Here is a 111,968-nt window from a genome sequence, read left to right as displayed (position 1 = left end):
CGGTCGCTGCCAGTGCGGTTTCTACGCCTTCTTCGCCGACTTTCTGCGCAATGCGTTTGGTACCGCTGGCATACAACTTCGCAGTGTAAGAACTTGCCGGATCTGCGGTTTTACGTTCGGCAAGCAGTTGCTCCAGTTGATACAGGAACAGCCACTGGTGGCTGGCATCGCCAAAGCAACTTGACGTCCCTTTATGGCAGGTCGGGCCAATCGGATTAACCAGGACGAGCAGAGTGTCATTGTCGCAGTCAGGCGCAATGCTCACCACATTCAGGAAGTGACCTGAGGTCTCTCCTTTGGTCCACAGGCGCTGCTTGGTCCGCGAGAAAAAGGTCACTTTGCCACTTTCGAGCGTTTTTTCCAGCGCTTCCGGGTTCATATAACCCAGCATCAGCACTTCGCCGGAAACCGCATGCTGCACTACTACCGGCATCAGCCCGTCGGTTTTTTCCCAGTCCAGCTCGCGGCATTGTTGCTTCGTTAACATATCCTGATCTCCACGCCCTGTGTTGCCAGGTACGCTTTTAATTCGCCAATATTGATAATTTGTTTGTGGAAGACGGAGGCGGCAAGCGCGCCGTCAACGTCGGCATCCCGGAAAGCTTCAAGGAAGTGTTCCATGGTGCCCGCGCCGCCAGAGGCAATCAACGGTACGTGGCACACATTGCGCACTTTTTTCAGTTGCTCCAGGTCGTAGCCGTTGCGTACGCCGTCCTGATTCATCATGTTCAGGACGATTTCACCCGCGCCGCGCTTCTGTACTTCCTGCACCCAGTCCAGCGTTTCCCATTGCGTGACGCGGGTACGGCTTTCATCTCCGGTATACTGATTAACGTGATATTTGCCGGTTTCGGCGTCATACCACGTATCAATGCCTACCACGATACACTGCACGCCAAAGCGGTCAGCCAGACGAGTGATAAGCTCCGGTTCGGCCAGCGCCGGGGAGTTGATGGAGATTTTATCCGCCCCGAAGGAGAGGATGCGCGCCGCATCGTCGATGGACTTAATCCCGCCGGCAACGCAGAACGGAATATCGATCACTTCCGCCACGCGTGATACCCAGCTTTTATCCACTACACGACCATCGCTGGAGGCGGTGATATCGTAAAACACCAGTTCATCAGCACCTTCATCCGCATAGCGTTTTGCCAGCGGGACAATGTCGCCAATAATCTCATGATTGCGGAACTGTACGCCTTTTACGACCTGCCCATCACGGACGTCCAGGCAAGGAATTATGCGTTTTGCCAGCATTGGATGGCCTCCTCAACGGTGAACTTACCTTCCAGCAGCGCGCGTCCGACGATCACGCCGCGTACGCCGGTTCCGCGCAGGGCGGCTACGTCATCAATGCCACCAATACCGCCAGATGACTGAAACGCCACCTGTGGATATTTGGCACACACTTCTTCATAAAGCGCGACGTTTGAGCCAGCCAGCGTACCGTCACGGGAAATATCGGTGCACAGCACGTGTTTCAGGCCGACGGGTAAATAGGTCTCAACCAGTTCTTCCAGAGAAATCCCGGAATCCTCCTGCCAGCCGCTGACTGCTACCTGTTTATTACCGCGCTCGTCAATTCGAACGTCCAGCGCCAGCACCAGCGCGTCGGCGCCAAAACGGGAAAACCAGCTCTTGACGACTTCGGGAGATTTTACCGCCGTCGAACCCACCACTACGCGCGCGACGCCAGCGTCAAGCAGCGCTTCAACATCCGCTTCGGTACGTACGCCGCCGCCAACCTGCACCGGAACGTTGACACCAGCGACCAGCGTTTTAATCAGCGGGATCTGGCGCTGCGCAGGGTCTTTTGCACCGGTTAAATCAACAAGATGCAGTACCTCAGCACCCTGGGCGGCGTAATCCTGCAAACGGGGGAGAGGATCGTTGCCGTAATCACGTTGCGTTGAGTAATCGCCCTGATGAAGACGCACTACCGTGCCGTCGATTAAATCTAATGCCGGAATAATCATTACATCTCCAGAAAGTTTTTCAGCAACTGCGCTCCAGCCGCGCCCGAACGTTCAGGGTGGAACTGCACGCCAAAGAAATTGTCCTTTTGTACTGCCGCGGTAAACGGCTCGCCGTAATGACACTGGGCGATGGTCCACGGGTTCACCGGCATAGCATAGCTGTGTACAAAGTAGAAATACGCACCATCTTCAATGCCCTGGAACAGACGATTTCCCGCCTGAGGATAGACGCGATTCCAGCCCATATGCGGCAGCGGCAGACCGAAATCGGTCATCTTCGGGACGTCCTCCTCAATAATGCCCAGCAGGGATACGCCGTTACTCTCTTCGCTGCGACGGCCAAGCAGTTGCATGCCTAAGCAGATCCCCAGCACCGGTTGCGTACAGGCTTTGATCAGCTCAATCAGTTCACGCTCGTGCAACTGGTCCATCGCCGCCTGGGCGGTACCGACGCCTGGCAGAAACAGCTTATCGGCTCGCAGCACCACGTCAGGGTCGCGGCTGACAACCGGGTCGTATCCATGGCGCGCGACGGCGGATTTTACTGAGTGCAGGTTGGCGCAGCCGGTATCAAGGATCACTACGTCCATTACAGCACTCCTTTTGAGGAGGGCAGTGTGTCGCCTTCGACGCGAATCGCCTGACGCAACGTACGACCAAAGGCTTTAAACAGACTTTCCACTCTGTGGTGGTCATTTTTCCCTTTGGTTTTCAGGTGCAAGGTGACGCCCATGGTGTAAGAGAGTGAACGGAAGAAGTGGTCGATCATCTCTGTACTCAGATCGCCAACGCGCTGATAGGTAAACTCTGCGCGATATTCCAGGTGCGGACGCCCGGAGATATCCAGTGCGCAACGTGCCAGGCACTCGTCCATCGGCAGCACAAAACCAAAACGGTTGATACCGCGTTTATCGCCTAATGCCAGTTTTAAGGCTTCACCCAGCGCCAGACCGGTATCTTCTACGGTGTGGTGATCGTCAATATACAGATCGCCCTTAACGGCTATCTCCATGCGAAAACCGCCGTGGGTGGCGATTTGATCCAGCATATGGTCAAAGAATCCCACGCCTGTGTTGATTTTGCTTTGACCTTCGCGGTCCAGCCAGACTTTGACGTCAATCTGCGTTTCTTTGGTATTACGCTCAACGTGCGCGTAGCGGTCACGTTTGGTCAACTGCTCGCCGATCATCGCCCAGTTCAGGGTATCGGGGTGATAGCGTAATCCGCGAATGCCCATGTTTTCGGCGAGCTGAATATCGGTCGCCCGGTCGCCAATCACATAGCTGTTTGCGACGTCCATAGCTTGCTCAACCAGATACTGCTCGACCAGCTTCACTTTTGGCTTACGGCAATCGCACTCGTCCGCTGGCAGGTGCGGACAGATAAGCACCTCATCAAATGCGACGCCCTGAGAGGTGAATATTTGCATCATCAGGTTATGCGGACCGTCAAAATCGGCCTGCGGGAAACTTTGCGTGCCAAGCCCATCCTGGTTCGTAATCATTACCAGCTTAAAGCCGGCTTTTTGCAGCTTGAGTAAAACGGGAACGACGCCAGGCTCGAAGGCGAGCTTGTCAAAGCGATCGACCTGAAAGTCACTTGGCGGTTCGGAAATCAGGGTTCCATCACGGTCAATAAAAAGATACTTCTGGCTCATACTTGCTCCGCACGTAAAGCGTCAATGACGCGCTGGCTCTCTTCACGGGTTCCGACAGTTATTCGCAGGCAGCCGCTTAACGAAGGTTGTTTATTCTGATCTCGTAAGATAATGCCCTGATCCCACAAAGATTTAAATACGCTGCTTGAGGCAGTGAAGCGCGCCAGAACATAGTTGGTTTCAGACTCGAAAACCTGCTCTACACAGCGAATTGTTTTCAGGTTTTCCACCAGGTACTGACGTTCTTCCAGGATCTGTTCTACGCGTTGGCGCATGGCGGAAATCCCCTGCGGCGTCAGTGCCTGGGCGGCGATATCCGCTACTGGCGTAGAGAGCGGGTAGGGGGCAATCACCTTTAACAACAGATTGATAACCTCTTCATTCGCCAGCGTAAACCCACAGCGTAAACCGGCGAGCGCAAACGCTTTGGACAGGGTTCGCAGTACCACCAGATGTGGATACTCAGCCAGCCATCCTGCCAGCGTGGCCTGCGGACAAAATTCAATATAGGCTTCATCAGCGACCACAATGGCTTTTCCCTGCGCCATTTCGAGCAGTGAACGCAGATCCTGTGGGTTAATCAGCTGACCCGTTGGGTTATTGGGGCTGCATACGTAGACCACCTTCACGCCATCAAGCTTGTCCGCGATGCCTTGCAAATCCAGTTGCCAGTTATCAAGGGTCGGAACGGTGCGGCATTCAACACCAATCGTTTCAGCGCTGACGCTGTACATGCCGTAAGTCGGCGGACAGTAGAGAATGGCATCTTTACCGGGTTCGCAAAACGCGCGTACCAACAGTTCGATCCCTTCATCTGCACCGCGGCTGACCAACACCTGTTCCGGTTTGACGCCGGCATACTGCGCGTAATTCTCAATTACAGCTTTCGGTTGACATTCCGGATATCGGTTTAGTGTCTGCTGAGTGAGCCGGAACTCAACGGCGGTTGGGTATTCATTGGCGTTGAGCCAGACGTCGCCGTTACCGCCAAGACGACGGGCAGACTGATAGGGCGTTAACTCGCGAACATTCTTTCGGGCTAAATCAGTGACGCTGAGAAAGTTGTCAGTACTCATGCTTGCTCCTTCAGGGCGTTAACGCGCAGGGTAACGGCATTTTTGTGGGCTGTCAGGCGCTCAGCAGCGGCCAGTGTTTCAATAGTTGAGGCCAGGGCAGAGAAACCTTGAGGGGTTAATTCCTGCACGGTCATCCGTTTCTGGAAATCTGCCAGCCCCAGGCTTGAGCAGGTTGCGGTATAGCCGTAGGTCGGTAAAACGTGGTTGGTGCCGGAAGCATAGTCGCCTGCAGATTCTGGCGACCAGTCGCCGAGGAACACCGAACCGGCGCTGGTGATATCATCAACCAGTTCACGCGCGTTACGGGTCTGAATAATCAGGTGCTCCGGACCGTAGGCGTTAGAAATGGCCACGCACTGTTCAAGATCTTTGGCGATAATCAGTCGGCTGGCGGCGAGCGCCTGACGTGCGGTGTCGGCGCGGGAAAGCTCAGCCAGCTGGCGTTCAACGGCTTCGGCAACACCTTCGGCAAGCGTCGCGTCGGGCGTCAGCAAGATCACTTGTGAGTCGGGGCCGTGTTCAGCCTGAGAAAGCAGGTCGGAGGCGACAAAATCCGGCGTCGCGCCGCTGTCAGCGATAACCAGCACTTCGGACGGGCCAGCAGGCATGTCGATGGCCGCGCCGTCAAGACGTTGGCTGACCTGGCGTTTGGCTTCGGTCACATACGCATTGCCCGGCCCAAAGATTTTATCGACCTTAGGAATGGATTCGGTACCCAGCGCCAGCGCGGCAACGGCCTGCGCACCGCCGACGTTAAATACCTCTTTTACGCCACACAGCTGCGCGGCATAAAGGATTTCATCGGCAATCGGCGGCGGCGAGCACAGCACTACTTTTTTGCAGCCCGCGATGCGCGCCGGGGTTGCCAGCATCAGCACCGTAGAAAACAGCGGCGCAGAACCGCCGGGAATATACAGACCCACGGAGGCGATGGGACGAGTCACCTGCTGGCAGCGAACGCCAGGCTGAGTTTCGATATCCACCGGCGGCAGGATCTGCGCGGTGTGGAAGGCATCAATATTACGCACCGCCGCTTGCATGGCTTGCTTCAGTTCGTCGCTCAGGCGATTGCTGGCCTGCTGAATTTCTTCCTCGGTGACGCGTAGCGCGCCGACCTCGGTTTTATCAAACTTCGCGCTGTATTCTCGCAGTGCCTGGTCGCCGTTGTTTTTGACGTTTTCAAGGATCTCGGCCACCGTGCGGCTGATGCTGTCAGAGGCGGAAATCGCCGGACGCATCAGCAGCTCTCGTTGCTGCTCGGGGCTACAGCTATTCCAGTCAATCAGGGTATTGAAGCTCATGGCTATCACTCCATCATCTTCTCAATTGGCAGCACCAGAATTGAGCTGGCACCGAGCGCTTTCAGTTTTTCCATCGTTTCCCAGAACAGAGTTTCGCTGCTGACCATGTGCATGGCAACGCGCTGCTGATCACCGGCCAGTGGCAGAATGGTTGGGCGCTCAGCGCCAGGCAGCAGAGCGATAACTTCATCCAGACGCTCGCTCGGCGCGTGCATCATGATGTATTTCGATTCACGAGCCTGAATAACGCCCTGAATACGGGTCAGCAATTTGTCGATTAGCTGTTGCTTGGCGTCGGCCATTTCGCCATCACGCTGAATCAGGCAGGCTTTAGAGCGGTAAATGACTTCCACTTCACGCAGACCGTTGGCCTCAAGCGTCGCGCCGGTTGACACCAGATCGCAAATCGCATCAGCCAGGCCTGCGCGGGGGGCGACTTCGACTGAACCGTTTAGCAGACAGGATTTAAACGACACCCCTTTTTGATCGAGATAACGTTTGAGCAGGTGTGGGTAAGAGGTCGCGATACGTTTACCGTTCAGCGCAGCTGGGCCATCCCAGGCTTCATCAACCGGGGTTGCCAGCGAAAGACGGCAGCCGCCGAAGTCCAGACGACGCAGGGTAAAATAGCGAGGATCTTCACCTTGTGCCCGGCGGTTGAGCAATTCCTCTTCGAGAACGTTTTCCCCGATGATGCCGAGGTCAACAACGCCATCCATCACCAGACCCGGGATATCGTCATCACGTACGCGCAGAATATCAATCGGCATGTTCTCCGCCATCGCAATCAGGCGCTGGGTGTGAAGATTAATTTTAATGCCGCAACGGGCCAGTAATTCGCGTGAATCATCGCTTAAGCGGCCAGATTTCTGCATAGCTATGCGTAAACGGGTGTTGTCTAACATTCTTTATTCCTCGTTATCCTGTCTGAATCAGTTGGGTCACGCACAAAAAAAAGCCCCCGGAAGAAATCTTCCGGGGGCTTTCTCATACGCTCATGCACCGCTGGAAGATTTAAATGTCTCCCAGCACACATCGCCTGAAAGACTAGTCAGGATGATGGTGATGATGGTGTTTAAATTGAGCGCGTGTCATAAATTTTCTCGATGAATGTTTATTCATTTGATGTCTTTTAACCTAAACCACTTTAGCTACGGAAAGCAAGGGCTTTTTTTTGATCATTAATTCATTTCATATTGATACTATGAATTGTCAGTCGTCGTGGGCTAGCGTAGCCTTGCGTTATAGGCCAAAAGTCAGGAGAGAAGGCATGAAAAAGGTCGCAATTGTCGGTTTAGGTTGGTTAGGCATGCCGTTAGCCATGTCGCTGGCGGCGAGAGGCTGGCAGGTTACCGGCAGCAAAACCACATTAGATGGGGTGGAGGCGGCCCGCATGAGCGGTATCGAGAGCTATTTGCTGCGCCTTGAGCCTGAACTGGTCTGCGAGGCAGACGATCTCGACGCACTGATGGACGTTGATGCGCTGGTGATTACGCTGCCTGCGCGTCGTAGCGGTCCTGGCGAGGCCTTTTACCTTCAGGCTATGCAGGAGCTGGTCGACAGTGCGCTGGCGTACCGTATCCCGAGGATTATTTTTACCAGTTCGACATCGGTCTATGGCGATGTGCAGGGTACCGTGAAAGAAGGGACGTCGCGTAACCCGGTCACGGCGAGCGGTCGTGTTCTGAAAGAACTTGAAGACTGGCTGCACAATTTACCTGGCACGTCGGTGGATATCTTGCGCCTGGCCGGGCTTGTCGGCCCGGGGAGACATCCCGGTCGTTTTTTTGCTGGCAAGACTGCGCCAGATGGGCACCATGGGGTCAATCTGGTGCATCTGGATGATGTGGTTTCTGCTATCACATTACTGCTGCAAGCGCCTAAAGGGGGACACATCTATAATATATGTGCGCCTATGCATCCGGCGCGTAACGTGTTCTATCCGCAGATGGCTCGTCAGTTGGGGATGGAGCCGCCGGAATTTCGCGGCAGTGAGGATAACGGTAAAGGTAAAGTCATTGATGGCAACCGGATTTGTAATGAGCTTGGGTTTGAGTACCAGTATCCCGACCCGCTGGTGATGCCGATGGAGTGACAGACCAGCAGAGTGCCGCTGATACCGCAAGGGGGCGAGTATGAAACCACTGCTGGACGTTCTTATCATCCTCGATGCGTTAGAAAAAGAGGGCAGCTTCGCAGCGGCGTCGGCAAAATTGTTCAAGACGCCGTCAGCGCTTAGCTATACCGTCCATAAGCTGGAAAGTGATCTTAATATTCAGCTACTCGATCGCAGCGGACATCGGGCCAGGTTCACCCGCACAGGGCAGATGCTACTGGAAAAGGGACGGGAGGTGTTGCACACCGTCCGTGAACTTGAAAAGCAGGCGATTAAACTGCACGAAGGTTGGGAGAATGAACTGGTCATTGGCGTAGATGATACGTTTCCCTTTTCACTTCTGGCCCCGCTCATCGAATCTTTCTATCAACACCACAGTGTGACGCGCCTGAAATTTATCAACGGCGTGCTGGGTGGCTCATGGGAAGCCCTCACACAGGGGCGGGCGGATATTATTGTCGGTGCCATGCATGAACCGCCTTCCGCGAGCGAGTTTGGTTTTGCGCGACTAGGGATTCTGGAACAGGTGTTCGTGGTTGCGCCGCATCATCCGCTGGCGCAGGAGCAGGAGCCGTTAAATCGTCGCACCATTCGGCGTTTTCGCGCCATTGTGGTGGGCGACAATACGCAACATGCCAACGCCTCGGGCTCGCAGGTGCTGGACGATCAGGAAGCCATTACCGTTTTTGACTTTAAAACCAAGCTGGAACTGCAAATCAGCGGCCTGGGATGTGGCTATATTCCGCGCTATCTGGCGCAGCGTTTTTTGGAGAGTGGCGCGCTGATTGAGAAAAAAGTGGTCGCGCAAAATATCTTTGAGCCCGTGTGGATCGGTTGGAATGAACAGACCGCCGGGTTGGCTAGTGCCTGGTGGCGGGATGAGATTTTAGCAAATAGTGCGATCGCTGGGGTGTACGTTAAAGCGGCTGCTGATAAATCAAGCGGTTAAGAAAAAATATTCTTTTGTAGTGGCTTCAATCTCTTGTTATTTCTCTCCAAATTAGTGCAAAATACGCCGCTTGCAAAAAATGACATTAACCGACGTTTTCATACGCGTCGGTTATTTTTTTGCATCAAACCAATCATTCATAAAAGAGGCCGGGCTTCGTACCGGATAGATACTTACTTAAAAATCGACAGTTGTTGTCGCTGAGGATTAACAAAAAATGGGGCAATTTTTTGCTTACGCGACGGTTTTCGCCGTAATGGGGGATAACCATGTCGCATAACGCTACTCCAAACACCTCTCGCGTGGAATTACGTAAAACGCTTACGCTGGTTCCGGTTGTCATGATGGGCCTTGCCTATATGCAGCCGATGACGCTGTTCGATACATTCGGTATCGTATCAGGAATGACCGATGGTCACGTCCCGACAGCTTACGCCTTTGCACTGATAGCCATCCTCTTTACCGCTCTGAGCTACGGTAAACTGGTGCGTCGCTATCCGTCTGCAGGCTCTGCCTACACTTACGCCCAGAAATCCATTAGCCCGACCGTTGGCTTTATGGTGGGATGGTCATCACTGCTGGACTACCTGTTCGCACCGATGATCAACATTCTGTTGGCGAAAATCTATTTTGAAGCTCTGGTGCCGTCGATACCGTCATGGATATTCGTGGTGGCGCTGGTGGCCTTTATGACCGCCTTTAACCTGCGCAGCCTTAAATCCGTTGCTAATTTCAACACCGTCATCGTGTTGTTGCAGGTGGTGCTAATTGCGGTGATCCTCGGCATGGTCATTTATGGCGTGTTCGAAGGTGAAGGTGCTGGTACGCTGGCGAGCAGCCGTCCGTTCTGGTCAGGTGATGCGCATGTGATCCCGATGATCACGGGGGCGACTATTCTGTGCTTCTCGTTCACCGGTTTTGACGGTATCAGCAACCTGTCAGAAGAAACCAAAGACGCTGAACGCGTGATCCCGCGTGCGATTTTCCTGACCGCGCTGATTGGTGGCCTGATCTTTATCGTCTCCACTTATCTGTTGCAGCTGTACTTCCCGGACATCTCGCGCTTCAAGGATCCAGACGCTTCGCAGCCGGAAATCATGCTGTACGTTGCTGGTAAGTTCTTCCAGGTTGGTGCGCTGATTTTCTCTACCATTACCGTACTGGCGTCCGGTATGGCGGCACATGCAGGCGTAGCGCGTCTGATGTACGTGATGGGTCGTGACGGTGTATTCCCGAAAAGTTTCTTCGGTTACGTACACCCGAAATGGCGTACTCCGTCCATGAACATCATTCTGGTTGGTGCGATTGCTCTGTTGGCAATCAACTTCGACCTGGTGATGGCGACTGCGCTGATTAACTTTGGTGCGTTGGTGGCGTTTACCTTCGTTAACCTGTCGGTGATCTCCCAGTTCTGGATCCGTGAGAAGCGTAACAAGACGCTGAAAGACCACTTCCAGTATCTGTTCCTGCCAATGTGCGGTGCGCTGACCGTTGGCGCGCTGTGGGTAAACCTGGAAGAGAGTTCAATGGTTCTGGGCCTGATTTGGGCCGCTATTGGTCTGATCTATCTGGCCTGCGTGACCAAAAGCTTCCGCAACCCGGTACCGCAGTACGACGAAGATATCGCGTAATCACGGCGTTTATCTGAAAAAAAACGGAGACATGTTCTCCGTTTTTTTATACGTGGGATTTACACAATCTCTTGCGCATACTGCCAGAGTGATTTCAGTAGCATCAGTTTTTCTTTGTTATCGGCATATTGCTGGCTCAGCAACTGCAATTCATTGGCGTAATTTTGTAAAAACTCCGGCGTGAACACCTGACGACGATGGTCCAGCCAGCGCTGCTGCTCGGCTTCATCCAGTGTTCCGGGGAAGTTACGGGCACGGTAGTTAAACAGCAACTTTTCAATGCGTTTATCGACAAAAGAGATATCCAGAGCCGGTAAATTACGCGGTTCTGTTTCCAGAACGATTTTCATCGCTGCGCGGTCGGCATCGCTGAAAAAACCGTTATACAGCTGGGCGTCTACGTTATCGGATGGCGCAAAGGGTTCCGCCTCGGCAAAGATAGCCACTACTTTGTCGCGTACCTGCGGGTTTTCGCGCAGAACTTTGAGATTATCAAGACAATGCTGGCGGTTAATGCCCAGTCGATCGGCATCTTCCGGGCGCAGCGTATTCGCCTGGGCCAGTACTGGGCACTTGTTGATGTGCACCAGTTTAACCGGTACGGCTGGGTTATCACCCAGATCTGCCTTCGCCGTGTAGAGCCGTTCACGCAGCGCGTCGCTGTCCAGGTCAAGTAGCGGTGAAATATCACCGGCCAGGTCAACCATAATCACCGCGTTGCGATTCTCCGGGTGCCAGGCCAATGGCGCTACCCAACTGGTATTGCCGCGCCACGCGCCGAGCATTCCTGAAACATGAACCAGCGGCTTCATTTGCGGGACATCAATCAGTGCGGCCAGCTTGTGCTTATTGCGATGGCTGAAGAGATATTCAAACAAACGCGGCTGACGTGATTTAACTAATTGCGCCATTGCAATCGTGGCATACACGTCGGCCATCGCATCGTGAGCATTCGCATGCTCGATACCATTAGCTTTGGTCAAATGCTCCAGGCGAAAGCTGGGTAAGCCATCGTCGTTTTCCGGCCAGTTAATGCCTTCAGGACGCAGGGCATAGCAGGCGCGCATCACGTCCAGGAGATCCCAGCGCGAATTGTCGTTCTGCCAGCTCCAGGCATAGGGATCGTAGAAATTGCGATACAGGATGTTACGCGTCACCTCATCGTCGAAGCGCACGTTGTTATAGCCGAGAATACAAGTTTTCGGCACGGTGAACAGAGTGTGTATGCGCGCTGCAAAAGCGGCTTCATTCTCTCCCTTTTCCCGTGCTTCCTGCGGCGTAATGCCGGTAATCAACACCGCCTCAGGCTGCGGCAGATAGTCGTCTGCGGATTTGCAATAAAAGACTTCAGGTTCGCCGATAATGTTGAAATCGCTATCTGTGCGGATAGCCGCAAATTGCGCGGGTCTGTCCAGTGCCGGATGAGTACCAAAGGTCTCGTAATCGTGGAAGAGAAAAGTCGGGTGCTGCTTGCCGTCATTCATTGTTTGGTTATGTCCGGGATCAATTTAGCGCTCATCTAAGAATACCAAAAAAGAGCAAGGTAATCAGCAATGCGATTATCGATGCTGAATGGTGTACGCAATAAAATTGAGGTGAACAGGATTTTTATAAAATTGATTAATAAGTTTTGCACTATTAAAGGAAATTACTGGAATAAATTTTCTGAAAGTTACTAGCTGCTAAATAATATAAATGAGAACCGTTATTGTTATTTTTCGCTGATTTGTTGGATTCTGGGGATTTTAAAATTCTTTTGTAAACAAGGGGTTTTATTTTGTCCGATTAGCTGACCAACATTGTAATAAAATGTGAGTGAGGTTAAAAATTAATAATTTAAACGCCATATAATCATTGGATATATCTAATAACAGGAGGTTATATGAGCATTAGTCGGCGTAATTTTTTGCGAGGAGTAGGTATAGGTTGCTCTGCCTGCGCGATAGGAAGTTTTCCGCCAGGCGCACTGGCGCGAAATTCTCCGGAGCGCATTAAGGGGAAAACATCCCTGACGCCAAGTTTGTGTGAAATGTGTTCTTATCGTTGCCCGATACAGGCACAGGTGATTAATAACAAAACGGTTTTTATTCAAGGGAATCCTAATGCGCCTCAACAAGGCACGCGTGTCTGCGCGCGCGGAGGCAGCGGTGTTAGTCTGGTCAACGACCCGCACCGTATTGTTAAACCCATGAAACGCACAGGACCTCGCGGGAGCGGAGAATGGCAGGTTATTAGCTGGCAACAGGCTTACAAAGAAATTGCCGAAAAAATGACGGCAATAAAAACACAGCATGGTCCTCAGGGCGTCGTGTTTTCTTCTAAATCCGGTTCGCTTTCAGGGCATTTATTTCACCTGGCGACGGCTTTCGGATCGCCAAATACCTTTACGCACGCGTCGACATGCCCGGCCGGGAAATCGATTGCCGCCAAAGTGATGATGGGCGGCGATTTGGCCATGGATATCGCCAATACTCGTTATATGGTCTCTTTTGGTCACAACCTCTATGAAGGGATTGAGGTTGCCGAAACGCATGAATTGATGGCCGCGCAGGAAAAGGGCGCAAAAATGGTCAGCTTCGATCCCCGACTGTCCGTCTTCTCCAGCAAGGCGGATGAATGGCATGCGCTCAAACCGGGCGGCGACTTGCCGGTGCTGATGGCCATGTGTCACGTCATGATCAATGAAAAACTGTATGACGCGGACTTCGTTACGCGCTACACCACAGGGTTTGACCAACTGGCAGAAGCAGTACAAGAGACCACGCCGGAATGGGCGCAAAAGCAAGCTGATGTTCCTGCTGATGTCATTGTTCGGGTCACCCGGGAAATGGCTGCCTGCGCGCCGCATGCTATCGTTAGCCCGGGCCATCGTGCGACGTTTTCACAAGAAGAAATTGATATGCGACGTATGATTTTCAGCCTTAATGCGTTGCTGGGAAATGTTGAGCGTGAGGGGGGCTTGTACCAGAAAAAAGCCGCGGCGACCTACAATAAACTTGCCGGTGAGAAGGTTGCTCCAGTGCTGGCAAAACCCGATGCCAAATTACCCAAACCCACGGCCCAGCGCATCGATCTGGTTGCTCCGCAATTCAAGTACATCGCGGCGGGCGGTGGCGTGGTGCAAAGCATTATCGACGCCGTGTTAAACCAGACTCCTTATCCGGTGAAAGGCTGGATCATGTCCCGCCATAATCCTTTCCAGACCGTGACCTGCCGACCTGATCTGGTCAAAACCGTTGAACAACTCGATCTGGTGGTAAGCTGCGATGTCTATTTAAGCGAAAGCGCGGCATATGCTGACTATCTGTTACCCGAATGCACCTACCTTGAACGCGATGAAGAAATCTCTGACATGTCGGGCCTGAATCCAGCGTATGCCCTGCGTCAGCAGGTTGTAGAGCCTATAGGTGATGCGCGTCCGAGTTGGCAAATCTGGAAAGAACTGGCTGTGCAATTAGGCCTTGGGCAGTTCTACCCCTGGCAGGACATGCAGACACGGCAGTTGTACCAGCTTAATGGCGACCATGCGCTGTCTGCTGAACTGCGTGAGAAAGGATATCGGGAGTGGGGTGTTCCGCTGCTGCTACGTGAACCTGAAGCGGTGCGTCAGTTTGTGGCGCGTTATCCGGGGGCGGTGGCGGTTGACAGCGACGGGACCTATGGTGAGCAACTGCGCTTTAAATCCCCATCTGGCAAAATTGAACTCTACTCTGAAGAGCTGGAAGCGCTTCTGCCTGGCTACGGCATTCCGCGAGTCCGCGATTTTGCGCTCAAAGGCGACAATGAACTCTATTTCATTCAAGGGAAAGTGGCGGTTCACACCAACGGCGCGACGCAATATGTGCCACTGCTTAGCGAGTTGATGTGGGACAACGCAGTGTGGATCCACCCGCAAACAGCTCGTGAAAAAGGCATTAAAAGCGGTGATGAGATTTGGCTGGAGAATGCGACCGGTAAAGAAAAAGGTAAAGCGCTGGTCACCGCCGGAATTCGGCCCGATACACTGTTTGTTTATATGGGATTTGGCGCCAAGGCGGGAGCCAAAACAGCGGCGACGACGCACGGTATACACTGCGGTAATTTGCTGCCACATGTTACCAGTCCGGTTTCCGGTACGGTGGTGCACACCGCTGGCGTTACGCTTCGTCGGGCATGAGAAAGGAGAACATCATGAATCAAGCAACAAACCCTTATGTCATGCTGCATGACGAGAAACGCTGTATTGGTTGTCAGGCGTGTACGGTCGCTTGCAAAGTACTCAATGACGTACCGGAAGGATATAGCCGCTTACAGGTGCAGATCCGTTCACCCGAACATGAACCTGAGGTCCTGTCCCACTTCCAGTTTGTTCGTGTTTCTTGCCAGCATTGTGAAGATGCTCCGTGCGTCAGCGTCTGTCCGACCGGAGCTTCATTTCGTGATGAAAATGGCATAGTGCAAGTGGATAAGTCTCGCTGTATTGGCTGCGACTACTGTGTTGCCGCTTGTCCGTTCCATGTTCGTTACCTTAACCCGCAAACAGGGATTGCCGACAAATGTAACTTCTGCGCAGATACTCGCCTGGAAAGTGGTCAGTCACCTGCCTGCGTTTCTGTTTGTCCGACGGATGCGCTGAAGTTTGGCCGTCGCGATGACCCGGAAATTCAGCACTGGATAAATCAAAAAGAGGTTTATCGCCAGCAGGATACGCGTAGTGGCCCGGTAAGTGTCTATCGGCGTAAAGAGATCCATCAGGAGGGTAATGTATGAATTCTATCTGGGGAGCAGAGCTTCACTATACGCCGGACTACTGGCCGCTGTGGCTTATTTACGCAGGCGTAGTTATTGTGTTGATGATTGCAGGTCTGGTCACGCACGCGCTGTTACGTCGAATGTTGGCACCCAAAACGGCAACTGGAGAAGAACATCGGGACTATCTCTATTCGCTGGCGGTCCGCCGTTGGCACTGGGGCAACGCGCTGCTCTTTATCCTGCTTCTGCTGAGCGGTATGTTTGGCCACTTCTCTGTCGGACCGGTGGCATTGATGGTGCAGGTACATACCTGGTGTGGCTTTGCATTGCTGGCATTCTGGATTGGCTTTGTGTTAATAAACGCAACCAGCGGCAACGGTTGTCATTATCGCGTGAAGTTTAACGGGTTGATATCACGCTGCCTGTTGCAAACACGCTTTTATCTGTATGGCATCATGAAAGGTGAACCGCATCCGTTTGCCGCAACGGCAGAGGATAAATTCAACCCGCTGCAGCAGTTGGCCTACCTGGCCATCATGTACGCGCTGGTTCCGCTGCTGATTATTACCGGGTTGTTATGCCTCTACCCGCAGGTGATCGGGGCGGGGCCGGTGATGCTGGTGCTGCATATGGCGTTAGCAATTGTGGGCTTATTGTTCATCTGCGCGCATATTTATCTGTGTACGTTGGGTGACACGCCAGGGCAAATTTTCCGCAGTATGATCGATGGCTATCATCGTCATCGCAGTCATCACGCAGAGACCGCGCCGCGTAAAGGCTCGTTCTAACTGATATATATCTCTGAAATCCTTTCCTGATAGCAAGAAAATGTGCCTTATGTCACATTTTCTTGCAATTTATCCAAGTTTGTTCGACAGAACTTCCGTAAAAAGAACGGCTATTTTTCCATTTCCTGAGGACATGCTGTTGAAACGCCGTTTGTTTGTTGCCGCTTCACTCTTTGCGATGAGTTTTTCGCCCGCGTACGCGACCGGGGCCGTGAGCTTTTCACCACAGCCTCCTGCAATTAATGCCGGAGCGTGGGTATTAATGGATTACACCACGGGCCAAATTCTGACAGCCGGTAATGAACACCAGCAGCGAAATCCTGCCAGTCTGACTAAGCTGATGACCGGCTATGTTGTTGATCGCGCCATCGACAGCAAGCGTATTAGTCCGACAGATATTGTGACCGTCGGGCGCGATGCCTGGGCAAAGGATAATCCGGTATTTGTGGGTTCATCTTTGATGTTCCTGAAAGCGGGGGATCGCGTTTCGGTACGTGACCTTAGCCGGGGGTTAATTGTAGATTCTGGAAATGATGCCTGTGTAGCACTGGCGGATTACATCGCCGGGGGACAGCCACAGTTTGTCGCGATGATGAACAATTATGCGCAAAAGCTTAACCTGCAGGACACCCATTTTGAAACGGTACATGGTCTGGATGCACCGGGTCAGCATAGCTCGGCGTACGACCTGGCCGTGCTGTCACGCGCCATCATCCACGGGGAACCAGATTTCTACCATATGTACAGTGAGAAAAGCCTTACCTGGAATGGAATCACGCAGCAAAACCGTAACGGCTTGTTGTGGGATAAAACCATGAACGTTGATGGACTGAAGACAGGGCATACGTCCGGCGCCGGATTTAATCTGATTGCTTCCGCCGTTGATGGGCAGCGCCGCTTGATTGCGGTAGTGATGGGCGCGGAAAGTGCAAAAGGGCGCGAAGACCAGGCGCGTAGACTGCTGCAATGGGGGCAACACAACTTCGATACGGTACAGGTATTACGCAGTGGTAAGCAGGTTGGTACTGAGCGGATCTGGTATGGCGATAAAGAAAAGATCAGCCTTGGTACCGAGCAGGATTTCTGGATGGCCCTACCCAAAGCAGAAGTCCCTAATATCAAAGCAAAATATGTTCTTGATAAGAAAGAACTGGTCGCTCCAATCGCTGCGCATCAACGTGTGGGTGAAATTGAACTCTACGATCGGGATAAGCTGGTGGCGCATTGGCCTCTGGTGACGCTGGAGTCCGTTAACGAAGGCGGCGTTTTCTCGCGTCTGAGCGATTATTTCCATCATAAGGCGTAGTTTTTCCTGATGCGTCAGACTGGCAAGAGTGCGAATCTGCTCACATAATAATCACTATTTGCTTGTGGCCGACATACCTAAAAAATATACTGTATATAAACACAGTGTAACGGTGGAGGTTGTATGGAGTACGAGATAAAGCAGGTCGAAAAACGCATGATTGCCGGTTTTCATATGGTTGGACCGTGGGAACAAACAGTTAAACAAGGCTTTGAGCAGTTAATGAAGTGGGTCGAGGGTAAACAGATTGTTCCGTTGGAGTGGATTGCCGTGTATTACGACAACCCTGATGTTGTTCCAGCTGAAAAACTGCGCTGCGATACCGTCGTTTCTGTACCTGAAGGTTTTGTAATTCCAGAAAACAGCGAAGGCGTGATCCTCACCGAACTGGCTGGGGGCGACTACGCTGTTGCCGTAGCGCGCGTCCAAAATCACGATTTTGCGACGCCGTGGTACCAGTTCTTTGAGCGTTTAATGCAGGATACGACTTATTTGATAGCCGCTAAACCTTGTTTTGAAGTTTATTTGAACAATGGTATGGAGGACGGTTACTGGGATATTGAAATGTACGTCCCAGTCCAGTCGAAATAGCTGTATTTAGTGTAAATCAGGATGATGTTATTACTAAAAAAACAGGTACAATTCGCTTCTTTGCTATTCCCTGACGGAGTGCATGAGTGCGTGCAGATAAGTCACTGAGTCCTTTTGAAATTCGTTTGTATCGTCATTATCGTGTGGTGCACGGTATTCGCATTGCGTTGGCGTTTCTCCTTACTTTTCTGTTGGTTCGCCTGTTGAACATTCCTGAAGGTACATGGCCTCTGATCACGCTGGTGGTGATTATGGGGCCAATTTCTTTTTGGGGTAACGTCGTTCCCAGGGCTTTTGAGCGTATAGGCGGAACGATCCTCGGGTCGGTGCTTGGGTTGGTGGCTCTGCGTCTGGAACTCTTCTCGCTTCCGCTTATGTTGATATGGTGCGCGGTGGCGATGTTTCTCTGCGGCTGGCTGGCACTGGGTAAAAGGCCGTATCAGGCGCTGCTGATTGGCATAACGCTTGCTGTCGTAGTAGGCGCGCCCGCCGGGGATATGAATACGGCGTTCTGGCGCGGTGGCGACGTGATTCTGGGATCGTTTCTGGCGATGCTGTTTACCGGTATCTGGCCGCAAAGGGCATTTATCCACTGGCGTATCCAACTGGCACATTGTGTAACGGGGTACAATCGGGTGTATCAGGCCGCGCTCTCCCCTAATCTGCTTGAGCAGCCAAGGCTGGAGAAGCATTTACAGCAGCTATTGACCGACGTGGTCAAAATGCGTGGGCTCATCGTTCCTGCCAGTAAAGAAACCCGCATTCAAAAATCCATCTTTGAGGCTATTCAGACCGTTAATCGCAACCTCGTTTGCATGCTTGAGTTGCAAATCAATGCGCTTTGGGCCAGTCGAACCAGCCACTTTGTCATGTTAAACGCGCATACTCTGCGAGAAACTCAGCTCAGGACGCAACAGGCGCTACTGACGATAACTCACGCTTTGTATGAAGGTAATCCGCAACCGGTGCTTGCTAACACAGAAAAGCTCAATGACACCGTGGCTGAACTGCGCCAGCTGATTGCCGAGCATAAAGGCGATAATGTCGCAGAAACGCCCATCCACGGCTACGTTTGGTTGAACATGGAAATGGCGCGACAACTGGAGTTACTCTCTCATTTAATTTGCCGCGCGTTGCGCAAATAAAGAGCAGATGAGGGGATCGGTTCTACTGCTGCTTCGATTCAGCAAAGATAAGAGGTATGATACTGAAAAGGCTAAAACCATTGGTAACTGTAATGGCGTTACCCTCGATAATTCAGGTTTCAACCAGGCATTGTCGATGCAGATGCAACTTGAAGTATGGCGGGCATGAAAGTAATGTTGACCCACTTTAGCCGTTGTTTTAACGAATCCGAATCTCACATTATCAGGGGTGTAAAAATGGAAACTACCAAGCCTTCTTTCCAGGACGTGCTGGAATTTGTTCGTCTGTTCCGTCGTAAAAACAAACTGCAACGTGAAATCCAGGACGTTGAGAAAAAGATCCGTGACAACCAGAAACGCGTCCTGCTGTTGGACAACCTGAGCGACTACATCAAGCCTGGTATGAGCGTGGAAGCTATTCAGGGCATTATCGCCAGTATGAAAAGCGATTATGAAGATCGTGTTGATGACTACATCATCAAAAATGCCGAGATCTCTAAAGAGCGTCGCGATATCTCTAAAAAGCTGAAAGCTATGGGTGAAGTGAAAAACACCGAAGCGAAAGCCGAGTAACGATTTTAAGCTTGTCCGGGTCGCTGCGGTGCGGCGACCCTTATTGCAGTTCGACCCCGCCAGTTACCATTCGCAACAAATGCTGTTGCGGCCAGTGAACCGTTAGCTTTTTCTGCGCCAGCATCCACTTAATGTAATCCACGTCATGGCGCGTTCTGTCCAGCATCAGCCCGACCACACTGCCGCTGTGCGCGACGTTGACACCGTATAAATCACATTCTTCAACCAGCGCTAATAGTGAATCAAAATCCGGTTTCGGCAACAGCAACTGGCTGGCGATTGCGCTAAGGGTAGCGGCTTCACCCAACCGGTAAGGATTTTGACTGACACAGGCTTCCTGTACTTTATCCCATGCCCGCCTGAGGGCCGCTGCTCCCGCCTGCAAGCCGGAATGCCGCGGAATACGGTGATAATCCGCGGTACGTAATGTTTCCGGACTTTCGAGAACCAGCAGATCAAGCTGAGGCTGTGATTCACAGCCAATTTGCGTGGAAGCGTCGTTATGGTCGAAAAGGGTTAGCTTACGAAAAACGGTGCTGTCGGTTGGCTCCAGCGAAACGCACAGCTGCGCCAGTGTTTGTTCGTTTAGCTGATGGCCCAGATAATGCGCCGTGGCGATAGCCGTGGCGGCAATATCCGCAGTACTGCTGGCCATCCCTTTAGCGACAGGAATGGTTGACTGAACATCAATACGGATATCCTGACTCATATGCGCCGGGTATTGCCAGTACTGCAACAACCTGTCAACCATCGCCCGGGAAAGTGGGCGTTCATCTGTCAGCGGTGAACCTGAACTGACCTCAACGGTGCTATACCATTCGACCGGGCAGGAGACCAGTTTCTCACTGCCCAGAATCCAGCCCTGGATTAGTTCTCCGCACGATGCGGGACATTGCGCAACAGCCACGTCTTCACCTTTATGATCGGTAATCCTCGGCGCATAGTGTCATGGCGATCGTGCTATTACCATGATTTGCCGCAATTTGCCGCGTCGCAATATTAAGCGGGAATGCCCAAGGTCACAGTTTCTGAAATCGCTAAACGCATCACGTCTTGCGCTATCATCAGCTCTTCGTTGGTATTAATTACCGCCACTTTAACCAGCGCATTTTCCGTTTGAATAAAGGTGGCGTTACGCTGATTTTTTTCTTCATCAACGGCCAGACCTAAGAAATTCAGGTTGTGACAAATTGCAGCGCGCGCCCGCGCTGAGTTCTCGCCAATTCCTCCGGTGAAGACCAACGCATCCAGCCCGCCCATCTGCATAATATAGCTGCCGATAGTGGCGCGAATCCGCTCGGCAAAAAGTGTTAACGCCAGTGCTGCCTGGTGATTGCCCGTATCTGCGGCATGTTCAACGTCACGGTAGTCGGGTGAAACACCAGAAACGCCGAGCAATCCAGACTCATTGTTAAGCAATTGGTTGAGCTGCTGCGGTGTTTTACCTTCACGCAGGGCAATCCACGGCAAAATGGATGGATCAATATCACCACTTCGCGTGCCCATCATGACACCAGACTGCGGCGTAAAGCCCATTGAGGTATTAACCGATTGCCCGCCTTTAATAGCGCAGATGCTGCTGCCGTTGCCAAGATGACAACAAACAACGCGCAAGGCGCTGAGCGGTACCCCCAGCTTTTCAGCAAGCTGAGCGCTGACGTATTTGTGACTGGTACCATGAAAACCATAACGTCGAATACCCAACTCAGCGTAGTAGCGCCAGGGCAGGGGATAGATGAAAGAGGGTTCATCAAGAGTCTGATGAAAAGCGGTGTCAAAAACGGCAACGGCCGGTGTGTTTGGCAGTAGCTGGCGAAATACTGCAATCCCCAACGCATTCACCGGATTATGCAGTGGTGCCAGTTCCGCAAGGCGTTCGATTTCCTTCAGCGTTTCATCGGTTACCCGCGCCGAATCTTTAAAAGATTCTCCGCCGTGCGCAACGCGATGACCAACGCCGTCGATCTCATCGAGGCTGCTGATTATATTGTGGCTGATAAGGTTTTCCAGTAGCAGCATTACAGCTTCACGATGATCGGCAACGGGCAATGTCTCCTGCCATTTTTGCGCTGGTGTTTTTAAGGTGATCTGCGCATCTGACATCCCAATTCGCTCAATAAGCCCCTGGCAGATCATTTCACCCTGCGGCATCGCCAGTAACTGAAACTTAAGTGAGGAGCTGCCCGCGTTAATGGCCATTATTTTGTGAGACATGACGGTTCCTTTGCATTCAGAAAAATGAACATCTCATTGACCCCGGTGTTCTCCAGTGCGCTGGTGACGAAAACTTTTTGCGCGCCAGCCTGAACCAGCCAACTCTCCACGAGAGAAATACGCTGTGGGCTGGCTAAATCGGCTTTGGTGACGAGGCCGATAACGGGTCGGTTCATTGGCCCCGTAAAACCTGGAGAAAAAGGTGACCACGGCGCGTCAGCATTGAGAACAAGCGCGATGATGTCTGCTTCACAGGCGCTGGCCAGCAGCGCGCTATACAGGCAGCGGTTTTCGAGATATTCACCTGGTGTGTCTATTGTTGTGGGAGACCAGACTATGGCCTGGGTCTTCTGATAGTGAAGCACCTCTCCCCGCATGCACTGCGTGAGTGATGTTTTACCGCATTGACTGGGACCAATTAGCATTATGCGTTTCATGAGTTACGTCCGGGTGATGGGACACGCGGTAAAACGCATCATTTCACCCAGCGTGCGGGTTACCTGCTTCAGCGCATACTCAACGGCGGAAACATCGCCCGTCAGTACCACTGCGCCAGTAAAACGGTCGAGAAAACCAATCTCTACCGCCCCGGACTTTGTGGCGATATCACAGGCGATAATGGAGGCTTCGCTAGGGGTAATCGTCAGAATACCGATGGCGGAGACTGAATCCTGTAGTCCCAGTTTCTTGAACAAATCCTTACCAGGATTGGCGATGAGATGCGCCAACGTGACCTGCTTGCCAGGAACATATTCCTGAATCATACGATCCGTGGTGGGTTGTCTTTCCATTATCCTTCCACCATTTGTCGCCACATGCTTTCATGTGGGCGAGGGATGACCGAGCGGTAAACCAGCAGACCTTTTTCACCCGCGCTTTCACTGGCAACCGTCACTGCGTTATTCACATCAGACACGTCGCCTGCGACAACCATGTAGCACTTGCCGCCAATACCAAATGCCATATGAACACGTACCAGCGTGACGTTGGAGGCTTTAACCGCACGGTCGGCGGCGCAGATGCAGGCCGCAACGCTCCATGTTTCAACAATGCCTACGGCCTGGCGCTTATCCACGCTGTTTAATCCACTAATCGCAGGAAGTACGCTGGGGTGAATGTTAGGCAGTACCAGACTGTCAACGAGCATATCACCAGCAAGAGAAGTGCCAGTGGCTATCGCCTGCTGAACTGCACCTACGTCACCCCCGAGCATGAGCAGAAATTTTCCCGGACAGATGGTTTTGCTTACCAGCAAATTCACATTCGCGCTTTTTAACATGGCATCACCAGCTTCCATTCCTTTGGCAATGCTGGTGAGTTCTAAAATCCCTATAGCCTGAGACATGATTAACCTCTTATGACCGTGATGGATTGTTCAGTAATTTCGCTGACAATACCGTCAATACTGGCGTGGACAGGCGCGCCTAATGCACCGGACGGCACATCGGCCACGCATTGACCGCGAACAACGCGTTCGCCTTGCTGTACACATGGAATGGCGCTGGCACCAATATGCTGGCGCAGCAACAGCGTCGTTTTATCTGTGGGAAAATCAGTTTCAGCCAGTGGTGCATCCTGATACCAGTCGCTAAGGCCCAACTTAGCCACAAGGCGTTTAACCGGGATCAGCCGGTACTTCGCCATTTCATCCTCAGGATTTAGCGGTCCTTCATAACGATGGTTGAGCGCCCGTAGCTCGCGTTTAAGCATGCGGTTGATTCGCATCGGCGAAATTCCAACCGGACAGGCGACGCTTTCACATACATTGCATTCTGAGCAGGTCAGCGCCGTGAGCAGCAACTGCGGTGTGGCTGCCTGCTGATAATTAACTGCGCGAACCAGCAGGTGAGGTGACAACTCATGGCCAATCAAGTGCCTTGGGCACAAATCCGTACACAAACGGCACTGTTCGCAAACGGTTTTTGCGACGGAAAGCACGGTACGTTCATCCTGCATCCGCCGCTGAATCAACGCATGAGATTTTGGCAAAACCAGCAGGCCCCCGGTGGTCTTGCTGACAGGGGTATCCAGAGAGGTAATCAGGCCGCCCATCATCGGACCACCGTTAATAAAGCCGGGGTCGTCGACGGTTGAACCACCGGCCAGTGCCAGAACGTCACGTAAAGACATGCCGACTGGGACGGTGAGAGTGATTGGTCTGGCGACCGCGCCGTTAACGGTCAGAGTACGACGGGTAACGGGGTATTGCTGCTCCACCGCTCTGGCGATGTTGAGCACGGTCTGGACGTTATTGACCACCACGCCGACGCTGACCGGCAACGCGGCAGGTGGAACTCTCCGACCTGTTGCCATCCAGATGGTCAGAACCTCGTCACCTGCCGGGTAGACATCAGGCAAAATATGTAAGCGGATGCTGGCAGGCAGAAGGGGCGTTAACGCATTGATAGCCTTCTGGTATTTCTCTTTGAGCGCAATAATACCGCCACTGGCGCCGGTAGCCGTCATGGCATATTGAACGCCGCGGATAAGCCGCTCAGCCTGGACGGCCATCAATTGCTGGTCAACTTTCAGCATCGGCTCACATTCTGCTGCATTGACCAGAAAAGTATCGACCTGCGCCTGTAATTTTACGTGAGCAGGAAAGCCCGCGCCTCCAGCCCCGACAACACCCGCTGCGCGAACTCGTTCGCGAATTGTCTGTGCATCATAAAGCGTGGACTCTGCCGTCATGGCTGTCTTCATAATAATTCCTCAAGCAGTTCCTGCATGGCATTAGCGTCAGCAACACGAGGATTGGTTTGCAGCGTGACGTCAGCCAGCGCGGCCTGAACCATCGACGGTATACGTTGTGACCAGATTTGCTTTCCGTCTTTAAGCGCGTCATTCAATGAAGGTAACGCACACTGTTTTTTGAGTAGCTCGATATGATGAATCAGTGCGTTCAGTGCCGCCGTATCGTTCGCGTTATTCGGGCATAAGTGGCAGGCTTTAGCGAAACGGGCATAGCGCTTTGCGGCCCGGGGATCGCGTGCATTAAAATGAATGACATGGGTCAGCAGCAGCGCATTGGCGAGTCCGTGGGGCAGATGAAACTGGCCGCCCAACTGATGGGCAATCGCATGATTGATACCCAGTCCAGCCTGACTAAATGCCATTCCCGCGAGTGTTGACGCGTTATGCATTTTTCCTCTGGTTGCCAGGCAGTCACCTTTGCTGACGGCGACAGGCAGGTACTGGAAGACGATTTGTGCCGCTTTCTCAGCCAGCGCGTCGGTAAAGTCGCTGGCCTTCGTGGATACGTAAGCTTCCAGCGCGTGTGTTAACACGTCCATGCCGGTATTCGCGGTGATGGCTGGCGGTACGCTGACGACCAGCGTCGGATCGAGGATGGCCATGTCCGGGTAAAGCGCATTATTGAATAATGGATACTTAATGCCTTTGTCCGGATCGCTAATCACGCAGGCGCTGGTCACCTCCGATCCCGTGCCGCTGGTGGTAGGGATTGCGACACAGGTTTCAATTTCGATACCGAACTGTCGGCTGAACCAGACGATGGCTTTTGCGGCATCAAGAGCTGAGCCTCCACCAAAACCAATCACCACGTCCGGTCGCAGGGACTGCATTTGCGCAATCCCTTGCACTACCGTGCTAATGGTGGGATCGGGAGTGATATCGCTGAAAATGCTGATGCGGTTATCCGCTGGCAGAGCGTCGCGCAGCTTTTCAATCAGGGGAGAACGCGCGAGAAAACCATCGCAAATAATCCAGATATGCTTATTTGTAAAGCGCTTGAGCACATCCAGACTTCCCTGGCCGCTGTACAATCGAGTTTGCAGTGAAAAGCGTTTCATAACGGCTCCATTAGCGAATAGAAAAACCGTTTGTTAGCACGCAACGACGAGAGCGTGCGAAGGTGCGCGCAGATGTCGTTCCTTCACCGGTTGGGGTCGCGATGGTGAAGGTGGTAAAGCCTTCTCCACCCACGCCAATCCCGGCGTAAGAAGGACCATTTTTCACAAAAATGGAGGTCTGAAGCGTGCGCGCGGCAAGATTCAAACGGGACACATTTTGTGAGTGCATAATGGCGGTGTGATGCAGTCCCTCTTCAACCTTCAGGGCCAACGTTAACGCACTGTCAAAATCGCTCACCGTAACGACGGGGAGCATTGGCATCAGTTGCTCGCTGGTAACCCACGGGTCGTCAGCCTTGACGATACCTATCAATAATCGCGGTGCTTTTGCAGGAACCGGTATTCCAGCGGCTTCCAGTAAACTTGCTGGGCTTTTCCCGACCAGTTTTTTATTGGCCATGCCTTCTGGCAGACAAGCTGTGCGCAGTTTGTCTACCTCTTCGCTATTGAGAAGCATCGCGCCAAATGACTGCATTTGTTGAACCAGGCGTTCGGCAACGGCATCAACAACGATCAGGCTCTTCTCAGCAATGCAGGGGAGATTGTAATCAAAGGATGCGCCGTTGATGATATCTTCCGCCGCCTTAACCAGGTCGGCTGTTTCATCAACAATGCAGGGCGGATTGCCTGCGCCTGCGCCAATGACTTTTTTCCCGCTTTTCATGCCCATAGCAACAATGCCAGGGCCACCGGTAATCGCCAGAACTGCGATTTTAGGGTGCGCCATCATTTGCTGGGTAGCTTCAAAAGTGGGTTCTGTGACCGTGACGACAAGATTCCGGATCCCACAGCAGCGGAAGGCAATATCTTCAATCATGGCAATTAGCTTCAGTGAAACCGCTTTAGCACCCGGATGCGGGCTAAAATAAACGCTGTTTCCCGCAGCCAGCATACTGATGCTGTTGTTAATAATGGTTTCTGTCGGGTTAGTACTTGGGGCAACGGAGCCAATCACGCCAAACGGTGAATACTCAAATAACACCATGCCGCCGTCGCCAGTTAGCGCCGTGGTAGTGAGATCTTCGATACCCGGGGTGTTGTCCAGCGCAGCTTTGTTTTTGAGGAATTTATCCTCTTTGTTACCCATTCCGGTTTCGGCAGCACTCTCGGCAGCCAGTGAAGCCAGGTGAGGCGTCAGTTCTTCTCGCAGGGCATTAATGATGGCGCTGCGGGTTTTCAATGGACATTGCTGATAACGCAGAAAAGCCTGATGCGCGGCATCAATCGCTTCGTCAACGGAAGGGAAAATTCCATTACCCTTAACTTCTGCTTTTGCCGGGGCGAGTTGTTCACTCAAAATGTTACGAATAAGCGTTTCAAGTTCTGAAGTATTCATTGATGTGTTCTCACGTTAATCGCCGCAATGGCCGTTTCTGCAATATCCATATCCTGCTCAACGCTTCCCCCGCTGATGCCAAGACCCCCAAGGAGTAAACCCTCGCGCCATAACGCGTACCCGCCACCGAAAGTGACGACTTTTCCCTGCATATGGCTTTCCAGACCGTAAAGCGCAGCGCCCGGCTGCACTGCTGATGTCAGCTCGTGCGTGGCGGTTTTCATCGCCACGGCGGTCCAGGCTTTTTTCGGTGCCAGTTCGCTACTGACGAGCAATGCGTCAGGCATGCGCCAGGTCACCGTTTGAGTTCCGTTCGCATCAACAATGCAAATGACGACAGGAACCTGAATTTCTTCTGCTCTCGCCACCGCAGCGCGAGTCAGTTGGTGGAGCTCCTGAAAAGACAGTGACATAGTCGGCTCCCTGTTGTCTGAACGACGGATGGCTGCAAGATAGCGCTCCGACACTTTCTGAATAATGTCGTTTTGATGGGCGTCGTGATCTTCTGCTCGTGCGAGCGCATATAAGCAGTCAGACAGGCGATTGATATAACGCATCAGCACGTGTCTGACGGAGATCCCAGTGGAGAGTTCGACCAGTCTCCGCTCTGCGCGACGAGCCAGCGTGCGGGCAAAGTGCAGACGGCTGGCGGCCTCACTACGGCCAGGTAAAATAAAGCTGCGTAGGGGCGGTACTCTCCCCATTGCGGTATCAATGGCGGTTTCCAGCGCCGCAATTTCTTCTGAGCTGATGTAGCGCTGTTCTGGCGTTGGCTGTTCGCTCTCGCTTGCCAGTTCGGCGCTAAACCAGAAAAGCTGCAGTTGAATATTTTCAAGTAACTGGCGGTGCTGCGGGTTTTTCGCCGCGCAAACGCACAGGCTGAGTGCCGCATTAAGTTCATCCAGCGTACCGTAAGCCTCGACGCGCGGATGCGTTTTACTCACGCGTTGTCCGGTAAAGAGAGCTGTTGTGCCGGCATCGCCAGTGCGGGTATAAATCGCCATAGTTCCTCCTAACGAGAAAGCGTGTCGACAATGCCGACGATAGCCAGATCGATGGCCTCATTAGGGCCGGTAAAAACGTGTCTGGCGCTGGAGCCGCTGCTGAGTAACACCAGTTCTCCAGTTCCTGCGCCGACAGAATCAACGGCGACTTCATCTCCACTCACAGGGGATGCGGGAAGCTCTCCGTCAGCACTCACCCGACGTACCAGCAACAGTTTTTTTCCCACCAGTGATGGAGATTTTTGCGTGGAAACCACAACGCCTGTAACCCGGGCCAGATGCATAGCTCACTCCTGCTTAATTAATTGGACTTTTCGCGTACCGACCGCTTCCTGAGCCAGAGCCGTCACGACACATCGACGGCGTAGTACCAGTACGCCACCCTTCAATTGGGCGACGTCGGCGTAGCTGAGAAGCTTTTCAGGATGCAACACGATGATTCGCCCCAGCTCGTCACTGAACTCCAGTGGCAGACGCGCGAGCTTTTTCACGGGGATTGCGGGTAACAACCGGTGTTGCAACGAAATTTTCACGCGGACTCCGCATGCCAGTGCTTCGTGGATCGTTACCACCGACATGTTGGCTGGGCAGCCATCGGCAATTTGCTCCAGTAAGGGCAGGTCGGCCTGCAGGAGATGGAGCGACGAGTATTGGCAGCATAATGTCCGTGGATCGATTTCCCGTAACTGCGCGACGCTAAGGGAGATCGTGCTTTCCGCGCGTTTTTTTAATCGGGAAACAACCTCCTCGATAATGCGTTGCAGCAGTTCGTTGTTCATCGTGAGGTCACCAGTGTGGCAAATGCCTGTGGATTATCAGCGCCTGCGGCATTGGCTTCGTCTGTATCGATATGCATCTCAAGGCGCATATCCGGCGAAACACGTACGGCGACGTTATCGAAAATCAGTCGACGTTCGTCGCCATTAATGGCAACAGAAACTTTATCTCCATGGGTAACTCGCAGTATCAGGGCATCGAGCGGCGACATATGGATATGCCGTTGGGCGACGATCACCCCGGATGCGATATCCAGCTCAGCAAATGGACTAACAAGGCGAATGCCTGGCGTGCCTTCGATATTGCCCGACATTCGCAGTGGGGCAGCAATTCCCAACGTGCGAGCGTCGGTACGAGAAATTTCGACCTGACTTTTGCTGCGCAGTGGGCCGAGTAAGCGCACATTTTTTAACTGACCTTTTGGTCCAACTAACGTGACAGTCTGCTCTGCCGCATATTGTCCTGGTTGCAACAGCCCCTTTTTCTCGCTAATGGGCTGATTAGGAAACAAGCGGCCATAATCTTCAGCGCAAAGATGAATGTGACGATTAGAGATCCCCAGCGGAATAGGGCGCTCGCGCATTTCATCCAGGACTTTAGTGACCGTTGTCTCCAGTTGCTGTTTATCCATTACGCTTCACCTCGTTTACCTGAGTGCAGACAAAGAGTGCGCGGCTCGCCCTTTTGACGATGGCAGGCAGGGTCAAGACACAGATTGCAGCTAATCAACTCTGCTTCTTGCGGCGTTTCAGGCTCTGCATGATCCACAAACATCTCTTCCTGCGGTACAACTGGTGTGGGCTCCGGCGCTGGTTCAGATTGCGGAGTGACGCTATGTGGCAGAATACCTTCCCCGGGTCTGGATATGACTTTGTGAGCCACCAGCCCGTCACGTTGCTCAGCGAAACTGACCCCGGTGGAAATGGCCGCCTGAACGGAGGCCACATCCCCGATTATCTTGATCACCGTCCAGCCTGAGCCGTTGGTTTTTTCGAGGCCCACCAGCGTGATGGAGGCGGCTTTCGCCATGACGTCCGCGCAACTGATGGCTAATGCCAGACCACTAACTTCAAGTAATCCCAGTGATTGCTTCACGCTGTGCTCCTTGGTTGCTACGACTTATGCAGATTTAGGTAAAATGGCTTCAACGTCGCTATGCGGACGCGGGATAACGTGGCAGGATTTCACCTCGCCAACGGCGCTTGCTGCTGCGCTTCCTGCATCTACGGCAGCTTTCACTGCGCCGACATCGCCGCGAACCATAACGGTGATAAGGCCTGAGCCTATTTTTTCGTAACCAACCAACTGCACGTTTGCGGATTTCACCATGGCATCAGCGGCTTCAATAGCGCCGACAAGCCCTTTTGTTTCAACCAGTCCCAGTGCGTTATTCATACTGCTTTTCTCCTGTGGGTTATGAGTGGCATTCGCGGAAAGGAATGCCTTTAACCAGCCGCGCAGCGTTATTACCAATGCTGCGGCGATCGTGGCTATTTTGTTGATACGTCAGCGTAAAAAGTGGCGCTGATGTAGGTAAGTTTTTGTAGTGCACAACCAGCTTTTCGTGACTGCAGCCAATACCAACCAGCAATGGCGATTGGCAGGCAGCCAGCCAAGCGTTGTGGATAACGTCAGTCGAATGGCTCTCCTGAATCACAAAGGGGATCCCTTCTTCTTCAATACCCAGCAACACGTCATTCCAGACGCCTGCGCAGTCGGCAGTAGTGAAGATAACGATGGCTGGCGTGGTCAGATTACTTTCCATGAGCGAATGCCTTGTACCAGGAGAGAATCAACCCTGTCGCAACCGCGTTGCGCGGACCTTCGGTGCCACGAATGTTGCCGCGCCCGGCAACCAGACGGTAATGTGCCAGCGCATCGGTGACCAGTTGTGGAACTTCGAAGTCCAGGGATGAACCGCCAACCAGCACGACAAAGGGAATATCCCGAATGTTCCCGGTCGGACTTACCTGACGCAGCGCTCTGAGCGCGTTGGTAACGAAAACGCGCTCCTTGGCGCTACGGCGAATGGCGCGAACTTTTTCTAGTGCCAGATCCCCTGGTAATGGCACTAGTTCATCGGGTTTCACAACGCACACGCGGGCAAAAACAGTTGGCGGAAGCGGGGTGGAAAAGAACTGGACGCTGCCATCTTCGTGGCGAAGATGGAACAAGCTTTCGACTTTCGCCAGCGGGTGCTTTTTAATCTCTTCTGCAAGATAACGATCATCCAGCCCTAGTTCACGGGCAATGATCATCGTGACCATATCGCCTGCCCCTGCCAGATGCGTGGCAATAATTTCGCCTTTCTGGTTGATGATGGAGGCATCTGTCGAACCCGCACCGAGGTCCAGAATAGCCAGTGGTCGCGTTGTGCCCGGAGTGGTTAAGGCTCCCAAAATGGCTGCCTCGGCTTCGGCGCCGCCTACCTGGACGTTAATGTTGAGCTTCTGCGTGATTTCCTGCGCAATCATCGCCATTTGCAAACGGTCTGATTTCACCATGGAGGCAATGCCGACAGCCTGTTCCAGCGAGAACTCACCGGCAAGCCCCCCCGTCACGCTGACGGGTACTGAGGTATCAACGGCCAGCAGATCCTGAATAAAAATTTCGTGGCTGGGTTTGTTGGTTAATTCAGCCATTGTCTGGCGCACATGCTCCAGCATGCCGCCAATATTGGTACCGGCTTCACCGGTGACGTTATCCAGTTTCGGGCATTCGCCAACCGCTTTCATAATCGCTTCAGCGCCTGCAGCCACGTCGACGCGCACGGTACGTCCCTGCGATTGCAGTTCCAGATTTCCAGCGGGAATGGCGCGTGCTTTCACATCACCTGACGGTGTTTTCACGACTACGGCAGAACGGTTGCCGATCAGTGCCCGTGCCATCGGGACAATGTTTTTAGTCTCGTCGGCATTGAGGCCAAAGACGGTTGCAATCCCGTAGGGATTAGAAAGGGTTTCAATGACCTTTCCCGGAACCGCGACCTCAATGGCGGCCAGCATCCCCAACGGAATGCGGTCGATATGAAGTACTTCATCTACGATGGGCATGGGATGAGTCAGACGATTACTGACCAACACGCCATCGTCCTGCTGTAAAATAACGCCAGTTAACTGGTATCCGGCGCGGACGGAGGCATTAATCATCGTGGCAACATCGGCGAAATCAAATGCTGATGACACTACCAGAATATAGGGCGTATCCGCCGGACGACTGAGCAGGTCCTCCGGCGTAATCGTAATGCCCACGCCTAGCCCGACGCCGCCCGGCGTTTTAGGGTTATGGCCGATCATGGTGGATTCAGTGATGATGGTTTCGGTGATCGTTTCCATCGCCACGTCGCCAATGACCGGGGTGGCCTCGTTAATGCGGATAAGCGAAATATCGCTGACATTGATTCCAGCGTTTTTAGCCGCCAGCGTAAGTGCCTCCTGAATGCCAAACACATTACGCAATGTGCCCTTAATCCCGGTGGTTTTCGCCAGCGCGCTGGCAGTGATGCTCAGTGCGCCAGAATCATCCAGGGTAGCCAGAGCGACTTCCGTGGATGAGTTGCCTATGTCAATGCCAGCTATATATCGCATGATCCTGTCCCTGAGTTAGTCGTCGCCTTTGAGTTTTTTACGCTCAACGTACAGCGCTGCCGCTTCACGAACGAAAGCTGCGCAGATCTTTGCCTGATAACGGTTTTCGAGATCGTCGGCGATGGCCATCAGCTCGTCTTTCGTTGAGCGGTACGGACGCAGCGCGTTGTAGATCTCCAGAATGCGGTCGTCAGGTACGGCGGTTAGCTCAGCGGCGCGTTCGAAGTTCATCGCCAGCCTGTCACGTCCGGCATCTTTAGCGATTTCCGCCTGAAGGCGCAGCGTTTCAGGGGTAATGCGCATGTCCTGCGCTGTTACTTTGTTGCTCAGAACATTTTCGAGCGTGAACTCATCCAGGGTTTTGTTGGTCGCGGTTTTTACCCACTCAGGATGTTTATTCGCGAGAGGGTAGTCCGAGACTTTCGCAGTATGTGCTGATGAACTCGCCGTGGCCGGAGTCGTGGACTCTCCCTGCAGGCTGTTCATCCGGCTCAGTACATCCCGAACCATCGATTCAATTGCGTCGGTATTCATGGAGTTATCCTTTATCAAAGCGCCACGCGCAGTTCCTGCGGGTTCTTGCCCGTCACGACGTATTTGGTCTCTTTAATGTGCAGAATGGCTGATTTCGCCTGGTACTTAGGACGGGCCATCTGATCATTCAGCGTAGGGACCGGTTGCGGAGATTCACGCTTGGCATAACGTGCGGCGTTTTTACCGATCTGACGATAGGTTTCCAGCGTCAAAAGCGGTGCCTGAGGGAACAGCTCCAGGTTAGAAAGCGGTGGTAATCCCTGTTGGTGAATAACCGTGGTGCCTTTTGACTGGATGCCGATAGAGATCCCAGAACCACTCAGACGATTACCCTCCACGGCAACAAACGCCACATCAGAGGATTTAAAGCAGCGGATAACGCGCGCTTTAATGCCTTCTTCTTCAATACCGGCAATCACTTCGCGCAAGATATTTTTGTGCGGTATTCCCACGATATTGACGGTTTGTGACAGACCAAACGCTGGCCCTACGGCGATAATCACTTCGTCCTGCTGCTGGCCCTGTTTGGCTTCGCCAATCTCAGTCAGAAAACTGTCACCTTGTACCGCAGCAGCCTGTGGTGTGCTGGCCGCTGTCGCTGAGCGGAAGGAGACGGGTTTGTCGCTGGTCTGCATTTCCGACAGTACGTCTTCAATTATCTGGCGTAGCAGCTTTTCATTGATTTCCATTTTTCACCCCTTAGCCAAGTTCGTTGGGATCAAGTGCGCCAGGGATGTTTTTGATCTCTTCCCAGCGTTCGCCTTGCAAGCGATAACCTGTTGCCGGACCGGCATAATCATTGACGTCATTTACTGCGGACAGCACCTGTCCGTCGCCAACGATAATGGCGGAGGTATGCAGATAATCCCCGGTTAACTTGGCTTTCTGGATGTTGAGCATGTCCTGAGCGACATCGGTAAACCCGCCCTGAGCAAGGGCTTTCACCACTTCCAGACCGTTACGGTTTTTATTGATGATCTCTTGCGCAAACTTAATGTCTTCAACAATGTTTCGCTCCGGCATATCTTTCGAACCGTGAGCGTAGGTTGCAGCTTCCACTTCTTCATCGGTAATAGGCGGTAATCCCATTCCGGCAAAGACGGCCTGTAGCGCGCGCGCTGCTTTGTTGCGAATGGCGATAACGTCTTCTTCACGAACAGGACGCAACCCACCGTCTACCTTCAGATCGCGCTGAAGAACGTTGTAGTCGTCAAAATCCTCGGCATCCTCGTTAGAACCCGCAAACATGTTGTCGTAGTTGGGCACTGCGGAATACCCGGAAGAGATGAAGTCAGTCCCGGGCAGGAACTGCATCAGCAGGCGCGCAGTACGGCGCATATCCGAGTGGGTAAAGGTCTGGTCGTTACTGGAGGCGCATTCCAGATCCAGAGAAGAACAGATCAGGTTTTCTGCCAGCACGGCGCGGATACCCGACGGTACAGCGGAAGGCACACCGATGCAGCTTACGGAACCGTTTTGTAAACCCTGTACGCCAGCAGCTTTGGTGATGTAAATACAGCGGGCTTCCAGATAAAGCATCGATTTGCCTTCGGCATAACCCATTTGAACTTCTGAGCCAGAACCGGAAGTAAAGCGCATTTTCAGACCGCGGGAGGCGTAGGAAGAGGCGAGGAAGCCTTTCGACCATGGCGTGTCGTCGCCGTCAGTAAAGACGGGTTCTGTACCATAGACGGAGATTGTTTCTGCATAGCAGGTGTGGCCTAGCATGCCGAGTTTCAGTTCAGTCGCTTCTTCCAGTGAACACTGGGTTAACACGCCAGGACGCCCAACCTGTGAGCCGACTAACAGTGCAATGGCGTTAAATGGCGCATAACGCGCAACAGCAACGGTGGTTTCCTGTTCGTCAAACCCGCGCCATGCGCCTTCAGCGGCATCAGCGGCAATCTGCACCGGGTTATCTTTAACGTTAGTGACGTGTGCCTGTTGAGACGGGGTACGACGAGCGCGCATTTTCTGCATGGCCATCATCATCTCAACGACGTTCATATGTGACACTACTTCGACAATTTTTGCCGGTGTCATTGCGGTGGTTAGCGGCACAATATCTTTGCGCTTCACGTTAGGATCGCAAAGCATATTGGCCAGTTTGACCGAATCCATCGCCATAACTTCTTCCGCGCGGGCCAGGTTAATGCCATAGCGGGCAATAAAATGGTCAATTAGGTCAAATTCACTGGCGGATTTGCCGTCCAGTTCAGTGACTGTACCGTTGACGATTTTAATCGACGGTTTGGGGTCGTTCGGGCTTTCCATCGCAATGAAGCCTTCCTCGATCCACTCCTTAACGAAGCCATCCTGATTCACAGGGCGCTTCGCCAGTGCTTCAAATCTTTTCGATCTCATGAATCAGCCTCACTGATATCAGATGTAGGACGGACGATCGTTTTTCGGCTCTGAGCCGAGAGTCCCGAGTACGGTTTTACCGATTTCGCGGGCGGAGATAACGGCCTGGCGAACCGCGCCGGAATCGCCTGAAATGACCAGGATAGCTTCGTTACTGAAGCTGGTGCCGTGGGCTGGGGAGCTGTAGGCCACAACTTCCACGTTGGCAGATTTCAGCGCCGTATCAGCCATCAGGACACCCACGGATGCTGGTGCGCCGACAATGATGCCGCAGGCTCGACCAATCGGTGCGCCAAAGGCTTTTTCCAGCGCATAGCTGGCGCGCGCGGTGTATTGCATCTCGATATGACCGGCTTCGTTGGCATAAACGTCGCCAAAGGTGCGATCCAACTCTTTCAGTGCAACCTCAATGCCGCGTTTCACGTCGGAAACATCGTTGCCGCCGAGAATAATCAGTGACCCATGACCTGCACCACCTTTGGTATCACGTGGCAACTCGATGCTGACGACTTCAGTATTTGTGGCTTTTACCGCTTCATCGGCGGCCATGATGTGCGGGCCCGCACCTGTACGTGCGCCAAGGATGCCAATGGATCGATAACGTTTTTCAAGTTTCATCGCGTCCAGTAAGGCGCTATCTACGTTGGCGATTACCAGACCGACTGTGTCGCCAATCGCGGTACCGACAAACTCCGTTAAACTGCAGCTTTTCTCTGTCATAGCCGTTTCTCGTGTTGGAGGATTATTTTCAGGGATAGCCTGCTGTTCTGGCGTCGCCACGCGAGCAATCACCTGCGCCATGATCTGTTCAACCAGCTCATTGCTGCTCATTAGCTAATTCCCTTCGGTAAGATTTTTTCTACATCGGTATGAGGGCGTGGAATGACGTGTACGGCTTTCACTTCTCCCACGTTTCGGGCTGCGGCGGCACCAGCATCTGTTGCTGCTTTGACAGCGCCGACATCGCCGCGGACAATGACTGTTACCAGCCCCGAACCAATTTTTTCGTATCCGACCAGCATTACATTGGCTGATTTCACCATTGCATCTGCGGCCTCTATGGCTGCAGTTAAGCCTTTGGTTTCTACCATTCCTAACGCTTCTTGTTGCATAAAGACCTCGCCTGGGTTGTCCCGATGTTCATGACTATAAAAAGAAGCGAGGAAAAAGAATGGCTGACTTGAAACTATGAGTGAAAAAATAGTGAGGTTCTGGTGATATAAAATTGCTGTTATTTATTTTATGGTGTTGTTTTTATTGAATATATTATGAAATGCCGATGTGATTATTTGGCTATGTTAATTCCATATTTACACTTTTTAACGTGACAGGTGAAATATCATTTGCTATGCGGGGGGAATGAATTTGTGACGGTTATCTGAAAACAAGATTATGCTATTGGCAATATTTTATTATTTTTAAAATGTACATGTAATAGAGGAATTCCACGTCATCTGGCTTTGTTTAATAAAAGTGATCGCAAGAATTTGCTATCGCAACACGATTTTGAAAGTCATATCGCCCGCAGATTGCCAACAATTTGCCGACATGGCTTTTTATAGTAAGCCTCGAAGTATTCTACTTGCCAGCAAGGAGTCCGCTGGTAAAGACACGAACTCTGCTTAGAAGGTGTCACAATGAACGATTCACTAAAAGCGCAATGCATTGCTGAGTTTTTGGGTACCGGGCTGTTTTTGTTTTTTGGAATTGGATGCCTGAGCGCCCTGAAAGTCGCAGGTGCCAGCCTGGGATTGTGGGAGATCTGCATCATATGGGGTCTGGGGATCTCGCTTGCAGTTTACCTGACGGCCGGAATTTCTGGTGCACATCTCAATCCTGCTATTACTATCGCTCTGTGGTTATTTGCCTGCTTTCCGGGGCGGAAGGTTTTGCCTTATACCGTGGCTCAGGTCGCGGGGGCCTTCGGTGGCGCTCTGCTGGCTTATTTGCTCTATGGCAGTCTGTTTACCGAGTATGAATCAGCCCACCAGATGATACGCGGAAGTCTTGAAAGCTTGCAGCTTGCCAGCATATTTAGTACTTATCCTGCCGCAGCGCTCAGTGTCTGGCAGGCCGCGCTGGTTGAAGTGGTGATTACCTCGATTCTGATGGGGATGATCATGGCGCTGACCGACGACGGTAACGGTGTTCCCAGGGGGCCGTTAGCGCCGTTGCTGATTGGTATTCTCGTTGCTGTTATCGGCGCATCCACCGGCCCGCTTACCGGATTTGCAATGAATCCGGCGCGTGATTTTGGTCCTAAATTGTTTGCCTGGATGGCCGGATGGGGAGATGTCGCGATGACCGGCGGACGTGATATCCCATACTTCATTGTTCCGATTGTGGCTCCCATCATCGGCGCCTGCGCGGGTGCTGCAATTTATCGTTATTTTATTGGCAAAAATTTACCGTGTAATGCGTGTAAGCTGGAGGAAAATGAGAGCTAGCTTCACGGAAAAAGCTTATTTTTGAAAGGTAAAAACTGTTTTCGTGATCCGGTTTCCTGAACCGCTGAAAAAGTCTCCCAACAATGGGAGACTTTTGTTATGTTCGCTGATGACTTTCATCATTGCTCAGAATGGCAGGATGAAAATGAGTGTGAATAATATGTTTCTTTATAACAATAAATTAACTGAGAGGTTTTATCATGATTTCTGCGAGTGCCCTGAACTCAGAACTCATTAATAAAATCGCACAGGATTTTGCACAGGCCACCAGTCTGGCCGTTGTGGTTGTCAATATTCACGGTGATGAAATTTCTGAGCTCTTTAATTTCACTCCTTTTTGCCAGTTGATGCGCCAGCATCCTCAGCACAGCACCCGTTGTCGTATGAGCGACCGCTGCGGAGGGCTGGAAGCGTCTAAATCCGATCAACCCTGCATCTATCGTTGTCATGCCGGACTTACCGATTTTTCCATTCCTCTGGTCATCGCCGGCCACCTGGTTGGGTTTGTGCTCTGTGGTCAGGTACGCTTAAGTAACGACGTTGGTCTGGTTGATATTCTCAACGTCGATGACCGCTGGCAAGCTGATCCCGAACTGGTCAATGAATTTCGAAATGTACCGGAAATGGACTATTCACGAGTCATCGCCTCAGCAGATCTGCTGAAACTCATTGTAGAAAACTGTCTTAAGAAACAACTTAATTTTGTCGTTATCAAAGACAATCCACAGCAGTCAGAGCCGGTACGCACTAACCGCAGTACCAATCCGCATGACAGTAAGATGAAAAAAGCCCTGCGCTATATTGATGCGCATTTATCAGACGAATTGCGTCTGGAAGATGTCGCCTCACATGTTTTCCTTAGCCCTTACTATTTCAGTAAATTGTTCAAAAAATATCAGGGTATCGGTTTTAACGCATGGGTAAACCAACAGAGAATGGCAAGTGCCAAAGAGTTGCTTTGCCACAGTGACTGGAGTATAGCCAGCATTGCGCGTAATTTAGGCTTTTCGCAAACCAGCTATTTTTGCAAGGTGTTCCGTCAAACGTATCAGGTTACGCCGCAGGCATTTCGCCAGCAAATAAATGTCATTTCACGCGGAGAGTCTGCGTAAATAGCAATATTTTGCTATTGCCGATTTTTGATATGTGGTGCTATGCCAATCATTATAAAATGAATAATAATGACAGCTGCCAATAAATTGTCATAGCGCAACAAAATAATAGTATTAGAGGGATAAACTGCACCAGTTTTTATTTTTGTGATGAGATACAGTGTCTGTGTGAAGGACTTTCTTTATTCTTTAACGACATTTTCATTCAGAATACGAACTTATGAAGTCAATGGGTTAAGGCCAGAATATTGGCTGAATGAACCCGGAAAGATATTAAATTGAATTATTGTCATGAGGTCGTGAATTTACCTCATAACATAGAGCTTAATTAATCAGGCTCTTGAACTGACAGGTTTGCCACGTTTGTGGCAGGGAAGGGGGTGAGAATCCCCCGCAGCCCCCGCTGCTGTGATGCTGACGACCCCGTATTGACCACTGATCGCAAGATTGGGAAGGGCGGGTGAGGATGACGCTAAGCCAGAAGACCTGCCTGTCAGTGACTACCAACAACTTCGGTGGGAAGTGGGTGGTTCAGATGCATACAGTCGAGAGACTGGGTATCTCTACACCCCTACCACCCTGAACAGGATCAGGGTATGGCGGCCAATTTTCACGCATTTGTTCTTGCAGGTACCGGAAGCGGCTGTGGTAAAACCACGGTGACGCTGGGCTTGTTGAGCTTGTTGAAAAAGCGCGGATTACGCGTCCAGCCTTGCAAGGTCGGTCCTGATTACCTTGATACCGGCTGGCATACCGCGGTGTGCGGTACCGCTTCCCGCAATCTTGATAGCTTCATGCTTCCCGTTCCCACGCTGAACGCATTATTTCGCGAGCAGATGCAACATGCGGATATCGCCGTTATCGAAGGTGTCATGGGACTGTATGACGGCTATGGTACCGACCCAAACTATTGCAGCACTGCCGCGATGGCCAAACAGTTAGGCTGTCCGGTTATCTTATTGGTTGATGGCAAAGCCGTTTCCACCTCGATCGCCGCAACGGTAATGGGCTTTCAGCATTTTGATCCAACCCTGAACATCGCAGGCGTCATTGTTAATCGGGTCAACAGCGAAACACATTACCAACTGCTGAAGGTGGCGATCGAACGTTACTGCGCCGTACCCGTCTTAGGCTACGTTCCCCGTGTGGACGGCATTGCGCTTCCTGAACGTCATCTGGGTTTAGTTACCGCGCGCGAGTCGGTTATCAGCCAGCAACCGTGGCAGGCATTCGCCGCGACGCTGGAGCAAACCCTTGATATCGACGCGTTGTTGGCATTAAGCCAGTTAAACACCCTTCCTGTTGGCGAATGGCCCGCGCTACCGGCAGCAGACGCAGGGGCAGGGCTAACGCTTGCCATCGCCGATGACGAAGCATTCAACTTTTACTATCCGGACAATATTACGCTGCTGGAGCGCACGGGGCTTAAGATTGTCCGTTTTAGCCCCTTGCACGACAACTGCTTACCCGACTGTCAGATGATCTGGCTAGGAGGCGGATATCCTGAGTTACATGCTGCAGCGCTGGCCGGAAATGTCCCGATGCTTGAACAGTTGCGGGCGGCGCACCAACGAGGCGTCGCGATTTACGCGGAGTGTGGGGGACTGATGTATCTCGGTAGTTCACTTGAGGACAGTCAGGGCGAGACCTGGTTGATGGCGGATATTATTCCCGGCCACAGCAAAATGGGTAAACGTTTGACCCGATTTGGTTACTGTGAAGCGCAGGCCGCGCAGCAAACATTATTAGCTGCCAAAGGCGAAGTGCTGCGCGGTCATGAATTCCACTACTCCGATTTTACCCCTGAAACGTCAGCAGTGATGAACTGTCGCAAAGTTCGCGATGGCAAAACGCTGCAAGCCTGGTCTGGTGGCTGGCAGTCAGGAAATACCTTCGCCAGCTATCTACACGTTCATTTTGCTCAACGCCCGCAGATGCTTAACCATTGGCTGGCAGCCGCGAGGAGTGCGCTATGACGATCCTCGCGTGGTGTGTTGCCTGGCTACTCGATTTTATCATTGGCGATCCGCAGAACTGGCCGCATCCGGTGCGCTGGATTGGCAATCTGATTTCTGCCGTGCAACGTGTTGTTCGGCGTTACTGCCATAGCGACCGCGCGTTACGCATCGGTGGCGCGCTGATGTGGATTGTAGTGGTTGGACTGACCTGGGCTGTGTCCTGGGGAATACTGGCGCTGGCGCAATCAATTCATCCCTGGTTTGGTTGGGTTGTTGAGGTCTGGATGATTTTCACCGTGCTGGCCGGGCGCTGCCTGGCAAACGCCGCGCAGGATGTAGAACGTCCGCTACGTGCCGGTAACCTGGCCGCCAGTCGGGAAAAGCTGTCATGGATTGTGGGACGTGATACCTCGCAACTACAACCGCCGCAGATTAATCGCGGTGTAGTGGAAACCGTAGCGGAGAATACCGTTGACGGCATTATCGCGCCGCTGTTCTTCCTGCTTCTCGGTGGTGCACCCCTGGCGATGGCCTATAAAGCGGTAAACACCCTTGACTCCATGGTGGGCTACAAACATGAAAAATACCGAGCCATCGGTATGGTCAGCGCCCGTCTGGATGATATCGCAAATTATATTCCCGCGAGACTGAGCTGGTTGCTGCTGAGCGCTGCAGCATTTTTATGCCGCCAGAACGGCGCACGAGCTTTGCAGATTGGCTGGCGCGATCGCTATAACCACAGCAGCCCAAACTGTGCGTGGTCGGAGGCATCCGTGGCCGGGGCATTAGGCATTCGTCTGGGTGGTCCTAATGACTACTTTGGCGAGCGCGTTGAGAAACCGTGGATCGGTGATGCGCAGCGCGACATTTCGGTAGACGACATTTCCCATACGATTCGATTGATGTGGGTGGCATCGACGCTGGCACTGGCGCTGTTTATTGCGCTGCGGTGGCTGCTGGTCGGTGTGGCCTGAGGACAACACCATGCAATATATCCAGCAACCCCAGGCGATTGAGGCCAAAAGTTTCGACATTATTGGCGAGATTATTCGTGAAACACGCCCGGACTATCAGTTTGCCAGCCCGTTACATGAAGCCATTATCAAGCGGGTCATTCACACAACCGCGGATTTCGACTGGCTGGACATTCTGTGGTTTTCCAGTGATGTGCTGGAACAGTTTTGTGCGGCGCTTAGCCGCTCAAGCGTGATTTATACCGATACCACGATGGCTCTGTCCGGGATTAATAAAACGTTGCTGGCAAAATTTGGCGGTGAATGCCGCTGCTACATCAGCGACCCACGGGTTGTGCGGACGGCCAAAGAGCAGGGCATTACTCGCTCGATGGCGACCGTCGATATCGCAGTGAAGGAAGAAGGTGAAAAGCTGTTTGTGTTTGGTAACGCGCCGACAGCGTTGTTTCGCCTGCTTGAGCATGATGTTGCCGTCAGCGGTGTGGTTGGCGTACCGGTAGGGTTCGTCGGTGCCGAAGAGTCGAAAGATGCGCTCACCCAAAGCAGTCTGCCCGCCATTGCCGCGTTAGGCCGTAAAGGGGGAAGTAATGTCGCTGCCGCTATCGTCAATGCCATGCTTTATCACATGCAGGGGGCGCGATGAGCGAGGCTTTCGATACGCCGGTGTGGCACAACGGTAAAGCACTGCGTAAAGGATATACCACCGGATCCTGCGCGACGGCGGCGGCAAAAGTGGCGGCGCTGATGGTATTACGCCAACACTTGATCCATCAGGTTTCTATTGTGACGCCTTCCGGGGTGACGCTGTGTCTGAACGTGGAGTCGCCGCATATCGAAGGGCAGCAGGCGATAGCCGCTATTCGCAAAGACGGTGGCGATGATGTGGACGCCACTCACGGCATGCTGATTTTTGCGCGCGTGACGTTAAACGAGAGTAAAGAGATAACCCTTCAAGGCGGGGAAGGCGTTGGTACGGTAACCCGCAAAGGGATCGGCCTGCCAGTGGGCAGTTCAGCGATTAACCGCACACCTCGCCAGACCATTGAGTCAGCGGTGCGTGAGGCGATTGGCCCGAATCGAGGGGCACAGATTGAGATTTTCGCGCCGGAAGGCGAAGAGCGGGCGCAAAAAACCTACAACTCGCGCCTGGGTATTCTGGGTGGCATTTCGATTATTGGCACCACCGGAATCGTCACGCCGATGTCGGAAGAGAGCTGGAAACGTTCGCTGTCGCTGGAGCTGGAAATTAAGCGAGCGGCGGGACTGGAACGCGTCGTACTGGTACCGGGAAACCATGGCGAACGTTTTGTGCGCGAGCAGATGGGGATTGACACCCAGGTGGTTGTCACCATGAGCAACTTTGTCGGCTACATGATTGAAGAAGCGGTACGTCTGGGGTTCCGACAAATCGTGCTGGTGGGACATCCGGGCAAGCTTGTCAAAATCGCGGCGGGCATTTTCCATACCCATAGCCATATTGCCGACGCGCGTATGGAAACTCTGGTGGCCCATCTCGCGTTACTTGGCGCGCCGCTGGAACTGCTGACGCTGGTCAGCGACTGCGATACCACCGAGGCGGCGATGGAACACATAGAAGCGTATGGTTTTCAGCGCATTTATGACCATCTGGCTAAGCGCATTTGTATGCGCGTCCTGCAAACGTTGCGTTTTACCAAAAATCCCCCGACCTGCGACGCCATCATGTTCTCCTTTGATAACCAGGTGCTGGGTTGTAATCGTCCAATCGCAGATATTGCTGAGGAGATGCAATGTTAACCGTTGTGGGGATGGGACCTGCCGGTTTGCATTTGATGACGCCTGCGGCACGCGAAGCGGTTGCAACGGCTGATGTTCTGGTCGGCGGTAAGCGGCATTTGCAGCAGTTCGCGGATTTTACCGGCGAACAGTTTGTTCTCGGTGCCAATATCCCGGAACTACTGGACTGGATTAATACGAACCGGGCGCAACAGGTTGTGGTGCTGGCGTCTGGCGATCCGCTGTTCTATGGGATCGGAACGCGCATGGTGGCGCATTTTGGTATTGAAAATGTGCGCATTATTCCCGGCATTAGTGCGGTGCAGTATCTGTGTGCGCAGTCCGGTATTGATATGAACGATATGTGGCTGACCAGTAGCCATGGTCGCAGCGTCTGTTTCGATGAACTGGCGCGGCATAACAAGGTGGCGATTGTGACAGATGGGCTGTGCGGCCCGCGTGAAATTGCGCAACAGCTGATAGCGCGAGGCAAGGGACATCGCTGGATGGTGATTGGCGAAAACCTGGCGATGGAAAACGAACGGATCCATTTCCTGCCCGTAAGTGAAGTTAACGCCGACTATGACATGAATGCAGTGGTGATCCTTGATGAAAGATGAGCTGTTTCTGCGTGGAGAGAAAGTGCCGATGACCAAAGAAGCGGTACGCGCACTTGCCCTCTCAAAACTTGAATTATACCGCGCCAGTCACCTGATTGATATTGGTGCCGGAACCGGCAGCGTGTCGATAGAAGCCGCGCTGCAATACCCTGGATTACGCGTGACAGCAATTGAGCGTAACCCGGCAGCGCTCAGGCTGCTGGATGAGAACCGTCAGCATTTTGCCTGCGCAAACATCGATATTTTTCCCGGCGTTGCACCGATGACTATCGCAGAAAAAGCCGATGCCATTTTTATGGGTGGCAGCGGCGGCCATTTGACCGAACTGATTGACTGGTCAATGCGTCAATTGCATCCCGCAGGGCGGCTGGTGATGACGTTTATCCTCCAGGAAAACCTCAACACCGCGCTGGCACATCTGGACCATCTTGGCGTACAGGGCGTGGATTGCCTGCAGCTACAGGTTTCCTCGCTTACCTCGCTTGGCAATGGTCATTATTTCAAACCGAATAACCCCGTATTTGTTATCGCCTGTCAGAAGGAAGGAAACCATGTCTGAGATTTTTGATCCCCGTAGCGTGTGGTTTGTCGGCGCAGGTCCTGGCGATCGCGAGCTGATTACCCTCAAAGGTTACCGGTTGCTACAGCAGGCGCAGGTTGTTATCTACGCTGGATCGCTGATTAACACCGAACTGCTGGAATATTGCCCTGCCGGCGCAGAATGTCACGACAGCGCCGAACTGCATCTGGAGCAGATCCTCGACCTGATGGAGGCCGGCGTGAAAGCAGGGAAGACCGTCGTGCGTCTGCAAACCGGCGATGTTTCGCTATACGGTTCCGTGCGCGAGCAGGGCGAGGAACTGACCAAGCGTGGGATTGACTGGCAGGTGGTGCCTGGCGTCAGCGCATTTCTCGGCGCGGCGGCGGAGTTGGGCGTTGAGTATACCGTGCCAGAGGTCTCACAAAGCCTGATCATCACACGTCTGGAAGGGCGCACGCCGGTACCGGAGCGCGAACAGCTGGAGTCATTTGCCAGCCACCAGACGTCAATGGCGATTTATCTGTCCGTCCAGCGTATTCATCGGGTGGCTGAACGCCTTGTTGAAGGCGGTTATCCTGCGACCACGCCCGTGGCGGTGATCTACAAAGCAACCTGGCCGGAAAGCCAGACTGTGCGCGGTACGCTGGCGGATATTGGCGACAAGGTACGCGATGCGGGTATCCGCAAAACGGCCCTCATTCTGGTCGGTAATTTCCTGGGCTCGGAGTATCACTACTCCAAACTCTATGCGGCGGACTTTAGCCATGAATACCGTAAAGCCTGAATCCATTGCGCTTTTTTGCCTGACGCCCGGTGGTGTCGTGCTGGCGAAGCGTCTGGCGGCCATGCTGCCGGTGACCTGTTTTACCAGTGAAAAGCTGCTGGAGGAGGGGTTTATTCCCTTCGAAAACGGCTTTGCCAATACCGCCCGCGAAGCGTTTGCAAATTATTCGGCGCTGATTTTTATCGGCGCGACCGGTATCGCGGTGCGCGTGCTGGCCCCGCTGGTCAACGACAAATTTTGCGATCCGGCGGTGGTGGTCATTGATGAACGTGCCCAGCACGTTATCAGCCTGCTCTCCGGTCACGCCGGGGGCGCGAATGCGCTGGCTCGTTATCTGGCGGGTATGTTGGGCGCTGACCCGGTGATCACCACGGCGACAGATGTCAATGATATGGCGGCACTGGATACGCTGGCATTTCAGTTGAATGCCCGGATGAGCGATTTCCGCTCGGCGGTGAAGATCGTCAATCAGATGCTGGTTAGTAACAAGCGCGTAGGCCTGTGGTGGGATGACGAACTGACGCAGGATGTCAGCCATTGCGATCGACGCGGTTTTATCACGGTATCCGATCTCAACTCGCTTCCTGAACTGGATGCGCTGGTGTGCATCACCTTACGCACTAATTTACCCGACCTGCCGGTTCCTCACTGGAAGCTGGTGCCGCAGCGGGTTGTCGCCGGAATTGGCTGTCGTCGCGATACGCCGTTTCCGCTGCTGGCTGCGCTGCTGGCCAGACAACTCGAAGCCCAGCAGCTCGATCCGCTGGCGTTAAAAGCAATTGGCAGCATCACGCTGAAAAAAAATGAACAGGGACTTATCCAATTAGCTTCGTGCTGTCGGGTTCCTTTCGAAACCTTTACTGCTGACGCGCTGCGTGAGCATGAACACCGTTTTCCGGCTTCATCGTTTGTGCGCAAAACGGTGGGCACAGGAAGCGTTTCCGGTCCTGCAGCCTGGCTGCTTAGCCACGGACAACTGTTAGGCGAGACCCTGCGAGAACAGGGCGTCACTATCACTTTGGGAGTTTCACACTGATGTTAAGCGTAATTGGAATTGGCCCTGGCTCGCAGGCAATGATGACCATGGAAGCTGTTGAAGCATTGCAGGCAGCGGAAATCATCGTTGGCTATAAAACCTACACCCACCTGGTAAAAGCGTTCACAGGCGACAAGCAGGTGATCAAAACCGGAATGTGCAAAGAGATTGAACGCTGTCAGGCGGCGATCGAACTGGCGCAGGCGGGTCACAATGTGGCGTTGATCAGCAGCGGTGACGCGGGGATTTACGGTATGGCCGGACTGGTACTCGAACTGGTCAGCAAGCAAAAGCTGGACGTTGAGGTCAGGTTGATACCAGGTATGACCGCCAGTATTGCCGCCGCCTCTTTGCTGGGCGCGCCGTTGATGCACGACTTCTGCCACATCAGCTTAAGCGATCTGTTAACGCCGTGGCCGGTTATCGAAAAACGCATCGTTGCCGCCGGTGAGGCCGATTTTGTTATCTGTTTCTACAACCCACGCAGTCGGGGTCGCGAAGGACATCTGGCGCGCGCATTTGAGCTGTTATCTGCCAGCAAGAGTGCACAAACGCCGGTCGGTATTGTGAAGTCGGCCGGACGTAAAAAGCAGGAAAAATGGCTGACCACGCTGGGTGAAATGGATTTTGAGCCGGTTGATATGACCAGTCTTGTGATCGTGGGCAACAAAACCACCTATGTTCAGGACGGGCTGATGATCACACCCCGAGGTTATGTGCTGTGAATTATGGTGATGTGCTGGTCATGGGCGGCACCAGCGATGCGCGCATGCTGTGCCAGCAACTGGATGCGGCAAACGTGGCCTACACCCTGTCAGTTGCGACCCCGACGGGAAAGCAACTGGCGGGAGACATCAAAGGTCAGGTGCGCTGCGGGCGTCTGGAACGTGAGCAAATGATTGCCTGGCTGCAGGAAAATCGGACGCGCTGGGTGATTGATGCTTCGCATCCTTACGCCGAGGTGGTGAGTCGCAACATCATGAATGCCTGCGAAGCGGCGGGCGTACTGCTGAGCCGCTATCAGCGCCCCGAACAGTTAAGCGGTTTAACCCACTCGCACCTGTATACCGTACAGAGTATTCAGCAAGCCAGCGAGGTTGCGCGGCGTTTCGGTGAACGAGTGCTGCTGACGACCGGCAGTAAAGATCTGGCGATCTGGCGCAAAGAGTTGCCAGAGAAAACGCTGCTGGCGCGCGTCCTGCCTGTACCTGAGGTCATTCAGCAATGCGCGGACCTGGGATTTGGCGTCGGTGAGATCTTTGCTCTGTGTGGGCCGTTTAGCGCCGAGTTCAACGCTGCGTTTTATCAACAGTGTCAGGCTGATGTGGTGATTACTAAGGCATCAGGCGCGGAAGGGGGGTATCAGGAAAAAGTGCAACCCTGTCTGGATGCCGGTATCCCCTGCATCGTGATTACACGTCCGGCACCGTTGGTGACGGGAGAAGAGTTACTGGAAAGTCAGGCCGCCTTTGCGGCGCGTTTAACGCGCTGGCTGGCCGCTGCTTAAGGAGTTAGAGATGAAAAAGGCGCTTCTGGTGGTCAGCTTTGGCACCAGCTATCACGACACCTGTGAGAAAAATATTGTGGCCTGTGAGCGCGATCTCGCAGCCAGTTGCCCTGACCGTGACCTGTTCCGGGCGTTTACCTCAGGGATGATAATCCGCAAGCTCAAACAGCGTGACGGCATTGAAATCGACACACCGCTGCAGGCGCTGCAAAAGCTGGCGGAGCAGGGGTATCAGGATGTCGCGATTCAGTCGCTGCACATCATCAACGGCGACGAATACGAAAAAATTGTCCGCGAAGTACAAAGTATGCGCCCGCTGTTTTCTCGCCTGACGCTGGGTGTACCGCTTTTGAGCAGCGTTGAAGATTACGCACAGTTGATGCTGGCGTTGCAACAGCAGATGCCGGCGCTGGGTGAAAAAGAAAAAGTGGTGTTTATGGGACACGGGGCAAGCCATCACGCTTTTGCTGCCTATGCCTGTCTTGACCACATGATGACGGCGCAGTGCTTCCCGGCGCGAGTCGGGGCGGTGGAAAGCTACCCGGAAGTGGATGTGCTGATTGAAAGTTTATCTCAGGAAGGCGTCACGGCGGTACATCTGATGCCGCTGATGTTAGTCGCCGGTGACCATGCGATTAACGATATGGCCTCCGACGAAGACGATTCGTGGAAAACGTTGTTCAACGCAGCAGGGATACCGGCTACGCCGTGGCTCAGCGGACTGGGGGAAAACCCGGCGGTTCGCGCGATGTTTGTGGCGCATTTACAGCAGGCGCTTAATGTGGCGCTGGAGGAAGCAGCATGAGCGGAAAACTGTACGCATTAAGCACCGGACCTGGCGCTTCCGATCTGATCACCGTACGTGCTGCACGCACGTTGGGGATGCTGGATATTCTCTATGCGCCCGCCGGACGCAAAGGCGGCGATAGCCTGGCGCTGTCGATTGTACGGGAGTATATCGGCGAGCAGACCGAGGTTCGCTGCTGCCATTTTCCCATGAGTGCCGACAGCGCGGAAAAAGAGGCCGTCTGGGATGAGGTGGCAAGCGCGCTGGTTCAGGAAGTTGAAGCCGGGAAGAGGGTAGGCTTTATTACGCTCGGTGACGCCATGCTGTTCAGCACCTGGGTCTTTTTACTGCAGCGCATTGGTTCGCCTGACTGGTTAGAAATTGTCCCGGGCGTGACCTCTTTCGCTGCGATTGCCGCGCGTGCGAAAACTCCGCTCGCCATGGAGCAACAATCGCTGGCAGTGGTCTCCTGTACCGCGCCGGAAGCTGAAATTCAGCAGGCGTTAAAGCAGCATGACAGCCTGGTGCTGATGAAAGTTTACGGTCGCTTTGCGCGCATCAAAGCGTTGCTGCAGCAAGAGGGGTTGTTGGACTACGCGCTGATGATGTCTGAAGCCACGCTGCCGGGCGAGCAGTGCTGGCGCCATCTCGACGAGGTGAGCGACGATCAGCCGCTGCCTTATTTCTCGACCATTCTGGTCAACAAACAGTGGGAGTATGCACAATGAAGCTTGAACAACAGCTAAAACAGCTGTCTTTCAGCGGGTTGGCTGCGGCGCTATTACTGATGATTGTTCCTGAGCAAGCGTTCGCGATGCACATTATGGAAGGTTTCCTGCCGCCGATGTGGGCGCTGGCATGGTGGCTGCTGTTTTTACCCTGCCTGTGGTACGGGCTGGTGCGCCTGCGCCAAATCGTGCAGGAAGATAACCACCAGAAAGTTTTACTGGCACTGTGCGGCGCCTTTATTTTTGTGCTGTCGGCGCTGAAAATTCCTTCCGTTACCGGAAGTTGTTCACACCCTACCGGCGTAGGCCTGGCGGTTATTCTGTTCGGGCCAGGTGTAGTAGCTATCCTCGGGGCGATCGTTTTGCTGTTCCAGGCACTGCTGCTGGCGCACGGTGGTTTGACGACGCTCGGCGCTAACGGCATGTCGATGGCGGTGATTGGCCCGGTAGTGGGTTACATGGTGTGGAAAATGGCCTGCCGTGCGGGGCTGCGTCGTGATGTTTGCGTCTTCTTGTGCGCGATGTTGGCGGATCTTGTCACCTATTTCGTCACCTCAGTGCAACTGGGCGTGGCGTTCCCGGACCCGTCTGCTGGCGCTACCGGTTCAATCATTAAATTCATGGGGATTTTCTGTCTGACACAAATCCCCATCGCGATTGCGGAAGGGTTACTCACCGTGCTGATTTACGATCAGCTAACCAAACGCCAGTTAATAACCGCACAAGGACATTAACGATGAAAAAGACGCTGATTATATTGGGCATGGTAGTGGCGCTGGTGATCCTGCCGTTCTTTATCAACCACGGTGGAGAATACGGCGGTTCAGACGGTGAAGCAGAGAGTCAGATTCAGGCTATTGCCCCGCATTATGAGCCATGGTTCCAGCCGTTGTATGAACCGGCAAGCGGTGAGATTGAAAGCCTGTTGTTTACGCTCCAGGGATCGCTGGGTGCAGCCGTAATTTTCTACATACTGGGTTACACCAAAGGCAGGCAACGTCGTGATGACCGGGCTTGACAGGCTTAGCTATCAAAGCCGCTGGTTTCATGTCTCACCGGTGCGGAAATTTCTGCTCTGGCTAATGATGATGATTCTGGCGTTTACTCTGCCCCCGTTGGGGCAGGGTATCGAGCTGTTACTGATTGCCGCGCTGAGCTGCTGGCTGCTACGCATTTCGTTCTGGCGCTGGTGCCGCTGGATGGCATTACCGTTTGGTTTTCTGACGATAGGGGTAGTGACCATCCTGTTTAGTTTTAGTCGCGATCCGCAGACTCTGCTGGCCAGCATTCCCGTTGGCAGCTACTGGTTGGGCGTTAGTGCCTCAGGACTTTTCACCGCCAATGAAACCTTCTGGCGCAGCCTGGCTGCGTTGGCGGCAACGCTCTGGCTGGTGCTGAATCTACCGTTTCCGCAGCTGATTATTTTACTCAAACGCGCGCACGTTCCTCGCCTGCTTACTGAGCAGATCCTGTTAACCTGGCGCTTTATTTTTATCCTGTTAGACGAGGCGCTGGCTATTCATCGCGCACAAACGCTGCGTTTTGGGTATCGTAGCTTGCCGTTGGGCTATCGCTCGCTGGCGATGCTGGTGGGACTGCTGTTTACCCGCGTGTTGATCCGCTACCAGCAAATGACTACCACACTGGATATCAAACTTTATCAGGGTGATTTTCACCTGTAAGGAAAAGTATGCTTGCCACCTCAGCGCTTTGGTTTCGCTATCAGGATGACCCGATCCTCAAGGGGCTAACGCTGGACTTTTCTACGCATGCCGTTACGGGGTTGGTTGGTGCCAATGGCTGCGGAAAATCCACGCTATTTATGAATCTGAGTGGCTTACTGCGCCCGCAGCAAGGGGCAGTGATGTGGCAAGGCAAACCGTTGGATTACAGCAAGCGTGGCCTACTGGCACTGCGTCAGCAGGTGGCTACTGTATTTCAGGATCCCGATCAGCAAATCTTTTACACCGATATCGACAGTGACATTGCTTTCAGCCTGCGCAACCTTGGCGTGGATGAAGCTGAAATCGCCCGCCGGGTGGAAGATGCGCTGACGCTGGTCGATGCTCAGCATTTTCGCCATCAACCGATTCAGTGTTTAAGTCACGGGCAAAAAAAACGTGTGGCAATTGCCGGGGCGTTGGTGTTGCAGGCGCAATACCTGTTGCTGGATGAGCCTACAGCAGGGCTTGACCCATCAGGCCGTACGCAGATGATTGAGATAATCAAACGCATCGTAGCGCAAGGCAACCACGTGGTTATCTCCAGCCATGATATCGATCTTATCTATGAAGTCAGTGATGCAGTTTACGTTTTACGCCGGGGCGAGGTGCTAACACACGGCACGCCGGGGGACGTTTTCGCCCGTACGGAACTGATTGAACAAGCGGGATTAACTCAGCCCTGGCTGGTGAAGCTGCATACAGAGCTGGGCTTCCCGCTGTGTAAAACAGAGGCTGAATTTTTTAGTTGTATGCGAGAGAACGCACTGAAGGAGGCGTCATGACGCAGGCGATAATGTTGCAGGGAACGGCATCTGATGTGGGTAAAAGCGTGTTGGTCGCCGGGCTGTGTCGAATATTTTATCAGGATGGACTGCGTACTGCGCCGTTCAAATCGCAAAACATGGCGCTGAACTCTGGCATTACGCCAGAAGGCAAAGAGATGGGGCGCGCACAAATTTTTCAGGCCGAAGCTGCAGGGATTACGCCAGATGTGCGTATGAATCCGGTGCTGCTTAAACCAACCAGCGACCGTAAAGCGCAGGTTGTGCTGATGGGCAAAGTCGCGACCGACATGGATGCGGTGAGCTACCACGAGTATAAACCGCGTCTGCGGGATCAAATCCTGTCAGTTTATAACAGTCTGGCGCAAGAGTTCGATGTGCTGGTGCTGGAGGGGGCGGGAAGCCCGGCAGAGATTAACCTGCGCGATCGCGATATCGTCAATATGGGTATGGCTGAAATGGCGCGATGTCCTGTCATTTTGGTGGCGGATATCGACCGTGGCGGGGTGTTTGCCTCCATTTACGGCACACTGGCGCTATTGCACGATCATGAACGCGCCAGGGTCAAAGGGGTGATCATCAATAAATTTCGCGGTGATGTGGCGTTGCTGTATTCCGGTATTGAGCAAATTGAAGCGCTGACCGGAGTGCCGGTTCTGGGCGTCATGCCATGGCTGGATGTGGATCTGGAAGATGAAGATGGCGTAGCGCTGCAAAAGGGTAAATATTTGCGCACTGATAAGCGCGACATCGACATCGCCGTTGTGCAAATACCGCACATTTCGAATTTTACTGATTTCAATGCGCTTGCCGCACAGCCGGATGTACGTGTGCGCTATGTGCGTCAGCCTGAAGAACTGGCGGGGGCCGATCTGGTGATTCTGCCGGGCAGTAAAAATACGCTGGGCGATCTGGTGTGGCTGCGTGAGAGCGGGATGGCGCACGGTGTCGTGCAATTGCATAGTAACAACGTGCCGGTGGTGGGGATTTGCGGTGGCTATCAAATGCTCGGCGATACGATCATCGATGAAGTGGAGTCAGGACTCGGCACGCTGCCGGGGCTGGGCTTGCTCAATACTGTAACGCATTTTGCCCAGCACAAAACTACCACTTTGGTTGAGGGAAAAATGTCCTCCTCGCTGCCTGACTGGCTGGCGGGCGCGGCGGGGTTATCCGTTCGTGGTTATGAAATTCACATGGGCGAAACGACCTTAACTGAAGAATGCCGGGCGGTGATGACGCTGTGCAAGGACGGTGGCAACGTGGCTGACGGCGCGGTTACGCCGGATGGCCTAGCGTTTGGTACTTATCTTCACGGTCTATTTGACAGCGATGAATTTACCCGGGGGCTGGTTAATGGCCTGCGCGTACGTAAAGGGTTAGCACCGCTGGATTCCACCTTCCATTACGCGCAATATAAATCGCAGCAGTTTGATCTGCTGGCGGATGCGATGCGGCAACACATCGATATTGATAAAATTTATACCATCATGCAGCAACACCGGGAGCCAGTATGATGATTCTGGTTACCGGCGGCGCGCGAAGCGGTAAAAGTCGACATGCGGAAGCGCTGATCGCGGATTCTCCAAACGTTTTGTATATCGCGACTTCGCAGATCTTTGATGAGGAGATGGCGGCACGAATTCAGCATCATCGCGATGGACGCCCTGCGCACTGGCGTACAGCCGAATGCTGGCAACATCTCGATGAACTGATAACGGCTGCAAACGATCCGCAAGAATCCATTCTGCTGGAGTGCATCACCACGATGGTGACCAACCTGCTGTTTGCGCTGGGCGGTGACAGCAATCCGGATAACTGGGATTACGCGGCGATGGAACAGTCGATCGAGGATGAGATCCGTTCGCTGATTGCCGCCTGTCAGCGATGCCCGGCAAAGGTTGTGCTGGTCACGAATGAGGTAGGAATGGGGATTGTTCCGGAGAACCGTCTGGCACGGCATTTTCGCGATATTGCAGGACGTGTGAATCAGCGACTGGCAGCAGCAGCCGATGAGGTCTGGCTGGTGGTATCAGGAATTGGAGTCAAAATTAAATGAGTAAGTTGTTCTGGGCAATGCTCTCTTTTATCAGTCGCTTGCCCGTTCCTGCTCGCTGGTCGCAAGGACTGGATTTCGAGCACTATTCACGTGGCATTGTGATGTTTCCGCTGATTGGCGTGGTGCTGGGCGGGATAACGGGACTGGTCTTTATGGCGCTGCAGGCCTGGTGCGGTATCCCCCTGGCGGCGCTGTTTGCAGTGTTGACCCTCGCGCTGCTGACCGGTGGTTTTCATCTCGATGGTCTGGCGGATACCTGTGACGGTATTTTCTCTGCCCGTCGACGCGAACGGATGCTGGAAATCATGCGCGACAGCCGCCTGGGAACCCACGGCGGACTGGCGTTGATTTTCGTCTTGTTGGCGAAAGTGCTGGTGGTGAGCGAACTGGCTTTGCGTGGCACACCGATGCTGGCGGCGCTTGCTGCGGCTTGTGTTGCCGGGCGGGGTACCGCTGTTTTGCTGATGTATCGACATCGTTACGCTCGCGAAGAAGGGCTGGGCAATGTCTTTATCGGCAAAGTCTCCGGGCGTCAAACCTGCGTTACGTTGGGATTTGCGGCAGTCCTTGCCGCCGTACTGCTTCCCGGTATGCACGGCGTAGCAGCACTGGTTGTCACGATAGTGGCGATTTTCATTCTTGGGCAGTTATTAAAACGCACGTTGGGTGGGCAAACCGGCGATACGCTGGGCGCAGCCATTGAACTTGGCGAGTTGATTTTCCTGCTGGCTCTGCTCTGAGTCAGCCAACATACTGGAACCCCTATGCAGACTTTAACCTCTTTACTCCACACCATACCTTCACCTGATAGTGCCGCGATGCTGCGTGCACAGCAGCATATCGATGGCTTGCTTAAGCCACCGGGAAGTCTTGGTCGGCTCGAGTCACTCGCTGTGCAATTGGCCGGAATGCCCGGCCTGAAGGGCGTTCCGCATGTGAATGGCAAAGCGATGCTGGTGATGTGCGCCGATCACGGCGTGTGGGATGAAGGGGTTGCCGTTTCGCCTAAAATCGTCACGGCTATTCAGGCTGCTAATATGACGCGTGGGACGACCGGCGTTTGCGTGCTGGCTGCTCAGGCGGGGGCAAAGGTACATGTGATTGATGTCGGTATTGATGCTGAACCTATTCCTGGCGTAGTAAATATGCGCGTGGCGCGCGGCTGCGGCAATATTGCCCAGGGCCCGGCAATGAGCCGTTCACAGGCCGAGGAGCTACTGCTGGAAGTTATCCGTTATACTCATGGACTGGCCAGGGACGGCGTAACGCTGTTTGGGGTTGGTGAACTTGGTATGGCCAACACGACACCCGCGGCGGCAATCGTCAGCGTGCTGACTGGAAGCGATGCCGAGAATGTGGTCGGTATCGGCGCTAACCTGCCGCTTTCAAGAGTAGGCAATAAAGTAGACGTTGTGCGGCGAGCCATTGCCGTCAATCAACCGGATCGCAATGACGGTATTGATGTACTGGCTAAAGTTGGTGGGTTTGATCTTGTCGGCATGGCGGGTGTGATGTTGGGGGCAGCCACCTGTGGCCTTCCAGTTGTGCTGGATGGTTTTCTCTCTTACTCTGCTGCGCTGGCAGCCTGCCAGATTGCGCCGCAGATTAAACCCTATCTGATACCGTCACATTTCTCCGCTGAGAAGGGCGCCCGCACCGCGCTGGCGCATCTTGAACTGGATCCGTATCTCAATATGGGGATGCGTTTGGGGGAAGGCAGCGGGGCCGCTCTGGCGATGCCAATTATTGAAGCCGCCTGTGCCATGTACAGTAACATGGGGCAGCTAGCCGCCAGCAACATTGTGCTTCCGGATGGGAAGGAAGCATAGCCAGCTGTAACCCCGTTTGAGTGCGGGGTTTTCATCAGCCAACTCGATGTAACTCCCTAAAACAGATAAAAAAGCTATACTTAACGGATATCGGCTGCGACGAAGGAAAGGAAAAAATGCGTCGGGTAAAACTGATTTTTGCGCTTTTTGCACTGCTTGTGAGTCAGGGATCACAAGCAGTGAGTTATCCGCTGCCGCCAGAAGGCAGTCGCCTGGTGGGCACCCCTCTGACAATCACTATTCCAGATGGCAATACTCAACCGCTGGAAGCCTTTGCCGCGCAGTACGGGCAGGGGTTGAGTAACATGCTTGAAGCCAATCCCGGCGTGGATGTTTTTCTGCCTAAGTCTGGTTCAACGTTGGTTGTGCCACAGCAATTGATATTACCCGATACCGTACGCGAGGGGATTGTCATCAATGTCGCAGAAATGCGTCTTTACTATTATCCCGCTGGCGGCAATACGGTTGAAGTTTTGCCCATCGGTATTGGTCAGGCGGGCAGAGAAACGCCGCGCAATTGGGTGACGGCGGTAGAACGTAAGCAGGAAGCGCCGAGCTGGACGCCGACGCCTAATACCCGACGTGAATACGCGGCTCGCGGGGAAAGTTTGCCGGTATTTGTTCCTGCAGGGCCAGATAACCCGATGGGGTTGTATGCGATTTATATCGGCAGGCTTTATGCCATTCATGGCACAAATGCGAATTTCGGTATTGGTCTGCGGGTAAGCCAGGGTTGCATCCGTTTGCGTAACGACGACATTAAATATCTGTTTGATACCGTACCGGTAGGGACGCGTGTGCAACTGATAGACCGACCGGTGAAATACAGCGTAGAGCCGGACGGGAGTCGCTGGGTGGAAGTGCACGAACCCTTGTCAAGAAACCGTTCGGAATACGAGTCTGACAGAAAGGTTCCCTTGCCGGTCACTCCCGCGCTGCGCACTTTCATTAGCGGGAATGACGTGGATGTGAGTCGCGGCAATCAGGCGCTGGAAAGACGCTCCGGTATGCCGGTGAACATCAGCCTGGTACAGAAACATTATTAATTTTCAGGGCGACCCTGGTGACGTTCAGGTCGGATGGGGCGCTTTTTTATTTGATACTGCCCCATTTTTACCACGCCAATATGGTCTGCCATCAGCTGCGCTTCGTGTTCGCTGTGGGTAACCAGCAGTGCCGTTTGCCCGGCCGCGCGCAAAATATCCCGCACCTCGTTGCCAAGACGCTCACGTGTACGCTTATCAAGGCTGGAAAAAGGTTCGTCGAGCAACAGGATTTCTGGATGCGGGGCCAGCGCCCGTGCCAGCGCGATACGCTGCTGCTGACCGCCGGAAAGTTCATGCGGATACCGGCTGGCATGGCTGTGTAGTTCCACCATTTTTAACAGCTCCTCCACACGGAACTTTTGCTCTTCACGCGGCATGCGTCGCAACCCAAAGGCCACATTTTGCTGCGCCGTCAAATGAGGGAATAAGGCGTACTCCTGAAAGACCATGCCGACATGCCGTTTTTCCGGCGGCAGATGAACACCGTGGCCAGCCACGCGGCGCTGCGACACAAAGATCTCTCCGCTGCGCAGTCGTTCAAATCCGGCAACTGCGCGTAACACCGTGGTTTTTCCGCAGCCTGAAGCGCCCAGCAGACAGGCGATTTCCCCTTTACGTACCGACATTGAAAATCCGTGCAGCACCGATTGCTGGCTGTTGCCGTAGGCAACATGCACATCCCGGAGTTGTAATGCAATTTCTGACATTGTTGATCTCTTAACCACGGCGAGTCATCTGGTGACGCACCAACAAAATAACCGGTAGCGTACCTGCTAAAACAATCATTAGCGCGGCGATAGCACCTTCTTCATAGGTTCCACGCGCAGCTTCTGCATACAGCAACGTTGCCAGCGTTTCGAAATTTACTGGTCGTAAAAGCAGCGTTGTGGGCAGCTCTTTCATGGCATCGGCAAAAACCAGCAGGGCGCTACTCACTAACGCCGGGCGCAGCAATGGAAAATGAACCCGTGCAAATGTCCCTATACCATTCTCACCCAACAGTCGCGAAGCCTGTTCCAGGGATGGCGGAATACGTCCCAGGCCGGAGTCCAGAGCGCCGATGGCAATCGCTTGAAAACGCATGGCACAGCAAATTACCAGCAGGATCCCGGCAGACATCAGCGGCAGGCCGCGAACATCCAGTAAATCTGCTAACCAACGGTCGACGGCCATGGCGGGGGTTAAAAACCCAATCGCCAGAATTGTACCGGGAACCGCATAGCCTAAAGAGGCCAGACGCATCACGCCGCGACGAAATCCTGGCATGGTGTTGTCTGCGGCGCTATGACGCGCGCTCCAGGCCACTAACATACTGACGCAAACCACCACCAGCGTGGTTCCCGCTGCCAGTGATAACGTATTTTGTAATGCAGACAGTAACGAGGAGGAAACAGGGTTCTCGTCGCCTATGCGTTTAGCGCTTTCCCAGATTAAAAACAGGACCGGGGCCAAAAAGCCCAGCACAACCGGCAGCGAAATAACGATACCAAGTAGCCAGCCCCGCCAGCCCTGCACGCGAGTGGGTTGAATTTCCCGCAGGCTCCTGCTGCTGAATCCCTGCTTTCTACGGCCGTAAAATTCCAGCGTCAGAATCAAGAATATAAACATCAGCATCATACAGGCGATTTGTGCAGCGGCTGATAAATCTGAGCGAGAGATCCACGTGGTGTACACGGTAACGGTCAACGTTTGAACTCCGAGGAATTCCGATGCGCCGATATCGTTAAGCGTTTCCAGCAGCGCCAGACTGATCCCAACGGCCAGTGCCGGACGTGCCATGGGAAGAACAACGCGAAAAAAGGTTCCGGTAGCGCTACATCCCAACGTACGTGCGGCTTCCAGTAAATGGGCCGGCTGGCTGATAAACATGGCACGGGTTGTCAGATAGACGTAAGGATAAAGTACTAAGCCGAGCAGAAGGATTGCGCCGGAAAGGGAACGTAAATCGGGCAAGCGAAACTGTCTCGGGCTGTCAAAGCCCAATAAGAAACGAATAAAGGTTTGCAGAGGGCCAATTGGGTGCAGCAGATCGAGCCAGGCAAAGGCAACGATGTAGGTCGGCATCGCCAGCGGCAACAGCAGCGCCCAACTGAGAATTTTGCGCCCAGGAAAATCCCATGCCGTTACCGCCCATGCGCTGCCTACGCCAATGACGCCGACCATTACCGCGACACCTGCCAGCAACAGCACTGTGTTTTTTAGCGCTGAAGGCAGTACATATGTCATGAGATTATCCCAGTGGGATAAATCGGCCTGAGTGGCTTGCCAGATCAGTGCAACGATAGGGGTCAGGACGCCAAGTGCTATGCACAGCGCGCCAAGATGCAGTGGCGTTAATAATGACTGCGGCCCGGAAACCAGGCCGCGTAACGTCAGAACCTGCAGAGGTTTATTGATCGAATCCAACTTTATCTACCAGCAGACTAGCCTGTTTACGATACTTCACGATTTCGATTAGCGGCGTTTTATCAACGTCGATTTCACCAATTGTGGCGCTGATAACCGGGTCAAGCGTCACGCCTTTCAGTACCGGATATTCAAAATTCGCTTTCGCATATTGTTGTTGAGCTGGTGCGGAAACCAGGTACTCCAAGAGTTTAACCGCATCGGCTTTATTTGGCGCATAGCGGGCTACGGCAGCGCCGCTGATGTTAACGTGCGTTCCGCCATTTTCAAAGGTAGGTTTTACAACTTTAATGGCATCGCCCCACTGACGAGCATCGCTGCCTTCTTTGGCGTTTTTCATATGGCCGACGTAATAGGAGTTAGCCAGACCAATATCACATATTCCACCGAGGATATCGCGAGCAACGTCACGGTCGCCGCCGGTCGCTTTACGTGCCAGATTGGCCTTCACGCCGCGCAGCCATTCTTCCGTTTTGGCTTCACCGTGATGGGCAATCATCGCGGCGATCAGCGCCGTATTGTACGGATGCTGACCGGAACGAATACAAACCTTACCTTTGTACTCGGGGCTGGCGAGCTGTTCGTAGTGCCAGTTATCGATTGGCAGCGACTTCTCGGCATACAGAACGCGGGCGCGCATAGAAAGCGCAAACCACTGATTATCCGCACCGCGCAGGTTGGCAGGTATGGCGGTTTTTAGCGCTTCGGATTCTACCGGTTGGGTAACACCCGCTTCCACTAAGTCAATGAGATTACCGGCATCGACGGTCATCAGCAGGTCGGCAGGGGAGTTTTTGCCTTCAGCTTTAACACGCTCAAGCATACCGTCCTTGATGTAGACCGTACTCACTTTGATACCGCTGGTGTTAGTCCAGCTATCAAGTAAAGGTTGGATCAGGCCCGGTTCGCGGGTGGTGTATAGCGTTAATGTTTCCTGAGCGAAAGCCGGCAGGCTAACAGAGAAAATCAGGGCAGAGGCAAGCGTGATTCGGCGCAGTCCGGTGCGAGGTAGAGCATTCATCGTTTTTATCCCAGAGTAATTGGAACATACAGTGAACCGAGCAGGGGCTCGTTCTTATGGCTTGCGTACAATAAATGATAATCACTAACACTTACAATCATTGCAAAGTGTAAATAATTTACATTTACATAACTTTAATCAACGATGTGATATGGCGTGGAATGGGGATGTTATGACAGGCAGGCCGCTTAAAGGGGATGTTTTAAGGCGGATTTAAATGCAAAAAGCCTGCTTAGTTTCCTGAGCAGGCTTCTTAAATTTGGCTCCTCTGACTGGACTCGAACCAGTGACATACGGATTAACAGTCCGCCGTTCTACCGACTGAACTACAGAGGAATCGTGTGAACGAGGCGCATATTACTGACCTCATCATGAGGTGTCAACAGTAAAATTAGTACGTCATTTCAATTGGTTAATTAATCTTCAAATTCAGTGTTAATGCACATTTGGTGAGCGATAATCGTCGTCTTCTCGGGTATCGCGTAACCGCTCCATAGGGTTCTGGCGATAAAATTGGTTGAAACGTTGCCATAAGGCAGGAAAACGCGGAGCAAATAATTCAGGCGCGCTGAAAAAATACTCGGATAACACGGCAAAGCATTCGGCCGGATCCGTTGCTGCGTAGGCATCTATGCTACATGCGGTTTCCCCAACCAGATCGATTTCATCCTGAATGTTGTTCATTGCGGCATGCAGATCGTGTTCCCAACCGGCAATATCGCGCAGGGGGATCGCCGGAACACCGCTGGCGCGATCGCCGTTACGCATATCAAGCTTATGCGCCACTTCATGGATGATCAGATTAAAGCCGGAGGCATCAAAGGAATCCTGAATATCAAGCCAATTGAGGATTATCGGGCCTTGCTGCCAGCTCTGTCCGGATTGTACAACGCGTTGATTATGCACCAACCCAATATCGTCTTCCCACTCATCGTCCACGACGAAGGGGGCTGGGTAGATGAGCACTTCGTGAAACCCGTCGAGCCACTCGATCCCTAATTCCAGAACAGGTAAACAGAAAAGCAGAGCGATACGAGCACTTTTCAGCGGGTCCAGCTCAAACCCCTGCAGTGCGACCAGTCTTTTTTGTTGCAAAAAGCGCTCGCCAAGGGCGATAAGTCTGGCTTGTTCTTGCTCGGTGAGATTTACAAGAAGGGGAATGGCCAGGGCGTCATCCCACGGCCAGTCATCACTCCGGGTTGTTTCTTGTTCTTTCCAGGGCCACTTAATCATCGTTTTGCTCGCAAACTCGTCACTTGAACGAAATTGACGGAACTGGGTCTGTTAAAATGCCAAATTACCTGGCATCATGGCAACCGCTAAAACGGAGAGATGCCAGAGCGGCTGAATGGACCGGTCTCGAAAACCGGAGTAGGGGCAACTCTACCGGGGGTTCAAATCCCCCTCTCTCCGCCAATCATCCAACAAAATCAATCACTTACAAAGAGTTTTTGATTTTGTCATGCATAAATCCCTGCATTAAAATTTCCTTATCTCGCTCTGATTTCTCATATCTAGATTGCCATTTTTACCATGTTGCTTCTTGCTGGGCATCCACTTTTATCGTCTTTAGATCACACTCTTTACAACGACTTAGTTCACCTTGCCTCTCTGATGAAAAAATAGTTGAACAGTAATTGTTTGAAACCGATTCTGTAAGGATATTTAAAACGAACTGTGTTCGGAGGATGGATGAAACGAAGTGAACTCAGAAAAGCGCTTGAAGAGTGGTTTGATGTTGAAAGGTATGAGGCGATAGAAAAACTCACCCTACAGCAATTTTATGTTGAGGTTGAGCGGCGTATCTTGGCCTACAAGATGTTGCTGAAACGGGATTCGTTACCGCCTCTGAACAGACTTTTATTGGATGATTACCGCTATAAGATCCTCAGAGGAGAAATTTTGTTTAGCGGCGACACATCCACGCAGGGACATGGGCTTTCCAGAACCTATGCAGTGGTCCCCGTTACCCGGAGCAACGCACAATTATATGCGAAAAGTTTAACTCTGATTGGAACCCATCCTGAAACATCCCAAAGAAGTCAGTCCGAATACATGTCGGAGTATCTGAAAGAATCCGGTATTAAAAGTCTGTCTTCAATTACCGTCGATATCTTCCTGCAAGAGGCTTCAACTGAAGACATCATCGAACACCTGAAGGTGCTTATTCCTCAATGGAAAAAACAGTTAAAAATGAACGCTCCGGCTGTTCGGAAGTATCGTTTTGGCAAAAGCACGCTGAGAAAAATCATCGACTATCGACTCATCCCTATGATGGATCTCATTTTTTGGGGGGCAGATAATAATGATACCAAAATCTCACTGTCGCTGATGTCATCGCTGCTTCATGAGAACAGCGAGAAGGATAGGGATGAGGGAATGCTTAAGGTGACTGACTATCCGCTTGCAATGGCGTTGCTGACAGACGAAAACTATCTGAAATCGTTTGAAGATTACATGATGGAAAACAATTACTTAAAAGACACGAAGATTGTAGATCACGTCAAAGACGAAAAGAAGAAAGAAGACAAGTAAAAAAGGGTTACGTTCGCCCTGAGCGAACGTGATCACATTCATCCTCAACCATTTTTTTCCTGTTCACTCTCCCCCAGTTTTTTCGAAAAACTCTTCTGCCAACATGCCTAAAACGCCATAAGCGAATTCGCTATTATTGTCCTCGTCGAAACAACAGAGGAAAAGACAAATGAGAAACAACAACGAACAAAGTTCTATGAGAAATGAAATCGCAGGTAAAAGATTAATCCGTGTTCCTGAAGTTCTGAGAAGAGTCGGATTTAGTCGAACCACAATGTATGAGCTTATCAAAGAGGGACGGTTCCCGAATAAGGTAATCATAGGGGCAAGATCTGTAGCCTTTGTGGAAAGTGATATTGATGCTTGGATTGAAAATACTATTTCCGATTCACGCAAAAATAATAAATAACATAAAAGAGGATGGAGAAATGAAAGTGAAAAAGATAGAAATACATGTTAGCAATGATGATACAAAATATTTTGTTCTGAAAAGTGGCGAAGACTATGACTACTATTTGCGATGTATGCATGAGTATATGGGCGAAAGATTCTATCATAACCTTGAAGACGATGGTTATATGGAAGGTGTTTTAAAATCAATAATAGAGAACGGTAAGAAAGATTTCAATGAGTTCTTGAAAAAACATAAATATAAAGCATCGATTAAAAACGTATGTTTTGATGAAGTGCTTGTCAATCTTAGGCAGATACATCATGTGATGAGTCACTGTATTTTATATACATAATCCATAGCATCATCTATTCGGCCCCGGAAGGGGCTAATACAAAACGAAATGAATAAAATAAGCATTTAATTATGAGGATATAAACATGACTAAAGAAAATATTATTGAAAATAAATCAACCGAACTTTTTTATGATCTCGCATGTAGATCGTTTTCCGCAAGCTGGAATATGTTTATGGAAGTCAATGGTGATGGAGATGCCAATGACTATCTGGATGACCCGGATTTTATGAGTCCATTTATTATTTATGTGATTGACCATATTCAGAACAACTTCGAAAGATTCACCACACAAGAAGGAAACTGCGGTGATATTAATCATGTCAACTTTGAACAAGTGGCAGCCCTGCTGGTAGGGTATTCAGAAAACTTTAGAAAGTAAGAACTAATCTTGCCCCGCAAGGGGCTAACTATAAACAAAAGGAAAACAGATGAATAATGATATGTCAGTAATCGTGAGTATGTTATGTGAGAAAACACCTAAAGTGATGAGTCTTATCCAAGAGAGCTTGGATATATTTATCGCATTAAGAGGTGGCTCTGTCGAAGAAATCATGAATGATAAAACCTTGCTAGATGATTTAAATCGTTATGTAAATGAGACACTGTATGATGAGATGGATCTGAAATATGGTTCTGTAATCATCAAAATAGTATCTAATAAATAGTATTAATACCTTTTCGACATTTATCTAATATTTAACTTAATAAAAGGAATCACTATGAAAGAGATTGTTTTAAATGAAAGTAATGAAATGGTCGTAAATCTTATCACAAATGTATTACAAGGATATTGCGAAACGATCTATAGCATATCTGAAAAGCAACCTGAAACAGCCATGAATATTTTAACAGGGGAGGTGTTATCAGAGATACTTTATGATGTGTTGATTACCTGTGAAGTTGAAGACTATGTTAAAAGTGGAAGAGGCAAAGATGTATCTGAGATCAACATGGATAAGTTAAAGGAAACGATTTTATACTGGCATAAAGAGCATATCATTGAACTTGTATTGAAAAATATAAAACCGGAGCATGCTGATGAGCGTATTTACTGGAAGTTAAAAATGACTGTGAATCAGTATTGAAAAATGGCAATATTCCCTCGTGCTGAGGGAAATAATCCTGTAATGAAACGGAGATAACCAATATGATTGATGAACTCCATGTTATGTATATGTATAAAAAAATCCAAGCAGAAGCTGCTACTACCGATATCAAAGCACTGGAACAACTTTTGAAGAAGTTCCGCCAAGTCGTTGCGGAGCGCCGGGAAGAATACTATCTGGAGATTGGTGAGAAAAAGGCACAAAAATTGAGGGCCAAGAGATTACAACAGTTGCTTGAGAAAATGGTGCGTGACCGCGTATCGCCGGAAAGCTTATTCAAATAATGATATCCCGGACACGAAATGTGGACGAACATACCGGGTAAACTGATAACAAAAATTGTAATAACTCAACTGTTGAAGGTATTGCTAGTTTGTCTAAAGCTTACACGGGGTTGAACTGATATGGTAGTTGCCATCTGGCAAAGTAGTGCCTGATAGCCTTTCTACTTCCTCAGTAGAGAGAACTGAGGGAGGTTTTGGGCAGAACGTTCCATTGCTTAGCAGGCTCTTCATGTTGATAAGGGTTCAGATGAAAATAGAGAGGACTTATATGGATTTTGAAGAGAAAAAAGAACGAGCCATTTCCATTATGAAAAGCAAGAAAATGTGGAGCAGTAACTATGCTCCCCCTCTGTTACGCCTTGCATGGAAAATGGGTATCAAGATACCTCCGTTGCCTTTCGCTCGATTCTGGCAAGTTGCTTTGTTAATGGGAATACCGATTGGCTCTGTCTGGGGAATACTGATGTGGTTTTTTACATGGAAGGGATCGGGGATGGATCCAACTGATGCTATTGCTAGAAGTTTGCTATTTGACGTTTGGATGGGGATTTCTATGGCGTTGTACCACTGGTGGAGAAGAGTAGCTAATAATCTTCCAGATTGGAATAGTCTTGAGTAAAACAGGCTACATCCAACAGGACGTTAGCTGAAAGCGCTAGAAAAATATTTAGGGTCTACGTTCATAATCCGTGACTATTGTAAATGCGTAAGTTTGTGGGAAAATGACGACCATGCTAGCCTGATGAAAATTGAACTGACAATATAACAGAAAACAACACTTGAAGAGCTACAACCGCGTAGCCGTGATCATCATGTTCAGTACAGGTACGCTTTCTTCTGCCGAAAATTGGTCAACTGCCATGATCACTTAGTCTTAGCGTATTAATGAAAAAAAAGGACCCACGGGGATCCTGATAAAAGATGATAACTTTATTATAGTTATGAGAGAAACAAAATAACTATAACAGATGAAGGATAGGATAAAAACTACGAAAAGTGTGCAATAATGTACATTTCTTGCGGGGGGGGATTTGCGATACCATGTAGTATGCAGGAACGATTGCTGCGGATTGTCGGATATTCATGCCGTAAGCAACTGCGGATATATTATAGGGATTTGCTATTTGACAATACACATCATGATAAAAACCGCCAATAATTGACGGTTTTATCTGTATTCAGGTTAGATCGCAAAGTCTTCCAGTGTTTTACCTGCTTCAAGTGATTTAGCGATTGTTTTAGGGGTACGTCCCTGACCAGTCCAAGTTTGCTCATTGCCGTTTTCATCGATATATTTGTATTTTGCAGGGCGTGGAGCACGCGTAGATTTTACTTTTAGTTGGGATGAGCCAACTGTAGCGAGTAGTTCTGTAGGATCAATGCCATCTTCTAACAGTTTCTGACGGAAGGCTTCAAGCTTAGCCTGACGTTCTTCTTGTTCTTTACGGACTGCATTTGCTTCCTCACGGCGATCTTCAACTATAGCGGTAAGTTTTTGCAACATCTCTTCAAGCGTTGTAAGGTCTGTCTCACGAGTCTGTACGCGGAGTGTACGAATATTGTTAAGTGCTTTAATGGTCTCACTCATAGTATGTTATCCTGTGTTAAAAAATAAGGTCGCTTATAAAATTAATGTATGCTACTGCACTTGAAAATAAAAATATCATCCGCTAAATAATATAGCAATCACTCTCGTTTAAGCAATCTAAGGATTCCCGTTTTATACGAATAACACGTTTTTTTAAAGTTTGATTTTCCTGTACTTTTGGCTAGATGATTCAAACTTTGACGAGATTTGAGAGAGTTGCTGAAGACTTTGTTCAACGGAGCGTTGGAACTCCATAGCGGCTTCTGTACGCTGCTTTATGACTAAGGCAATTATTTCTTCATCGCTTTTCTCAAGGAGATTTCTCCTGTAGAGACTATACGTTTCGAGCTTATCAATGTTTTTAGAAGTAAAAGCGGAGGCTTGGTTAACAGGGTTAAGCTCATCAAGAAATTTATCAAGAAGAGATTCCTTTTTTCTGTTCAAACGACGTAGTTCGGTATGTGCTGATTTGAATTTTTGCGCTTTAATGAAAGGAATACCATCAGCACGAAGTTTGCGATATTCTTTTTTGTATTCTTCAATAGAAATGTGATTTTTTAGTTCTTCGACTGTCTCTAAATATTGTATTAAATCATTGTTATCTGTTTTTACGTTTCTCATGAGAATACCTCGTTAATAAATAGTGGATATATTTATATGTTAAGGTATATAGAGAAAGTGTCAAATTAATGAGGGGTTAAATATTTTATTCCTGCCTTCGTTGCATAAAAGTATTAAGGATGTTTTTTCCTTATTGTCCTGTTTTAGGATGCAACTTTTAAATAGGTGTCGATATCAGCCACGTCTTTTCTTGCCGCCTCATTTTCTTTTGTTCTTTTATATACCTTGCGAGGTTTATCGATCTTGACACTGTTTTTAGCACTAGGAACAGCATTATTTTTCTTCTTCTTACTAAAAACAAAGGCATCTGTGTAGATCTCTTTGTTTTCAGTTTCCAAAGATAAGTTTCGGCGTTCTTTTTGTGAAAGATCTGCATAATGCTCTGGATATTGTTCAATATCAGCATTAAGGCTTTTAGCATTACTCAAATGCTCTTTACGCTTCTCATCAAGTTGATGACTCATTCCCTTGGCGAAAATATTAGAGTTGATATACAAGTGTCCATGATGTTCAACAAGGATACCTTTTTGTTTTAGCTTTTTGAATATATTTGACATATTACCGGATGCAATATTCAATGCCTTGCAGAGTGATGATTGAGACAGATTGATAAGGTTTCCAAACTCCATATATTCTAAAACATAAGTTAATACACGGAATTCATTCTTCGATATGTCCAGATCAGAAAAAACACGAAAATTAGAAGTAAAAGCAAATACATAAGGCTGTGCAAATGAGATTGCTTTATCTTCTTCTGTTGCAATAACGGTGGTTGATTTTATATCTTTGTTTTGTAGCAAGTGTCTTGCGATATCAATCTTTTGCTCTGTGGTTAATGTTTCAAATAAGCGAAGTAGTTCAGTATCATTAGTATTCATATTATTCTCTCTTATAGTTTTTATTATGCCTATTTTAATACTATGCAGAAAAATGAAAGTCAATAGTAAAACTATAAATAAAATAGAACTTTTATTATTATGATATTGCTATATGTTAAAAAATCTATGTTTAAACATAGATCCTGCTATGTTTAAACATAGGATAAAAAGGTGAGAAGCCTTGGTTTTATTGGGCTGGGACAGTGCTTATAATTAAATAATTAGTAAGAAGTTAAGAGAGTCTAGCTTTTCTTTTACCGTATGTGCAGAGAGTTTTACGTAAAAATATGTGGTTCTCTGGAGAGTTATTTTCAGCGAAGTGATTGCTTCATACAATCACGCAGCGCTGCTGATGTTTCAGGAATACTGCAATTGTTTTACCTTTATTTTATTGGTGGCTGTCGCCGAAATTCTTTATGGATAAATCCATCATTAACAGGGATGAACCCTGTTTCAGCAATGTGATTGTTTTGAACAATCACTAAGTGCTGCTTCAATGAATATAGTTTTCCTATGCGTTTAAGAGCAAATGCTATATGTTTTAGTACTAATATTATTATGATATATAGGATCATATATATTTTTTTATAATTAAAAGAACAGAGATTGATCCTTTTGGCTTTTCCCTCAAACATAGCAAATACCATTGTTAAAACGTTAAATGTATTTTACAGCGTTAGAGCTGTAGCCGTGCGTCAGCACATGAGCTTTAGCTCATAAGATAAATATCTTTTCAAAAGAATAAGAAGAAAACAGGTAAAGCGTTAATTAACAAAAGTTAAATTTGATCTTCTCCAATCTTATATGGTATTAAATAATAAAAAGAAGGGAAATAAATGATGAACAACATTAAGATTATTACACTATTTCATGCAAATGAAAAAATACCATTTATAACTTGTATAGTTAAAAATGTTGAAGAGAATGAACAAGGAATAAAACTCACTTTGGAAAATGGTGATAATATCCATGTCAAAGATTATGACTATTTCTTCTTATCAGAATCAGCAAATGAGTTTGATCAGGAACGAATGATTAATACATACAGAAGATTGATTTCAGAACTGAGCCAAGTTAGCGAAGAAACAATAGAGTCATTAGTCCCGAAGATACCGAATCATATGACAATCAATTTCCCAGCAAGCAGTGTCAGTGCCCTGTGCTTTCCGCAGGGATGAAACTATCCTCTTCACCCTGCCTGCATCAACCTTCGAATGAGCGACGCATTACGCCGCCTCTCCTGATTCATATCTTACGATAGGCATCTTCAATTGATCGTTATTGAAGATCGATAGTTTATTTTTGATAGTCCATGACTATCAAATTGAGGTTGATTGATCGGTGTTTTAATTGATTAAACCGATCGATTGTTTCTTTATGATAGTTTATATCTATCAAATGATTTGAATTCGATCGATACAAACGATATGACGAACAGAAAAATAAATTGAATCCTATCAATTGATTAATGCTTTTTTACAGCCCAGAGAGACCAACCTATGGGTAGGGCTGTCTTTGACATAAAGTTTCCACACATTGGGGATAGATATGAAATTACGGATAGTGATGCCACTGGTACTGTCTGCTGCCGCACTGACAGGATGCCAGCAACTCAACGATGGCGTGAATACAGTTAATGGAGCAATCAGTTCTTCGTTGTCTTCAGTAGGTAAAGCGCTGGGGGGAACCGCCACCACTCAAAGCCTTGACCCGGTATCGTCTGTATCTGGCCTTGGTGCTGTCTGCAAAGACTATGAAGAAAATGCAATGGCAGCAGAAAAGAAATGGACAGGCAAAAGGATCACTATCACCAATGCCACTGTTCTGGAAGTTACGAAGGGCAGAAGTGCCAGCGACATGATGACGGGAATGCCTAAATCAGCCCCTAACTATTATCTGCTCTTCAAAACAGCAGATACAAGCTACTGCGGCGGGATGGTCTGGCTGGATTACTACTCTGGTATTGATGATGCAATTCTTACCTATAAGAAAGGCCAGAAAGTCAGCGTCACCGGAACAGTCAGCAACTTCGAAGTTCGTGGATTTGCTACCGTCAACAACGCCGATATGCCAGTTCGTCTGGTTGTATTGAGAAACGGCACCATCAGTCATTAATTAAAGGAAAAATAATGCGCAAAATTTTATTCGTTGTTGGCCTTGTTTCGCTGTTAGCCGGGTGTGGTGAAAAAGGCGATTTTGAGAAGGCGATCAACGCCAAGATTGGTGATTCGCAAACCTGTTTCTCACTGCGAAACAATGACGTCACATTCCCTGTTCAACTCTCCAAACCGCGATTTGACGAAACAGGCACTGGAACAGGATCCGTGATCCTCGACGGCCTCGTAGAACAGGGCTTAATGGCCTTTGTTAAAGGCTTGGATAACAATACGCTTGGGATAACAGATGAAGGTAAACAAGCCAAAATCTGGGATGCCAAGGAAGGTGTTTGTATTGGTCGCCGCGTTGTTGATGAAGTTAAGGAATGGACTGAGCCGGGTAATGGGAATCAGAAAGTTGTCCGCGTCACCTATACATGGAAATTAACCGATGTTCCATCATGGGTGGACAAAAGCGCGTTTTCTGGTGTGAAAGGGATGAATGAATCTGCTGATGGTGCTATGAATCTTGTTAAAACCAGCAATGGCTGGAAAGCGCTCTAAGGGGGCTATCATGGAAAACCGAACTATCCAGTGTCCGTTTTGCCTGAAAGAAAGTCAGAGAGGTGTCCACGTTTGCACTGGCTGCATGGCGACTGTTTTATATGGAGCCTACCCCGGCTGGTATGCTTTCGTAGTTATATTATTGACCTTCGGCCTGTCTATACTGATCGGAATGTCTACAGGCATGGCGGGAGCTACTATCAGCCTACCAGTCATTGGGGCTGTTGGGTTTGTCGCAGGTAAGGCAATTTTCTCTGATAATGTTATTTTCAGACGAAGAATGTAGCTTTTAAAATGGAAAGGGCTATGTTCTTCTCATGGCCCTTTTTTGAGTTATATGTGGTTTTATATGCATCGGCTATTGATGTTTAATACTTCATATTATGACTTAGGTTTATTTTGTTTTATTTTAAATGAAAATCCTCTGTTGTAAATTGATGCTGTGAGGTTAACGTTTAAATTGATTATTCTCCTTGGAGATTAAATCGGGATTCCGCGAAAGCATTGTATATGCTCTTGTTCGGGAATGGTGGAAATGTTGCCTGCTCAGCCGCAACTTTTAATGCAGCACAATATTGCTTATTGCCATCCCTTACTTCAATGTTTTTAAGTTTTCCATCATAAGCAAAATCCAAATGCAATTTGCACTTTTTACCAGACCAAGCATATCTTTGAGCAAGTTGTGATTCGATAGCATCTTTAATCGCTCTGGCCTGTTTTCCATATTCATCATTATCGGTGAAACGACCGGAGCTACAACTGCCGAGAGCTGTTGTTTTATGGCAATCAGCTGGATGAAGTGGGGCGCAGCCAGTGACAGAAACGACTAAAGCCAGTAAGGTTAATGGTTTGTTCATATGTACTATCCTGCTAACAAATATAAAAAGAAATTATATTAATGTCATTTTAGAGATCTATATACATAATACAGATGTCAAACAAATTATCATTTATTTTTTTTACAGGCAATCGTAGCATGATCCCACCAAGGATTCTCATTAACATGAATATAATTGATAGAAAATCCTGATTTAGTTATTTCTTCCTTGAGACAGTCAAAAGGTTTTAGTGTACGCCATGGTTGACCTTCATGATAGAGTTGATAACTCTCAAGGTCATAGTTGTTAATATCTTCTTGCTGCTTAGGTAGACCACACATTGTAGATATTATTAAAATACCATCTGGTTTAATCAGACGTTTCATTTCTGCGAAGCAAGTTAATCTGTCTTCGCCAATGATGCAATGCAAGCAACTTCCGTCATAAATAATATCAAAGCTTTCGGAGGGGAAATGAGAAATATTGCAAACATTATCAACATAAAAACTACCTTTCAGGTTTAATGATGAAAATCGCTCATTAGCCCATGTTATTGCTGTTGGAGATATATCGATGCCGTAAACATCATAACTTTTTTGCGCCATCAGTTGCGAAGACATCGCTGCATTGCCACAACCAAGTTCAAGAAATTTTGCAGGTGGTGCCGGGAAAAGATTTTCTTTGTTGAGCATATCAAAAATATGATTCAGTTGCTCCCACGCTCTTGCGTATCCTTCACCTGTCCAAGCATCAAGATTTTGCTGGCGCAATATCCGATATTTTTTTTCATACGTATCATCATTGTTCATTTTTTATACATTCTCTATTTGTTTAGGTAATAGTAAATGATATTTGCTGGTTACATCAAAGTTGATCGATATTCTCAGCATTTCATTTTTCGATAGTGTTTTTGAGATGTAGATCACGTAATTATATTTCTCTGTTCATAGGATAAAATGAAATTTTTACAACAAATCTTTCTATTTCCTTCAGAATCATTTTTTTTTGACTAATGTCAATGTGTTCTTATGCAAGAGATATACATTTAGTCAATGTATCATGTGAAGAGGGAGCAAGATGGATATTAATGAGCAACAAACTATAGATAACTACGAGATTGAGATCTGTGAGTTTGAGGAAGTAAAGGATATTGACCCAGTATCCAAAAGAAAGACTCTCGGATGTTGGGGCCCTAGCCCAGATGATGGATATAACCAATGTTGAAATAAAATAAATCTAATAAGAGCAATGCGACTGTTGCTCTTATTTTATATTGGATGATTATGAATTAAGATGAAAAGCGTATATGTACCTAGAAGGATAATGGATGAATATATTGTCATCAATCAATCTAATAATAAGTGCTATAATGTTAATGAGCTAGTGTTTGATGTTTTAATGTATTCAACTGAAATAAACAGCCACAAGTTGGAAAAGAAATACGGATTTGATGATATTCAAATTCAAAACGTATTAGATAAAATATATGGCAAGCTAAATGAATCATGATTCCTTGAAAGAAAAAGCATTACAAAGAGAATGTTTGATAACCGCAAGTATTGAGTTAACTCAGCATTGTAATTTTAAATGTCTACATTGTTATTGCCCATCGAATAAAGTTCATATGGATTATAATGATGTTATTGCATGTATCGATAAATTATACAATATGGGAGTTTTATACTTAACATTTACAGGTGGAGAGGCTTTTCTATATAAAAGATTTAATGAAATATATTTGTATGCAAAAAATAAAGGATTTATCATCTCGGTTATGTCAAATTTATCTTACATAACGGATATAACTAAGAATCTTCTTATTAAATATCCACCCAAAGTTATTATGGTTACGTTATATGGAACTAGTACTGACGAATACGAAAAGTTCACTATAAATAAAACCGCGTTTAGAAAAGTTATTGATAATCTGAGTTTTTTACTTTCTAATAATATTGATTTCATGCTAAAATCAATTCTTAGCAAAGAAACCATACCCGCAGCTTTGAAAGGTAGGTTTGATGATATTGCGAGAATTTATAAAAAAGAAATTATGTATGATGCAATAATTTTCCCGCAAAAAGATTTAATGAGAGGTAAACTATCTCAAAGAGCTAGTATTGATGATATTATTAGTTTCGAACATAGTGATCCAGAAACTATAACTTTTTGGAGGAAATCGATATCTAATATGACTTCTCAAGCATGTATTAAATGTGGAGGTGGAATTAATAGCCTTTCAATAGATGCTGAAGGATACGCATCTATATGTTCTTTATATGTGGAAGATAAAATTAGTTTTTTGAGTAATGATGAGAAAACTATAATAAAATATCTGAGAGATTCACATAATAAAATGCAAAGTTATTATATCAATAGCAAATGCTCTACATGCGAGAAAAAATCCATTTGCAGATGGTGTGCTGCATATGCCAATTTAGAACATGGGAATTCATCTGAACCAATAGATTTTATGTGTGAGTTAGCACAACGTAGAATTTCTGGGGTTACGGAGGAGCAATGAAAAACTTAACATCGGCTACAATTGAAATTATAACATCATGTAATTTTAAATGTCCGCACTGTTATCTTGATAATAAAACCTCAGCAGGACTAGGTGTGAACGAATGGAAAATCGTGATAAATAAATTAATGTTAAAAGGATGCAGGAAATTAATTATTACTGGAGGTGAGCCTCTTCTTTATAAAGACTTTATTTCATTATATACCTTCATTCACCAGCAGGGACTTGAGATTTCACTATTTACTAATGCAAGTTTAATGACTGAAAAACATTTTGAACTGTTCGGTAAATATCCACCAAGTTCTGTTTCTGTATCTATATACGGGAAAAATAATAGAGAACTTATTGGCTTTGCTAAAAATAAAAGAGCTAACCTTGATAGGATAATGACTAATATAGTCAGGTTAGAACAATTAGGTATTACAATGTACAAAGGGTTAACCCTATGTAAATCAATATCTGTATCTTCGACGGATCTAGCTTTCTTTTCGGAAAACAAAATTGAGATAAACACATATCTTATTCCATCATTGAATTATCAAAATAATCTAAATGAGAGATTGGAACCGAATGATATTGTTAGGATTGAAAATGAACTTGCAATGAAAAGGATAATTAAAAGTGATAATCTAGCAATGGATAATTTAGACTATTTTAAGAAGTGTTCAGGAGGATATTCGAGTCTGTTTATTGACCAGTTCGGTCGCGCATCTATTTGTGCCGTATACAGAAAAAAACAATGTAATATTATAGACGGAAACATTAATGATGTATGGGCAGAGTTAAATTCTATCAGTGAACAATTGCATAAGATATATTATGACAGTAAGTGTGGTAAATGTGTTTTAAACTCTACATGTAGGAATTGTCCTGCATATATGGTTTTAGAGCATAACGAATATAAAAATAAATATCTCTGTGATTTAGCTAGTGCACGCATGAATTATAATTGAATATTTTTAGAATGGATTTATTTTAGATGGTGATCCTTTAGTTTACGTTGCTCAACTCGATAGAGTCAGACTTGTGTTGTTATCGAAATAAAAAATTATCTGCTTTGAATGAATTGGAAAGAGAATGAGCTTTCTTTGGAAGGCTTGTAATCATCATTGTTGAATTTTGCGAGTATTTTAGCCTGTTAATGGTGCTCATCAAATTATATGAAATCTAAACATGGTAAACATTTCATAGGGATTTTACGAGTCAAATTATTATCCCCCCACTGGGTATGGTTTATATTCAATGATTATAAAAATCCGGTGGCTTCATTTTAGGTACTGGCTTTTTTCTGTCTGCCGTCAGTGTTGGTATGAAATCAAAATCGTTATCTGTTTGTTCAGGCTTAAGCGGTCGACTTGGGAAACGTCTGATCTCATCCTTTGTTGGCTTGTAGTCATCACTGTTCAATCTGGTACGTCTATCATGCTCAGCGCGTAATACATAGATACCCTGAACCTCATCGAAGACATAGTTTTCAGCTATACGCTTATCGTGTTCAGTATCTACTGAAACAGGAGCTGGCTTATTCTTGACCCAGATGAATTTCTCTCTGATAAAATCTACTACCAGTAAGGTGAAGCGCTTGAACACACCGCTCTGACAAGGTTCAACTTTCTTCCTCTTAACTTTGACTGGAGCGCGTTTAAGTGCTCTGGCTGCTGAAGAGGATGTGGTTTTCAGCGTAGTGCGTGTATGAGGTGCAGGAGCCACCAGCATAGGTTTCTGCGAGCCTGTAGATGAAGCTCTACCTGTGTTATCAGGGATAACAATTTCTTCCGGTTCAGCCAGTGCATGAAACCTAAAGCTGGCAACATCAACAACGATGTCTAATGGTAGATCTTTAAAGGCAAAGTAGGCTTCAACAGCTTCTTTTTTCAGCTCATCACGTATGGCTTGCTCTGCAGCACGTTGTTCCTGAGCGGCTGCAGTGCCCCAGCGATCACGAGGGATATGAAGTATTGGATCGCGGTTCGTTTCAATAGCTTTAGCCAGCCAGATCGCTTTCTCTTCATTGGTAGCGGCAACAGTAGCCTGTTCAAGGGCTTCTTCATACTGAACTCTGATAGAACGGTGATCAACGTGTTCATCATGACCATACAGCTCAAGGAACCCATTACAGATGTTCTGCCAGCCTTTACGCCAGATATCAAGGGTTTCAGGCTTATCCCACTCACGGATCTTTTTACCAAAGCCGGTAGAGAGAACCTCACGGGTTGTTCCCATGATATGGATATGCGGGTTATGACCATTAATATCGTGGATAACAACATCGGCTATGATGCCTTGCTTGGTAAAGTGCTCAAGAACAAAAACTGCGGTGAGTTCAATGTTCTGTTCTGGTGCTAGCTCTGCGGGGAGAGCAATTTTAAACTCTTTGGCAAGACGGGCATCTTTTCTCTTCTCTGAGGCTTCAACAGCATTCCAGAGTGTTTCACTGTCAACAATCAGGTCAGGTGGAGTATTTTCAGGTGCAAAAATCTGCGCAAAGGCAAGGTCCTTTTTATGTGCTGTTTTGCGACCACACACTTCACCTGTTCTGTTATCGAAGAAAACTTTACGATGACGATATGCAGCAGAGTTAACCGAAGACTGACCTTCGCCTCTGCTGATGTTCTCCATTTTAAAACTGTATATCGCCATCCAAATATTCCTCAATGACAAATGCTGCTTTTCGTTTTACGTAAGGAAAACGTCGAGGTTGACGTTGACCTTGATTTTGTTTCCAAAGGAAACGGTTTTAGCCTGCCGCAGGCAACCGTCGGTAGACCCCACGGCATTAGAGCGAAGCGATAATGCGTAAGTGGGCATTGCTTTATTTTTTATCGCCATAAATGGCTCAAAAATAACGGCAATGTAGAAGGCCTGCCTTTATTAATTAATACTAAATATATGAATGTCTGTAAAACAAACCGCCGAATTAAGCGGCGCAATATGGATGAAAGGGCGAAGTATTCCACGATATTACATAAATGGGGTTTTGATGGCGTCCGAAGGACAAAAAGAGTGTTAATTTATCCCGCCGAAGGCGGGAAAAGACTAAACCACATGAAATAGATTAGTTTATTGATAGTTTTCCCTGTTGCACAATTCACAGGTTACGATATTAAATTAGAGTAAAAAATCGGAAGGTGAAATGAAAATCACTGTTAAACAAAAATAAGTAACGCGGAGAGTATTAGACAAAATGGTTAGTGATTAATATCGCATAGGATTGCTTGATTTAATATTTCAGATGTTATTTATACTGAAGCATCTCGAGAGGGCGGGTAATGCAATTACCAAAAAATGATCAAACCATAGAGGGGCTGACTCTCACAGGATGGGAATCCGAAGCAGACTTGAAGATTGTATTTAAATGAATAATGTAGGTGAGAATAAATAAAAATGTATTAAAAAGCCGCAGATGGAACGTTCAAGCTTTTAAACTATTCGACAGTGCTTTTCGATTAGCATCTAGCTGAGTGAGCGTAAACAATTTTATTTTTACCTGTGGTAGATGGGAGAATGCTTTATAGATAACAGGCAGCTTCGATGAATAACTTGTAATCTCAATAACAGTGCAGGGATAACTATCAGCCTCACTCATGAGCTGATCGATCATATCTGCGGCTAAACTTTCCCCCAATACATCCTCAAACGATGGAGTTCTTGAGGGAAAACTGATTACCTTACTCATTTGCTACCACGACGACGAGATTTACCATTCGCTTCGTTCAACAACTCCTTTGTTACTGATTGTGTTGTTGATTTGACTACTTTTTCTATAATTGCTGTAAGGCCGCGTGGCCCACCTAACGTTTTGATTCTACCGTTACGTGCAGCACCACCCGAAGACACTTTCTTCGTTCTGGGGTTGTTGTATGGTTTGCAAAACTCATCAATCTCAGCCATAGGAGCCTCATTTATAAGATTTAGAACGAAACAACGTTGTATCAGTCAAGTTCAACGTTAACAAGATTATTTTCTAAGTCAAGACTATAAAATTTGGGTATCAGCTAACTATATAAAAAAACAGACTTTATTTTTGAGGCTTTCTCATTGAGCATTTTCTGTGTCATAGTGATATCAAGATTATCATAAACCTACTCCTACGCCCTGTGAGGAAGGTTGTTGGTTTTGCCATCCGATATGAAAACTTTAGTTATCATCTTAAGTTATATGGTGTTAATTTAAGCATAATTTGCCAAAGTAAATTATTTACTATAAAAGAATATAAGAACATAACATTAACGGGGTGAATATGAATATAGGTGAATTATGTGAGTCAGAAATAATACTGATCTGTGTCAATGCTGCATTATGGACTATTAACATTGGCTTTATAAGCATTTGGGTTGTCAGATAAAATATTACACCTTACTTATTGATTTATCTGTAAATTGTGTTAGTACATAATCAGGAAATCAATACAGGGAGGTTTTATGTATAAAAATAACGATGAAGCCATCGATCTTGAGGCAAAGCGATTACTTGATAATGGAATCTATACCGATCTGGAAAAAGCGTATAGTGAAGCAGAAAAGATAATCACAGAAATAAGAGTTGAATTTAAAAAGAAACAGGAAAAGAAACAATTCCGTTCCCGTATTAAATCAATCAAACGAGCACTTTCAGATGATGAGTTCAGGAATAATGTTCCTTATAATCATAGAAATCAATGGAGTAAATAATGAACGATGATGAAATAAAAAATACCTATCTAACAGGTAAAGCCTTTCTGGGGGATAGAAGCAGGGCCGAAATAAAGAAAACACTTGACCAAAAAATTGCGGGAGCACAAAATAAGCTCAATTATCTAAAAGCGAAAGAAAAAAGAGATAGCAAAAAAGAAAATACACGACAAAAAATAATTCTCGGTGCAGAGGTTGCCAAGGTTTTAAACTGTGATATAAATGAGGTAGATAAACAATTACTCTTTGGTTTGTTGTTAGAGGTTCCATCCTTACATACACATGATATTGAACGGTATAAAATAAATGGGAAAATCTACATCGAAAGAGTCCTCAAAAAATTCAGACCATAAAATCAATTCACGTCCGAACAGCTCTCCGGCTTAAAACTTGTTTTAGGCTGGGGAGCTGTTGACCAAGCCCCAGAGGGCGCGGTAGTCAATTTAACAATTGATGTCATATAATGCATGACATACTTTATTAAATAATTCCCGGAACGCCCGGAACGCCCGGAACGCCCGGAACGATTAACTTTTTTCTACACCGCGATGTAAAGGGTTATATGCATCCAGTGATTGAAGTATCGGTAGACTAAGCTCATTTGGGAGCATGAACCATACAGGATTACCAAATGTTTTTGGATAACCCTTGTCCTCACCTTCACCATTCCATCTCATAGCGAGGCGCTTAGTCCCATCCTCCCAGATCCCCCATGCAACGGAGAATCCGTTTAAATCATAAATAATTTCCAATACTTTGAAATTATGCGGATTCACTTCTCTTGGTGATGGCATATTGTTTCCTTTATAAGAGTATTCACGATGCCCGGATTAAAGAATGTATGGAATGTGTTTAGATAGCAAAATCTTCTAAAACCTTACCACCTTCCAGTGCAGCAGCAATCGCTTTTGGTGTACGACCCTGACCTGTCCACGTCTTTTCATCGCCATTTTCATCAATGTATTTGTATTTAGCAGGACGAGGAGCACGAACAGCAGCCGGACGGGAAGATTTAGGATTAGCCAGCAGCTCTGATGGGTCAATACCATCTTCAAGCAGTTGTGCACGCAGCGCTTCAATTTTGGCCTGACGTTCAGCATTTTGTTGCAGTGCAAGTGATTCTTCTTGGCGTCGGTCTTCAACAATAGCAGTTAATTTTTCCAGCATCTCTTCCAGAGTAGCCAGATCAGTTTCTCGTGCCTGTGCGCGAAGGGTACGGATGTTATTAAGTGTTTTAATAGCGTCAGTCATTATCTTTTATCCTGAATGATTAAGATCATAATCAGGATAACATACAAAAGACGATAATGGATAAAATTATCTCTCCTAAATTTTATTGTTAACGGTTTTTTATGGATTACATCTTAACCAATCTTGACCTCTTTTTTATTTTTGTTAATTGATATGTACATGAAATAAAAAAGGACGATGAAAATAAAAAAAACACAATAAAAAAGGCTTCTCATTACTGGAACTCATTTTAGTGTTGAGTGTAGGTAGTATGATGGCATTTATAAAATTTCAAGACATGAAAACTAATCAAGAAAACATGATGGCTGATTCTGTTAGTAATCAGATAAAGCAAATAGGAGAGGCGGCAAATCGCTATATCAGTATCCACTATGACAAGCTATCAACACTTTCTTCAAGTAGCAGTCAGTCAAGTGATCCGGGACCAAGGACATGCTCCGCAAATGGTTGTGAAATAACTTACCAGACGCTGATTAATGAAGGTTTATTACCCTCAACCTATACAGGTATTAACGCTCAGAAATCTTCTTATAAAATTTTATTAAAGCGCTCTGGGGCCTCGCCAAACTATGTAATCAATGGCCTGTTAACAACAACGGCCCCTTGGATAGAAGGCAATAACACGAGATACGATCTCTTGGGTAAAGCTATGCAGGTGGCAGGTATTGACAGTGGTATGACTCAATCTGCAACGTCAGCTTCCGGCTACAATGGACTATGGTCAGAAAAGTTATCTGATTTCCCGTCTATCAATAGTGCAGGCTTATTGGCCTACCGCGTAGGGTATGATTCCTCAATGTATTCAGTTTATCTGCGTCGCGACGGAACGCTTCCGATGACGGGTGATCTCAATATGGGGGGAAAAAGCATTAATAATGCTCTTAACATCGATGCGTCAGGTCTTGTTTCAACAAATACATTACAAACCGCAGGTTCAGTTTCTGTAGGTGGTGATTTTTCAGTAGCAGGAAAATCTAATCTAAAAGGAACAGTAAATATACAAGGTAATACAAATATTAGTGCACCATTATATGTATCTGGTGATGTTGTGGGTAATAAGATACATGCAAATGCTAATCTTGAAGGACAGAATTTAGCGTTGGTGTATGGAGCGACGATGGGATCATCTTTAATGGTCGGTAATTTTACTGTCGCAAATGACCAAGCTGGCTGGATTCAGGCATCAGGAGATATAAAGTCAGTAAATGGAGACTTATATGGAAATAAACTCCATATAAAAAATGTAAAGACGGCAGGAAGTAGTTGTACCGGAGTAAATGAAGGTGTAGGAACTTACGTCAGAGACAGTAATGGATTCATTTTATCTTGTATTAATGGATTATGGCGTAAAGGTACTGACTTACCCGTGGGAAGTCCGATTCTTGGCCTTCAGCGACACCACCTCAAGGATGGCTGGCTTGTAATGGGCAGGCTTTTAATAAGAGTTCATATCCAGTGTTGGCTCAGGCTTACCCTACTGGATACTTACCTGATTTAAGAGGAGTATTTATCCGAGGTTGGGATAATGGACGTGGGTTTGATAACGGGAGAACTTTACTAAGTTATCAGAAAGATCAGAGCGATATGACATACAATTCAGGAGGACATCTACAAGGACACCATAGCGGAATGGATCATTATTATAAAAACGGCGCAGAAGTCAGACCTAAAAACATAGCATTTAGTTATATAGTGAAAGCAGAGTAATTTAGGGCTGACAGAAAACAAAGAACAGAAAAAACTATTAAGCAAAAAATAGCTTCAGCACAGATGCGTCTGAATCGTCTCAAGACCAAAGAGAAATCCTTATCCAAGAGCGCTGAGACACGCTTGAAGATCATCCTTGGTGCGGAAGTAGCTAAGGCTGTTGGTTGTAAAGTGGATGATGTTGATAAGGAATTTATATTGGGGCTGGTACTACAATCATCGAATATTAGCATTGAAGATAAAGCAAGGTTAAAACTTAGAGGAAAAAAATTTCTTGAGAATATGGTGGGAAGGCAGGAATAATATTCTTATAACAGCGAAATGGAATGATATTTTATGGGGTTTTAAATGAGTTGGTGATTTATCATAATAGTAAAAATTCATTATATACTTTATGCTGACCTTCAGAAATATAAGCTATAAAAGATATATGGCGTCAGGGACTTGGTTGTATCCCTCAGATTTCCATGCGACTATGATAATCTTTTATTTAAATAGATAAAAATATTTGACAGTCGATATGTAATATTATATTAAGTATGTGTTCCTTGAGAATATTCACTTCAACGAAGTGTCTGACTGCCCCGTATATGGGGAGTAGTTTACAGCCTGATGGGCTGATTGAGTTGCCCCAATGTGGGGATATGTATTCTCTCCAATGGAGAGTTCCCTTTTAGGGAAAATGAAAGGGCCTTCTGGCTCTTTCATTTTTGTACCTACTGTTTAAAGCTTTATTAAAATAGTAGAGTACATATATCCTGCAGGACTAATTATCTGCTCTTTGAGAGAGCTAAAATCAGTATTGCCACAAATTATTTTAGCATTCGATTTGCGTTCCGTTTTATGAAAAAAAATCTAAAAGCAATTAAATTATTTCTTTGCCGATAAAAACCATTCCAGTTATTAATAAAAATATTGAACTGGTTAGCGACATTACCGTGATGAACCTGTCACCGATGAGTTTTTTAGCACTTGCAGCTATTCCTAAAAAACACATGTCAGAAAAAAGTGAAACCAACAAAAATGCGCAACTAAGGATTAAGAACTGAACACCATAAATAACACCTGTATTGGTGTCAATAAATGATGGGATGAAGCTGGAGAAGTAAATCAGCGCTTTAGGATTAATTATAGGCACAAGAAATGCCGGGAATAAGCCTATTGTTTTATCATATTGAGTCTTAAATATACTATTTTTTTGGGTGGAATAAGTGAAAAATCCTTTAGCACCTAAGAATACAAGATATAAGCCCCCGGTGATTTTTAACACGATAAATAAAACTGCTGAAAAGTGTAGAATAGTGGTTATAAGGAATGCGATTAGTAGAGATACAGACTCGCCACCACGAAAAGCAAAGCTAATGGGCAACGTTTTTTTGAATCCAGCATTGAAATAGTTCGTCAGCAATAAGCTAACCGCAGGCCCTATGGATAAAGTCTGTGTTAATGTGATTAAGCTAAATGTAAGTAAGGTATGATAAGTCATAGATAAACAGGGAGGTCTTGGTAAACGTATTCAAAAGGGATACACTCTTTGCCGAGTAGTTTCAAAAAACATTCAAACTTTTCTTTTGATGAAGAAGCGACAACAGAATAAAAATTTCCTGAATTCCAGTAAATGGCCTTGTAGGTAAAATAATTGTCTAACGCCTTTTGCATTTCCGCTAGCGTAACTTCATTATCAGCCATTTTGTTCAAAATAACTTCACGTTTAATGTTCAATTGATTGTCATTGAAAAAACGACGCTTATAAGATTTATCCTTTTGCTCTTCTCGGGCTTCATATTCTTCTCTATTTTCGCACCGAAATTTTTCGGTAAGGACAAATAAACCGTCTTTTTTTAATAAACGTTTCACAAAACCTATTTGGGAGTCTCTATCAGGTGAATACATTTGGAATGTTGTGTCTTCAATGATGATATCAAACCCACCTGAAAAAATTTCATACTCTTTATTTTTTAAGTAATTAGGTAGTTCAAAGAATGGTGTGCATATGAAATAAGCATTAGATAAGGTGCCATTCTCATAGAAAGTTTTCTCGTTTGCCGCTGTAGGACTTGTTGTCAGGGTGTTTATCTTGCCATTTGATAGCTGGGATATGGTCCGCGCCATTGCACCTTCTGCCATACCTAAACAGTATACATTTAGAGGGGCAGGGTATCGCTTGGCGATATTTAAAACAGTTGTTCCTAATCTACATTCTTCCTCAAGACTATATGGAATACTTGCAAAATAATGTTTAACAAATGAACCACTATTACGCAACAGTAGTTTGCTAAATTCAGTCTGGGAAGTGCTCGTAAACATCCGAGTATCTGCTGTAATATCCCGGCATGGAACATTGTTTTCACCGGTTGCCGTTTGTTTGAAAAATTCAGCCATAGAAGTGATTCGTGGTGCTGATCTACAAGTTTTTATGAATTTATCCATTGGAGAATCTCGTCAATAACCATATGGTTGATATAGTTATTACAAGAAATTTTGATGCTTTGAAACTGAATAATTTTCATGTTGAAGAGTTCGATATAGAACTTTGTTCTTGTGACTAACAGAACGTTGGGTCTCTTTAGTTAGGATGCTGGGCGTTTAAACTACTCGTTAGGTAGATCTGATTCTACCCATGTAATATGGGCACAATCCTAAGCGAAGTATCTGGGTTTCAAATTATTCTGGCTGCGGGGATATCAGCTAAAATAGCTACTGATGGCTATCATATAGTATTGTTAGATTTTATTTTAATAGCTAACGTATATAAATTTGACTATACAAGCGATAATGATATAACAAATAAACATTAACAAATGGAGAGTAAGATGATAGTGAAAAAAGTAGAGTTAGATGAAATAGGGTATAATAATATAAATGTAGCCATTAGGTTTTTAAACTTAATAATGAGTAAAGAATTTATAAAACTTCAGAATGAAGATGACTTCTCATCAGGGTTTTCTGGTATGGAGATCAAAAAACTAATGACTACATATATCTTAGGGTTTGCTCAAAATGAGCAGGAAAAGAATAAACATATTAATATGATTTGTAAGGTAATTGATGAAAAATCGAACCTATAGTCGACTATAGGTATTACTTCAACATGATACCTATAATTATTAAAACCATTCGCGGATGTCAGCTGAATAACCATGACTAGCGGTGATTAGCATATCAAGAAGATCAGTTAATCTCTCATTTGATGTTGTCATGAATATCAAATGGTCAACTTCCAGTGTTTCACAATAATCATAATGGTCTAGAGAATGAAAGTTTCTACAATGGAGAGGTCTGACTTTGTAAATTGAACAGCTTGCAGAAGATTTATTCAAAAAAGGGCAGTAATCATATTTATCCAGTGCTGGTTTTATTTCAAATATTTCTTTTACTTTCTTGCCTGTATATTCTCCGATTAATATTGCTTCAACTGCTGTTACGGATACTGGGATTTTGCAGCAATGGGCACAACCTTGTTGGCAGACTGAGTATGTGGGAATCCCTTCTTGTATGCGAATCTCATCTGAAAGATCAAGTAAAAGCTGCGTTCTTTCACTGTTTTTTTTGCTCGATGTGAATTTTTCAACCAATTCATTAAACACGTTGATATCATAATCTATTGGCCCTGTCATTTTAGAACCAACCAACGCGGGATTATAACGTTTGAGTCTGGATTTTATTAAATCGCTATCATCGGTAATTTTCATTTATAGAAATCCTTTAATTAAAGACTGAATATTAAACATGATAAAGTTAGAATAATTAATGATGATTGTGAGATGAATCTTGTTAAGGTCTAATTCTATTTAAGTTAATTTATAAAACTGTGATTCATATTCCACTATTCAAAAAGAATGAGAGAATTTGCCATTTTATCTGATATAGGTTAAATAAAATAAAACGTAAAAGGAGATTGTATGAGACTTGGAACGCTAGATGAAGTTGCATTAACTTTACTGGGAGTTAATGCAATAATGTGGGGTATAAACATTGGGTTAATGAGTTTGTGGATTATAAAATAAAATCGAAATACCTATTGTTATTGTTCAAAAATATGTTAAGGAGTAATTGATCGCAATAAAGGAGGTGTTATGTATAAAAATAATGACGAAGCTATCGACTGGGAAGTTTAAAGACTTCTCGATGAAGGTATCTATACTGATACAGAACAAGCCTATTTAGCAGCAGAAAAAATAGTGAGCCAGATTAGGGAGCAAGCAGAGCAACACCAGATTAAGCAACAGTTTAAATTTCGTATTAAGTCAATTAAGAAACAACTGAGCAGTGGTTATGATTATGCTGATATCCCTTATTCCAAAAGAAATAAATATTAGGGAGAAAAGTTATGACAGTAAAAACATCAAACAACAAATTGCTTCAGCTAAGGAACGTTTATACTTCTTGGAAGCTAAAACGAAACAACAAACTAAAAAAGAGAATGCCCGCCAGAAGATTATTTTCGGCGTGGAGGTTGCCAAAGTATTAGGATGTGATATTAGTGAGGTAGATAAGGCTGTGGTCTTTGGGATTTTGCTTGAACTCCCTAAACTTGATGAAGGTGATATTCAATTATGTCGCGTATAGGGGCAAGCCTATATCGATACTGTTATAAACAGGTCAACGCAGTAAATTTCTTTTTACGTCTAAACGGTGAACCGACCTGAGATTTGTTTTAGGTTGGTAAGCTGTTGAGCCAGATAACTTAGTTCCTGTCTTCTTTATCTCACGCATGGCATATATTCATTGAGTGTGAGATGGTTCAATTTGTTATATTAGCTAAAATTTCGTTCTCAGGACGGTTATTTTTCAATGAAATATTAATTTTTTCTTAAAGGATAATGAACAAATCACTAGCTGCTATTGAGTCTATTTTTCCATTGGTGTATGAAATACCACAATGAAAATGAATTTGGGAGCTATTCCATGTGAACACATAAGAATTCACAATTTTATAAAGTGAAGTAAGCCTTATTTTATTTGAACATGTTAATTTAACAAGCAGTCCATATCCGGTTAGTGAATATATTTTTTCATTTATTCTAACAAATGGTTTTAAATGATTGGATAATTTGCTATTAAATTCAGCGCGAATTAACAATTCATCAGGATAGTCTAACGTTGTAAAATCAGGTGAGTGTATCAGACAAATTGTTTCGTGATTATCTATTTGCATCTTAATATTTTCGTTATAATAGAGGAGTAGGTACCTACAGTTAAGATTGTTAGCACCCTTTAAAGGATGCTAACAAGAAAGTAATATTATAACTTCGCAACATCTACAGGTACTGGTTTTCCTATATAGTAACCTTGCAGCCAGTCAACACCCATACCTGTAAGCATATTAGCTATTTCTTTGTTCTCTACAAATTCAGCTACAATTTCCATATTTTTTAGTTTCGCTATATCACAAAATGATTTAACTGCATGATGGCTAAATGGATCTGTAATAATGTTCTTTATAAAAGAACCATCAATCTTTAATATGTCAGCATTCAGGTTTCGTAATCGTTCATAACTAGATGAACCTGTACCAAAGTCATCAATAGCGATTTTACTGCCAATGTCACGTAATCCTTTTAATGTATAAGATACATTCTCATCGTCCATTATTTCAGATTCGATCACTTCAAAAATTATTCGATTTGGTGAAATACTATATTTTTTAAAAATTAATAAAACATTATCCAAAAAACTTAGCTGAACTAACGATTCAGGTGTAAGGTTTATGGAGAAAGAACAATTAGGATCCGTCCCTTCACGGGATTTCATAAATTGAAATGTTTGCTCTATAACTGTTAGGTCTAGTGCAGGAAGTAAACCAGCATTTCGGGCTAGAGGTATAAAAGTATCTGGAAAAATTAATTTGTTATCTGCTGTTTTTAAACGGGTTAGAATCTCATGGTAGTGAGTCTTCCCATCTATAGATATAATAGGTTGTGCAGTTAGTATAGTAGCCACAATAGGCTGTGCCACTAATAAAAATGTTTTATTATCTATCGCTTGTTGTAGGGTATTCCGTATGGTGCCCGGTTTAATGATATTATCCCCCGGAACCACTATGTCTGATTTATCGATATCTATTTCAATCGGCTTACCATTCGACAACGATACAAGGCTGTTAATATTCAATAGTTTTATTGCTTCAGGATAATTATAAATTATTTCATCATCAGTAGTATATGCGAGACCACAGTTGATCCCCAAGGACACACATTCCCATTTGAATCGATAATTGTTAATGATTTTATAAAGCCCAATGATATTTATTTTTTTATTTAGCCGAATGACGATACCTTGTCCGGGAGTGTAATATATTTGGTTCTCACTTTTACAACTCAAGTGTTGTATTATATTAAGGCTTAATTCTTTTACATATTTGAATCGGAAATCAGGACCATAAATTTTTTCTAATTCATTAAGTTCAGTGGCTCTAACCATGCACAGTAATTTTGTTGTGCGCTCTTTCAAGTCTTGGATGAGTGCATAATAATTTTGTAAGCCAGTATTCGGTTCGGAACGAGAAAGCCTTGCAAGTTGTCTGATATTATTTCGTTGGCGTTCAGCCAAAACACCTATAACAACAATCATTAATGAGTAAATTAGCATTATTGTCGAAGATGTAATTAAACTATGAAGGTTGTCATCAGTTATAGATAGATTCTTGAGTGGGATATAGCCATCAACAAAGTTACTTAATATTGTAAGTGTGACTACCCAAAAGCTGCTAATTAAAGCATGACTAATATAAAGCGCTCCCCAGACAAATACTGGCAACAACCATAATAATGAGTAATCACTAAATATTAAAGTGTTTTGCTTTTGATAAATTAATAGACTTGCAATTACAATAATTGATAATGCCCAAATGATCTGATATGAGGCTATTGATCCGCTTTTTATACTTACCTTAATTTTATGTATATATAATATTCCCCATTTTGGTTTATGGCAAAATCTGAGTAAAACATAACAAAATGGAATGCCTGTTATACATGAGTTCATCATCCATTGTAGGCTTATCAACTTAACTGACGTGAACGTTTCTGTGGCTAATGCAGGAGTAAACTGACTTTCCAGAATGTGGTTAAACAGTAAGAAAAGAACTGCGTTACAGCAAACAAGCCAGATAATACGTTTTGGTGTTAATTTGCTACGACCAAAGCTAACTGAACTTCGCTTACCGGTATTCAAACTGTAAAGTAGCTGACTAATTATGGAGCACAGCAACTGTGATGTCAGTAGCAGTGTTGATTGCATTGGTTCAAATAAAAGGGAATAAAGAAAAAGAACGGCAAGTATAGGAAGTGCTTTAATTCTGTATAACACGAGTAAAGCTGAAATTAATGGTAGGGTCAGATCGTATAATTGTATTGATGTGCCTGCGAACTCTATCTTGCCTGCCAGTATAGTGGCTAAAAAAAACAAGAAAAAAAATACTACTCCGGGAATTAATGGGATCTTCATACTTTTGAGTAAGGCGAGAATTGTTTCTTTAAATGTGAACATGATTACTTGTCATCATTAATGTTGTTTGTTATTACGGTGTTTTGTGTATGTTGCTCTTTTGTTTCATCTCATAAAGATACGGCTCTTTATAAGAAGAAAAGCAATAAAGACCTTAGTTGTGACAAGCACTTTTCAGAAATCAGTCTGCTTATTTGCATTGTAATATCGATCGATATTACCGATCAATTAAATTCGATCAATAGTCAAAATCGATAACACTTCACTAAAACGATCGATATAAACTATCACTCTTTAGTTTTGTATCTCATGTGTTTTATGTGTGTGATTATTATGTTTAATTGTTTCTTTTTTAATTCCTTAATGTATTGATCATTTTTTTATTTTTGTTAATTAGTAATTATTATAAATATAACGGGTGAACATAAATGAAAAATAAACGTGGGTTTTCTCTGTTAGAGCTAATTTTGGCTCTTGGTGTCGGTTCAGTTATGGCTTTCATGAAGTTTCAGGATATGAAAAGTGAGCATGAAGAACTGCTTGCTAATGCTGTTGGTCAACAAATGAAGCAAATAGGGGAGGCGGTCAATGACTACATCAGTATCCGATATGACAAGCTGTCTATGCTAACGTCGAGCAGTAGTCAGTCAAGCGATCCGGGACCAAGGACATGTTCTGCAAATGGTTGTGAAATAACTTACCAGACGCTGATTAATGAAGGCTTGTTACCGTCCACATACTCCGGCATGAACATGCAAAAATCATCCTATAAGATATTGTTGAAGCGTTCAGGGACTTCACCAAACTACGTTATCAATGGCCTGTTAACAACAACGGTCCCTTGGATAGAAGGCAATAAGACAAGATACGATCTCTTGGGCAAAGCTATGCAGGCAGCAGGTATTGACAGTGGCATGACTCAATCTGCAACGTCAGCTTCCGGCTACAATGGACTATGGTCAGAAAAGTCCTCTGATTTCCCGTCTATCAATAGCTCAGGCTTGTTGGCCTACCGTGTAGGATACGATTCTTCAATGTATTCAGTTTATCTGCGTCGCGACGGAACACTTCCGATGACGGGTGATCTCAACATGGGAGGGAAAAGCATTAATAATGCTCTTAACATCAATGCATCAGGTCTTGTTTCTGCGAACTCATTAAAAACAACGGGTACTGTTTCAGTTGGCTCAGACCTGTCAGTATCGGGTAATACGCAAGTTATTGGAAATCTTAATTCTAACAACACGGTATCTGGCAATACGGTCACTTCCAGAGGGGAAACGAATACGCAAAACTGGTTCAGAACGTTAGGGGATGGTGGTATCTATTTTCAGAAATATGGTGGTGGTTGGTATATGGCTGATACCGCCACAATTACCGCATACGGTGGTAAAAACATCTCCACACAGGCTGGTGTCTACGGAGCTTCTATTCATTCAAGCGGGAACATAGAGGCTGTTGGTAAGATTTCTGGCGGTAATGTTGTTTCGAGTGGAAGAACGACAACTGGTGAATTTCTACAAATAAATGGGCAGGCTCAAACCGGCGGGGGATGTTCGCCTAATGGACTTCAGGGAAGAACATCAGAAGGGGCGATTTTGTCCTGTGTTAACGGAGTTTGGACAGGTGCAGTTGTTAATGGACGTTATATTTCAGCGGGAACACATAATGGCTCTTATTCAGGCTCAAATAATACAGGCAAATCATTCAAACTTTATGTGTTTGGTGGTAATCCACCTCCATCAAAAATTTCTTCTGGCAATGCCGACAACTGCGTGAATACCTACGCCTTAACAGGAATGGTCAACGGGGTTATGGTTGCTAATGCGGTCAGTGGTAATTCTGAGTGGAATAAAAGTGGTAGCATTGTATTTGATGTACCAGCAGGAGCATCGTGGTCTATTGTATCTAATGGAATGCGTGGATATGGGTGTGGTCCCGGAAATTTTAGTGTCGTTAGCTATCAATGATCATGATTGATTAGATGATCCTAGTTTTTTGTAATCTCTTGGAGAAAATTATATCCAAAAAAATAGATTGAAATAGAAAAGAATTAAGGCTTAGGAGCTTGGTTTAGGCCTCAAGATAATTTTTACAGTAGATTGAATTTATTTAAGGTGAATCACTTCATGACATCTTTCTCAAATCACTAATTATTATCGATAGAATGTCATTTTGATCGTTTCACAGCGTGTACAACATTATATAATGGTGATAGATTCTCAATAGGATACACTATATACATCGAGCTTCTGCGGTCCTGATGGAAGTTTTCCCTCTGGCCTGACGTAAGCAAATGCGGTAGCAAAAAATTACTTATTCCATTTTGTTATAAAAAAAATTCTAATATAACCATTCTGTACAGGAAGAAGTGTTATGACAGGTATAAAAAAAATACCTTTTAAAGTGTCTGCACGTACAGCGCGTCTGATTGGTAGAGAAAATATAGCGACTGCTAAAGGTGCTATCATTGAGCTTGTTAAAAATGGGTATGATGCCGACAGTCCTATAAGTATAGTATTCTTCGATAACTATTATTCTAACTTGCAAAATGAAATTTCAGAAAATTTCTTCGAAGAACTACAAGTTAAAGGCATTGATAAAGATCTCCTTTCAGATGTTTATGAGCATGATTCAGAGCGTTATAAACTAAAAAATACACTTGATGATAATCTTATCAAGAAATTAAAGCATCGGCTATCTCAGTTAGCTTCACTATATATTATTGATGCAGGGGAAGGGATGACCCAAGATATTATCCGAGATAATTGGATGACTATCGGTACTGATAATAAAGCCCATAACTTTTTTACTAAAACGGGTAGGGTTAAAGCTGGAGCCAAAGGAATTGGACGATTTGCTTTGGATAAGCTTGGGAGTAAAGCAGAAATGCTTACTTTCTTTAATCCAGAGAATCACGAAATTGATGTTGATGAAGATAATATACCCACCTCATATATTGGTTATCGATGGGAGGTTAACTGGGAGGATTTTGAAGGGGAGTTTAAAACAATTGAGAAGGTCGGTGCACAGCTAACCGGTATACAAAATTCTTCATTATCTGGTTATTTAGAAAATATTCTACCATCATATATCTTTAGCAAAATACCTGATATTACTACCTTTAAATACGGAACTATACTTAAAATAACTGATCTCAGAGATTATTGGGAAAACTATTATGTAGAACAAGTTTACTCTGATTTAGAAGTTCTTGTGCCTCCAAGAGAGTCTAACGAGTTCTCAATTTATCTTTATAGTTCTCTTACACCAGATAGCTATGGTGAGGTTTTAGGTTCACTTTGTGATGATTTTGATTATAAAATCATTGCAAAAGCTGATGACAAGCAAAATGTATCAATAAAAGTCATCAGGAATGAATATGATGTGGCTTCAATTCCTATCGAGTTCTTTTCACGGGATGCCATGCAAAAAGAACCATATACAAGGGCTGATTTTTTAAAAGGAGCTTGGAAAACAACAAAGACATTTTCTCAGCTTTTACCGGGTTATAAAGAGGTTGATCGTGATCGTACATTTAATGATATAGGATTATTTGAGTTCACGTTCTACTATATGAAGAAAACTTACACTACACCTGATGCCGAACGTTTTTTCTATAAATCAATTTCTGCTAACGCACGAAAAGATTGGCTCCAGAAGTTTGGTGGAATAAAACTATTTCGGGATAACTTCCGGGTTCGTCCTTACGGTGAAATAAAAGATGTTGCATTTGATTGGTTAGGATTAGGTAATAGGAAAGCAGCAAGCCCTGCTGGGGTCGCTAAAAAAGATGGCCGTTATAGAGTTGAACCGGAAAACGTCGCAGGTGCAATTAAGATCTCTCGCTTAACGAACGTAAATTTTGAAGATAAATCTAGCCGAGAAGGTTTACAAGAAAATAAGACCTTTCAAATTTTTAAAGAATTAATTGCGGCTATTATCAATATATTTGAGTCTGACCGTTCTTACATTGCTCGTGAAATGAGTGATTATGACGATGTGAGATTTTCTGATATTAGATCCAGACAAGAAGCCGAGCAGATAGCGAAAAGGATTTTAGAACAAAGCAGAGAGAAAAAAATATTATCACTGAATTCTAAAACAACAAATACAAACTCAGCTTCCAACACTACAGATGATTTAAAAGATAAACAGCTTGCCATAATAGCAGAATTAAATGAGAAAAAAGATGAAGAAATTGAGAGGCTAAAGGAGGAGCAAAAAGTTTTACGAGGTCTAGCAAGCAGCGGCATTGTTTTAGCTTCGTTTAGCCACGATCTTAGCAAACTGAATAGTAGGTTAGAATCTCGACTAGAAAAACTAAAAAAACTCATATCTGAACGTATAAATGAAAATGATTATAAAGATATGGAAAACAGGAAAAATCCATTTTATCTAATGCAAAACATGAGGGAACAAGATGTTAAGCTTAAATCATGGCTTGCATTCTCACTTGGCGCAGCCAGAAAAGATAAAAGAAAAAGAAAACAACTATTTTTGAAGAAATATTTTTCAGATTTCAAAGTTGATTGGTCTTCTGTATTAAATGATAGAGGGGTGGACCTCGATATTAGCAATATTGAAGATTTAGATATGAGAGTATTTGAAATTGATTTTGATAGCATCTTTAATAACTTACTCGTTAACACAATTGATGCGTTTAATTCCTCTGGTAATGACCAGAGGTTTATCACTATTGCTGTATCAAGCACACCAAAAGAAATAGTAATAGATTATTCTGACAATGGTCCGGGTTTATCAAAAGATATTGATAAACCTGAAAAAATCTTCGAGCCGTTATTTACCACTAAGCGAAATCCTCATTCTGGAGAAGAGGAAGGGACAGGATTAGGAATGTGGCTAGTTAAATCAATTGTTGAAGAGAATGACGGAAATACTAAATTGCTTTATCCAGAGCAAGGATTCAGTATTCGTATAACTTTCCCTGTTAAATATAAAAGATAAAAGCCATGTATAGAATATTATTTATTGACGAAGAAACTGATGCAATAGATGAGTTTAAGGATTATGCTGATGAAACAACAACATCTAAACAAATTCAAATTCTCGATGAGTTTCCTCTGCCAAGTTTGGATGAAATGATTGAAGCCATTATAAAGATAAATCCTGATGCAGTGATTACAGATTTTATGTTAAATGAAAAGAAAACTTCAATCAAATATGGTGTTGAGTATAATGGCATTGAGTTGGTTAAAAAATTCACTTCGATTAGAGATCATTTTCCATGCTTTGTCATGACGTCTTTCGATGACGATGCAGTTAAAGAAAGCGATGATGTAAATATAGTATACATAAAAGACATATTGCACTCTGAAAAAAATAGTAATGTAAAAGCAAGCTTTCTTGAAAAAGTAGTCAGTCAAATAACTCATTATCGTGCGAGAATTGATCATTCTGAAAAAGAATTAAAACAGCTCATTGAACTTCGGAAATTGGGGAAGGCGACAATAGTCGATGAAAATAGAATTATTGAATTAGATCATTTTTTAGAACAATCAGTTGATAGGCAAAGCTCTGTTCCCAAAGAATTCAAGGAACTATCTAATACACAGCGATTACAAGAAATTTTATCAAAAGTTGACAATTTACTTTCTAAAATAGAGAAAAATGACTAATAAATTTAGAATAAAATCTCCAGTTAGAACTTGTGTTAAATCTTATCAAGTTTACGGAAGATATAAATCATTTTTAGCGAAAGATTTTTCCAACAGATGTGGTTATACCGATTGCCCTGATTTTTGGTTTGGGGGCAGTGGCAATTTTCATATTGATCATTTCATTCCGTGGAAAAAACATCCCTCAAAACCTAATCTTAAAACAGACTACAGTAATCTGGTATACTGCTGTTCTTATGTAAATATACTTAAGTCAGATGACGAAACTGCATACCTCGATCCCTGCAATGTCGATTATAATGACCATTTTAGCCGTGATACTCTCGGAAATATCAAACCAAACAAGTCATCGGCCCAAGCTATGTATATGTATGATAGATTGAAACTCTATCTCAAGCGTTATCAAGTCATATGGATGTTAGAAAATATTTTTATTAAAATGGAGTTAATTAAAAATGCTCTTGATAGTTCTCCTGAAGGGCAACAGAAAGATGAGCTTAAATGCGTAATGTCAGATCTAGCCTGTCTTATGCTTGAGTATAAAAAATATCTTTCCGAAAACCAATAATCTGATGAAAAATAAACTTATTGCTTATCTAAAAAAAAATAATATTACTGAACCTAAACAAGTAGACAGGTTGTTAATCTCATCCTTTATCCTTATTAACAGAATAAAAGTAAACAAAAATCTTCTTGTATTAGAACATTTTATTACACCTACTGGCTCTAATGAATATAGTCTATTATCTGAATTACTATTAATAATTGAGCACGGATTTGAAAAATTTGGATTTGAAGAATTAATAAAGTTATTTGAATTCGTTATCTCTCCTTCCGATAGGGTTATAAATGGCGCGATTTATACGCCATGTTATATTCGGGATTACATTGCTAGAACTTCTTTGAATTACTATAAAGTAAACAATACTATTACCATAGCCGATATATCTTGCGGATGTGGAGGGTTCCTTTTTACTGCTTGTAATATCTTAAAAGAAAAAACCAAAAAAACATATAATTCTATATTCAAAGATCACATTTATGGCATTGATATTCAGAGCTATTCTGTTAATCGTACTAAACTTCTGCTCACATTGCTTGCATTAAGTAATGGTGAAGATGAGGTAGAATTTACTTTCAATATTCACATTGGTGATTCTTTATCATTCAAATGGAATACAGTCACCCCCCTTTTTAAAGGCTTCGATGTCATTTTAGGAAATCCCCCTTATGTATGTTCTCGAAATTTATCTCCTGAGACAAAAGGATTATTAGAAAATTGGTCTGTATGTTCTTCAGGTCATCCTGATTTGTATATCCCTTTTTTCCAGATTGGTATTGAGAACTTATCAACCCATGGTATTCTCAGTTATATAACAATGAATAGTTTTTTTAAGAGTCTAAACGGCAGAGCCTTAAGGAGATATTTCCATGACAACAATATACTCCTTAAAATCCTTGATTTTGGTTCTGAGCAAATATTTAGTTCTAAAAATACTTATACATGCTTATGTTTTATAAATAAAGTTGATTCTGGTCATATTGAATACTCTCATATAGATAGCTCATTATTAGATTCAAAAACAATAAGTTTTGAGAGAGTTGATTATGCTGCTTTAAATCATCAAAAAGGTTGGAATCTACAAAACAATGATATAATGCAAAGTATCGAATCTACTGGCAAGCCATTTGGCGAAGTATTTAAAACACGGCATGGCATAGCCACTTTAAAAAACAATATTTATATATTCAAGCCTGTTCATCAGGATAGTAAATATTATTACATCGAACAAAATGGAATGACATTTAAGATTGAAAAAGATATTTGTAGAGATATAATTAACTCAAATAAATTAAGTAGCAATTACTCTCTTGATGAACTTGTTGAAAAAATAATATTCCCTTATACAAATGAGATAAACCCAAAAATAATCGCGGAAAGAACATTTAGAAAATTATACCCATTTACGTACAAATACCTTTTGGCTAATAAAATTAATTTAAGTACAAGGGACAAAGGTAATAAAACATATCCATCTTGGTATGCTTATGGACGCACACAATCGTTACAACCGATTAAAAATAAACTCTTCCTGCCAAAAATTACAAATTCATCTCCATATAGTATTATATCTTCAGATGAAAATTTAATGTTTTATAATGGGATAGCTATAGTAGGGCATTCATACAAGGAGTTATTGTTCATTCAAAAAATAATCGGCTCGCGATTGTTTTGGTATTATATATCGAAAACAAGCAAACCCTATTCTTCTAATTATTTCTCACTTAATGGAAATTATATTAATAATTTCGGTATTTATCCATTTTCTGAAAATGAGATTGACTATATTATATCTGAAAGCGATCAGGTCAAGCTTGATGATTTTATCGAGAGCAAGTATGATATTAATATACCAAAATAAATTCTTTAATGCGACTTCTAATATCTCAGGCCATTTCGCGGCTTGAGATGTTTTAATTCTCGCTATATCTATAAGATAGTATTGAGATGATGGGGGGGGGCTTCTTCTCATCTCAAATTAATAAGAGCTATTCACGTTTTTGTTTAATCACCGCTACAAGGAATGTTTTTATTTAGCCTTTTAATATGAAGTTAACTAAGCGGCTAATTATTTGTCAAATAGCAATAATTTTATATTTTTGTGTTTGAACGTAATCAACCTACCACTGTATGAGAGTTTCTCTCTCTGCTAAGTATTCTGCACGGTTGTAAGCTTCGATGATTTCATCTTTCTTTGAGTGGGTAGGAGTGGACTCAAGGACTTCCGTTCTGAACTTACTTGATTCCTCTGCTACTGTTCTGGCGATAGACCGCATACCATGAGCTATCAGTTCACCACTGAATCCCATTCTGATTATGGCGGCGTTTACAGTTTGCTCATGCATATGATTGAGTGCAGCTTTGATACTTGGAAAAATGCATTCTCTGTGGGCGCTGATAGGGCGTATGTTTTCTGGAATACGGAGAACTTCTTTACTCAGTGAAACCTTATGTAGGCGTTTCATTTTCATGAATTCCGCAGGTTATTCCAGAATCCGCTCTCCTCATCAATATCGGACCAAAGGGTACGAACCAGCCTCACAGGGCTTTATCGTAGCCATCATATATATTTTTTGATGGTGTCTTCAAACAGAACAGTCAACATTGGCAAAGCAGTACCCCGCCCAATCATCCATCAACGCCACACGCTTAGGCCATAACGTCCCCCGTTGATACGCAGCCTCAGCCTTATCAGCTAACTGGTGAGCTAACGCATGTTCAATAACCTCACGTGGGTAGTTGGTTGTTTCACCAGCCCAATCACGGAAAGTTGACCTGAACCCATGCTGGGTTAACTCGGTATATCCCATTCGCTTCAGCACTGCCAACAAAGCGGTATCAGAAAGTTGTCCCTTACGACTAGCAGGGAACACAAAGTTATTGTCCTTAAAGCGTGGTAAAGTCTTTAACAGGGCTACAGCAGCCTCAGACAGAGGAACTCGATGCTCTTTTGCTGCTTTCATGCGGCTGGCGGGTATAGTCCATGTTTTTCCTTCGAGATCGATTTCTGACCACTCTGCACCACGAATTTCTCCTGAACGTGCAGCGGTCAATATGGCAAACTCAAGCGCACGAGGTGAGACGCCGCTTCGTTCACGCAGCTCTTTCATAAAAGTGCCAATTTGGTTATAGGGGAGGGCTGCATGGTGTTTGGGGATCTGAACCTTACTTGGCTGAGGCAGGAGAGGTTTCAACATACCTTTCCATGCAGCAGGGTTATCACCTTCAAAGTATTCTTTGGCCTTTGCGTAATCTATCACCGTTTCAATTCGTCCACGAAGACGACTGGCAGTTTCGTTCTTGGTTAACCAAATAGGTTCCAGTATTGCCAGAAGATCAACTTTGCTGATTTCACTTACTGCTTTTGTGCCAATGAAAGGGTAGGCATAGGTTTCCAGCGTGGAACGCCATTGGGCGAGATGTTTTTTGTTTTTCATCTCACTATCTTTGACCTCCAGAACTTCTTCACAGCATTCAGCAAACGTCTTTTTCTTACGAGCCAGTATTTCCTGCCGGGCTTTTTGCTCGTATTTTTCTTGAAGGGGATTAATACCACTGCGTACTTGTTTACGTAGCTCACGCGCTTTGTCACGCGCTTCGGCTAAGGAAACTTCTGGATAAGGGCCAAGACCCATATTCAAACGCCGGGGAACTGTTCTACCGAGATTGTTTATTCGGGTTCCCATAGCCACACAAAGAACCCATGCACGAGACTGCCCTCTGATTCGAAGGTATAAACCATCCACGCCACCGACGGCATACATTCCTTCATTTTTTAATCTTGAAACGGCAAGTCCTGAGAGTTCCTTGGCTTTCTTTGGCATAGTAAAATCCTGTCATACAACCCGCCATGCATACGGTACTGCATAAAATAGTTGATTGTTTGCACAGTAGCAATACGTTACCGAACAAAAAAATAATGACAATATTTTGTTTTTAAAAGAAAAAGTGGACTGTGACGGGCGTTGGCGGACACTAAAAAATTAGACCCTCTCTCCGCCACTACTTACCAGTAACTGGCTGTTTTTAATGGTTTCTATCTAAAATTTTCTTCCTCAGTCTTTCACTCGATATACCCTTCCGAATAACTATCTGCCATATCTTGTTGGTATATTTTGAACAAACTGACCGTCGAATACGTTATCACTTACCCAGCGTTCCCGGTAGGAAATTACCACTATGTCCTTCATTTTGTGAGCTAAGTCGTATGACATTGAAGTACGTCGGCTCGACTTATTAGTACCAGCCCTGGGGATGACTGGGTCGATACTTTCTCATGGAGTTACATGATTATTTCTTTTCTGCCAGCCAAACGTTCAGTTTTCCTTCGAATGTATCGCTAACCGGCCAAACGTGACCATCAGGGTGCTGTAGTACAGTGAAACCGTTGTCACTCAGAAGATGGAGATATTCTTCATCATGCCAGGCTGTCATTTGGCTTCCGAAGCGGGCTGTATTACCGTTTTCATCTATAGCCCAGAATCGGGTAGAACTGGTTTGTGTCTCTTCATCCCAGTCATACTCTGTTAAAAGAAGATGGGGGCTGGAAATAAATAATCCTTCTGGGCAGCGTTGCCAGTCAGGGCTTGCCATCCCCTGACGTTTCACTTCAGCAAAGGTATGTACTTCAACCAGCAGTTTTCCGCCAGGTACGAGCCAGCGAGCGCAGTTTGCGATTAGCTTTCTGGCATCTGCAGCACTGAACACATTGAGTTCTCCAAATGTCATCATGATGAAATCGAATGGTTCTTCCGGTGAGTAATGACGGATATCTTGCTGGACGTAGTTAATTTTCAAACCAGCGTTCTGCGCCTGTTTTTTGGCCCAGTTGACTGATGCTGGCGAGAAATCGACCCCTGTGCATATGAAGCCAAGTTGAGCTAACTGATTGGTATATAAGCCTGGACCGCAACCCAGGTCCAGCACTCGTGCTCCCGCAGCCAATTGGTCGGAAATCCAGGTTACTTGCTGGTGAATCACAGTCTGTCGGCGGCTGGCCCAGTCGTGATCCTGGGATAAATGGTTTTCCAGCATACGCTGGCTAAAGGCCGGTTCATTCCAGGGGATTTTGTCCTCGCCAGCGACGAGTTTTATGCGATCTGTGGAGGAGATAATCGTACTGATATTCATAAAATCCTTCTTATTAAGTATTGAATCATTTTTCGTGGTAGTGCGTGGGAACAATCGGTATTTGTTCGCCCAGGAAATGTCCAGTTTGCCTTAGTCGGGTGAGGCAACAGATACGAATGTATCCTCGGAACTCAATAATCCTCTGGAATGAAATTTGTGATCTGAATTGAAAATTCTCTCCAGTATACATGCCAAATGAAAACGATGGTTCATTTAATGCTTTCTTGATTAGGTGGTTAGGGATATCCTAATTACTATATTGGCGCACTAGCGTGATGTTACATTGATGTGAATGCAATGCTGTTGAGTAATGGATATATCGCACATGTCTAATTTATCGTGATTTTAATCACAATAACTTTAACTGCTAATAGACAAAAAATCGCCATACTATAATGATGTTGTCATGTTTAATAAGAGTTGATATCTAATGATTAGCTTATTTAATACATATCTGACTTCTAAGTGGTTCAACATCGACACGATGATTGTCAATCATCGCCCTTAAGTTTTACTCCTTCCTATTCATACAATGTGAACAGAAACTTTTTTCTGTTTTTTGTATGCCTTGAATAATTCATAATTTATTTGCTGCATAATCTTGTTATACCTGGTTTACGTGTGGGTTTAGGCGTAGATAACGGGTGTGGAGATGTGTGGATAAAATTTATATGGGTTGTTCATCAATATTTAAAATGCTTCAGTAATTCAGGCCTATGAGTTACTGCAGGCGTGGTATGTGTATATCTAATACAGGAAATATTCCATGAATAACTTTAAACATTTACCAGAACCATTCCGTATTCGTGTTATTGAACCCGTAAAACGTACAACGCGGGAGCACCGTGAAAATGCGATTATTAATTCCGGAATGAACCCATTCCTGCTTGATAGTGAAGATGTTTTTATTGATTTATTGACAGATAGCGGTACTGGCGCTGTTACCCAAAATATGCAAGCAGCAATGCTAAGGGGAGATGAAGCATACAGCGGAAGCCGCAGTTATTATGCGCTTGCAGATGCGGTTAAGAATATTTTTGGATATCAATATACTATTCCGACTCACCAGGGCCGTGGTGCTGAGCAGATTTATATCCCTGTATTAATCCGTAAGCGTGAGCAAGAAAAGGGATTGGACAGAAGTAAAATGGTTGTGTTCTCAAACTACTTCTTCGATACAACTCAGGGACACAGTCAAATTAATGGCTGTACTGTCCGAAATGTTTATATCAAAGAAGCATTTGATACTGCAGTCCGTTGTGATTTCAAAGGGGATTTCGACCTGGATAAACTAGAAGAAGGTATCCAGGAGGTAGGCCCAAATAATGTTCCTTATATTGTGGCTACGATAACGTGTAACTCTGCCGGTGGTCAGCCGGTTTCACTGGCAAACCTGAAAGCAACATATCAGCTGGCGAAAAAATACGATATTCCAGTGGTGATGGATTCCGCTCGATTTGCAGAGAACGCATATTTCATTCAGCAAAGGGAAACAGCTTATAAGGACTGGAGCATCGAGGAGATTACACGCGAAACCTATAAATATGCGGATATGCTGGCTATGTCAGCGAAGAAAGATGCGATGGTGCCAATGGGGGGGCTGCTCTGTATTAAAGATGACAGCTATTTTGATGTCTATACCGAATGCCGGACGCTTTGTGTGGTGCAGGAGGGATTCCCTACCTATGGTGGTTTGGAAGGCGGAGCAATGGAACGTCTGGCCGTCGGTCTAACTGATGGCATGAACCAGGATTGGCTGGCCTATCGTATTGCACAGATTCAGTATCTGGTTGATGGTCTTGAAGCTATTGGTGTGACCTGTCAGCAAGCTGGTGGACATGCGGCATTCGTGGATGCTGGAAAATTATTACCGCATATTCCTGCTGAACAATTCCCGGCACAGGCGCTGGCATGCGAACTTTATAAAGTCGCTGGCATTCGCGCTGTAGAGATTGGTTCATTTTTACTCGGCAGGGATCCTAAAACGGGAGTTCAGTTACCGTGTCCGGCTGAGTTGTTACGTTTAACCATTCCGCGTGCGACATATACGCAATCGCATATGGATTTCATTATTGAAGCCTTTAGTCATGTGAAAGAAAATGCCAAAAATATTAAAGGATTAACTTTTACATATGAACCTAAAGTTCTACGTCACTTTACTGCACGATTGAAAGAAATCTGATAGTCAATAATTGACCATGAATGGCTATATCTCATAGCTATTCATGGTTCACATTTTTATAAAATTAATATGATAGTGAATAAATACAACTGATGAAAAGAGGCTCGTATGGAAGAAAATTCCAATTCAAAGCATTCATCCTTTTGGGGGATTATGGTGATTGCTGGCACCGTAATAGGTGGAGGGATGTTTGCATTACCCGTTGATCTCGCCGGCGCTTGGTTTTTCTGGGGGGCATTTATATTAATAATATCCTGGTTTTCAATGTTGCACTCAGGATTGCTACTTCTGGAAGCCAATTTAAATTATCCTGTCGGTTCCAGTTTTAACACAATTACAAAAGATTTAATTGGTAATAAATGGAATGTGATTAGCGGTGCGACAGTTGCCTTTGTTTTATATATATTGACTTATGCATATATTTCAGCAAATGGAGCTATTATTAGTGAAACGATATCTATGCATTCTGATGGTCATGTTAACCCACGAATCATTGGTGTTTGTACCGCGCTGTTTGTAGCAACTGTATTATGGTTTAGCTCATTGGCTGCAAGTCGGATTACATCATTATTTCTTGGGATTAAAATTCTTGCTTTCGTGATTGTTTTTGGTTCGCTTTTCTTTCAGGTCGATTACTCAATTTTAAGTGGGGTAAGTGGAGTAAACGAAGAAAGCCGCTCGTTTTTTCCTTATATATTTATGGCCATTCCGGTATGCCTGGCATCCTTCGGTTTTCATGGTAATATCCCCAGCCTAATCATCTGCTACGGAAAGAAAAAAGATAAATTGATAAAAAGTGTTGTGCTGGGATCTTTTCTGGCATTGGTTGTTTATTTGTTTTGGCTATATTGTACGATGGGTAACATCCCTCGTGAGAGTTTTAAAGGTATAATTGCTTCTGGCGGTAATGTCGATGCTTTGGTGGGGTCCTTTTTGGGAACTAATCAGAGTGGCGTGATTGAGTTCTGTTTACTCGTTTTCTCTAATTTGGCCGTGGCCAGTTCTTTCTTCGGCGTTACATTAGGACTATTTGACTTTCTTGCCGATCTGTTCAAATTCGACAATTCCCATTCTGGACGATTTAAAACAGTAATGCTGACGTTTTTGCCGCCAACGGTGCTTTACCTGTTATTCCCTAACGGATTTATCTATGGGATCGGTGGGGCAGGATTATGTGCAACGATCTGGGCTGTTATTATTCCGGCCGTGCTGGCCTTGAAATCAAGGCAAAAGTTTCCGAATCAGATGTTTACTGTATGGGGAGGGCGGATTATCCCCGCCGTAGTTATTATTTTTGGTATCGTCGTGATCTTCTGTTGGTTTGGTAATGTACTGAATATTTTACCAAAACTGGTGTGAGTGATAACGGACAAGAATCTTAATTTTTAGTGAAACTGCGCAGTTTTGCCCTCGGGCATCAATATTGATCCGTATTTCCTTCAGGTAAACAGTATCAATGGATAGCAAAATGATAAAGAGGATGAAAAGGATTTTGCCAGGCGTGGCTTTTCTGCTCGCAGCGCCTTCAGTGGTAGCCTCCGAGGGAAACGGACCGGGTATTTATCCCGATGGTCTGGAAAACTATATGTCAGGGTTTCTTCCTGCCGAAGGAATACATACCCTGTTGTACGGAGGCAGCGCACGGTATGACCACGTGCGTGACAGCAGAGGTCATGATATTTCAGGGCCGGGCTTCAGTATGAACGTCAATATCCTAGCGCCGCGTATTATTTGGGTTACGGAACAGCGCCTTCTGGGGGGACAGTTGGCGTTTCATTCCATCCTGCCATTGCTCGATATCACGGCTAAATCATATGGGCGGAAATATACCCGCCAGGGTTTGGGAGACATCACACTGGGGCCAGCATTAGGTTTTCATCCCTTGCGTGACCTTCATTATGTGCTGGGCGTTGATGTATTTGCACCAACAGGTAATTACAGCCAGTCTGATCCCGCCAGCCTGGGGCGAAACTACTGGGCTGTGCAACCTGTATGGGCAATTAGCTATATTCCGCAACAAGGTGTTAATGCCGATATCAAAATGATGTATGACGTTAATCGACGTAATCAGGAGAGTCATACGAAGTCAGGCCAGGCTTTTCATGCCGATTATGCATTAGGATGGGCAGTGGGAAATGGTTGGGTGTTTGGCATTGGTGGGTACACATTTATACAGACTACCAATGACAACGGACCGAATTCAGCGCCGGCTAAAGCGCGGGCCTTTTCTCTTGGTCCTTCTATTCGTTATGCCAATGACAAGGGCTGGCTGATGACGTTGAAATGGCAGAAAGAAATGGATGTGCGTAACCGACCTGAAGGCTCCCAGCTATATCTTAAGGCTTCTGTCCCACTCTAAAAATGTAAAAAGCCCGCTTCAGAAGAAACGGGCTTGCTTGTTTGTGCAGCAATTAGAACTGGTAGACTAAACCAACGGCAACGATGTCGTCAGTCGCGATACCATTGCTTTCATAGAAGCTGTCGTCTTCGTCCAGCAGGTTGATTTTGTAATCAACGTAGGTGGACATGTTTTTGTTGAAGTAGTAAGTCATACCCACATCAACATATTTGACCAGGTCTTTATCGGTGTAGCGTGGGGTGCCATTGCTATGGTGATCCCAGCCACCTAAGTCGACACCTTTAGATTGCAGGAATGCAACGGATGGACGCAGACCAAAGTCAAACTGGTATTGTGCAACAACTTCGAAGTTCTGCGTTTTGTTGGCGATACCGCCTTTGTCATCACCATAAGCGGTCATATTGCGGGTTTCGGCATACATTGCAGCCAGGTACACGTTGTTTGCGTCATATTTCGCGCCAACAGTCCAGGCATCCGCTGTATCTCCGCCTGCGTATTTATTGGCATAGCTACGATCGCCACGGCCAGCAGAAACTTGCTCGTTAGTACGATCAGAACTCGAGTACGCTGCGCCGAGGCTTAAACCGAAGTCAAAGTCATAGGAGGTAGACATACCGAAACCGTCGCCGTTTTCTTTCGCCAGTTTGCGGTTTTCGCTATTACCAGAACCTTCCTGACCTACGCTGCTACCTTCATTATTACCCTGATACTGCAAAGCAAAGTTTAGGCCATCAACCTGACCAAAGAAACCTTTGTTACGATAGGTAGCCACGCCGTTGGTACGACCCAGCATATACACGTCGGTCTGAGTGTAAGTATCACCGCCGAATTCTGGCAGCATATCGGTCCAGGCTTCAACGTCGTAAACGACGCCATAGTTACGACCGTAATCGAAGGTGCCGTTTTCAGCAAAGCCTAAGCCTGCGAAAGCCAGACGAGTCCAGGAGTCGCCTTTGTCACCTTCGGTGCCGTTAGCCTGAATGTTATATTCCCACTGACCGTAGCCAGTCAGCATATCGTTGATCTGTGTTTCGCCCTTAAAACCCACACGCGCATAGGTCATGTCACCGTCGCTGCCTGCATCGTCAGAGAAATAACGCAGACCATCGACTTTTCCGTACAGATCCAGTTTATTGCCGTTTTTATTATAGATTTCAGCCGCATTTGCTGCGCCTGCAGCTAATAAAGCAGGGAGAAGCAGTGCCAGTACTTTTCTTTTCATTATGTATTCCCTTTATTTAATAATTAAAATGAATATGTAGTGATGTCCTGAAAACTACATTTCGATACTATCCATGAAGTTCATTTAATTTAAAATATAACATGTAACAATTGTATTTTAGATATTTCAGAATGTTTCCATTTGGGTTTCTTAAATCATTTCTATATATACTTATCGTTTTCATTCAACGTATAAATGTATATTTATCAACTGGTTTATGCTTTTTAGTTTTAGTATTTGCTATGTGTATTGTATGTGTTTTTATTATTGCTGATCGTAGTTTCTTGATGATTTATTATCAATGCTACATGCAGAAGTTATAAATTGATATTCGTTATAAATATTATTTAATAATTGAATTTTGCTATAAAAGAGGGCGGACAGTGGTTCGGAGTAAAAATTGTTGCTAAGGTGGTTTTCTTTATGTAAAGGGAGAGAGCATGGAACTCCACGACTGGCAGTCGCGATTTGAAACCTGGCTACGTGAAAACCATTCAGAGCACGACGCTGCCCACGACATCTTTCACTTTCGCCGCGTGTGGACGACGGCACAAAAGCTGAACACAGATACGGCCGTTGACTGGCTGGTGGTGCTGACGGCGTGCTACTTCCATGATCTCGTCAGTTTGCCTAAGAACCATCCCGATCGTCATCGTTCGTCGGTACTGGCAGCTCAGGAAACGCGTGGGGTTTTGATGCGCGATTTCCCTGATTTTCCACAACAACGGCTATTTGCCGTGTGTCATGCTATTGAGGCACACAGTTTCAGCGCCAAAATCGTACCAGAAACCCCTGAAGCCAAAATTGTGCAGGATGCAGACCGGCTGGAGGCGCTAGGCGCGATTGGTTTAGCGCGGGTATTTGCCGTGTCCGGCGCATTAGGCGTGGCGTTATTTGATGCGGAAGATCCACTGGCCCGGCAACGTGGCCTCGATGATAAACAGTACGCGCTCGATCACTTCCAGACCAAATTATTAACGTTGCCGCTGACGATGCAAACCGAAAAGGGGCGGCGTTTGGCGCAGCATAATGCTGACTTCTTGCTGACATACATGGCGAAGCTGAGTGCGGAGTTAAAAGGAGAATATGAAAAGCTGGATCTTGACGCGATTCAACCCTTTACCGCGCGTTAGTCATCAGTACAGCCGCCACGTCAACCGCGCTATTTTATGTTAATCTGTCAGTTATCTATTTCGGTCGGTTAAATGTATGCAGGATAATTTTTCAGTAGCAGGCTCCATGAACCCAATGACAGATGATAACGAGGCCGCCGCACAGGTGATTTTGGCGAAGTTGCTTGAAATATATGACGTGAAAACGCTGGTTGCTCATCTGAATGGTGTTGGTGAGAATCGCTGGAGTCCGGCCATCTTTAAGCGCGTTGTTGCCAATGAAACGTGGCATCGGTTGAGCGACGCTGAGCTGGCTCATCTGAACGCTATGCTGCCGACACCGCCCGCGCATCATCCCCATTATGCTTTTCGCTTTATCGATCTTTTTGCTGGTATTGGCGGAATTCGTCGCGGTTTTGAAGCGATTGGCGGGCAGTGCGTCTTTACCAGCGAGTGGAACAAGCATGCGGTGCGCACCTATAAAGCGAATCACTACTGTGATCCTCAACAGCACCACTTTAATGAAGATATTCGTGATATTACGCTCAGCCATCATGATGGGGTGAGCGACCAACAGGCGGCGGAGCATATTCGTCAGCATGTTCCGCAGCATGACGTGTTGCTGGCGGGTTTCCCTTGTCAGCCATTCTCTCTCGCTGGTGTATCCAAGAAAAACGCGTTAGGACGAGCTCATGGCTTCGCCTGCGATACGCAAGGTACACTATTTTTTGATGTGGTACGTATCATTGATGCGCGTCGACCAGCGATATTTGTGCTCGAAAACGTCAAAAACCTGAAGAGTCACGACCAGGGAAAAACGTTTCGTATCATTATGCAAACCCTGGATGAACTGGGTTATGACGTGGCGGATGCGCACGATAACGGTCCGGATGATCCGAAGATTATCGATGGGCAACATTTTTTGCCACAGCACCGTGAACGGATTGTGCTCGTCGGTTTTCGCCGCGAACTGAATTTGAAATCAGACTTCACGCTGCGCGATATTGTCTCCCGTTATCCACAGCGGCGTACTACGCTGGCGGAGCTGCTTGAGCCAACCGTCGAGGCGAAATATGTGCTGACGCCGGTGCTGTGGAAATATCTCTATCGCTATGCGAAAAAGCATCAGGCGCGGGGGAATGGATTCGGCTATGGTATGGTGTATCCTGGCAATCCCCATAGTGTAACGCGCACATTATCGGCGCGTTATTATAAGGATGGCGCCGAGATCCTTATTGACCGCGGTTGGGACATGGCGCTGGGGGAAAAGGATTTTGATGACCCGCAGAATCAGCAACACCGCCCGCGCAGGCTCACGCCCAGAGAGTGCGCGCGCCTGATGGGATTTGAATCCCCCCAGGGCTATCAGTTCAGGATCCCTGTGTCGGATACCCAGGCTTATCGCCAGTTTGGTAATTCGGTGGTCGTCCCGGCATTTGCGGCAGTTGCCAGGCTGCTGGAGCCAAAAATCAAACAAGCGGTTACCCTTCGCGAGAAAGAGAACCTGCATGGCAGACGTTCACGATAAGGCAACACGCAGTAAAAATATGCGGGCGATTGCCACCCGTGATACCGCAATTGAAAAACGCCTTGCCAGTGTGCTGACAGAGCAGGGGGTAACGTTTCGCGTGCAAGATGCGACGTTACCCGGTCGCCCTGATTTCGTGGTGGATGAGTATCGTTGTGTTCTCTTTACCCACGGCTGTTTCTGGCATCATCACCACTGCTATTTATTCAAAGTCCCCGCTACACGAACGACGTTCTGGCTGGAAAAAATAGGCAAAAATGTCCAGCGTGACGCGCGGGATTGCGAAAAGCTGCAGGCTCTGGGCTGGCGAGTACTGATTGTCTGGGAGTGCGCCCTGCGCGGGCGCGAAAAGCTGGGGGATGAAGCATTGTCCGAACGTGTCGTCGAGTGGATCTGCGGCGGTGGCGCCAGCGCGCAGATCGACACGCTTGGTATTCATTTACTGTAACGTCTTCTCCGATGGAGTCACAATGGCGTCCGCTTTAGCAGGGAACAGGTATTTACCGAGTGTGACCAGTACCACCGCAAACACGATCACCCCAAGCGCCAGCCATTCGATGAGCGCCAGATTTTCTCCTCCCAGACCGGTACCTAACAGTACGGCGACCACCGGATTCACGTAGGCATAGCTGGTGGCGAGTGCCGGACTGACGTTGCGGATCAGGTACATATAGGCGTTAATGGCAATAATAGAGCCAAACAAGGCCAGATAGGCTACCGCTATAAAGCCTGAAAATGTCGGCATAGTGGTCAATTTTTCCCCGGAAAGTAGTGAGGCGCACATCAACACGAGACCGGCGGCGAGCATTTCTATGGCTCCTGCCATCATGCCAACGGGCAGGGTTATGCGTGAGCCGTACACTGAACCAAACGCCCAACTCATTGAGCCAATCAGGATTAAAACAGCGCCCCATGGATTACCGCTCAAATTGCCGCCGCTGTTCAGCATGATGATCCCGGCGAGACCAATAGCTATCCCTATCCATTCCAGTTTGCGTGTTTTGATGCCAAAAAAGTGACTAAAGCACAGTGTAAACAGCGGGACGGTGGCGACCACTACGGCGGCAATACCGGAAGGAACATTTTGATGTTCTGCAACGGTAACCAGCCCATTACCCACGGCCAACAGCAGGATACCAATTAACGCGGCGTTCAGGAGCTGGCGCAGAGGCGGTAGCTTGTGTCCGCGAAGAAGTAAAAAAAGTGTTAATAACACTCCGGCAGAGAGAAAACGCACGCCGGCCATCATCAACGGCGGCCAGCTTTCAACGCCAATACGAATAACGAAGTACGTGGAACCCCAAATGATGTACAGCGCGAATAGCGCACTGAAAAGCGGTAACAATTGCCTGAAACGCATAATCCCTCACGGTGGAAATAAAAAGGTGCAACATAGTAAACGTCAAAACTATCGTGCTGGCGAGATTTATAATTACGTACTGATGTTAAAAAAATGTTGACCAGAAAGGTCAGTTTCAGCATTGCGTGTTTTACTTCATACTTATGGCTGCAAAAAAATAATATTGAGGATTAAAACTTTGGCAGGAAGTAGCTTACTGACCTTACTCGATGATATCGCCACGCTGCTGGATGATATTTCAGTCATGGGAAAACTGGCCGCGAAAAAAACGGCGGGTGTATTGGGGGATGACCTGTCGCTTAACGCGCAGCAGGTCTCAGGCGTGCGGGCGAACCGTGAACTCCCGGTAGTCTGGAGCGTGGCAAAAGGATCATTTATTAACAAAGTTATCCTTGTGCCATTGGCGCTATTGATAAGCGCCTTCATTCCGTGGGCGATCACCCCTTTATTAATGGTTGGCGGGGCGTTTCTCTGTTTTGAAGGGGCAGAAAAAATTCTCCATACCTTGCAAGCGCGTAAGCACAAAGAGACTCCAGAGGAGCGCCAGCAGCGTCTGACAACGTTGGCGGCGCAGGATCCTCTCACCTTTGAAAAAGATAAAATCAAAGGGGCGATACGTACCGATTTTATCTTATCTGCCGAGATTGTCGCGATTACGCTGGGTATCGTCGCGGATGCGCCACTGCTGAATCAGGTGTTGGTGTTATCAGGCATCGCGTTAGTCGTAACTGTGGGGGTATACGGCCTGGTTGGGATTATCGTTAAGCTCGATGATATTGGCTACTGGCTGGCAGAAAAACGTAGCGCGCTTGCCCACTTGCTGGGGAAAGGATTGCTGGTGGTCGCTCCCTGGCTGATGAAAACCCTCTCTGTGGTGGGTACGCTGGCGATGTTTTTGGTCGGTGGTGGAATCGTGGTACACGGGATATCACCGTTGCATCATGCGATTGAACATTTTTCCCAACAGCAAAGTGCATTGATTGCGCTAATGCTTCCGACCCTGCTGAATCTGGTGCTCGGTTTTATCATTGGCGGGGTCGTGGTGCTGCTGGTGAAAGCCGTCGCCAGACTACGCGGAGTTTCGCACTAATTGTCGCAGAGATGATTACGCAAAACGCCTATTTGTCGTCTAAGGTGTAAAGGTTTCTCTTGATACAGGAGGCAGGTATGGTCTTTTCTGTCAGTGAGGAAGTCACCTCCAAAGAGGGGGGCCCACGCATGATCGTTACCGGGTATGCCAGCGGAATGGTGGAATGTCGCTGGTACGACGGCTTTGGCGTCAAACGGGAAGCATTCCGTGAAGATGAACTGGTGTCGGGTGAGCGAAGATCGCTCTGCCAGGATGTCTGAACACCTGGCTTGAAGATAACCTGGTGAACTCTCAACCATTAGT

At 46.8% G+C, this 111,968-nt stretch carries 122 protein-coding genes, 2 tRNA genes, 2 pseudogenes, 1 riboswitch and 1 other annotated feature (1 of these 128 cut by a window edge); of the genes and pseudogenes, 71 read left to right on the top strand and 55 right to left on the bottom strand.

What is annotated here, in order from left to right; translation table 11 throughout:
* From hisIE to hisL, 9 genes are all read right to left on the bottom strand, one after another.
* Positions 1 to 487: the 5' portion of a bifunctional phosphoribosyl-AMP cyclohydrolase/phosphoribosyl-ATP diphosphatase HisIE gene (gene hisIE, locus ACU8YC_RS04930; RefSeq protein ID WP_410743581.1), read on the bottom strand. Its footprint begins 125 nt before the window's first position; the window shows 487 of its 612 coding nt (coding positions 1–487); its start codon is at positions 485 to 487; its stop codon lies off the left edge, out of view.
* Positions 481 to 1,257, bottom strand: coding sequence for an imidazole glycerol phosphate synthase subunit HisF (gene hisF / locus ACU8YC_RS04925; protein ID WP_210904611.1), 777 nt, complete (start codon positions 1,255 to 1,257; stop codon positions 481 to 483). The genes hisIE and hisF overlap by 7 nt, the downstream gene beginning before the upstream one ends.
* A complete protein-coding gene (gene hisA / locus ACU8YC_RS04920; RefSeq protein ID WP_446895070.1) occupies positions 1,239 to 1,976 on the bottom strand; it encodes a 1-(5-phosphoribosyl)-5-[(5-phosphoribosylamino)methylideneamino]imidazole-4-carboxamide isomerase in 738 nt (245 codons plus the stop codon). Before hisA ends, hisF begins: the two co-directional genes overlap by 19 nt.
* Entirely contained in the window at positions 1,976 to 2,566 is a 591-nt protein-coding gene (hisH, locus tag ACU8YC_RS04915) for an imidazole glycerol phosphate synthase subunit HisH (protein ID WP_210904612.1), read from the bottom strand. The genes hisA and hisH overlap by 1 nt, the downstream gene beginning before the upstream one ends.
* Positions 2,566 to 3,633 (bottom strand): bifunctional histidinol-phosphatase/imidazoleglycerol-phosphate dehydratase HisB, encoded by a 1,068-nt coding sequence (hisB, locus tag ACU8YC_RS04910; protein ID WP_446895069.1) that lies wholly within the window; start codon positions 3,631 to 3,633, stop codon positions 2,566 to 2,568. Before hisB ends, hisH begins: the two co-directional genes overlap by 1 nt.
* On the bottom strand, positions 3,630 to 4,709 hold the full coding sequence (gene hisC / locus ACU8YC_RS04905; protein ID WP_151219738.1) for a histidinol-phosphate transaminase: 1,080 nt from the start codon (positions 4,707 to 4,709) through the stop codon (positions 3,630 to 3,632). Before hisC ends, hisB begins: the two co-directional genes overlap by 4 nt.
* A complete protein-coding gene (hisD, locus tag ACU8YC_RS04900; protein WP_187252211.1) occupies positions 4,706 to 6,010 on the bottom strand; it encodes a histidinol dehydrogenase in 1,305 nt (434 codons plus the stop codon). The genes hisC and hisD overlap by 4 nt, the downstream gene beginning before the upstream one ends.
* 5 nt (positions 6,011 to 6,015) lie before the next feature.
* Positions 6,016 to 6,915: an ATP phosphoribosyltransferase gene (hisG, locus tag ACU8YC_RS04895; RefSeq protein WP_003030161.1), complete on the bottom strand. Its 900-nt coding sequence runs from the start codon at positions 6,913 to 6,915 to the stop codon at positions 6,016 to 6,018.
* Positions 6,916 to 6,959: 44 nt separating this feature from the next.
* Positions 6,960 to 7,082: a sequence feature (His leader region), on the bottom strand.
* Positions 7,058 to 7,105, bottom strand: coding sequence for a his operon leader peptide (gene hisL, locus ACU8YC_RS04890; protein ID WP_100250077.1), 48 nt, complete (start codon positions 7,103 to 7,105; stop codon positions 7,058 to 7,060). (Overlaps the previous feature by 25 nt.)
* A gap of 175 nt (positions 7,106 to 7,280) precedes the next feature.
* Here hisL and ACU8YC_RS04885 point away from each other — a divergent pair, with 175 nt between their 5' ends.
* The 4 genes from ACU8YC_RS04885 to plaP all read left to right on the top strand — a co-directional run bounded on the left by ACU8YC_RS04885 (position 7,281) and on the right by plaP (position 10,706).
* Positions 7,281 to 8,105: an SDR family oxidoreductase gene (locus tag ACU8YC_RS04885; protein WP_187252212.1), complete on the top strand. Its 825-nt coding sequence runs from the start codon at positions 7,281 to 7,283 to the stop codon at positions 8,103 to 8,105.
* A 40-nt stretch (positions 8,106 to 8,145) separates the two neighbouring features.
* Positions 8,146 to 9,075, top strand: coding sequence for a LysR family transcriptional regulator (locus ACU8YC_RS04880; RefSeq protein ID WP_151219737.1), 930 nt, complete (start codon positions 8,146 to 8,148; stop codon positions 9,073 to 9,075).
* Positions 9,076 to 9,292: 217 nt separating this feature from the next.
* Positions 9,293 to 9,355 carry a membrane protein YoeI gene (yoeI, locus tag ACU8YC_RS04875; RefSeq protein WP_099045591.1) on the top strand — a complete coding sequence of 21 codons (63 nt, stop codon included), beginning with the start codon at positions 9,293 to 9,295 and terminating at the stop codon, positions 9,353 to 9,355.
* Positions 9,345 to 10,706 carry a putrescine/proton symporter PlaP gene (gene plaP / locus ACU8YC_RS04870; protein WP_151219736.1) on the top strand — a complete coding sequence of 454 codons (1,362 nt, stop codon included), beginning with the start codon at positions 9,345 to 9,347 and terminating at the stop codon, positions 10,704 to 10,706. The genes yoeI and plaP overlap by 11 nt, the downstream gene beginning before the upstream one ends.
* Before the next feature lie 59 nt (positions 10,707 to 10,765).
* Here the strand turns inward: plaP and sbcB are convergent, their stop codons facing one another.
* Entirely contained in the window at positions 10,766 to 12,190 is a 1,425-nt protein-coding gene (gene sbcB / locus ACU8YC_RS04865; protein ID WP_210904615.1) for an exodeoxyribonuclease I, read from the bottom strand.
* 398 nt (positions 12,191 to 12,588) lie between these two features.
* Here sbcB and phsA point away from each other — a divergent pair, with 398 nt between their 5' ends.
* The 7 genes from phsA (at position 12,589) to ACU8YC_RS04830 (ending at position 19,840) form a co-directional block, all read left to right on the top strand.
* Positions 12,589 to 14,862 carry a thiosulfate reductase PhsA gene (phsA, locus tag ACU8YC_RS04860; RefSeq protein ID WP_210904616.1) on the top strand — a complete coding sequence of 758 codons (2,274 nt, stop codon included), beginning with the start codon at positions 12,589 to 12,591 and terminating at the stop codon, positions 14,860 to 14,862.
* A gap of 14 nt (positions 14,863 to 14,876) precedes the next feature.
* On the top strand, positions 14,877 to 15,455 hold the full coding sequence (phsB, locus tag ACU8YC_RS04855; RefSeq protein WP_151219734.1) for a thiosulfate reductase electron transport protein PhsB: 579 nt from the start codon (positions 14,877 to 14,879) through the stop codon (positions 15,453 to 15,455).
* Positions 15,452 to 16,225, top strand: coding sequence for a thiosulfate reductase cytochrome B subunit (phsC, locus tag ACU8YC_RS04850; RefSeq protein ID WP_151219733.1), 774 nt, complete (start codon positions 15,452 to 15,454; stop codon positions 16,223 to 16,225). Before phsB ends, phsC begins: the two co-directional genes overlap by 4 nt.
* 133 nt (positions 16,226 to 16,358) lie before the next feature.
* A complete protein-coding gene (dacD, locus tag ACU8YC_RS04845) occupies positions 16,359 to 17,531 on the top strand; it encodes a serine-type D-Ala-D-Ala carboxypeptidase DacD (protein WP_446895068.1) in 1,173 nt (390 codons plus the stop codon).
* A 123-nt stretch (positions 17,532 to 17,654) separates the two neighbouring features.
* Positions 17,655 to 18,122, top strand: a complete 468-nt coding sequence (gene sbmC, locus ACU8YC_RS04840; protein ID WP_446895067.1) for a DNA gyrase inhibitor SbmC — start codon at positions 17,655 to 17,657, stop codon at positions 18,120 to 18,122.
* An 86-nt stretch (positions 18,123 to 18,208) separates the two neighbouring features.
* Positions 18,209 to 19,267 (top strand): FUSC family protein, encoded by a 1,059-nt coding sequence (locus ACU8YC_RS04835; protein WP_446895066.1) that lies wholly within the window; start codon positions 18,209 to 18,211, stop codon positions 19,265 to 19,267.
* A gap of 237 nt (positions 19,268 to 19,504) precedes the next feature.
* Positions 19,505 to 19,840 carry a DUF496 family protein gene (locus ACU8YC_RS04830; RefSeq protein ID WP_103771301.1) on the top strand — a complete coding sequence of 112 codons (336 nt, stop codon included), beginning with the start codon at positions 19,505 to 19,507 and terminating at the stop codon, positions 19,838 to 19,840.
* A 40-nt stretch (positions 19,841 to 19,880) separates the two neighbouring features.
* Here ACU8YC_RS04830 and ACU8YC_RS04825 read toward each other — a convergent pair whose 3' ends face one another.
* From ACU8YC_RS04825 to pduA, 21 genes are all read right to left on the bottom strand, one after another.
* Entirely contained in the window at positions 19,881 to 20,747 is an 867-nt protein-coding gene (locus ACU8YC_RS04825) for an L-threonine kinase (protein ID WP_278237844.1), read from the bottom strand.
* A gap of 92 nt (positions 20,748 to 20,839) precedes the next feature.
* A complete protein-coding gene (locus tag ACU8YC_RS04820) occupies positions 20,840 to 22,054 on the bottom strand; it encodes an acetate/propionate family kinase (protein WP_151224682.1) in 1,215 nt (404 codons plus the stop codon).
* Complete coding sequence (gene pduV / locus ACU8YC_RS04815) at positions 22,039 to 22,491, bottom strand: propanediol utilization protein PduV (RefSeq protein ID WP_151224681.1); 453 nt, start codon at positions 22,489 to 22,491, stop codon at positions 22,039 to 22,041. Before pduV ends, ACU8YC_RS04820 begins: the two co-directional genes overlap by 16 nt.
* A gap of 3 nt (positions 22,492 to 22,494) precedes the next feature.
* Complete coding sequence (pduU, locus tag ACU8YC_RS04810) at positions 22,495 to 22,845, bottom strand: propanediol utilization microcompartment protein PduU (protein ID WP_032939586.1); 351 nt, start codon at positions 22,843 to 22,845, stop codon at positions 22,495 to 22,497.
* Entirely contained in the window at positions 22,845 to 23,399 is a 555-nt protein-coding gene (gene pduT / locus ACU8YC_RS04805) for a propanediol utilization microcompartment protein PduT (protein ID WP_151224680.1), read from the bottom strand. Before pduT ends, pduU begins: the two co-directional genes overlap by 1 nt.
* 2 nt (positions 23,400 to 23,401) lie before the next feature.
* Positions 23,402 to 24,757, bottom strand: a complete 1,356-nt coding sequence (gene pduS, locus ACU8YC_RS04800) for a cobalamin reductase PduS (protein WP_151219726.1) — start codon at positions 24,755 to 24,757, stop codon at positions 23,402 to 23,404.
* The gene (locus ACU8YC_RS04795) at positions 24,754 to 25,866 is read right to left on the bottom strand and encodes a 1-propanol dehydrogenase PduQ (RefSeq protein ID WP_151219725.1); all 1,113 of its coding nucleotides are present in this window, start codon (positions 25,864 to 25,866) and stop codon (positions 24,754 to 24,756) included. Before ACU8YC_RS04795 ends, pduS begins: the two co-directional genes overlap by 4 nt.
* A 10-nt stretch (positions 25,867 to 25,876) precedes the next feature.
* Positions 25,877 to 27,262: a CoA-acylating propionaldehyde dehydrogenase PduP gene (gene pduP, locus ACU8YC_RS04790; protein WP_187252217.1), complete on the bottom strand. Its 1,386-nt coding sequence runs from the start codon at positions 27,260 to 27,262 to the stop codon at positions 25,877 to 25,879.
* The gene (gene pduO, locus ACU8YC_RS04785; protein WP_446895065.1) at positions 27,259 to 28,266 is read right to left on the bottom strand and encodes a two-domain cob(I)yrinic acid a,c-diamide adenosyltransferase PduO; all 1,008 of its coding nucleotides are present in this window, start codon (positions 28,264 to 28,266) and stop codon (positions 27,259 to 27,261) included. The genes pduP and pduO overlap by 4 nt, the downstream gene beginning before the upstream one ends.
* Positions 28,267 to 28,274: 8 nt before the next feature.
* Positions 28,275 to 28,550, bottom strand: coding sequence for a EutN/CcmL family microcompartment protein (locus ACU8YC_RS04780; RefSeq protein WP_252837710.1), 276 nt, complete (start codon positions 28,548 to 28,550; stop codon positions 28,275 to 28,277).
* A gap of 3 nt (positions 28,551 to 28,553) precedes the next feature.
* Positions 28,554 to 29,045, bottom strand: coding sequence for a microcompartment protein PduM (pduM, locus tag ACU8YC_RS04775; RefSeq protein ID WP_187252218.1), 492 nt, complete (start codon positions 29,043 to 29,045; stop codon positions 28,554 to 28,556).
* The gene (locus ACU8YC_RS04770) at positions 29,042 to 29,674 is read right to left on the bottom strand and encodes a phosphate propanoyltransferase (RefSeq protein ID WP_210904622.1); all 633 of its coding nucleotides are present in this window, start codon (positions 29,672 to 29,674) and stop codon (positions 29,042 to 29,044) included. The genes pduM and ACU8YC_RS04770 overlap by 4 nt, the downstream gene beginning before the upstream one ends.
* Complete coding sequence (locus ACU8YC_RS04765; protein WP_446895064.1) at positions 29,674 to 30,138, bottom strand: BMC domain-containing protein; 465 nt, start codon at positions 30,136 to 30,138, stop codon at positions 29,674 to 29,676. Before ACU8YC_RS04765 ends, ACU8YC_RS04770 begins: the two co-directional genes overlap by 1 nt.
* Positions 30,139 to 30,162: 24 nt before the next feature.
* Positions 30,163 to 30,438, bottom strand: a complete 276-nt coding sequence (gene pduJ, locus ACU8YC_RS04760) for a propanediol utilization microcompartment protein PduJ (RefSeq protein WP_001057752.1) — start codon at positions 30,436 to 30,438, stop codon at positions 30,163 to 30,165.
* A 19-nt stretch (positions 30,439 to 30,457) separates the two neighbouring features.
* Positions 30,458 to 30,808, bottom strand: coding sequence for a glycerol dehydratase reactivase beta/small subunit family protein (locus ACU8YC_RS04755; RefSeq protein ID WP_151219720.1), 351 nt, complete (start codon positions 30,806 to 30,808; stop codon positions 30,458 to 30,460).
* A complete protein-coding gene (locus tag ACU8YC_RS04750; RefSeq protein WP_446895063.1) occupies positions 30,798 to 32,630 on the bottom strand; it encodes a diol dehydratase reactivase subunit alpha in 1,833 nt (610 codons plus the stop codon). Before ACU8YC_RS04750 ends, ACU8YC_RS04755 begins: the two co-directional genes overlap by 11 nt.
* 15 nt (positions 32,631 to 32,645) lie before the next feature.
* Positions 32,646 to 33,164 (bottom strand): propanediol dehydratase small subunit PduE, encoded by a 519-nt coding sequence (gene pduE, locus ACU8YC_RS04745; protein ID WP_151224677.1) that lies wholly within the window; start codon positions 33,162 to 33,164, stop codon positions 32,646 to 32,648.
* Between the two features lie 14 nt (positions 33,165 to 33,178).
* Positions 33,179 to 33,853, bottom strand: a complete 675-nt coding sequence (pduD, locus tag ACU8YC_RS04740) for a propanediol dehydratase medium subunit PduD (RefSeq protein ID WP_187252222.1) — start codon at positions 33,851 to 33,853, stop codon at positions 33,179 to 33,181.
* Between the two features lie 10 nt (positions 33,854 to 33,863).
* Complete coding sequence (gene pduC, locus ACU8YC_RS04735) at positions 33,864 to 35,528, bottom strand: propanediol dehydratase large subunit PduC (RefSeq protein WP_003030249.1); 1,665 nt, start codon at positions 35,526 to 35,528, stop codon at positions 33,864 to 33,866.
* A gap of 18 nt (positions 35,529 to 35,546) precedes the next feature.
* The gene (gene pduB, locus ACU8YC_RS04730) at positions 35,547 to 36,359 is read right to left on the bottom strand and encodes a propanediol utilization microcompartment protein PduB (protein WP_151219718.1); all 813 of its coding nucleotides are present in this window, start codon (positions 36,357 to 36,359) and stop codon (positions 35,547 to 35,549) included.
* Positions 36,359 to 36,640, bottom strand: a complete 282-nt coding sequence (pduA, locus tag ACU8YC_RS04725) for a propanediol utilization microcompartment protein PduA (RefSeq protein WP_003030255.1) — start codon at positions 36,638 to 36,640, stop codon at positions 36,359 to 36,361. Before pduA ends, pduB begins: the two co-directional genes overlap by 1 nt.
* 525 nt (positions 36,641 to 37,165) lie before the next feature.
* On the opposite strand from pduA, the gene pduF reads away from it, so the two are divergent.
* The 23 genes from pduF to ldtA all read left to right on the top strand — a co-directional run bounded on the left by pduF (position 37,166) and on the right by ldtA (position 57,217).
* A complete protein-coding gene (gene pduF / locus ACU8YC_RS04720) occupies positions 37,166 to 37,975 on the top strand; it encodes a propanediol diffusion facilitator PduF (protein ID WP_286538984.1) in 810 nt (269 codons plus the stop codon).
* A 200-nt stretch (positions 37,976 to 38,175) separates the two neighbouring features.
* On the top strand, positions 38,176 to 39,087 hold the full coding sequence (gene pocR / locus ACU8YC_RS04715) for a transcriptional regulator PocR (protein ID WP_151219716.1): 912 nt from the start codon (positions 38,176 to 38,178) through the stop codon (positions 39,085 to 39,087).
* Positions 39,088 to 39,420: 333 nt separating this feature from the next.
* Positions 39,421 to 39,595, top strand: a riboswitch (cobalamin riboswitch).
* Between the two features lie 88 nt (positions 39,596 to 39,683).
* Positions 39,684 to 41,063 carry a cobyrinate a,c-diamide synthase gene (locus tag ACU8YC_RS04710; protein ID WP_151224676.1) on the top strand — a complete coding sequence of 460 codons (1,380 nt, stop codon included), beginning with the start codon at positions 39,684 to 39,686 and terminating at the stop codon, positions 41,061 to 41,063.
* Entirely contained in the window at positions 41,060 to 42,019 is a 960-nt protein-coding gene (gene cbiB / locus ACU8YC_RS04705; RefSeq protein WP_151219714.1) for an adenosylcobinamide-phosphate synthase CbiB, read from the top strand. Before ACU8YC_RS04710 ends, cbiB begins: the two co-directional genes overlap by 4 nt.
* Positions 42,020 to 42,029: 10 nt before the next feature.
* Complete coding sequence (locus ACU8YC_RS04700) at positions 42,030 to 42,662, top strand: cobalt-precorrin-8 methylmutase (RefSeq protein ID WP_446895062.1); 633 nt, start codon at positions 42,030 to 42,032, stop codon at positions 42,660 to 42,662.
* Entirely contained in the window at positions 42,659 to 43,795 is a 1,137-nt protein-coding gene (cbiD, locus tag ACU8YC_RS04695; RefSeq protein WP_446895061.1) for a cobalt-precorrin-5B (C(1))-methyltransferase CbiD, read from the top strand. The genes ACU8YC_RS04700 and cbiD overlap by 4 nt, the downstream gene beginning before the upstream one ends.
* Positions 43,789 to 44,394: a cobalt-precorrin-7 (C(5))-methyltransferase gene (locus ACU8YC_RS04690; RefSeq protein ID WP_446895060.1), complete on the top strand. Its 606-nt coding sequence runs from the start codon at positions 43,789 to 43,791 to the stop codon at positions 44,392 to 44,394. Before cbiD ends, ACU8YC_RS04690 begins: the two co-directional genes overlap by 7 nt.
* The gene (locus ACU8YC_RS04685; RefSeq protein WP_446895059.1) at positions 44,384 to 44,953 is read left to right on the top strand and encodes a decarboxylating cobalt-precorrin-6B (C(15))-methyltransferase; all 570 of its coding nucleotides are present in this window, start codon (positions 44,384 to 44,386) and stop codon (positions 44,951 to 44,953) included. The genes ACU8YC_RS04690 and ACU8YC_RS04685 overlap by 11 nt, the downstream gene beginning before the upstream one ends.
* Entirely contained in the window at positions 44,946 to 45,719 is a 774-nt protein-coding gene (locus tag ACU8YC_RS04680) for a cobalt-precorrin-4 methyltransferase (protein WP_151219709.1), read from the top strand. Before ACU8YC_RS04685 ends, ACU8YC_RS04680 begins: the two co-directional genes overlap by 8 nt.
* Positions 45,700 to 46,755, top strand: a complete 1,056-nt coding sequence (gene cbiG / locus ACU8YC_RS04675) for a cobalt-precorrin 5A hydrolase (RefSeq protein WP_187252226.1) — start codon at positions 45,700 to 45,702, stop codon at positions 46,753 to 46,755. The genes ACU8YC_RS04680 and cbiG overlap by 20 nt, the downstream gene beginning before the upstream one ends.
* On the top strand, positions 46,755 to 47,480 hold the full coding sequence (locus tag ACU8YC_RS04670) for a precorrin-3B C(17)-methyltransferase (protein WP_003030278.1): 726 nt from the start codon (positions 46,755 to 46,757) through the stop codon (positions 47,478 to 47,480). Before cbiG ends, ACU8YC_RS04670 begins: the two co-directional genes overlap by 1 nt.
* Positions 47,477 to 48,262, top strand: coding sequence for a cobalt-precorrin-6A reductase (locus ACU8YC_RS04665; RefSeq protein WP_151224674.1), 786 nt, complete (start codon positions 47,477 to 47,479; stop codon positions 48,260 to 48,262). Before ACU8YC_RS04670 ends, ACU8YC_RS04665 begins: the two co-directional genes overlap by 4 nt.
* Positions 48,263 to 48,272: 10 nt before the next feature.
* Positions 48,273 to 49,067: a sirohydrochlorin cobaltochelatase gene (cbiK, locus tag ACU8YC_RS04660; protein ID WP_187258788.1), complete on the top strand. Its 795-nt coding sequence runs from the start codon at positions 48,273 to 48,275 to the stop codon at positions 49,065 to 49,067.
* Complete coding sequence (locus tag ACU8YC_RS04655; RefSeq protein WP_187252227.1) at positions 49,064 to 49,777, top strand: cobalt-factor II C(20)-methyltransferase; 714 nt, start codon at positions 49,064 to 49,066, stop codon at positions 49,775 to 49,777. Before cbiK ends, ACU8YC_RS04655 begins: the two co-directional genes overlap by 4 nt.
* A complete protein-coding gene (cbiM, locus tag ACU8YC_RS04650; RefSeq protein WP_003834098.1) occupies positions 49,774 to 50,511 on the top strand; it encodes a cobalt ECF transporter S component CbiM in 738 nt (245 codons plus the stop codon). Before ACU8YC_RS04655 ends, cbiM begins: the two co-directional genes overlap by 4 nt.
* Before the next feature lie 2 nt (positions 50,512 to 50,513).
* Positions 50,514 to 50,795, top strand: coding sequence for an energy-coupling factor ABC transporter substrate-binding protein (locus ACU8YC_RS04645; RefSeq protein WP_003030289.1), 282 nt, complete (start codon positions 50,514 to 50,516; stop codon positions 50,793 to 50,795).
* Positions 50,782 to 51,459, top strand: coding sequence for an energy-coupling factor ABC transporter transmembrane protein (locus ACU8YC_RS04640; RefSeq protein WP_151219964.1), 678 nt, complete (start codon positions 50,782 to 50,784; stop codon positions 51,457 to 51,459). The genes ACU8YC_RS04645 and ACU8YC_RS04640 overlap by 14 nt, the downstream gene beginning before the upstream one ends.
* A gap of 8 nt (positions 51,460 to 51,467) precedes the next feature.
* A complete protein-coding gene (locus ACU8YC_RS04635; RefSeq protein WP_210904628.1) occupies positions 51,468 to 52,283 on the top strand; it encodes an energy-coupling factor ABC transporter ATP-binding protein in 816 nt (271 codons plus the stop codon).
* Positions 52,280 to 53,800: a cobyric acid synthase gene (locus tag ACU8YC_RS04630; RefSeq protein WP_187252229.1), complete on the top strand. Its 1,521-nt coding sequence runs from the start codon at positions 52,280 to 52,282 to the stop codon at positions 53,798 to 53,800. Before ACU8YC_RS04635 ends, ACU8YC_RS04630 begins: the two co-directional genes overlap by 4 nt.
* Positions 53,797 to 54,342 carry a bifunctional adenosylcobinamide kinase/adenosylcobinamide-phosphate guanylyltransferase gene (gene cobU, locus ACU8YC_RS04625; protein ID WP_414438042.1) on the top strand — a complete coding sequence of 182 codons (546 nt, stop codon included), beginning with the start codon at positions 53,797 to 53,799 and terminating at the stop codon, positions 54,340 to 54,342. The genes ACU8YC_RS04630 and cobU overlap by 4 nt, the downstream gene beginning before the upstream one ends.
* The gene (gene cobS / locus ACU8YC_RS04620; RefSeq protein WP_210904630.1) at positions 54,339 to 55,082 is read left to right on the top strand and encodes an adenosylcobinamide-GDP ribazoletransferase; all 744 of its coding nucleotides are present in this window, start codon (positions 54,339 to 54,341) and stop codon (positions 55,080 to 55,082) included. Before cobU ends, cobS begins: the two co-directional genes overlap by 4 nt.
* A gap of 24 nt (positions 55,083 to 55,106) precedes the next feature.
* Positions 55,107 to 56,171: a nicotinate-nucleotide--dimethylbenzimidazole phosphoribosyltransferase gene (gene cobT / locus ACU8YC_RS04615; protein ID WP_446895058.1), complete on the top strand. Its 1,065-nt coding sequence runs from the start codon at positions 55,107 to 55,109 to the stop codon at positions 56,169 to 56,171.
* Between the two features lie 116 nt (positions 56,172 to 56,287).
* Positions 56,288 to 57,217 (top strand): L,D-transpeptidase, encoded by a 930-nt coding sequence (ldtA, locus tag ACU8YC_RS04610; protein ID WP_414438041.1) that lies wholly within the window; start codon positions 56,288 to 56,290, stop codon positions 57,215 to 57,217.
* On the opposite strand, the gene ACU8YC_RS04605 is transcribed toward ldtA, so the two are convergent.
* From ACU8YC_RS04605 to mtfA, 5 genes are all read right to left on the bottom strand, one after another.
* Positions 57,214 to 57,924, bottom strand: a complete 711-nt coding sequence (locus ACU8YC_RS04605) for an ABC transporter ATP-binding protein (RefSeq protein WP_446895057.1) — start codon at positions 57,922 to 57,924, stop codon at positions 57,214 to 57,216. The genes ldtA and ACU8YC_RS04605 overlap by 4 nt on opposite strands.
* A 10-nt stretch (positions 57,925 to 57,934) precedes the next feature.
* Entirely contained in the window at positions 57,935 to 59,623 is a 1,689-nt protein-coding gene (locus ACU8YC_RS04600; protein WP_252837703.1) for an ABC transporter permease, read from the bottom strand.
* Entirely contained in the window at positions 59,607 to 60,644 is a 1,038-nt protein-coding gene (locus ACU8YC_RS04595; RefSeq protein WP_286544418.1) for an extracellular solute-binding protein, read from the bottom strand. The genes ACU8YC_RS04600 and ACU8YC_RS04595 overlap by 17 nt, the downstream gene beginning before the upstream one ends.
* Before the next feature lie 260 nt (positions 60,645 to 60,904).
* Positions 60,905 to 60,980, bottom strand: a tRNA-Asn gene (locus ACU8YC_RS04590).
* A 99-nt stretch (positions 60,981 to 61,079) separates the two neighbouring features.
* The gene (mtfA, locus tag ACU8YC_RS04585) at positions 61,080 to 61,877 is read right to left on the bottom strand and encodes a DgsA anti-repressor MtfA (protein ID WP_151218921.1); all 798 of its coding nucleotides are present in this window, start codon (positions 61,875 to 61,877) and stop codon (positions 61,080 to 61,082) included.
* 93 nt (positions 61,878 to 61,970) lie between these two features.
* Between mtfA and ACU8YC_RS04580 the strand changes: the two genes are divergently transcribed.
* The 9 genes from ACU8YC_RS04580 to ACU8YC_RS04540 all read left to right on the top strand — a co-directional run bounded on the left by ACU8YC_RS04580 (position 61,971) and on the right by ACU8YC_RS04540 (position 65,937).
* A tRNA-Ser gene (locus tag ACU8YC_RS04580) sits at positions 61,971 to 62,060 on the top strand.
* 276 nt (positions 62,061 to 62,336) lie between these two features.
* On the top strand, positions 62,337 to 63,179 hold the full coding sequence (locus tag ACU8YC_RS04575; protein WP_446895056.1) for a DUF6387 family protein: 843 nt from the start codon (positions 62,337 to 62,339) through the stop codon (positions 63,177 to 63,179).
* Positions 63,180 to 63,375: 196 nt separating this feature from the next.
* On the top strand, positions 63,376 to 63,588 hold the full coding sequence (locus tag ACU8YC_RS04570) for a helix-turn-helix transcriptional regulator (protein ID WP_425969481.1): 213 nt from the start codon (positions 63,376 to 63,378) through the stop codon (positions 63,586 to 63,588).
* 19 nt (positions 63,589 to 63,607) lie between these two features.
* A complete protein-coding gene (locus tag ACU8YC_RS04565; RefSeq protein ID WP_446895055.1) occupies positions 63,608 to 63,925 on the top strand; it encodes a hypothetical protein in 318 nt (105 codons plus the stop codon).
* An 85-nt stretch (positions 63,926 to 64,010) separates the two neighbouring features.
* On the top strand, positions 64,011 to 64,307 hold the full coding sequence (locus tag ACU8YC_RS04560; protein ID WP_446895054.1) for a hypothetical protein: 297 nt from the start codon (positions 64,011 to 64,013) through the stop codon (positions 64,305 to 64,307).
* Between the two features lie 49 nt (positions 64,308 to 64,356).
* The gene (locus ACU8YC_RS04555; RefSeq protein WP_446895053.1) at positions 64,357 to 64,593 is read left to right on the top strand and encodes a hypothetical protein; all 237 of its coding nucleotides are present in this window, start codon (positions 64,357 to 64,359) and stop codon (positions 64,591 to 64,593) included.
* 54 nt (positions 64,594 to 64,647) lie between these two features.
* Entirely contained in the window at positions 64,648 to 65,013 is a 366-nt protein-coding gene (locus tag ACU8YC_RS04550; protein ID WP_446895052.1) for a hypothetical protein, read from the top strand.
* A gap of 62 nt (positions 65,014 to 65,075) precedes the next feature.
* On the top strand, positions 65,076 to 65,318 hold the full coding sequence (locus ACU8YC_RS04545) for an H-NS family histone-like protein (protein WP_446895051.1): 243 nt from the start codon (positions 65,076 to 65,078) through the stop codon (positions 65,316 to 65,318).
* Positions 65,319 to 65,586: 268 nt separating this feature from the next.
* Positions 65,587 to 65,937, top strand: coding sequence for a DUF6404 family protein (locus ACU8YC_RS04540; RefSeq protein ID WP_446895050.1), 351 nt, complete (start codon positions 65,587 to 65,589; stop codon positions 65,935 to 65,937).
* Between the two features lie 564 nt (positions 65,938 to 66,501).
* On the opposite strand, the gene ACU8YC_RS04535 is transcribed toward ACU8YC_RS04540, so the two are convergent.
* The 3 genes from ACU8YC_RS04535 to ACU8YC_RS04525 all read right to left on the bottom strand — a co-directional run bounded on the left by ACU8YC_RS04535 (position 66,502) and on the right by ACU8YC_RS04525 (position 68,405).
* Complete coding sequence (locus ACU8YC_RS04535) at positions 66,502 to 66,906, bottom strand: H-NS family histone-like protein (protein ID WP_446895049.1); 405 nt, start codon at positions 66,904 to 66,906, stop codon at positions 66,502 to 66,504.
* Positions 66,907 to 67,059: 153 nt separating this feature from the next.
* Complete coding sequence (locus ACU8YC_RS04530) at positions 67,060 to 67,527, bottom strand: DUF4756 family protein (RefSeq protein WP_446895048.1); 468 nt, start codon at positions 67,525 to 67,527, stop codon at positions 67,060 to 67,062.
* A 143-nt stretch (positions 67,528 to 67,670) separates the two neighbouring features.
* The gene (locus tag ACU8YC_RS04525) at positions 67,671 to 68,405 is read right to left on the bottom strand and encodes a DNA-binding protein (RefSeq protein ID WP_446895047.1); all 735 of its coding nucleotides are present in this window, start codon (positions 68,403 to 68,405) and stop codon (positions 67,671 to 67,673) included.
* Positions 68,406 to 69,244: 839 nt separating this feature from the next.
* Between ACU8YC_RS04525 and ACU8YC_RS04520 the strand changes: the two genes are divergently transcribed.
* The 4 genes from ACU8YC_RS04520 to ACU8YC_RS04505 all read left to right on the top strand — a co-directional run bounded on the left by ACU8YC_RS04520 (position 69,245) and on the right by ACU8YC_RS04505 (position 71,351).
* On the top strand, positions 69,245 to 69,583 hold the full coding sequence (locus ACU8YC_RS04520) for a hypothetical protein (protein WP_446895167.1): 339 nt from the start codon (positions 69,245 to 69,247) through the stop codon (positions 69,581 to 69,583).
* Between the two features lie 370 nt (positions 69,584 to 69,953).
* Positions 69,954 to 70,520, top strand: coding sequence for a hypothetical protein (locus tag ACU8YC_RS04515; protein WP_446895046.1), 567 nt, complete (start codon positions 69,954 to 69,956; stop codon positions 70,518 to 70,520).
* A gap of 14 nt (positions 70,521 to 70,534) precedes the next feature.
* Positions 70,535 to 71,065, top strand: a complete 531-nt coding sequence (locus ACU8YC_RS04510) for a hypothetical protein (RefSeq protein WP_446895045.1) — start codon at positions 70,535 to 70,537, stop codon at positions 71,063 to 71,065.
* A 10-nt stretch (positions 71,066 to 71,075) separates the two neighbouring features.
* The gene (locus ACU8YC_RS04505; protein ID WP_446895044.1) at positions 71,076 to 71,351 is read left to right on the top strand and encodes a hypothetical protein; all 276 of its coding nucleotides are present in this window, start codon (positions 71,076 to 71,078) and stop codon (positions 71,349 to 71,351) included.
* A 178-nt stretch (positions 71,352 to 71,529) separates the two neighbouring features.
* On the opposite strand, the gene ACU8YC_RS04500 is transcribed toward ACU8YC_RS04505, so the two are convergent.
* Together ACU8YC_RS04500 and ACU8YC_RS04495 are read right to left on the bottom strand one after the other, a co-directional pair.
* Positions 71,530 to 71,922: a cell envelope integrity TolA C-terminal domain-containing protein gene (locus tag ACU8YC_RS04500; RefSeq protein WP_446895043.1), complete on the bottom strand. Its 393-nt coding sequence runs from the start codon at positions 71,920 to 71,922 to the stop codon at positions 71,530 to 71,532.
* A gap of 89 nt (positions 71,923 to 72,011) precedes the next feature.
* Positions 72,012 to 72,692 (bottom strand): class I SAM-dependent methyltransferase, encoded by a 681-nt coding sequence (locus ACU8YC_RS04495; protein ID WP_446895042.1) that lies wholly within the window; start codon positions 72,690 to 72,692, stop codon positions 72,012 to 72,014.
* Positions 72,693 to 73,381: 689 nt separating this feature from the next.
* Between ACU8YC_RS04495 and ACU8YC_RS04490 the strand changes: the two genes are divergently transcribed.
* Together ACU8YC_RS04490 and ACU8YC_RS04485 are read left to right on the top strand one after the other, a co-directional pair.
* Complete coding sequence (locus tag ACU8YC_RS04490; RefSeq protein ID WP_222168136.1) at positions 73,382 to 74,404, top strand: radical SAM protein; 1,023 nt, start codon at positions 73,382 to 73,384, stop codon at positions 74,402 to 74,404.
* Complete coding sequence (locus ACU8YC_RS04485) at positions 74,401 to 75,357, top strand: radical SAM protein (RefSeq protein WP_446895041.1); 957 nt, start codon at positions 74,401 to 74,403, stop codon at positions 75,355 to 75,357. Before ACU8YC_RS04490 ends, ACU8YC_RS04485 begins: the two co-directional genes overlap by 4 nt.
* A gap of 286 nt (positions 75,358 to 75,643) precedes the next feature.
* Here the strand turns inward: ACU8YC_RS04485 and mobQ are convergent, their stop codons facing one another.
* The 3 genes from mobQ to ACU8YC_RS04470 all read right to left on the bottom strand — a co-directional run bounded on the left by mobQ (position 75,644) and on the right by ACU8YC_RS04470 (position 78,295).
* The gene (gene mobQ / locus ACU8YC_RS04480; RefSeq protein ID WP_446895040.1) at positions 75,644 to 77,044 is read right to left on the bottom strand and encodes a MobQ family relaxase; all 1,401 of its coding nucleotides are present in this window, start codon (positions 77,042 to 77,044) and stop codon (positions 75,644 to 75,646) included.
* 772 nt (positions 77,045 to 77,816) lie between these two features.
* Complete coding sequence (locus tag ACU8YC_RS04475; protein WP_341551225.1) at positions 77,817 to 78,080, bottom strand: hypothetical protein; 264 nt, start codon at positions 78,078 to 78,080, stop codon at positions 77,817 to 77,819.
* Positions 78,077 to 78,295, bottom strand: a complete 219-nt coding sequence (locus ACU8YC_RS04470; RefSeq protein WP_341551226.1) for a hypothetical protein — start codon at positions 78,293 to 78,295, stop codon at positions 78,077 to 78,079. Before ACU8YC_RS04470 ends, ACU8YC_RS04475 begins: the two co-directional genes overlap by 4 nt.
* 530 nt (positions 78,296 to 78,825) lie before the next feature.
* Here ACU8YC_RS04470 and ACU8YC_RS04465 point away from each other — a divergent pair.
* A complete protein-coding gene (locus ACU8YC_RS04465; RefSeq protein WP_161622997.1) occupies positions 78,826 to 79,074 on the top strand; it encodes a hypothetical protein in 249 nt (82 codons plus the stop codon).
* On the top strand, positions 79,074 to 79,427 hold the full coding sequence (locus ACU8YC_RS04460) for a conjugal transfer protein TraD (protein ID WP_446895039.1): 354 nt from the start codon (positions 79,074 to 79,076) through the stop codon (positions 79,425 to 79,427). The genes ACU8YC_RS04465 and ACU8YC_RS04460 overlap by 1 nt, the downstream gene beginning before the upstream one ends.
* A gap of 174 nt (positions 79,428 to 79,601) precedes the next feature.
* Here the strand turns inward: ACU8YC_RS04460 and ACU8YC_RS04455 are convergent, their stop codons facing one another.
* Together ACU8YC_RS04455 and ACU8YC_RS04450 are read right to left on the bottom strand one after the other, a co-directional pair.
* Entirely contained in the window at positions 79,602 to 79,868 is a 267-nt protein-coding gene (locus ACU8YC_RS04455) for a hypothetical protein (protein ID WP_104696738.1), read from the bottom strand.
* A 58-nt stretch (positions 79,869 to 79,926) separates the two neighbouring features.
* Positions 79,927 to 80,325, bottom strand: a complete 399-nt coding sequence (locus ACU8YC_RS04450) for an H-NS family histone-like protein (RefSeq protein WP_446895038.1) — start codon at positions 80,323 to 80,325, stop codon at positions 79,927 to 79,929.
* Positions 80,326 to 80,542: 217 nt separating this feature from the next.
* On the opposite strand from ACU8YC_RS04450, the gene ACU8YC_RS04445 reads away from it, so the two are divergent.
* Genes ACU8YC_RS04445 through ACU8YC_RS04435 form a run of 3 tightly spaced genes read left to right on the top strand, consistent with a single transcriptional unit; the run spans position 80,543 to position 82,335 of the window.
* Positions 80,543 to 81,823, top strand: a complete 1,281-nt coding sequence (locus ACU8YC_RS04445) for a prepilin cleavage protein (RefSeq protein ID WP_446895166.1) — start codon at positions 80,543 to 80,545, stop codon at positions 81,821 to 81,823.
* Positions 81,739 to 82,032 (top strand): phage tail protein, encoded by a 294-nt coding sequence (locus ACU8YC_RS04440; protein WP_446895165.1) that lies wholly within the window; start codon positions 81,739 to 81,741, stop codon positions 82,030 to 82,032. The genes ACU8YC_RS04445 and ACU8YC_RS04440 overlap by 85 nt, the downstream gene beginning before the upstream one ends.
* 36 nt (positions 82,033 to 82,068) lie before the next feature.
* Positions 82,069 to 82,335 carry a conjugal transfer protein TraD gene (locus ACU8YC_RS04435; RefSeq protein ID WP_446895164.1) on the top strand — a complete coding sequence of 89 codons (267 nt, stop codon included), beginning with the start codon at positions 82,069 to 82,071 and terminating at the stop codon, positions 82,333 to 82,335.
* Between the two features lie 562 nt (positions 82,336 to 82,897).
* Here ACU8YC_RS04435 and ACU8YC_RS04430 read toward each other — a convergent pair.
* Positions 82,898 to 83,518, bottom strand: a complete 621-nt coding sequence (locus ACU8YC_RS04430) for a LysE family translocator (protein ID WP_446895037.1) — start codon at positions 83,516 to 83,518, stop codon at positions 82,898 to 82,900.
* Positions 83,515 to 84,414, bottom strand: coding sequence for a hypothetical protein (locus tag ACU8YC_RS04425; protein ID WP_446895036.1), 900 nt, complete (start codon positions 84,412 to 84,414; stop codon positions 83,515 to 83,517). The genes ACU8YC_RS04430 and ACU8YC_RS04425 overlap by 4 nt, the downstream gene beginning before the upstream one ends.
* Before the next feature lie 431 nt (positions 84,415 to 84,845).
* Here ACU8YC_RS04425 and ACU8YC_RS04420 point away from each other — a divergent pair, with 431 nt between their 5' ends.
* Complete coding sequence (locus ACU8YC_RS04420) at positions 84,846 to 85,100, top strand: hypothetical protein (RefSeq protein ID WP_446895035.1); 255 nt, start codon at positions 84,846 to 84,848, stop codon at positions 85,098 to 85,100.
* Positions 85,101 to 85,139: 39 nt separating this feature from the next.
* On the opposite strand, the gene ACU8YC_RS04415 is transcribed toward ACU8YC_RS04420, so the two are convergent.
* On the bottom strand, positions 85,140 to 85,724 hold the full coding sequence (locus ACU8YC_RS04415; RefSeq protein ID WP_446895034.1) for a YkgJ family cysteine cluster protein: 585 nt from the start codon (positions 85,722 to 85,724) through the stop codon (positions 85,140 to 85,142).
* Between the two features lie 444 nt (positions 85,725 to 86,168).
* On the opposite strand from ACU8YC_RS04415, the gene ACU8YC_RS04410 reads away from it, so the two are divergent.
* Together ACU8YC_RS04410 and ACU8YC_RS04405 are read left to right on the top strand one after the other, a co-directional pair.
* Positions 86,169 to 86,351, top strand: coding sequence for a hypothetical protein (locus ACU8YC_RS04410; RefSeq protein ID WP_446895163.1), 183 nt, complete (start codon positions 86,169 to 86,171; stop codon positions 86,349 to 86,351).
* Positions 86,314 to 86,601: a conjugal transfer protein TraD gene (locus ACU8YC_RS04405; protein WP_446895162.1), complete on the top strand. Its 288-nt coding sequence runs from the start codon at positions 86,314 to 86,316 to the stop codon at positions 86,599 to 86,601. The genes ACU8YC_RS04410 and ACU8YC_RS04405 overlap by 38 nt, the downstream gene beginning before the upstream one ends.
* Positions 86,602 to 87,276: 675 nt before the next feature.
* Here the strand turns inward: ACU8YC_RS04405 and ACU8YC_RS04400 are convergent.
* Positions 87,277 to 89,523, bottom strand: a complete 2,247-nt coding sequence (locus ACU8YC_RS04400) for an EAL domain-containing protein (RefSeq protein WP_446895033.1) — start codon at positions 89,521 to 89,523, stop codon at positions 87,277 to 87,279.
* 386 nt (positions 89,524 to 89,909) lie between these two features.
* Between ACU8YC_RS04400 and pilV the strand changes: the two genes are divergently transcribed.
* The 5 genes from pilV to ACU8YC_RS04375 all read left to right on the top strand — a co-directional run bounded on the left by pilV (position 89,910) and on the right by ACU8YC_RS04375 (position 97,543).
* Positions 89,910 to 91,451 (top strand): shufflon system plasmid conjugative transfer pilus tip adhesin PilV, encoded by a 1,542-nt coding sequence (gene pilV, locus ACU8YC_RS04395; RefSeq protein ID WP_446895032.1) that lies wholly within the window; start codon positions 89,910 to 89,912, stop codon positions 91,449 to 91,451.
* Positions 91,452 to 91,857: 406 nt separating this feature from the next.
* Positions 91,858 to 94,449, top strand: coding sequence for an ATP-binding protein (locus ACU8YC_RS04390; RefSeq protein ID WP_446895031.1), 2,592 nt, complete (start codon positions 91,858 to 91,860; stop codon positions 94,447 to 94,449).
* Between the two features lie 5 nt (positions 94,450 to 94,454).
* Complete coding sequence (locus tag ACU8YC_RS04385; protein ID WP_446895030.1) at positions 94,455 to 95,120, top strand: hypothetical protein; 666 nt, start codon at positions 94,455 to 94,457, stop codon at positions 95,118 to 95,120.
* Positions 95,113 to 95,688 (top strand): HNH endonuclease signature motif containing protein, encoded by a 576-nt coding sequence (locus tag ACU8YC_RS04380; protein ID WP_232709725.1) that lies wholly within the window; start codon positions 95,113 to 95,115, stop codon positions 95,686 to 95,688. The genes ACU8YC_RS04385 and ACU8YC_RS04380 overlap by 8 nt, the downstream gene beginning before the upstream one ends.
* Before the next feature lie 4 nt (positions 95,689 to 95,692).
* Positions 95,693 to 97,543, top strand: coding sequence for an HsdM family class I SAM-dependent methyltransferase (locus tag ACU8YC_RS04375; RefSeq protein WP_446895029.1), 1,851 nt, complete (start codon positions 95,693 to 95,695; stop codon positions 97,541 to 97,543).
* 259 nt (positions 97,544 to 97,802) lie between these two features.
* On the opposite strand, the pseudogene ACU8YC_RS04370 reads toward ACU8YC_RS04375, so the two are convergent.
* The 3 genes and pseudogenes from ACU8YC_RS04370 to ACU8YC_RS04360 all read right to left on the bottom strand — a co-directional run.
* Positions 97,803 to 98,227: pseudogene (locus tag ACU8YC_RS04370) on the bottom strand (integrase); the annotation flags it as partial.
* Positions 98,228 to 98,267: 40 nt separating this feature from the next.
* Positions 98,268 to 99,506 carry a tyrosine-type recombinase/integrase gene (locus ACU8YC_RS04365; protein ID WP_446895028.1) on the bottom strand — a complete coding sequence of 413 codons (1,239 nt, stop codon included), beginning with the start codon at positions 99,504 to 99,506 and terminating at the stop codon, positions 98,268 to 98,270.
* A gap of 472 nt (positions 99,507 to 99,978) precedes the next feature.
* A pseudogene (locus tag ACU8YC_RS04360) lies at positions 99,979 to 100,812 on the bottom strand (class I SAM-dependent methyltransferase); the annotation flags it as partial.
* Positions 100,813 to 101,242: 430 nt separating this feature from the next.
* Between ACU8YC_RS04360 and tnaC the strand changes: the two are divergent.
* From tnaC to ACU8YC_RS04340, 4 genes are all read left to right on the top strand, one after another.
* Complete coding sequence (tnaC, locus tag ACU8YC_RS04355; RefSeq protein ID WP_103771344.1) at positions 101,243 to 101,320, top strand: tryptophanase leader peptide; 78 nt, start codon at positions 101,243 to 101,245, stop codon at positions 101,318 to 101,320.
* A gap of 258 nt (positions 101,321 to 101,578) precedes the next feature.
* Complete coding sequence (gene tnaA, locus ACU8YC_RS04350; protein WP_151224644.1) at positions 101,579 to 102,994, top strand: tryptophanase; 1,416 nt, start codon at positions 101,579 to 101,581, stop codon at positions 102,992 to 102,994.
* A 108-nt stretch (positions 102,995 to 103,102) separates the two neighbouring features.
* Positions 103,103 to 104,353 carry a low affinity tryptophan permease TnaB gene (tnaB, locus tag ACU8YC_RS04345; RefSeq protein WP_187258794.1) on the top strand — a complete coding sequence of 417 codons (1,251 nt, stop codon included), beginning with the start codon at positions 103,103 to 103,105 and terminating at the stop codon, positions 104,351 to 104,353.
* Positions 104,354 to 104,450: 97 nt separating this feature from the next.
* Positions 104,451 to 105,353: a SphA family protein gene (locus tag ACU8YC_RS04340; protein ID WP_252837701.1), complete on the top strand. Its 903-nt coding sequence runs from the start codon at positions 104,451 to 104,453 to the stop codon at positions 105,351 to 105,353.
* Between the two features lie 52 nt (positions 105,354 to 105,405).
* Here ACU8YC_RS04340 and ompC read toward each other — a convergent pair whose 3' ends face one another.
* Positions 105,406 to 106,575 (bottom strand): porin OmpC, encoded by a 1,170-nt coding sequence (gene ompC / locus ACU8YC_RS04335; protein ID WP_151218919.1) that lies wholly within the window; start codon positions 106,573 to 106,575, stop codon positions 105,406 to 105,408.
* 440 nt (positions 106,576 to 107,015) lie between these two features.
* Between ompC and ACU8YC_RS04330 the strand changes: the two genes are divergently transcribed.
* From ACU8YC_RS04330 to ACU8YC_RS04320, 3 genes are all read left to right on the top strand, one after another.
* Positions 107,016 to 107,708: a phosphohydrolase gene (locus ACU8YC_RS04330; protein WP_187252237.1), complete on the top strand. Its 693-nt coding sequence runs from the start codon at positions 107,016 to 107,018 to the stop codon at positions 107,706 to 107,708.
* Positions 107,709 to 107,784: 76 nt separating this feature from the next.
* On the top strand, positions 107,785 to 109,215 hold the full coding sequence (locus ACU8YC_RS04325) for a DNA cytosine methyltransferase (protein WP_151218917.1): 1,431 nt from the start codon (positions 107,785 to 107,787) through the stop codon (positions 109,213 to 109,215).
* Positions 109,196 to 109,663 carry a very short patch repair endonuclease gene (locus ACU8YC_RS04320; protein WP_151224642.1) on the top strand — a complete coding sequence of 156 codons (468 nt, stop codon included), beginning with the start codon at positions 109,196 to 109,198 and terminating at the stop codon, positions 109,661 to 109,663. Before ACU8YC_RS04325 ends, ACU8YC_RS04320 begins: the two co-directional genes overlap by 20 nt.
* Here the strand turns inward: ACU8YC_RS04320 and yedA are convergent.
* A complete protein-coding gene (yedA, locus tag ACU8YC_RS04315; protein WP_370620114.1) occupies positions 109,655 to 110,575 on the bottom strand; it encodes a drug/metabolite exporter YedA in 921 nt (306 codons plus the stop codon). The two genes, ACU8YC_RS04320 and yedA, sit on opposite strands and share 9 nt — an antisense overlap.
* Before the next feature lie 178 nt (positions 110,576 to 110,753).
* Between yedA and ACU8YC_RS04310 the strand changes: the two genes are divergently transcribed.
* Positions 110,754 to 111,665 carry a DUF808 domain-containing protein gene (locus tag ACU8YC_RS04310; RefSeq protein WP_414438035.1) on the top strand — a complete coding sequence of 304 codons (912 nt, stop codon included), beginning with the start codon at positions 110,754 to 110,756 and terminating at the stop codon, positions 111,663 to 111,665.
* Between the two features lie 77 nt (positions 111,666 to 111,742).
* Positions 111,743 to 111,925, top strand: coding sequence for a YodC family protein (locus tag ACU8YC_RS04305; protein ID WP_414438034.1), 183 nt, complete (start codon positions 111,743 to 111,745; stop codon positions 111,923 to 111,925).
* Positions 111,926 to 111,968: the final 43 nt, after the last annotated feature.

It is taken from the genome of Citrobacter sp. VF227 (genome assembly GCF_052950715.1).
The sequence above is the reverse complement of the archived record's forward strand: the minus strand, read 5'-3'. Positions and strand labels throughout refer to the sequence as shown.

Excerpts from the sequence above, each read along its gene's own strand:
- phsA (WP_210904616.1), top strand. The coding sequence starts at position 12,589 with ATGAGCATTAGTCGGCGTAATTTTTTGCGAGGAGTAGGTATAGGTTGC.
- pocR (WP_151219716.1), top strand. The coding sequence starts at position 38,176 with ATGATTTCTGCGAGTGCCCTGAACTCAGAACTCATTAATAAAATCGCA.
- cbiM (WP_003834098.1), top strand. The coding sequence starts at position 49,774 with ATGAAGCTTGAACAACAGCTAAAACAGCTGTCTTTCAGCGGGTTGGCT.
- ACU8YC_RS04700 (WP_446895062.1), top strand. The coding sequence starts at position 42,030 with ATGCAATATATCCAGCAACCCCAGGCGATTGAGGCCAAAAGTTTCGAC.
- dacD (WP_446895068.1), top strand. The coding sequence starts at position 16,359 with ATGCTGTTGAAACGCCGTTTGTTTGTTGCCGCTTCACTCTTTGCGATG.
- pduM (WP_187252218.1), bottom strand. The coding sequence starts at position 29,045 with ATGAACAACGAACTGCTGCAACGCATTATCGAGGAGGTTGTTTCCCGA.
- ACU8YC_RS04330 (WP_187252237.1), top strand. The coding sequence starts at position 107,016 with ATGGAACTCCACGACTGGCAGTCGCGATTTGAAACCTGGCTACGTGAA.
- ACU8YC_RS04530 (WP_446895048.1), bottom strand. The coding sequence starts at position 67,527 with ATGAGAAACGTAAAAACAGATAACAATGATTTAATACAATATTTAGAG.
- ACU8YC_RS04400 (WP_446895033.1), bottom strand. The coding sequence starts at position 89,523 with ATGTTCACATTTAAAGAAACAATTCTCGCCTTACTCAAAAGTATGAAG.
- ACU8YC_RS04880 (WP_151219737.1), top strand. The coding sequence starts at position 8,146 with ATGAAACCACTGCTGGACGTTCTTATCATCCTCGATGCGTTAGAAAAA.
- ACU8YC_RS04420 (WP_446895035.1), top strand. The coding sequence starts at position 84,846 with ATGATAGTGAAAAAAGTAGAGTTAGATGAAATAGGGTATAATAATATA.
- phsB (WP_151219734.1), top strand. The coding sequence starts at position 14,877 with ATGAATCAAGCAACAAACCCTTATGTCATGCTGCATGACGAGAAACGC.
- hisH (WP_210904612.1), bottom strand. The coding sequence starts at position 2,566 with ATGGACGTAGTGATCCTTGATACCGGCTGCGCCAACCTGCACTCAGTA.
- pduE (WP_151224677.1), bottom strand. The coding sequence starts at position 33,164 with ATGAATACCGACGCAATTGAATCGATGGTTCGGGATGTACTGAGCCGG.
- ACU8YC_RS04545 (WP_446895051.1), top strand. The coding sequence starts at position 65,076 with ATGATTGATGAACTCCATGTTATGTATATGTATAAAAAAATCCAAGCA.
- hisB (WP_446895069.1), bottom strand. The coding sequence starts at position 3,633 with ATGAGCCAGAAGTATCTTTTTATTGACCGTGATGGAACCCTGATTTCC.
- ACU8YC_RS04520 (WP_446895167.1), top strand. The coding sequence starts at position 69,245 with ATGAACAACATTAAGATTATTACACTATTTCATGCAAATGAAAAAATA.
- tnaA (WP_151224644.1), top strand. The coding sequence starts at position 101,579 with ATGAATAACTTTAAACATTTACCAGAACCATTCCGTATTCGTGTTATT.
- ACU8YC_RS04770 (WP_210904622.1), bottom strand. The coding sequence starts at position 29,674 with ATGGATAAACAGCAACTGGAGACAACGGTCACTAAAGTCCTGGATGAA.
- ACU8YC_RS04605 (WP_446895057.1), bottom strand. The coding sequence starts at position 57,924 with ATGTCAGAAATTGCATTACAACTCCGGGATGTGCATGTTGCCTACGGC.
- hisF (WP_210904611.1), bottom strand. The coding sequence starts at position 1,257 with ATGCTGGCAAAACGCATAATTCCTTGCCTGGACGTCCGTGATGGGCAG.
- ACU8YC_RS04470 (WP_341551226.1), bottom strand. The coding sequence starts at position 78,295 with ATGGCTGAGATTGATGAGTTTTGCAAACCATACAACAACCCCAGAACG.
- ACU8YC_RS04475 (WP_341551225.1), bottom strand. The coding sequence starts at position 78,080 with ATGAGTAAGGTAATCAGTTTTCCCTCAAGAACTCCATCGTTTGAGGAT.
- ompC (WP_151218919.1), bottom strand. The coding sequence starts at position 106,575 with ATGAAAAGAAAAGTACTGGCACTGCTTCTCCCTGCTTTATTAGCTGCA.
- pduS (WP_151219726.1), bottom strand. The coding sequence starts at position 24,757 with ATGAAGACAGCCATGACGGCAGAGTCCACGCTTTATGATGCACAGACA.
- ACU8YC_RS04570 (WP_425969481.1), top strand. The coding sequence starts at position 63,376 with ATGAGAAATGAAATCGCAGGTAAAAGATTAATCCGTGTTCCTGAAGTT.
- pduF (WP_286538984.1), top strand. The coding sequence starts at position 37,166 with ATGAACGATTCACTAAAAGCGCAATGCATTGCTGAGTTTTTGGGTACC.
- ACU8YC_RS04380 (WP_232709725.1), top strand. The coding sequence starts at position 95,113 with ATGACTAATAAATTTAGAATAAAATCTCCAGTTAGAACTTGTGTTAAA.
- ldtA (WP_414438041.1), top strand. The coding sequence starts at position 56,288 with ATGCGTCGGGTAAAACTGATTTTTGCGCTTTTTGCACTGCTTGTGAGT.
- ACU8YC_RS04710 (WP_151224676.1), top strand. The coding sequence starts at position 39,684 with ATGGCGGCCAATTTTCACGCATTTGTTCTTGCAGGTACCGGAAGCGGC.
- cbiK (WP_187258788.1), top strand. The coding sequence starts at position 48,273 with ATGAAAAAGGCGCTTCTGGTGGTCAGCTTTGGCACCAGCTATCACGAC.
- plaP (WP_151219736.1), top strand. The coding sequence starts at position 9,345 with ATGTCGCATAACGCTACTCCAAACACCTCTCGCGTGGAATTACGTAAA.
- ACU8YC_RS04390 (WP_446895031.1), top strand. The coding sequence starts at position 91,858 with ATGACAGGTATAAAAAAAATACCTTTTAAAGTGTCTGCACGTACAGCG.
- ACU8YC_RS04685 (WP_446895059.1), top strand. The coding sequence starts at position 44,384 with ATGAAAGATGAGCTGTTTCTGCGTGGAGAGAAAGTGCCGATGACCAAA.
- pduD (WP_187252222.1), bottom strand. The coding sequence starts at position 33,853 with ATGGAAATCAATGAAAAGCTGCTACGCCAGATAATTGAAGACGTACTG.
- tnaB (WP_187258794.1), top strand. The coding sequence starts at position 103,103 with ATGGAAGAAAATTCCAATTCAAAGCATTCATCCTTTTGGGGGATTATG.
- cbiG (WP_187252226.1), top strand. The coding sequence starts at position 45,700 with ATGAATACCGTAAAGCCTGAATCCATTGCGCTTTTTTGCCTGACGCCC.
- pduA (WP_003030255.1), bottom strand. The coding sequence starts at position 36,640 with ATGCAACAAGAAGCGTTAGGAATGGTAGAAACCAAAGGCTTAACTGCA.
- ACU8YC_RS04595 (WP_286544418.1), bottom strand. The coding sequence starts at position 60,644 with ATGAATGCTCTACCTCGCACCGGACTGCGCCGAATCACGCTTGCCTCT.
- sbcB (WP_210904615.1), bottom strand. The coding sequence starts at position 12,190 with ATGAATGACGGCAAGCAGCACCCGACTTTTCTCTTCCACGATTACGAG.
- phsC (WP_151219733.1), top strand. The coding sequence starts at position 15,452 with ATGAATTCTATCTGGGGAGCAGAGCTTCACTATACGCCGGACTACTGG.
- ACU8YC_RS04340 (WP_252837701.1), top strand. The coding sequence starts at position 104,451 with ATGGATAGCAAAATGATAAAGAGGATGAAAAGGATTTTGCCAGGCGTG.
- hisC (WP_151219738.1), bottom strand. The coding sequence starts at position 4,709 with ATGAGTACTGACAACTTTCTCAGCGTCACTGATTTAGCCCGAAAGAAT.
- ACU8YC_RS04635 (WP_210904628.1), top strand. The coding sequence starts at position 51,468 with ATGCTTGCCACCTCAGCGCTTTGGTTTCGCTATCAGGATGACCCGATC.
- ACU8YC_RS04680 (WP_151219709.1), top strand. The coding sequence starts at position 44,946 with ATGTCTGAGATTTTTGATCCCCGTAGCGTGTGGTTTGTCGGCGCAGGT.
- hisD (WP_187252211.1), bottom strand. The coding sequence starts at position 6,010 with ATGAGCTTCAATACCCTGATTGACTGGAATAGCTGTAGCCCCGAGCAG.
- ACU8YC_RS04495 (WP_446895042.1), bottom strand. The coding sequence starts at position 72,692 with ATGAACAATGATGATACGTATGAAAAAAAATATCGGATATTGCGCCAG.
- ACU8YC_RS04885 (WP_187252212.1), top strand. The coding sequence starts at position 7,281 with ATGAAAAAGGTCGCAATTGTCGGTTTAGGTTGGTTAGGCATGCCGTTA.
- ACU8YC_RS04485 (WP_446895041.1), top strand. The coding sequence starts at position 74,401 with ATGAAAAACTTAACATCGGCTACAATTGAAATTATAACATCATGTAAT.
- ACU8YC_RS04385 (WP_446895030.1), top strand. The coding sequence starts at position 94,455 with ATGTATAGAATATTATTTATTGACGAAGAAACTGATGCAATAGATGAG.
- pduO (WP_446895065.1), bottom strand. The coding sequence starts at position 28,266 with ATGGCGATTTATACCCGCACTGGCGATGCCGGCACAACAGCTCTCTTT.
- ACU8YC_RS04820 (WP_151224682.1), bottom strand. The coding sequence starts at position 22,054 with ATGTCTCACAAAATAATGGCCATTAACGCGGGCAGCTCCTCACTTAAG.
- ACU8YC_RS04640 (WP_151219964.1), top strand. The coding sequence starts at position 50,782 with ATGACCGGGCTTGACAGGCTTAGCTATCAAAGCCGCTGGTTTCATGTC.
- ACU8YC_RS04505 (WP_446895044.1), top strand. The coding sequence starts at position 71,076 with ATGGAAAACCGAACTATCCAGTGTCCGTTTTGCCTGAAAGAAAGTCAG.
- mobQ (WP_446895040.1), bottom strand. The coding sequence starts at position 77,044 with ATGGCGATATACAGTTTTAAAATGGAGAACATCAGCAGAGGCGAAGGT.
- cobS (WP_210904630.1), top strand. The coding sequence starts at position 54,339 with ATGAGTAAGTTGTTCTGGGCAATGCTCTCTTTTATCAGTCGCTTGCCC.
- pduU (WP_032939586.1), bottom strand. The coding sequence starts at position 22,845 with ATGGAAAGACAACCCACCACGGATCGTATGATTCAGGAATATGTTCCT.
- ACU8YC_RS04320 (WP_151224642.1), top strand. The coding sequence starts at position 109,196 with ATGGCAGACGTTCACGATAAGGCAACACGCAGTAAAAATATGCGGGCG.
- ACU8YC_RS04540 (WP_446895050.1), top strand. The coding sequence starts at position 65,587 with ATGGATTTTGAAGAGAAAAAAGAACGAGCCATTTCCATTATGAAAAGC.
- ACU8YC_RS04490 (WP_222168136.1), top strand. The coding sequence starts at position 73,382 with ATGAATCATGATTCCTTGAAAGAAAAAGCATTACAAAGAGAATGTTTG.
- ACU8YC_RS04325 (WP_151218917.1), top strand. The coding sequence starts at position 107,785 with ATGCAGGATAATTTTTCAGTAGCAGGCTCCATGAACCCAATGACAGAT.
- ACU8YC_RS04560 (WP_446895054.1), top strand. The coding sequence starts at position 64,011 with ATGACTAAAGAAAATATTATTGAAAATAAATCAACCGAACTTTTTTAT.
- ACU8YC_RS04405 (WP_446895162.1), top strand. The coding sequence starts at position 86,314 with ATGCTGATATCCCTTATTCCAAAAGAAATAAATATTAGGGAGAAAAGT.
- cbiB (WP_151219714.1), top strand. The coding sequence starts at position 41,060 with ATGACGATCCTCGCGTGGTGTGTTGCCTGGCTACTCGATTTTATCATT.
- ACU8YC_RS04500 (WP_446895043.1), bottom strand. The coding sequence starts at position 71,922 with ATGAACAAACCATTAACCTTACTGGCTTTAGTCGTTTCTGTCACTGGC.
- ACU8YC_RS04365 (WP_446895028.1), bottom strand. The coding sequence starts at position 99,506 with ATGCCAAAGAAAGCCAAGGAACTCTCAGGACTTGCCGTTTCAAGATTA.
- mtfA (WP_151218921.1), bottom strand. The coding sequence starts at position 61,877 with ATGATTAAGTGGCCCTGGAAAGAACAAGAAACAACCCGGAGTGATGAC.
- ACU8YC_RS04780 (WP_252837710.1), bottom strand. The coding sequence starts at position 28,550 with ATGCATCTGGCCCGGGTTACAGGCGTTGTGGTTTCCACGCAAAAATCT.
- pduC (WP_003030249.1), bottom strand. The coding sequence starts at position 35,528 with ATGAGATCGAAAAGATTTGAAGCACTGGCGAAGCGCCCTGTGAATCAG.
- cobT (WP_446895058.1), top strand. The coding sequence starts at position 55,107 with ATGCAGACTTTAACCTCTTTACTCCACACCATACCTTCACCTGATAGT.
- ACU8YC_RS04830 (WP_103771301.1), top strand. The coding sequence starts at position 19,505 with ATGGAAACTACCAAGCCTTCTTTCCAGGACGTGCTGGAATTTGTTCGT.
- ACU8YC_RS04795 (WP_151219725.1), bottom strand. The coding sequence starts at position 25,866 with ATGAAACGCTTTTCACTGCAAACTCGATTGTACAGCGGCCAGGGAAGT.
- ACU8YC_RS04750 (WP_446895063.1), bottom strand. The coding sequence starts at position 32,630 with ATGCGATATATAGCTGGCATTGACATAGGCAACTCATCCACGGAAGTC.
- ACU8YC_RS04575 (WP_446895056.1), top strand. The coding sequence starts at position 62,337 with ATGAAACGAAGTGAACTCAGAAAAGCGCTTGAAGAGTGGTTTGATGTT.
- ACU8YC_RS04510 (WP_446895045.1), top strand. The coding sequence starts at position 70,535 with ATGCGCAAAATTTTATTCGTTGTTGGCCTTGTTTCGCTGTTAGCCGGG.
- cbiD (WP_446895061.1), top strand. The coding sequence starts at position 42,659 with ATGAGCGAGGCTTTCGATACGCCGGTGTGGCACAACGGTAAAGCACTG.
- hisA (WP_446895070.1), bottom strand. The coding sequence starts at position 1,976 with ATGATTATTCCGGCATTAGATTTAATCGACGGCACGGTAGTGCGTCTT.
- pduJ (WP_001057752.1), bottom strand. The coding sequence starts at position 30,438 with ATGAATAACGCACTGGGACTGGTTGAAACAAAAGGGCTTGTCGGCGCT.
- pduP (WP_187252217.1), bottom strand. The coding sequence starts at position 27,262 with ATGAATACTTCAGAACTTGAAACGCTTATTCGTAACATTTTGAGTGAA.
- ACU8YC_RS04455 (WP_104696738.1), bottom strand. The coding sequence starts at position 79,868 with ATGCCATCACCAAGAGAAGTGAATCCGCATAATTTCAAAGTATTGGAA.
- cobU (WP_414438042.1), top strand. The coding sequence starts at position 53,797 with ATGATGATTCTGGTTACCGGCGGCGCGCGAAGCGGTAAAAGTCGACAT.
- ACU8YC_RS04535 (WP_446895049.1), bottom strand. The coding sequence starts at position 66,906 with ATGAGTGAGACCATTAAAGCACTTAACAATATTCGTACACTCCGCGTA.
- ACU8YC_RS04425 (WP_446895036.1), bottom strand. The coding sequence starts at position 84,414 with ATGGCTGAATTTTTCAAACAAACGGCAACCGGTGAAAACAATGTTCCA.
- sbmC (WP_446895067.1), top strand. The coding sequence starts at position 17,655 with ATGGAGTACGAGATAAAGCAGGTCGAAAAACGCATGATTGCCGGTTTT.
- ACU8YC_RS04305 (WP_414438034.1), top strand. The coding sequence starts at position 111,743 with ATGGTCTTTTCTGTCAGTGAGGAAGTCACCTCCAAAGAGGGGGGCCCA.
- tnaC (WP_103771344.1), top strand. The coding sequence starts at position 101,243 with ATGATTAGCTTATTTAATACATATCTGACTTCTAAGTGGTTCAACATC.
- ACU8YC_RS04555 (WP_446895053.1), top strand. The coding sequence starts at position 64,357 with ATGAATAATGATATGTCAGTAATCGTGAGTATGTTATGTGAGAAAACA.
- ACU8YC_RS04645 (WP_003030289.1), top strand. The coding sequence starts at position 50,514 with ATGAAAAAGACGCTGATTATATTGGGCATGGTAGTGGCGCTGGTGATC.
- ACU8YC_RS04565 (WP_446895055.1), top strand. The coding sequence starts at position 63,608 with ATGAAAGTGAAAAAGATAGAAATACATGTTAGCAATGATGATACAAAA.
- ACU8YC_RS04670 (WP_003030278.1), top strand. The coding sequence starts at position 46,755 with ATGTTAAGCGTAATTGGAATTGGCCCTGGCTCGCAGGCAATGATGACC.
- ACU8YC_RS04690 (WP_446895060.1), top strand. The coding sequence starts at position 43,789 with ATGTTAACCGTTGTGGGGATGGGACCTGCCGGTTTGCATTTGATGACG.
- pduB (WP_151219718.1), bottom strand. The coding sequence starts at position 36,359 with ATGAGCAGCAATGAGCTGGTTGAACAGATCATGGCGCAGGTGATTGCT.
- ACU8YC_RS04430 (WP_446895037.1), bottom strand. The coding sequence starts at position 83,518 with ATGACTTATCATACCTTACTTACATTTAGCTTAATCACATTAACACAG.
- ACU8YC_RS04655 (WP_187252227.1), top strand. The coding sequence starts at position 49,064 with ATGAGCGGAAAACTGTACGCATTAAGCACCGGACCTGGCGCTTCCGAT.
- ACU8YC_RS04375 (WP_446895029.1), top strand. The coding sequence starts at position 95,693 with ATGAAAAATAAACTTATTGCTTATCTAAAAAAAAATAATATTACTGAA.
- pilV (WP_446895032.1), top strand. The coding sequence starts at position 89,910 with ATGAAAAATAAACGTGGGTTTTCTCTGTTAGAGCTAATTTTGGCTCTT.
- ACU8YC_RS04460 (WP_446895039.1), top strand. The coding sequence starts at position 79,074 with ATGAACGATGATGAAATAAAAAATACCTATCTAACAGGTAAAGCCTTT.
- pduT (WP_151224680.1), bottom strand. The coding sequence starts at position 23,399 with ATGTCTCAGGCTATAGGGATTTTAGAACTCACCAGCATTGCCAAAGGA.
- ACU8YC_RS04415 (WP_446895034.1), bottom strand. The coding sequence starts at position 85,724 with ATGAAAATTACCGATGATAGCGATTTAATAAAATCCAGACTCAAACGT.
- ACU8YC_RS04755 (WP_151219720.1), bottom strand. The coding sequence starts at position 30,808 with ATGGAAAGTAATCTGACCACGCCAGCCATCGTTATCTTCACTACTGCC.
- ACU8YC_RS04630 (WP_187252229.1), top strand. The coding sequence starts at position 52,280 with ATGACGCAGGCGATAATGTTGCAGGGAACGGCATCTGATGTGGGTAAA.
- pduV (WP_151224681.1), bottom strand. The coding sequence starts at position 22,491 with ATGAAACGCATAATGCTAATTGGTCCCAGTCAATGCGGTAAAACATCA.
- ACU8YC_RS04515 (WP_446895046.1), top strand. The coding sequence starts at position 69,954 with ATGAAATTACGGATAGTGATGCCACTGGTACTGTCTGCTGCCGCACTG.
- ACU8YC_RS04525 (WP_446895047.1), bottom strand. The coding sequence starts at position 68,405 with ATGAATACTAATGATACTGAACTACTTCGCTTATTTGAAACATTAACC.
- ACU8YC_RS04465 (WP_161622997.1), top strand. The coding sequence starts at position 78,826 with ATGTATAAAAATAACGATGAAGCCATCGATCTTGAGGCAAAGCGATTA.
- ACU8YC_RS04550 (WP_446895052.1), top strand. The coding sequence starts at position 64,648 with ATGAAAGAGATTGTTTTAAATGAAAGTAATGAAATGGTCGTAAATCTT.
- yedA (WP_370620114.1), bottom strand. The coding sequence starts at position 110,575 with ATGCGTTTCAGGCAATTGTTACCGCTTTTCAGTGCGCTATTCGCGCTG.
- hisG (WP_003030161.1), bottom strand. The coding sequence starts at position 6,915 with ATGTTAGACAACACCCGTTTACGCATAGCTATGCAGAAATCTGGCCGC.
- ACU8YC_RS04450 (WP_446895038.1), bottom strand. The coding sequence starts at position 80,325 with ATGACTGACGCTATTAAAACACTTAATAACATCCGTACCCTTCGCGCA.